General features: G+C 58.9%; 108 protein-coding genes (2 of these 108 running past the window's edge). 52 read left to right on the forward strand and 56 right to left on the reverse strand.

Annotated elements, in window-relative coordinates; translation table 11 throughout:
- Positions 1-217: the final stretch of an alpha/beta fold hydrolase gene (locus ACQR3R_RS25900; protein WP_428276731.1), read on the forward strand. 542 nt of this gene lie to the left of the window's left edge; only the last 217 of its 759 coding nucleotides appear in the window; the start codon falls outside the window, past its left edge; the stop codon is at positions 215-217.
- An 18-nt stretch (positions 218-235) separates the two neighbouring features.
- On the opposite strand, the gene ACQR3R_RS25905 is transcribed toward ACQR3R_RS25900, so the two are convergent.
- The 5 genes from ACQR3R_RS25905 to ACQR3R_RS25925 form a co-directional block, all read right to left on the reverse strand.
- Positions 236-1,222: a lysylphosphatidylglycerol synthase domain-containing protein gene (locus tag ACQR3R_RS25905; RefSeq protein WP_428276733.1), complete on the reverse strand. Its 987-nt coding sequence runs from the start codon at positions 1,220-1,222 to the stop codon at positions 236-238.
- On the reverse strand, positions 1,219-2,502 hold the full coding sequence (gene clsB, locus ACQR3R_RS25910; RefSeq protein ID WP_428276735.1) for a cardiolipin synthase ClsB: 1,284 nt from the start codon (positions 2,500-2,502) through the stop codon (positions 1,219-1,221). Before clsB ends, ACQR3R_RS25905 begins: the two co-directional genes overlap by 4 nt.
- Positions 2,499-3,296 (reverse strand): endonuclease/exonuclease/phosphatase family protein, encoded by a 798-nt coding sequence (locus ACQR3R_RS25915; protein ID WP_428276737.1) that lies wholly within the window; start codon positions 3,294-3,296, stop codon positions 2,499-2,501. Before ACQR3R_RS25915 ends, clsB begins: the two co-directional genes overlap by 4 nt.
- A complete protein-coding gene (locus tag ACQR3R_RS25920; RefSeq protein WP_428276739.1) occupies positions 3,293-4,219 on the reverse strand; it encodes a DUF72 domain-containing protein in 927 nt (308 codons plus the stop codon). The genes ACQR3R_RS25915 and ACQR3R_RS25920 overlap by 4 nt, the downstream gene beginning before the upstream one ends.
- 100 nt (positions 4,220-4,319) lie before the next feature.
- Positions 4,320-5,600, reverse strand: a complete 1,281-nt coding sequence (locus ACQR3R_RS25925) for an MFS transporter (protein ID WP_428276741.1) — start codon at positions 5,598-5,600, stop codon at positions 4,320-4,322.
- 229 nt (positions 5,601-5,829) lie between these two features.
- On the opposite strand from ACQR3R_RS25925, the gene ACQR3R_RS25930 reads away from it, so the two are divergent.
- On the forward strand, positions 5,830-7,950 hold the full coding sequence (locus ACQR3R_RS25930; protein WP_428276743.1) for a mechanosensitive ion channel domain-containing protein: 2,121 nt from the start codon (positions 5,830-5,832) through the stop codon (positions 7,948-7,950).
- 26 nt (positions 7,951-7,976) lie between these two features.
- Here ACQR3R_RS25930 and ACQR3R_RS25935 read toward each other — a convergent pair whose 3' ends face one another.
- Positions 7,977-12,293, reverse strand: a complete 4,317-nt coding sequence (locus ACQR3R_RS25935; protein WP_428276745.1) for a DEAD/DEAH box helicase — start codon at positions 12,291-12,293, stop codon at positions 7,977-7,979.
- 315 nt (positions 12,294-12,608) lie between these two features.
- On the opposite strand from ACQR3R_RS25935, the gene ACQR3R_RS25940 reads away from it, so the two are divergent.
- Together ACQR3R_RS25940 and ACQR3R_RS25945 are read left to right on the forward strand one after the other, a co-directional pair.
- Positions 12,609-13,487, forward strand: coding sequence for a sugar nucleotide-binding protein (locus ACQR3R_RS25940; RefSeq protein ID WP_428276747.1), 879 nt, complete (start codon positions 12,609-12,611; stop codon positions 13,485-13,487).
- Positions 13,480-14,409, forward strand: a complete 930-nt coding sequence (locus ACQR3R_RS25945; RefSeq protein WP_428276749.1) for an NAD-dependent epimerase/dehydratase family protein — start codon at positions 13,480-13,482, stop codon at positions 14,407-14,409. Before ACQR3R_RS25940 ends, ACQR3R_RS25945 begins: the two co-directional genes overlap by 8 nt.
- Before the next feature lie 53 nt (positions 14,410-14,462).
- Here ACQR3R_RS25945 and ACQR3R_RS25950 read toward each other — a convergent pair whose 3' ends face one another.
- The 5 genes from ACQR3R_RS25950 to ACQR3R_RS25970 form a co-directional block, all read right to left on the reverse strand.
- Positions 14,463-15,161 (reverse strand): OmpW family outer membrane protein, encoded by a 699-nt coding sequence (locus tag ACQR3R_RS25950; RefSeq protein ID WP_428276751.1) that lies wholly within the window; start codon positions 15,159-15,161, stop codon positions 14,463-14,465.
- A 366-nt stretch (positions 15,162-15,527) separates the two neighbouring features.
- On the reverse strand, positions 15,528-16,046 hold the full coding sequence (locus ACQR3R_RS25955; protein WP_428276753.1) for a DUF3299 domain-containing protein: 519 nt from the start codon (positions 16,044-16,046) through the stop codon (positions 15,528-15,530).
- A gap of 22 nt (positions 16,047-16,068) precedes the next feature.
- Positions 16,069-17,334 (reverse strand): FtsX-like permease family protein, encoded by a 1,266-nt coding sequence (locus ACQR3R_RS25960; RefSeq protein WP_428276755.1) that lies wholly within the window; start codon positions 17,332-17,334, stop codon positions 16,069-16,071.
- Position 17,335: 1 nt separating this feature from the next.
- Positions 17,336-18,046 (reverse strand): ATP-binding cassette domain-containing protein, encoded by a 711-nt coding sequence (locus tag ACQR3R_RS25965; protein WP_428276757.1) that lies wholly within the window; start codon positions 18,044-18,046, stop codon positions 17,336-17,338.
- 133 nt (positions 18,047-18,179) lie between these two features.
- Positions 18,180-18,776 carry a ZrgA family zinc uptake protein gene (locus tag ACQR3R_RS25970; RefSeq protein ID WP_428276759.1) on the reverse strand — a complete coding sequence of 199 codons (597 nt, stop codon included), beginning with the start codon at positions 18,774-18,776 and terminating at the stop codon, positions 18,180-18,182.
- Positions 18,777-18,911: 135 nt separating this feature from the next.
- On the opposite strand from ACQR3R_RS25970, the gene ACQR3R_RS25975 reads away from it, so the two are divergent.
- Positions 18,912-19,253 carry a hypothetical protein gene (locus ACQR3R_RS25975; RefSeq protein ID WP_428276761.1) on the forward strand — a complete coding sequence of 114 codons (342 nt, stop codon included), beginning with the start codon at positions 18,912-18,914 and terminating at the stop codon, positions 19,251-19,253.
- Positions 19,254-19,268: 15 nt separating this feature from the next.
- On the opposite strand, the gene trxA is transcribed toward ACQR3R_RS25975, so the two are convergent.
- The 3 genes from trxA to ACQR3R_RS25990 all read right to left on the reverse strand — a co-directional run bounded on the left by trxA (position 19,269) and on the right by ACQR3R_RS25990 (position 21,383).
- Positions 19,269-20,141, reverse strand: a complete 873-nt coding sequence (gene trxA / locus ACQR3R_RS25980) for a thioredoxin (RefSeq protein WP_428276763.1) — start codon at positions 20,139-20,141, stop codon at positions 19,269-19,271.
- A 124-nt stretch (positions 20,142-20,265) separates the two neighbouring features.
- A complete protein-coding gene (locus ACQR3R_RS25985) occupies positions 20,266-20,922 on the reverse strand; it encodes a 50S ribosomal protein L11 methyltransferase (RefSeq protein ID WP_428276765.1) in 657 nt (218 codons plus the stop codon).
- Positions 20,919-21,383: a hypothetical protein gene (locus tag ACQR3R_RS25990; RefSeq protein ID WP_428276767.1), complete on the reverse strand. Its 465-nt coding sequence runs from the start codon at positions 21,381-21,383 to the stop codon at positions 20,919-20,921. The genes ACQR3R_RS25985 and ACQR3R_RS25990 overlap by 4 nt, the downstream gene beginning before the upstream one ends.
- Before the next feature lie 128 nt (positions 21,384-21,511).
- Between ACQR3R_RS25990 and nrdR the strand changes: the two genes are divergently transcribed.
- The 12 genes from nrdR (at position 21,512) to ACQR3R_RS26050 (ending at position 30,346) form a co-directional block, all read left to right on the forward strand.
- Positions 21,512-21,976 (forward strand): transcriptional regulator NrdR, encoded by a 465-nt coding sequence (gene nrdR / locus ACQR3R_RS25995; protein WP_003228656.1) that lies wholly within the window; start codon positions 21,512-21,514, stop codon positions 21,974-21,976.
- Positions 21,973-23,106: a bifunctional diaminohydroxyphosphoribosylaminopyrimidine deaminase/5-amino-6-(5-phosphoribosylamino)uracil reductase RibD gene (gene ribD / locus ACQR3R_RS26000; protein WP_428276770.1), complete on the forward strand. Its 1,134-nt coding sequence runs from the start codon at positions 21,973-21,975 to the stop codon at positions 23,104-23,106. Before nrdR ends, ribD begins: the two co-directional genes overlap by 4 nt.
- 47 nt (positions 23,107-23,153) lie before the next feature.
- Positions 23,154-23,816: a riboflavin synthase gene (locus tag ACQR3R_RS26005; protein ID WP_428276772.1), complete on the forward strand. Its 663-nt coding sequence runs from the start codon at positions 23,154-23,156 to the stop codon at positions 23,814-23,816.
- Positions 23,817-23,832: 16 nt separating this feature from the next.
- Positions 23,833-24,924: a bifunctional 3,4-dihydroxy-2-butanone-4-phosphate synthase/GTP cyclohydrolase II gene (gene ribBA, locus ACQR3R_RS26010; RefSeq protein ID WP_428276774.1), complete on the forward strand. Its 1,092-nt coding sequence runs from the start codon at positions 23,833-23,835 to the stop codon at positions 24,922-24,924.
- Positions 24,925-25,158: 234 nt separating this feature from the next.
- The gene (ribH, locus tag ACQR3R_RS26015; protein WP_003185938.1) at positions 25,159-25,635 is read left to right on the forward strand and encodes a 6,7-dimethyl-8-ribityllumazine synthase; all 477 of its coding nucleotides are present in this window, start codon (positions 25,159-25,161) and stop codon (positions 25,633-25,635) included.
- The gene (gene nusB / locus ACQR3R_RS26020) at positions 25,632-26,132 is read left to right on the forward strand and encodes a transcription antitermination factor NusB (protein ID WP_428276777.1); all 501 of its coding nucleotides are present in this window, start codon (positions 25,632-25,634) and stop codon (positions 26,130-26,132) included. The genes ribH and nusB overlap by 4 nt, the downstream gene beginning before the upstream one ends.
- A gap of 28 nt (positions 26,133-26,160) precedes the next feature.
- Positions 26,161-27,126 (forward strand): thiamine-phosphate kinase, encoded by a 966-nt coding sequence (gene thiL, locus ACQR3R_RS26025; protein ID WP_428276779.1) that lies wholly within the window; start codon positions 26,161-26,163, stop codon positions 27,124-27,126.
- Positions 27,123-27,626 (forward strand): phosphatidylglycerophosphatase A, encoded by a 504-nt coding sequence (locus ACQR3R_RS26030; RefSeq protein WP_428276781.1) that lies wholly within the window; start codon positions 27,123-27,125, stop codon positions 27,624-27,626. The genes thiL and ACQR3R_RS26030 overlap by 4 nt, the downstream gene beginning before the upstream one ends.
- A 22-nt stretch (positions 27,627-27,648) precedes the next feature.
- The gene (locus ACQR3R_RS26035; RefSeq protein WP_428276783.1) at positions 27,649-28,401 is read left to right on the forward strand and encodes a substrate-binding periplasmic protein; all 753 of its coding nucleotides are present in this window, start codon (positions 27,649-27,651) and stop codon (positions 28,399-28,401) included.
- Positions 28,402-28,512: 111 nt separating this feature from the next.
- Positions 28,513-29,130, forward strand: a complete 618-nt coding sequence (ribA, locus tag ACQR3R_RS26040) for a GTP cyclohydrolase II (protein ID WP_045057501.1) — start codon at positions 28,513-28,515, stop codon at positions 29,128-29,130.
- Complete coding sequence (locus ACQR3R_RS26045) at positions 29,127-29,546, forward strand: hypothetical protein (protein WP_428276785.1); 420 nt, start codon at positions 29,127-29,129, stop codon at positions 29,544-29,546. The genes ribA and ACQR3R_RS26045 overlap by 4 nt, the downstream gene beginning before the upstream one ends.
- Positions 29,546-30,346 (forward strand): helical backbone metal receptor, encoded by an 801-nt coding sequence (locus ACQR3R_RS26050; RefSeq protein WP_428276787.1) that lies wholly within the window; start codon positions 29,546-29,548, stop codon positions 30,344-30,346. Before ACQR3R_RS26045 ends, ACQR3R_RS26050 begins: the two co-directional genes overlap by 1 nt.
- A 49-nt stretch (positions 30,347-30,395) precedes the next feature.
- On the opposite strand, the gene ACQR3R_RS26055 is transcribed toward ACQR3R_RS26050, so the two are convergent.
- The 5 genes from ACQR3R_RS26055 to ACQR3R_RS26075 form a co-directional block, all read right to left on the reverse strand.
- Positions 30,396-32,279 carry a TonB-dependent receptor domain-containing protein gene (locus ACQR3R_RS26055; protein WP_428276789.1) on the reverse strand — a complete coding sequence of 628 codons (1,884 nt, stop codon included), beginning with the start codon at positions 32,277-32,279 and terminating at the stop codon, positions 30,396-30,398.
- A gap of 138 nt (positions 32,280-32,417) precedes the next feature.
- Positions 32,418-34,316: a 1-deoxy-D-xylulose-5-phosphate synthase gene (gene dxs, locus ACQR3R_RS26060; RefSeq protein ID WP_428276791.1), complete on the reverse strand. Its 1,899-nt coding sequence runs from the start codon at positions 34,314-34,316 to the stop codon at positions 32,418-32,420.
- Between the two features lie 91 nt (positions 34,317-34,407).
- On the reverse strand, positions 34,408-35,295 hold the full coding sequence (gene ispA, locus ACQR3R_RS26065) for a (2E,6E)-farnesyl diphosphate synthase (RefSeq protein WP_428276793.1): 888 nt from the start codon (positions 35,293-35,295) through the stop codon (positions 34,408-34,410).
- Complete coding sequence (locus ACQR3R_RS26070; RefSeq protein WP_007894317.1) at positions 35,292-35,534, reverse strand: exodeoxyribonuclease VII small subunit; 243 nt, start codon at positions 35,532-35,534, stop codon at positions 35,292-35,294. Before ACQR3R_RS26070 ends, ispA begins: the two co-directional genes overlap by 4 nt.
- Positions 35,535-35,667: 133 nt before the next feature.
- On the reverse strand, positions 35,668-36,813 hold the full coding sequence (locus ACQR3R_RS26075) for a DUF4172 domain-containing protein (protein WP_428276795.1): 1,146 nt from the start codon (positions 36,811-36,813) through the stop codon (positions 35,668-35,670).
- Between the two features lie 277 nt (positions 36,814-37,090).
- Here ACQR3R_RS26075 and ACQR3R_RS26080 point away from each other — a divergent pair, with 277 nt between their 5' ends.
- The 12 genes from ACQR3R_RS26080 to ACQR3R_RS26135 all read left to right on the forward strand — a co-directional run bounded on the left by ACQR3R_RS26080 (position 37,091) and on the right by ACQR3R_RS26135 (position 55,342).
- Entirely contained in the window at positions 37,091-37,882 is a 792-nt protein-coding gene (locus tag ACQR3R_RS26080; protein WP_428276797.1) for a DUF2135 domain-containing protein, read from the forward strand.
- 36 nt (positions 37,883-37,918) lie between these two features.
- On the forward strand, positions 37,919-39,631 hold the full coding sequence (locus ACQR3R_RS26085) for a DUF2138 family protein (protein WP_428276799.1): 1,713 nt from the start codon (positions 37,919-37,921) through the stop codon (positions 39,629-39,631).
- A complete protein-coding gene (locus tag ACQR3R_RS26090; protein ID WP_428276801.1) occupies positions 39,628-40,266 on the forward strand; it encodes a DUF1175 family protein in 639 nt (212 codons plus the stop codon). The genes ACQR3R_RS26085 and ACQR3R_RS26090 overlap by 4 nt, the downstream gene beginning before the upstream one ends.
- 11 nt (positions 40,267-40,277) lie before the next feature.
- A complete protein-coding gene (locus tag ACQR3R_RS26095) occupies positions 40,278-44,828 on the forward strand; it encodes an MG2 domain-containing protein (RefSeq protein WP_428276803.1) in 4,551 nt (1,516 codons plus the stop codon).
- A gap of 1 nt (position 44,829) precedes the next feature.
- Positions 44,830-46,449: a DUF2300 domain-containing protein gene (locus ACQR3R_RS26100; RefSeq protein ID WP_428276805.1), complete on the forward strand. Its 1,620-nt coding sequence runs from the start codon at positions 44,830-44,832 to the stop codon at positions 46,447-46,449.
- A gap of 3 nt (positions 46,450-46,452) precedes the next feature.
- Positions 46,453-47,271, forward strand: a complete 819-nt coding sequence (locus ACQR3R_RS26105) for a DUF2135 domain-containing protein (protein WP_428276807.1) — start codon at positions 46,453-46,455, stop codon at positions 47,269-47,271.
- A 323-nt stretch (positions 47,272-47,594) separates the two neighbouring features.
- On the forward strand, positions 47,595-48,839 hold the full coding sequence (gene kynU, locus ACQR3R_RS26110; protein WP_428276809.1) for a kynureninase: 1,245 nt from the start codon (positions 47,595-47,597) through the stop codon (positions 48,837-48,839).
- 31 nt (positions 48,840-48,870) lie between these two features.
- Positions 48,871-50,286: an amino acid permease gene (locus tag ACQR3R_RS26115; RefSeq protein WP_428276811.1), complete on the forward strand. Its 1,416-nt coding sequence runs from the start codon at positions 48,871-48,873 to the stop codon at positions 50,284-50,286.
- Positions 50,287-50,418: 132 nt separating this feature from the next.
- Positions 50,419-51,744, forward strand: coding sequence for an OprD family outer membrane porin (locus tag ACQR3R_RS26120; RefSeq protein WP_428276813.1), 1,326 nt, complete (start codon positions 50,419-50,421; stop codon positions 51,742-51,744).
- Between the two features lie 85 nt (positions 51,745-51,829).
- Entirely contained in the window at positions 51,830-53,584 is a 1,755-nt protein-coding gene (locus ACQR3R_RS26125; protein ID WP_428276815.1) for a hypothetical protein, read from the forward strand.
- A gap of 103 nt (positions 53,585-53,687) precedes the next feature.
- Positions 53,688-54,713, forward strand: a complete 1,026-nt coding sequence (locus ACQR3R_RS26130) for a porin (RefSeq protein WP_428276817.1) — start codon at positions 53,688-53,690, stop codon at positions 54,711-54,713.
- Between the two features lie 455 nt (positions 54,714-55,168).
- Entirely contained in the window at positions 55,169-55,342 is a 174-nt protein-coding gene (locus ACQR3R_RS26135; RefSeq protein ID WP_428276819.1) for a hypothetical protein, read from the forward strand.
- A 4-nt stretch (positions 55,343-55,346) separates the two neighbouring features.
- Here ACQR3R_RS26135 and ACQR3R_RS26140 read toward each other — a convergent pair whose 3' ends face one another.
- The 18 genes from ACQR3R_RS26140 to exaC all read right to left on the reverse strand — a co-directional run bounded on the left by ACQR3R_RS26140 (position 55,347) and on the right by exaC (position 73,542).
- Positions 55,347-56,321, reverse strand: coding sequence for an amidohydrolase family protein (locus tag ACQR3R_RS26140; protein WP_428276821.1), 975 nt, complete (start codon positions 56,319-56,321; stop codon positions 55,347-55,349).
- Positions 56,322-56,329: 8 nt separating this feature from the next.
- Positions 56,330-56,902: a 3-hydroxyanthranilate 3,4-dioxygenase gene (locus ACQR3R_RS26145; RefSeq protein ID WP_048379838.1), complete on the reverse strand. Its 573-nt coding sequence runs from the start codon at positions 56,900-56,902 to the stop codon at positions 56,330-56,332.
- A 10-nt stretch (positions 56,903-56,912) separates the two neighbouring features.
- Positions 56,913-57,338 carry a Rid family hydrolase gene (locus ACQR3R_RS26150; protein ID WP_428276824.1) on the reverse strand — a complete coding sequence of 142 codons (426 nt, stop codon included), beginning with the start codon at positions 57,336-57,338 and terminating at the stop codon, positions 56,913-56,915.
- On the reverse strand, positions 57,335-58,123 hold the full coding sequence (locus tag ACQR3R_RS26155; protein ID WP_428276825.1) for a fumarylacetoacetate hydrolase family protein: 789 nt from the start codon (positions 58,121-58,123) through the stop codon (positions 57,335-57,337). The genes ACQR3R_RS26150 and ACQR3R_RS26155 overlap by 4 nt, the downstream gene beginning before the upstream one ends.
- Complete coding sequence (gene dmpG, locus ACQR3R_RS26160) at positions 58,120-59,157, reverse strand: 4-hydroxy-2-oxovalerate aldolase (RefSeq protein ID WP_428276827.1); 1,038 nt, start codon at positions 59,155-59,157, stop codon at positions 58,120-58,122. The genes ACQR3R_RS26155 and dmpG overlap by 4 nt, the downstream gene beginning before the upstream one ends.
- 11 nt (positions 59,158-59,168) lie before the next feature.
- Positions 59,169-60,107, reverse strand: coding sequence for an acetaldehyde dehydrogenase (acetylating) (locus ACQR3R_RS26165; RefSeq protein ID WP_428276829.1), 939 nt, complete (start codon positions 60,105-60,107; stop codon positions 59,169-59,171).
- 14 nt (positions 60,108-60,121) lie between these two features.
- Entirely contained in the window at positions 60,122-60,934 is an 813-nt protein-coding gene (locus tag ACQR3R_RS26170; RefSeq protein ID WP_428276831.1) for a fumarylacetoacetate hydrolase family protein, read from the reverse strand.
- A gap of 17 nt (positions 60,935-60,951) precedes the next feature.
- Positions 60,952-62,418, reverse strand: a complete 1,467-nt coding sequence (locus ACQR3R_RS26175) for a 2-hydroxymuconic semialdehyde dehydrogenase (RefSeq protein ID WP_428276833.1) — start codon at positions 62,416-62,418, stop codon at positions 60,952-60,954.
- A gap of 113 nt (positions 62,419-62,531) precedes the next feature.
- Positions 62,532-63,500, reverse strand: coding sequence for a LysR substrate-binding domain-containing protein (locus ACQR3R_RS26180; RefSeq protein WP_428276835.1), 969 nt, complete (start codon positions 63,498-63,500; stop codon positions 62,532-62,534).
- A 564-nt stretch (positions 63,501-64,064) separates the two neighbouring features.
- Complete coding sequence (locus ACQR3R_RS26185) at positions 64,065-64,811, reverse strand: S24 family peptidase (RefSeq protein WP_428277227.1); 747 nt, start codon at positions 64,809-64,811, stop codon at positions 64,065-64,067.
- A gap of 226 nt (positions 64,812-65,037) precedes the next feature.
- Positions 65,038-65,565 carry an inorganic diphosphatase gene (gene ppa, locus ACQR3R_RS26190; protein ID WP_008052339.1) on the reverse strand — a complete coding sequence of 176 codons (528 nt, stop codon included), beginning with the start codon at positions 65,563-65,565 and terminating at the stop codon, positions 65,038-65,040.
- 102 nt (positions 65,566-65,667) lie between these two features.
- Positions 65,668-66,480 (reverse strand): zinc-dependent peptidase, encoded by an 813-nt coding sequence (locus ACQR3R_RS26195; protein ID WP_428276837.1) that lies wholly within the window; start codon positions 66,478-66,480, stop codon positions 65,668-65,670.
- A gap of 6 nt (positions 66,481-66,486) precedes the next feature.
- Positions 66,487-67,143 (reverse strand): DedA family protein, encoded by a 657-nt coding sequence (locus tag ACQR3R_RS26200; protein ID WP_428276839.1) that lies wholly within the window; start codon positions 67,141-67,143, stop codon positions 66,487-66,489.
- 228 nt (positions 67,144-67,371) lie between these two features.
- Positions 67,372-67,833, reverse strand: a complete 462-nt coding sequence (locus tag ACQR3R_RS26205) for a GNAT family N-acetyltransferase (RefSeq protein ID WP_428276841.1) — start codon at positions 67,831-67,833, stop codon at positions 67,372-67,374.
- A gap of 118 nt (positions 67,834-67,951) precedes the next feature.
- The gene (eutC, locus tag ACQR3R_RS26210; protein WP_428276843.1) at positions 67,952-68,776 is read right to left on the reverse strand and encodes an ethanolamine ammonia-lyase subunit EutC; all 825 of its coding nucleotides are present in this window, start codon (positions 68,774-68,776) and stop codon (positions 67,952-67,954) included.
- An 8-nt stretch (positions 68,777-68,784) separates the two neighbouring features.
- A complete protein-coding gene (locus ACQR3R_RS26215) occupies positions 68,785-70,179 on the reverse strand; it encodes an ethanolamine ammonia-lyase subunit EutB (RefSeq protein ID WP_428276845.1) in 1,395 nt (464 codons plus the stop codon).
- Positions 70,180-70,382: 203 nt separating this feature from the next.
- Entirely contained in the window at positions 70,383-71,753 is a 1,371-nt protein-coding gene (gene eat, locus ACQR3R_RS26220) for an ethanolamine permease (RefSeq protein ID WP_428276846.1), read from the reverse strand.
- 268 nt (positions 71,754-72,021) lie between these two features.
- Positions 72,022-73,542 carry an acetaldehyde dehydrogenase ExaC gene (gene exaC, locus ACQR3R_RS26225; RefSeq protein WP_428276848.1) on the reverse strand — a complete coding sequence of 507 codons (1,521 nt, stop codon included), beginning with the start codon at positions 73,540-73,542 and terminating at the stop codon, positions 72,022-72,024.
- 300 nt (positions 73,543-73,842) lie between these two features.
- Here exaC and ACQR3R_RS26230 point away from each other — a divergent pair, with 300 nt between their 5' ends.
- From ACQR3R_RS26230 to ACQR3R_RS26245, 4 genes are all read left to right on the forward strand, one after another.
- Positions 73,843-75,756 carry a sigma 54-interacting transcriptional regulator gene (locus ACQR3R_RS26230; protein ID WP_428276850.1) on the forward strand — a complete coding sequence of 638 codons (1,914 nt, stop codon included), beginning with the start codon at positions 73,843-73,845 and terminating at the stop codon, positions 75,754-75,756.
- Between the two features lie 157 nt (positions 75,757-75,913).
- Positions 75,914-77,263 (forward strand): UDP-N-acetylmuramate:L-alanyl-gamma-D-glutamyl-meso-diaminopimelate ligase, encoded by a 1,350-nt coding sequence (gene mpl, locus ACQR3R_RS26235; protein ID WP_428276852.1) that lies wholly within the window; start codon positions 75,914-75,916, stop codon positions 77,261-77,263.
- Complete coding sequence (ubiX, locus tag ACQR3R_RS26240) at positions 77,260-77,892, forward strand: flavin prenyltransferase UbiX (protein WP_428276854.1); 633 nt, start codon at positions 77,260-77,262, stop codon at positions 77,890-77,892. Before mpl ends, ubiX begins: the two co-directional genes overlap by 4 nt.
- Positions 77,885-78,169, forward strand: a complete 285-nt coding sequence (locus ACQR3R_RS26245; protein ID WP_428276856.1) for a YceK/YidQ family lipoprotein — start codon at positions 77,885-77,887, stop codon at positions 78,167-78,169. Before ubiX ends, ACQR3R_RS26245 begins: the two co-directional genes overlap by 8 nt.
- Positions 78,170-78,258: 89 nt before the next feature.
- Here ACQR3R_RS26245 and ACQR3R_RS26250 read toward each other — a convergent pair whose 3' ends face one another.
- From ACQR3R_RS26250 to ACQR3R_RS26260, 3 genes are all read right to left on the reverse strand, one after another.
- On the reverse strand, positions 78,259-78,900 hold the full coding sequence (locus tag ACQR3R_RS26250) for an NAD(P)H-binding protein (RefSeq protein WP_428276858.1): 642 nt from the start codon (positions 78,898-78,900) through the stop codon (positions 78,259-78,261).
- A gap of 27 nt (positions 78,901-78,927) precedes the next feature.
- The gene (locus tag ACQR3R_RS26255) at positions 78,928-80,646 is read right to left on the reverse strand and encodes a C13 family peptidase (RefSeq protein ID WP_428276860.1); all 1,719 of its coding nucleotides are present in this window, start codon (positions 80,644-80,646) and stop codon (positions 78,928-78,930) included.
- A 103-nt stretch (positions 80,647-80,749) separates the two neighbouring features.
- The gene (locus tag ACQR3R_RS26260; RefSeq protein ID WP_428276862.1) at positions 80,750-81,205 is read right to left on the reverse strand and encodes a MaoC/PaaZ C-terminal domain-containing protein; all 456 of its coding nucleotides are present in this window, start codon (positions 81,203-81,205) and stop codon (positions 80,750-80,752) included.
- A gap of 202 nt (positions 81,206-81,407) precedes the next feature.
- Between ACQR3R_RS26260 and ACQR3R_RS26265 the strand changes: the two genes are divergently transcribed.
- From ACQR3R_RS26265 to ACQR3R_RS26275, 3 genes are read left to right on the forward strand one after another with little or no spacing between them, the layout of a single operon-like run.
- Positions 81,408-81,770 carry a CidA/LrgA family protein gene (locus ACQR3R_RS26265; RefSeq protein WP_428276864.1) on the forward strand — a complete coding sequence of 121 codons (363 nt, stop codon included), beginning with the start codon at positions 81,408-81,410 and terminating at the stop codon, positions 81,768-81,770.
- Positions 81,767-82,483: an LrgB family protein gene (locus tag ACQR3R_RS26270; protein WP_428276866.1), complete on the forward strand. Its 717-nt coding sequence runs from the start codon at positions 81,767-81,769 to the stop codon at positions 82,481-82,483. The genes ACQR3R_RS26265 and ACQR3R_RS26270 overlap by 4 nt, the downstream gene beginning before the upstream one ends.
- Before the next feature lie 10 nt (positions 82,484-82,493).
- Positions 82,494-83,084, forward strand: coding sequence for an LON peptidase substrate-binding domain-containing protein (locus ACQR3R_RS26275; RefSeq protein ID WP_428276868.1), 591 nt, complete (start codon positions 82,494-82,496; stop codon positions 83,082-83,084).
- On the opposite strand, the gene ACQR3R_RS26280 is transcribed toward ACQR3R_RS26275, so the two are convergent.
- Entirely contained in the window at positions 83,085-84,401 is a 1,317-nt protein-coding gene (locus ACQR3R_RS26280) for a VTT domain-containing protein (protein WP_428276870.1), read from the reverse strand. It abuts the gene before it with no gap.
- A gap of 28 nt (positions 84,402-84,429) precedes the next feature.
- Positions 84,430-85,125, reverse strand: coding sequence for a DNA-3-methyladenine glycosylase (locus ACQR3R_RS26285; RefSeq protein WP_428276872.1), 696 nt, complete (start codon positions 85,123-85,125; stop codon positions 84,430-84,432).
- Between the two features lie 189 nt (positions 85,126-85,314).
- Here ACQR3R_RS26285 and ACQR3R_RS26290 point away from each other — a divergent pair, with 189 nt between their 5' ends.
- The 13 genes from ACQR3R_RS26290 to ACQR3R_RS26350 all read left to right on the forward strand — a co-directional run bounded on the left by ACQR3R_RS26290 (position 85,315) and on the right by ACQR3R_RS26350 (position 97,820).
- Positions 85,315-86,586: a glutamate-5-semialdehyde dehydrogenase gene (locus ACQR3R_RS26290; RefSeq protein WP_428276874.1), complete on the forward strand. Its 1,272-nt coding sequence runs from the start codon at positions 85,315-85,317 to the stop codon at positions 86,584-86,586.
- A gap of 1 nt (position 86,587) precedes the next feature.
- On the forward strand, positions 86,588-87,277 hold the full coding sequence (gene nadD / locus ACQR3R_RS26295) for a nicotinate-nucleotide adenylyltransferase (RefSeq protein WP_428276876.1): 690 nt from the start codon (positions 86,588-86,590) through the stop codon (positions 87,275-87,277).
- 71 nt (positions 87,278-87,348) lie between these two features.
- On the forward strand, positions 87,349-87,843 hold the full coding sequence (gene rsfS, locus ACQR3R_RS26300) for a ribosome silencing factor (protein WP_428276878.1): 495 nt from the start codon (positions 87,349-87,351) through the stop codon (positions 87,841-87,843).
- Positions 87,844-87,852: 9 nt separating this feature from the next.
- Positions 87,853-88,320 (forward strand): 23S rRNA (pseudouridine(1915)-N(3))-methyltransferase RlmH, encoded by a 468-nt coding sequence (rlmH, locus tag ACQR3R_RS26305; protein WP_007937439.1) that lies wholly within the window; start codon positions 87,853-87,855, stop codon positions 88,318-88,320.
- A 10-nt stretch (positions 88,321-88,330) separates the two neighbouring features.
- Positions 88,331-90,226, forward strand: a complete 1,896-nt coding sequence (gene mrdA, locus ACQR3R_RS26310) for a penicillin-binding protein 2 (RefSeq protein WP_428276880.1) — start codon at positions 88,331-88,333, stop codon at positions 90,224-90,226.
- Positions 90,216-91,361, forward strand: a complete 1,146-nt coding sequence (rodA, locus tag ACQR3R_RS26315) for a rod shape-determining protein RodA (protein ID WP_428276882.1) — start codon at positions 90,216-90,218, stop codon at positions 91,359-91,361. The genes mrdA and rodA overlap by 11 nt, the downstream gene beginning before the upstream one ends.
- Before the next feature lie 17 nt (positions 91,362-91,378).
- Positions 91,379-92,389 carry a lytic murein transglycosylase B gene (mltB, locus tag ACQR3R_RS26320; RefSeq protein WP_428276884.1) on the forward strand — a complete coding sequence of 337 codons (1,011 nt, stop codon included), beginning with the start codon at positions 91,379-91,381 and terminating at the stop codon, positions 92,387-92,389.
- Positions 92,389-93,399: a septal ring lytic transglycosylase RlpA family protein gene (locus ACQR3R_RS26325; protein WP_428276886.1), complete on the forward strand. Its 1,011-nt coding sequence runs from the start codon at positions 92,389-92,391 to the stop codon at positions 93,397-93,399. The genes mltB and ACQR3R_RS26325 overlap by 1 nt, the downstream gene beginning before the upstream one ends.
- A 184-nt stretch (positions 93,400-93,583) precedes the next feature.
- Positions 93,584-94,741 carry a serine hydrolase gene (locus tag ACQR3R_RS26330; protein ID WP_428276888.1) on the forward strand — a complete coding sequence of 386 codons (1,158 nt, stop codon included), beginning with the start codon at positions 93,584-93,586 and terminating at the stop codon, positions 94,739-94,741.
- Between the two features lie 86 nt (positions 94,742-94,827).
- On the forward strand, positions 94,828-95,103 hold the full coding sequence (locus tag ACQR3R_RS26335) for a DUF493 domain-containing protein (RefSeq protein ID WP_003215438.1): 276 nt from the start codon (positions 94,828-94,830) through the stop codon (positions 95,101-95,103).
- Positions 95,103-95,750, forward strand: coding sequence for a lipoyl(octanoyl) transferase LipB (gene lipB, locus ACQR3R_RS26340; protein WP_428276890.1), 648 nt, complete (start codon positions 95,103-95,105; stop codon positions 95,748-95,750). Before ACQR3R_RS26335 ends, lipB begins: the two co-directional genes overlap by 1 nt.
- A gap of 1 nt (position 95,751) precedes the next feature.
- On the forward strand, positions 95,752-96,774 hold the full coding sequence (gene lipA / locus ACQR3R_RS26345) for a lipoyl synthase (RefSeq protein WP_007946663.1): 1,023 nt from the start codon (positions 95,752-95,754) through the stop codon (positions 96,772-96,774).
- Between the two features lie 95 nt (positions 96,775-96,869).
- Positions 96,870-97,820, forward strand: coding sequence for an LD-carboxypeptidase (locus tag ACQR3R_RS26350; protein ID WP_428276893.1), 951 nt, complete (start codon positions 96,870-96,872; stop codon positions 97,818-97,820).
- A gap of 39 nt (positions 97,821-97,859) precedes the next feature.
- Here the strand turns inward: ACQR3R_RS26350 and ACQR3R_RS26355 are convergent, their stop codons facing one another.
- From ACQR3R_RS26355 to leuS, 5 genes are all read right to left on the reverse strand, one after another.
- A complete protein-coding gene (locus ACQR3R_RS26355) occupies positions 97,860-99,182 on the reverse strand; it encodes a lytic murein transglycosylase (RefSeq protein ID WP_428276895.1) in 1,323 nt (440 codons plus the stop codon).
- A 61-nt stretch (positions 99,183-99,243) separates the two neighbouring features.
- Complete coding sequence (gene arfA / locus ACQR3R_RS26360; protein ID WP_008152840.1) at positions 99,244-99,408, reverse strand: alternative ribosome rescue factor ArfA; 165 nt, start codon at positions 99,406-99,408, stop codon at positions 99,244-99,246.
- Positions 99,409-99,503: 95 nt separating this feature from the next.
- Complete coding sequence (gene holA / locus ACQR3R_RS26365; protein WP_428276898.1) at positions 99,504-100,541, reverse strand: DNA polymerase III subunit delta; 1,038 nt, start codon at positions 100,539-100,541, stop codon at positions 99,504-99,506.
- A gap of 39 nt (positions 100,542-100,580) precedes the next feature.
- On the reverse strand, positions 100,581-101,186 hold the full coding sequence (lptE, locus tag ACQR3R_RS26370) for an LPS assembly lipoprotein LptE (protein WP_428276900.1): 606 nt from the start codon (positions 101,184-101,186) through the stop codon (positions 100,581-100,583).
- 87 nt (positions 101,187-101,273) lie between these two features.
- Complete coding sequence (gene leuS, locus ACQR3R_RS26375; RefSeq protein ID WP_428276902.1) at positions 101,274-103,880, reverse strand: leucine--tRNA ligase; 2,607 nt, start codon at positions 103,878-103,880, stop codon at positions 101,274-101,276.
- 257 nt (positions 103,881-104,137) lie between these two features.
- On the opposite strand from leuS, the gene ACQR3R_RS26380 reads away from it, so the two are divergent.
- Entirely contained in the window at positions 104,138-104,458 is a 321-nt protein-coding gene (locus ACQR3R_RS26380) for a hypothetical protein (protein WP_428276904.1), read from the forward strand.
- A 121-nt stretch (positions 104,459-104,579) separates the two neighbouring features.
- Complete coding sequence (locus ACQR3R_RS26385) at positions 104,580-105,341, forward strand: ElyC/SanA/YdcF family protein (RefSeq protein ID WP_428276906.1); 762 nt, start codon at positions 104,580-104,582, stop codon at positions 105,339-105,341.
- A gap of 100 nt (positions 105,342-105,441) precedes the next feature.
- On the opposite strand, the gene lnt is transcribed toward ACQR3R_RS26385, so the two are convergent.
- The 5 genes from lnt to miaB form a co-directional block, all read right to left on the reverse strand.
- Positions 105,442-106,965: an apolipoprotein N-acyltransferase gene (gene lnt, locus ACQR3R_RS26390; protein WP_428276908.1), complete on the reverse strand. Its 1,524-nt coding sequence runs from the start codon at positions 106,963-106,965 to the stop codon at positions 105,442-105,444.
- Between the two features lie 8 nt (positions 106,966-106,973).
- Positions 106,974-107,813, reverse strand: coding sequence for a transporter associated domain-containing protein (locus ACQR3R_RS26395; RefSeq protein ID WP_428276910.1), 840 nt, complete (start codon positions 107,811-107,813; stop codon positions 106,974-106,976).
- A 5-nt stretch (positions 107,814-107,818) separates the two neighbouring features.
- Positions 107,819-108,313 (reverse strand): rRNA maturation RNase YbeY, encoded by a 495-nt coding sequence (gene ybeY / locus ACQR3R_RS26400; RefSeq protein ID WP_428276912.1) that lies wholly within the window; start codon positions 108,311-108,313, stop codon positions 107,819-107,821.
- On the reverse strand, positions 108,306-109,310 hold the full coding sequence (locus tag ACQR3R_RS26405) for a PhoH family protein (protein WP_428276914.1): 1,005 nt from the start codon (positions 109,308-109,310) through the stop codon (positions 108,306-108,308). The genes ybeY and ACQR3R_RS26405 overlap by 8 nt, the downstream gene beginning before the upstream one ends.
- 205 nt (positions 109,311-109,515) lie before the next feature.
- Positions 109,516-110,844 carry a tRNA (N6-isopentenyl adenosine(37)-C2)-methylthiotransferase MiaB gene (gene miaB, locus ACQR3R_RS26410; protein WP_428276916.1) on the reverse strand — a complete coding sequence of 443 codons (1,329 nt, stop codon included), beginning with the start codon at positions 110,842-110,844 and terminating at the stop codon, positions 109,516-109,518.
- Positions 110,845-110,978: 134 nt separating this feature from the next.
- Between miaB and ACQR3R_RS26415 the strand changes: the two genes are divergently transcribed.
- Entirely contained in the window at positions 110,979-111,308 is a 330-nt protein-coding gene (locus ACQR3R_RS26415) for a DUF1820 family protein (protein ID WP_007894425.1), read from the forward strand.
- Positions 111,309-111,474: 166 nt separating this feature from the next.
- Here ACQR3R_RS26415 and ACQR3R_RS26420 read toward each other — a convergent pair whose 3' ends face one another.
- From ACQR3R_RS26420 to ACQR3R_RS26435, 4 genes are all read right to left on the reverse strand, one after another.
- On the reverse strand, positions 111,475-112,023 hold the full coding sequence (locus ACQR3R_RS26420; RefSeq protein ID WP_428276919.1) for a tetratricopeptide repeat protein: 549 nt from the start codon (positions 112,021-112,023) through the stop codon (positions 111,475-111,477).
- A gap of 223 nt (positions 112,024-112,246) precedes the next feature.
- Positions 112,247-113,530 (reverse strand): glutamate-1-semialdehyde 2,1-aminomutase, encoded by a 1,284-nt coding sequence (hemL, locus tag ACQR3R_RS26425; RefSeq protein ID WP_428276921.1) that lies wholly within the window; start codon positions 113,528-113,530, stop codon positions 112,247-112,249.
- A gap of 17 nt (positions 113,531-113,547) precedes the next feature.
- Positions 113,548-114,171, reverse strand: coding sequence for a thiamine phosphate synthase (thiE, locus tag ACQR3R_RS26430; protein WP_428276923.1), 624 nt, complete (start codon positions 114,169-114,171; stop codon positions 113,548-113,550).
- A gap of 32 nt (positions 114,172-114,203) precedes the next feature.
- On the reverse strand, positions 114,204-114,549 hold the 3' portion of the coding sequence (locus ACQR3R_RS26435; RefSeq protein ID WP_428276925.1) for a bifunctional hydroxymethylpyrimidine kinase/phosphomethylpyrimidine kinase. Its footprint extends 452 nt past the window's final position; the window shows 346 of its 798 coding nt (coding positions 453-798); its start codon lies off the right edge, out of view; the stop codon is at positions 114,204-114,206.

Consider the following 114,549-nt stretch of genomic DNA (forward strand, 5'->3'; position numbering starts at 1 on the left):
GGTGGAGTCAGAGACCGATGCCTACGTGCCGCACGCAACCATCATGAGTTACCGCGCCGCATGCCAGCAGACGCATTCACTGACCCACAGGATTATCGACGGTGCAGATCACGCGCTTAGCGAGCCGGTTTCGCAACAGGCGTATACCTCGATTCTGGTGGACTGGATTACCGAGATGGTCGTGGGTGAGCGCCTGAGCATTATTCAGTCGAGTTAAACCTGACTCACCCAAGCCTCATGAAGGCTTCTTTTCAATGCGCAGCGACTTGGCCTTGGCCTCCACGACCAGGTACATCACCAACGTAATCAACAGCGGCAAAATGAAATAGATCGCCCTGTACGCCAGTAATCCCGCGACCAGACTCCCGCGTGAGGCCTCGTGCTGCAGCAACGCTACAAACACCGCTTCCAGTACCCCAAGACCTGCCGGTATGTGGGTAATGACCCCGGCAATTGCGCTGATCAGCAAAACGCCCAGCACCAGCGGGTAATCCAGTTTGCTCGGCAGCAGGGTAAAAATCACAGCGGCCATCAACGACCAGTTCAACGCGCCTAGCGCTAATTGCAGCAGCGCCATGCGCAATGAAGGCAGGTTGATTTCCACGCCCCGAATCGACCACTCGCGGCGTTTGGAAAACTGGCACGCAGCCAGATAACCAGCACTCACCAGCAGCAATAAAATCCCTACACCTTGCAACGCCGTGCTGCTCAGTTTCCATCCTGGTGGCATGCTCACCAGTCCGCTGCTGAATACCGCGCCGGCAATCACCATGTAGCCAAACCAGTTTGTCGCCAGGCTGAGGCCGAGGATTTTGGCGATATTGCCCTTGCTGACGCCGAGTCGCGAGTAAAGCCGATAACGCATGGCGATGCCGCCGACCCACGCGCTCAAGTTCAGATTAAAGGCGTAGCTGATGATCCCCACCGGCAGGATCTGCTTCCATGTCAGGTCTTGGCGAATGTACGTTCTGCCGATCAGGTCGAAGCACGCATACACCAGGAAGCTGACCAGCGTCAGGCCGGAAGCGATCAGCAGCGTGCGGACTTTGAAATCGGCCAGCGTGTCGAACACTTCGTTCCATTCGATACGCCGGGCAAGCAGGGTGAACAACACAATCAGCGCCAGGAAAAACAACGCCGTCAGCGGCTTTTTCCAACGACTCCAGCGCGATTTTGTAGCGCTGTCGGTGTGCGATGCGGGCTGCGCTTCAGAGTGGCTCATGGCGTGTCACTCCGGCGAGGATGGGTAAAACGTTGCAGTCGGGGTTTGTGCGCCGGCAGCCAACCAGCCCAGGCCGGGAAGTGGCGCAGGAAGTGAAACACCAGAAAGCCGATGGTCATGTGCCAGACTCGCCCTCGCGGCGCGTTGTCCGCAGACATCGCTTTGCAATGGTTATTGCTCAACGTTTCGAGGCGCTCAAACAGCTCCCGATTGAAGGCGCGATCACGGATCAACACGTTGGCTTCAAGGTTCATCGACAGGCTCAACGGGTCGAGGTTGCTCGAGCCGACGGTGCTCCAGTCTTCGTCCACCAGTGCGACCTTGCCGTGCAGGGGCCGCTCGCAGTATTCGTGAATCTGCACGCCTGATTTCAGCAGATAGTCGTAAGTCATTCGTGCCGCCAGTTTCGCCACCAGCATGTCTGGCTGACCTTGCAAAATCAGCCGAACATCCACGCCACGGCGTGCCGCATTGCGGATCTCACGCAACAGGCGATACCCCGGGAAGAAGTAGGCGTTGGCAATCACCACACGCCGCTGGGCACTGCGCAATACTTGGCGATAAACCTCTTCGATATCGGTTCGATGCTCGCCATTGTCGCGAAATACCAGCCGTACCTGGCCATCATGGTCACTGAACGCCATTTCCGAACGCCGCTGCCGGCGACGCTGCCACCAGTATTTGGCACGGGCAGGACGACCGCTTTGCAGCAGCGCGAAGTGGTGGATATCAGACACCGCCGGGCCTTGTATTTCGACGGCATAATCCTGCTTTGCTTCGGGGCCGAAATCACCCAAATGGTCGGCTGAAAAGTTGATCCCGCCGATGAACGCAATCGTGCCATCGACCACCACGATCTTGCGGTGCAGGCGCCGAAACCAATTAGTGCGAAAACCCAAGTGTTTGGGCGCGGGATCAAACATTTGAATGTGCACACCGGCGTCATTCAGCGCGGCAAGGAAACCCGTGCTCAGTTCGCCGCAACCAAAACCGTCGAGGCTGACGGTGGTGCGTACGCCACGCTGAGCCGCCTCGATCAGGATCTGTTGCAGTTCATTGCCGACCTTATCCTCGAACAGAATAAAGGTCTCCAGCAGGATTTCAGTCTGTGCCTGACGCAACACTTCAAACACACGAGGGAAGTACGCTTCGCCATTTTCCAGCAGTACGACCCGATTATTTCCCTGCCAGCCGTACTCGACATCGACCGCTGCTGGCTCGCCGATAGGGGGCGCAGAAATGTGTTCCACAGTGGTTTGCTCCAGCGACGGGGGGCTCATAGTTCGATCTCCACCGACAGCGGTGCGTGGTCGGAAAGGTGTGACCAGGGACGTGCCGCCAACACTTGCGCGCGGCTGGCCTTGAGGTTGCGCACGTAGATGCGGTCCAGGCGTAATGCCGGTAGCCGGGCCGGGAAACTGCGCGCAGGTTTGCCGTTTTGCTCGGCAAAAACTTCGCGCAAACCGCAGGGTTCAAGTAAGGCGTCGGCGCGCTGGCGCCAGTCGTTGAAATCACCCGCAACAATCACGGGCGCATCGGCCGGCAGTTGTTCCAGGCGTTTGGCGAGTAGCTGCAGTTGTTCGGTGCGGTGGTGCTCACGCAGGCCCAGGTGCACGCAAATCGCGTGCACTTCCTTGCTCTCGCCGGGCATGCGCAACACGCAATGCAGAATGCCGCGGTTTTCATGGCCGCTGATCGAAACGTCGAGATTGTCATGACGGATGATCTGGAATTTCGACAGCAGCGCGTTGCCGTGATCGCCTTCCGGGTACACCGCGTTGCGCCCGTAGGCGAACTGCGGCCACAGGGAGTCGGCCAGAAATTCGTACTGCGGCACCGTCGGCCAGTTGCTGTAGCGCTGGGGATGATGTTCGTGCGTGCCGTGCACTTCCTGCAGGAACACCACATCTGCAGAAACGCTGCGCACCGCTTCACGCAGCTCCGGCAGGATGAAGCGCCGATTGAGTGCGGTAAAACCCTTGTGCGTATTCACCGTCAGTACAGTGAAACGGCGAACGCTGGTGGCGCTTTGCGTCGAATCAATAGCGTTGTCGGCAAGCTCTGGCGTGTTCATGGCAGCACGCCTTCAGCAGCAGGTTTACCCGGTGTCGTGGCCAAGTCTTTATCGAGATGAAAATGTTCCAGTAAACGGCGCGCATCAAAAGGCGCTCGCACTTTTATGTCGTTATCGAAGTAACAAAATACCTCGCGGGATTTACGCGCTTGCGGCTTTTGCCGAGGCGCAATCAGATGCGGATCGGACGGTTGCTGACCATGATTCCAGGCATCAATCCGCTCACCCCAGCGATCCAGTGCCTCGGGGGTGTAGCCGCTGGCGTAGAGTTCTTCGGCACCGTGCAGGCGCAGGTACACAAAATCACTGGTGAGGTCCTCGCGGTACGGCCATTTGCCTGCCGTGTCAGCGATCACCAACGCCACGTTATAGCGCTTTAGCAAGCGGATGAAGGCTACGTCGACAAAGCTCTCGTTGCGGATTTCCACGGCGTGGCGCAAATGCCTTTTTTTGTACGCCTTCATGCTGGCGCGGCCGTTCAATCGAGCTTCGTGTTGACGGGCGAGCGCCGCAGCCTGTTGGGTGTCTTGAGGCAATTGTTCAAGAAAACTTTCGAACAATTCGGCATCGAATTTGAAATTGGGCGGGAACTGCCAAAGGATTGCGCCGAGTTTTTCCTTGAGCTCCAGCACACCGGAGGCAAAGAAATTTGCCAGCGGTTTATGAATGTCACGCAATCGACGGATATGTGTAATGAAGCGTGGGGCCTTGACGCTGAAAACGAAATCGGCCGGCGTTTCGGCATACCACTGGGCGTAACGCTCAGGCCGTTGCAAGGCGTAAAACGATCCATTGATTTCGATGCTGTTGACGGCCCGCGATGCGAATTGCAATTCGCGTTTCTGGGTCAAACCCTTCGGGTAGAAATCCCCCCGCCAAGGTGTGTAGCGCCAACCTGAAATACCAATGTGAATCGCCGCCATGTCGCCTCCCGTCGAAAGATCCCCTTACCGCGCCAGTCTTTTGATGACTGCCGCGCACACGAGAAAGTTTCGACGGGCCTACCGATGGTAGAGATCTGGGTTAATGGCCAGTGACGGCACGAGGCGAGGGCTCGGCGTACGTCGGGCCCAATCGGTCAAGACGCCCGCTCCAGGCAGTCAGGGCCAATGCCACCAGTACCACCAGGCCACCTATCCATGCGGTATGAATCAGGCCCATGTGCGCAACGATCAGGCCGCCACCCCAAGCACCACCGGCAATGCCCAGGTTGAATGCCGCAATGTTCAGTCCTGACGCCACGTCCACCGCATGCGGGGTGTGATGTTCTGCCTGACGCACTACGTAAACCTGCAGGCCCGGTACATTACCGAACGCTACCGCGCCCCACACCAGCACCGTTGCCAGCGCCAACCACGGATTGCCGGCGGTGAAGGTCAACACAAAGAGCACGGCCGCGAGCAGGGCGAAGATAATTTTCAGGGCGTTGACCGGGCCACGCTGATCGGCCAGTTTGCCGCCCCAGATATTACCGACGGCCACTGAAATACCGTAAATCAGCAACACCAGGCTGACAGTGCCGGCGCTGAAGCCTGAAATCTCTTGAAGTATCGGGGCCAAAAAAGTGAAAGCGATGAACGAGCCGCCGTAGCCGATTGCGGTCATGGCATACACCAGTAACAGCCGCGGTTGTTTGAGCACTTGCAGTTGTTGCAACAACGACGCCGGTTTGCTGTGCGCAATATTTTTCGGCACGTAGATCAGGCTGCCGATGAACGCGATGACCCCCAGCGCCGAGACGGCAAGAAAGGTTTCACGCCAGCCGAAATGCTGACCGATGAATGTGCCCAACGGCACACCGGTAACCAGCGCTACCGTGAGGCCGGTGAACATGATGGCAATGGCGCTGGCGGCTTTCTCCTTCGGCACCAGGCTGGTGGCGATGGTGGAACCAATCGAGAAAAACACGCCGTGGGCCAGGCCCGTGACGATCCGCGCAATGATCAGCGATTCGTAGCTCGGCGCTTTCCAGGCCAGCAAGTTGCCGAGAGTGAACAGCACCATCAACGACAACAACAGCATTTTGCGCGGCACTTTGCCGGTGAGGGCGGTCAGCACCGGGGCACCAATGGCAACGCCCAACGCATAAAGGCTGACCAGCAGGCCGGCAGACGGAAGGCTGACACCCAAGTCAGCGCCAATAGTGGGTAACAGGCCTACGATGACGAACTCGGTCGTCCCGATGGCAAAAGCGCTAAGTGTCAGCGCGAGTAGAGCAATGGGCATGGCTGCAACTCCGGTGGGTTGATTGATGGAGCGCAGTGTCGAGGTTTGGCGGGTGCGGAAAAATACAGCGGTGCGCATTTGATATTTGCTTGCAGGTCAACGATCAGCAGCAAGACGCAAATACACGATGGGAGCGAGCCTGCAGCGATGGCTGCGTTACATCTCGCATCAGGCGCCTGAACCAACGCTTTCGTGAGCAAACTCGCTCTCACAAGTGACGGCTGCCTGCGTTATCTAGCGCCAGGAACCGAACTTGCTGGCCATTTTTCGATCAGTTCCTAACAGACCCTTTTCAAGGAGCTCCCGTTTGCTCAAGTTCAACACTGCGATTTTATTGGGGGCGTTGCTGATTTTTGGCAGCGGCGAGCTGGAAGCCGCCGCGCTGCCGGGCGTTCCCGCCGCAGCCGAGGCCACGGCCAAACCTGAGCCGCTAGTGCAGGGCGGTTTGCTGGGAGCCATCAGCACCAGCATCGATGATGTTCAGGACAAACTCGACCTCAACGAAAATCTGGTAGATGCCTGGCGCTTGCGGGCCGATCGCGCAGCAGACGAAGTCGACAAACTGGTCAACCAGCCTTCCCAGCGGTCACCGATGAGTGTCGTCGGCGATTTCCTGTTGTTGTCCGGCGTGTGGCTGGGTGTGTTCGCGCTGCTGACAGTGCTCGGTGGCCTGCTCGCAAAGCGTCTGATTCAAAGTCGCTGGTTGAGTACCCGCCAACGCAGCCAGGGCTTGCTCAACTATGTGCTGCCCTACACGTTGCCCGCGATCATTTGCTTGCCATTAACACTCTACGTCGGCCATTTTCTGGACGCTTCCGTGGGGCGTGCGCTGGCGCTGTGTTTTGCCTACGCCACGAGCAGCGGTATCTTTTCGACCTCAATGCTGCTGTGCGTCATCGTCATGTTCAATACGGGTCACAAACGACCCGCGGTGCGGATCATCCGCGATTACTGCCCTAAGCCGCTGTTCCTGATCGGCTTCCTCGCGGCCCTCAGTGATGCACTGACCAGCCCGCAAATCGCTCGTCAACTGGGTGGCAATATCACCAGCAGCGTTGCCGTGTTTACCGGGTTGTTCGCCTCGATTATTTTCGGGTTGCTGGTGATTCGCCTGCGTCGACCGGTGGCGCATCTGATTCGCAACCGGTCGTTGGCGCAGCGCCTCAAACAGCCATCGCTGCAAGAGTCCCTGCGGATATTCTCCGGGCTATGGTACTGGCCGATCTTGCTGATGGTTTTGGTCTCGGCGATCAACCTGATCGGCGTCGGCGAGGACAACCAGAAAGCGCTGCGTTGTGCACTGTTCACCACCATTCTGTTGATCGGCACAGTGTTCCTCAGCACTATTTTCCAGCACCTGTTCAAATCCCGAAAAGCCGAGGCGCTACAGCGCAGCAGTGCCTATAAGGAACGCTTTCTCAGCTTGCTGCACGCCTTGCTGCGGATCGTGATGGCCGTGGCGTTTATCGAAATACTCGGGCGAATCTGGGGCGTGTCGTTGCTTGAGTTCGCCGAGCAAAACTCGGTGGGCCGGGCGATCAGTGACTCGTTGAGCCGTATCGGTTTGATCTTCCTGGTGACATGGCTGTTTTGGGTGGTGCTCGACACGGCGATTCAGGAAGCGTTGAAACCGCCGGTCAACAAACGCTCGGCACGTCAACCGAGCACGCGGGTAAAAACCATCCTGCCGCTGCTGCGCAACGCGGTCAAAATCATCCTGGTGGTGATCTGTGCGATTACTACCATGGCCAACCTGGGGATCAATGTCGCGCCGTTGCTGGCCGGTGCGGGTGTGGTGGGTCTGGCCATCGGTTTTGGTTCGCAGCAATTGGTGCAGGACGTGATCACCGGCCTGTTCATTATCATCGAAGATACATTGTCGATTGGCGACTGGGTGGTGCTCGACTCTGGGCACGCCGGTACTGTCGAAGGCCTGACCATTCGTACCTTGCGCCTGCGCGACGGCAAGGGGTTTGTGCATTCGGTGCCGTTCGGCCAGATCAAGGCTGTGACCAATCAATCGCGGCAGTTTGCGTATGCGTTTTTCTCGGTGCAGTTCACGTATGACACGGATGTCGACAAAGCAATTGAGCTGATTCGCGAGGCAGGGGATTTGATCCGCGACGATGCGTTCCTCAAGTACAACCTGCAGGGGCCGCTTGATGTGTTTGGCGTCGACAAGATGGACCTGAATGGCGTGGTACTGACGGCGCAGTTCCGCACCGTTTCTGGCGGGCAATATGCGGTAAGCCGTGCCTTCAATCAGCGGTTGAAAAAGCTTGTGGATAACTGCCCGTGGGTGCATTTCGCGCAGACTTATCCACAGCAGGTGCTGTTGCCGAAGCGAACGGCGCAAGACACAGAGGATGAGGCGTCTGAGCCGGAACACACCCAGGTATTGCTACCGGAACAACCACGTACTCAATGATTTAACGGTGCGGCGGTTAGCCCGCATCAATGGCGGATCAGTTTCTGTTGCACTTCAAGTGCCGTTTGCTGATCCAGTTCCAGCCAAACAACGTGTTTGCCGGCGATCTGCGCGGCCGCCGGCAAGCCATCGCGATACACCAACCGATTGCTCGCCACTGCCGGCACTTTTGCACCGGGCAGCAAGGTGCCCGCCAGATTCAGCGGATCAACGCCACACACGGCAACCAAGCTCCCGTCATGTGGCCGCCGACGTACTTCGCGCAGCAGCGGGATGGCTTCCGGCAACGCAAACTGCTCCCCGGCCAAACCGCTGACAAACCGCCCGCCACGAATGTCGCCCCGCGCCTCCAGTCGATGGAAGGTGCGCAGTAATTCCCGCCAACTCGGCAACCAGTCCGCCTCACGCTCCAACAGGCGCCAGAACACTACGCCGTAACGCCTGAGCAGGGTCATCGCGATGTGCTCCAGCGTATCGGCGGGAGTCGGCGCAGGACGTTTGTTATCCACAACCGGCGCAACCGCACCGCGTCGCAGGAGTGCCCAGCGTCCGGCATCGTCCATGCCGCCAATGTAGGCACCACGCCCGCGCCGGCTGCTGCGATTCTGACGTTTGCTGGCCGGTGTGATCAGTGCCCGCAGACCGGCAAAACTGTCGGCGTTGACCAGGCCGGCGCCCACCAATTCTTGAAGGGCGGTTTCCAGTTCGGAGCGCAGCAGGTGCGCTTCGTGAATCAGCTCATCGAAAAATAGCGCGCCGTGTTGGCTGAGTGCCTGGTACACCTTCTGTGTTTTAGGCGACAACTCGCTTGCGGGTATTTGCTCGGTGAGCCCGCTCCATAATCCGACCTGAGTGCGCGGCAACAACAAGATTGGCGTACTGCGCAGCGCAGTGCCGGTGCTCTTGTTGGGCGCGGTCAGACGCGTCCAGACCCATTTGCCGCTGCGGCACAAATCATCCAGCCAACTCGCCGAATAATCTTTGAGCCGAGCGGGCAGGATGTCGCTGTCCCAGGCTGACGCGGCTGCGGGGTAACCTTCGAACTGGCCGACAATGGCGGGCAGTATCGCGTTGCCCTGGCCTTGGGTCGCTGCCGAAAGGTGCTGCCAGTCGAACAGGAAACGCATGAAGTCCTGCAACGTAACCGGCTCGATTTCGCGGCGCAGACGCTTGACGGTGTAACGATGAATACGCGCCAGCAAATGCCGTTCGCACCACTCCTCCTGATCGGCACCGGGCGTGAACCGTCCGCGCAGCACATAGCCTTCACCTTCGAGTCGTGCCAGCGCTTGAGCCGCCGCAGTGGCTGACAAACCCAATGGCTCGGCGATCGATTTCAGCCCCAGCGGACCAAAAGCGCTAAGCCGTGCGCGGATCACCTCCAATAGGGCGTCGTCCGACTCCCAGGCCTCATCGAACCCAGGCAAAGCCTCCAACGATGGCTGCAACGTGGCGTGTGGATAAATGGCTTGCAGGCAGGTCAGGCGTTCCAGTGCGACCCAAATGGAGTGTTCGGCGTTGATGTGCAAACGGCTGGTGCGGCCGTGCTCGGCCAGGGCGTTCAGCCAAGTCAGCCAATGTGGGTTGGCCTGTGCCTCGACGTCGCTGATGCACGCCAGACTCATCAGCGCTTCGTGCATTTCGTCGATACCGGTGGGCGCCGGCCAGGCTTCATCGCGCACTGCTTGAATGGCCTCGATATCCAGCGCGCCAAGGTCGTCGGTGGATTGCGGGTCGGTCCAGCGGCGGTTGAGGACGGCCTGAGTGCGACGTTCTTCCAGCGGAGCATCGTCGAGAAAGGTGTAAGGCCTGGCACTGAGGATTTCAGCCGCAAGCGGCGAGGGCGCTGGCAAATCGCGACTGATCAGGCGTACCTCGCCACGTTCCATGCGCCGCAACAGTGCCAGCCAGCCTTCGCTGTCCATTGCCTCATGCAGGCAATCGTCGAGGGTTTGTTCAATCAGCGGATGCTCGGGAACCTCACGTTCACCGGCGAGATTTTCGACGCAGGCGATCTGATCGGGAAACACACTGGCGATCAGGTCCTCGCTTTTCATGCGCTGGATTTGCGGCGCCACTTTGCGCCCGCCCGTGTAGCGGGGCAGCGCTAAGGCTACCCCGGCGTTCCAGCGCCAACGCACCCCGAACAGCGGGGCTTCGAGCACGGCTTGAATCAGCAGGTGCTCGGCGCTATTGCTGTGCAGGTAACGCCAAACGTCATCGAGGTCAAAGCTGTGGCTGGTGGACAGCGACAGCACGATGGCATCTTCGCTGGCGGCTGCCTGCAATTCGAAGTTGAACGTGCGGCAAAACCGTTTGCGCAGCGCCAGGCCCCAGGCGCGGTTGATGCGGCTGCCGAATGGCGTGTGGATGATCAGCTGCGTACCACCGGATTCGTCGAAGAAACGCTCCATCAGCAGTGTGTCCTGCGACGGCAGCGCGCCCAATGTCAGGCGCGCCCGGGCGAGGTAATCAACCAGTTGTTCGGCGCTGGCGAGGTTCAGGCCGAGGGTGTCGGTCAGCCAGTCGAGGGCAGGTTGCAGGTTGCCGGGTGTGGCGCCCAGCAGGTCATCGAGTTGCGCCTGCAGGCGCGCCACGGAGAACGACAGTTCCGCGCTGCGGCCCGGCGCTTCACCGAGCCAGAACGGAAGGGTGGGCGGCTGGCCCTGAGCGTCCTCGACCCGAACCTTGCCGGTATCGACACGCAGGATTCGGTAAGACGTATTACCCAGCTGAAACACGTCGCCGGCGATGCTTTCCACCGCAAAATCTTCGTTGACGCTGCCGATGTTCAGGCCCTGAGGCTCCAGCACAACACTGTAATCGGCGTTGTCGGGTATCGTTCCGCCGCTGGTGACAGCGGTTAATTTACTGCCTCGTCGCCCGCGTAATGTACGGCTCACCGCGTCCCGATGCAGGTAAGCGCTGCGCAGGCCCTGACGCCCGTTGTAACCCTCGGCGAGCATGTGCAGCAGCGCTTGATAGTGTTTGTCGTCGAGAGAGGCGTAGGGCGAGGCGTTACGAAACATCTCCAGCAACGCGTGCTCCGGCCATTCCTGGCAACTGACCTCAGCGATGATTTGCTGGGCCAGTACGTCCAGTGGCGCCACGGGAATCAGCAACGTGTCGAGCTCGCCCCGGCGCACGCAGTCGAGCAGCGCGGTGCATTCGATCAAATCGTCACGGGTGGTGGCGAACAATCGGCCCTTGGGAGTGCCGCCGACCTGGTGTCCGGAACGGCCCACCCTTTGCAAAAAACCGGCAATCGAGCGTGGGGACGCTATCTGACACACCAGGTCGACGTCGCCAATGTCGATGCCCAGTTCCAGCGACGCGGTGGCGATCAGTACCTGGAGTTCGCCACGCTTGAGTCGTTGTTCCGCGTCCAGCCGGAATTCCTTGGCCAGGCTGCCGTGGTGCGCGGCGACCGCCTCTTTGCCGAGGCGCTCGCTGAGGTGGCGGCTCAAGCGTTCGGCCAGGCGTCGGGTGTTGACGAAGATCAGCGTGGTGCGGTGTTCGCGTGCCAGTTGCGCGAGCCGGTCATAGACCTGCTCCCAGACATCATTGGCCATGACCGCCGACAGCGGAACGGGGGGGACTTCGATGCCCAGATCCCGTGGGCGCGCGTGGCCGATGTCGATGATGTCGCAGGTTCGATCCCGCCCCACCAGATAACGGGCAACGGCTTCGATGGGTTTTTGCGTGGCCGACAGGCCGATGCGCATCAATGGTTCAGCGCACAATGACTGCAAGCGCTCCAGGCTTAATGCCAGGTGACTGCCGCGTTTGCTGGCGGCGATGGCGTGAATTTCGTCGACGATGACCGTGCGCGTGCTGCTGAGCATTTTGCGCCCGGAGTCGGAGCCGAGCAGCACGTAAAGCGATTCCGGGGTCGTCACCAGAATATGCGGTGCGGTTTTGCGCATGGCCACGCGGTCTTTCTGTGGTGTATCGCCAGTGCGCACGGCGGTATTGATCTGCAACTGCGCCAAGCCCATCACGCGCAATTGTTCGGTGATGCCGGCCAGCGGATTTTGCAGGTTGATCTGAATGTCGTTGGACAGGGCTTTCAACGGCGAGACGTAGACCACCAGCGTTTCATCGGGCAATCCGCCTGCAGTTTCCAGGCCTCGGTGGACCAGGTCGTCGATGACTGCGAGAAACGCGGTGAGGGTTTTGCCGGAACCGGTGGGCGCGGCGATCAATGTCGAACGGCGCTGGCGGATCAACGGCCAAGCCTGGGCCTGGGCGGCAGTGACCGTCGGGAATGTGGTGTTGAACCAGGCGCTGACAGCGGGGTGAAAGCCCGCCAGTGCGGCGTCCTTGGGGATGGGCAGATTCATGGGGTAATTTATGCGGGCGGGGCGGGGAAGTTGCAAGTACCGCTCAAGAGCTTCGTTGACTGATAGGGCCTCTTCGCGGGCAAGCCCGCTCCCACAGGGAGTTCGAGGCGCACACCCGTTCATTGTGGGCGTGTGCCAGCCCGCGAAGAGGCCTGCGACAGCACCACAAATCCCGACGATCTACACTTTACGGGTGACGGTTGCGCACTAAACCCGCAAAATGCAACGATTCTGGCAATTATCAACGGCATCACCCACGGGCGGTGTCGATACAGCCATCGTTCCAATCAGACTGGGCCTGCTGACTCTATGCGAATGCGCCTTATGTTACTGGGCGGCGGAAATGCCCTTGGGCAGGCGCTGATTCGCCTCGGTGCGGAGGAAGACATCGGCTTCCTCGCCCCCCGCCCACCGCAAGACGGCTGGGATGCCGCGAGCTTGACGCAACTGCTCGACGACACCCGTCCAGACGCGTTGATCAACCTCGCCTACTATTTCGACTGGTTTCAGGCAGAGACGGTCAGCGAACAGCGTCTGGCTGGGCAAGAACGCGCCGTCGAGCGTCTGGCCGAACTGTGCCAGCATCACAATATCGTTCTGCTGCAACCTTCGAGCTATCGCGTTTTCGATGGCTCCCGGGCGACTGCCTACAGCGAAAAAGACGAACCAGTGCCTTTGGGCCTGCGCGGCCAAGCGTTGTGGCGCATCGAACAAAGCGTTCGTGCCACTTGCCCGCAGCACGTCTTACTGCGTTTCGGCTGGCTGCTCGATGACAGCCCCGACGGTGCGTTGGGACGCTTTCTTGGTCAGGCCGAACAGCCCGATGAGCTGCTGATGGCCGATGATCGTCGTGGCAATCCGACGCCGGTGGATGACGCGGCACGAGTGATTATTTCGGTGCTCAAGCAACTCGACTGCGCGGCACCGTTGTGGGGCACGTATCATTACGCCGGACATGAGGCGACGACGCCGCTGGCACTTGGGCAAGCGATTCTCACCGAAGCGCGCAACCTGCACACGCTGGCTATCGAAGCGCCGACCGCCCAGGCTCACGCCGCACGGCCGGACGCTGCCGAGGAACCGCAACACGCGGTGCTGGCCTGCAAGAAAATTTTGCACACGTTCGGGATCAAGCCTCGCGCCTGGCGCGCGGCCCTCCCGGGCTTATTGGATAGGTTTTATCGCCATGGCTGACGGCCCAGTTTTAATCACCGGCGGTGCCGGTTTCATCGGCTCGCACTTGACCGATGCCTTGCTCGCCAAGGGACATTCGGTGCGTATTCTCGACGACCTCTCGACTGGCAAGCGCAGTAACCTGCCGCTGGAAAACCCCAAGGTCGAGCTGGTACTGGGCGATGTCGCCGATGCGGCACTCGTGGCCCGGGCTATGATCGGTTGCAGCGCCGTGGCGCACCTCGCTGCGGTGGCTTCTGTACAAGCCTCGGTGGATGATCCGGTGAAGACTCATCAGAGTAATTTCATCGGCTCGCTGAACGTCTGCGAGGCCATGCGCCAGACGGGCGTCAAACGCGTGTTGTTTGCTTCCAGTGCTGCGGTGTACGGCAACAACGGTGAAGGTGAGTCGATCGATGAAGACACCCCCAAAGCACCGCTCACACCGTATGCATCGGACAAGCTCGCCAGCGAACACTATTTCGATTTCTACCGCCGCGAGCATGGGTTGGAACCGGTGATTTTCCGCTTCTTCAACATCTTCGGCCCGCGTCAGGATCCTTCCTCGCCGTACTCCGGCGTTATCAGTATTTTCAGCGAGCGCGCGCAAAAAGGCCTGCCCATCACCGTGTTTGGTGACGGCGAGCAAACGCGAGATTTTGTGTACGTTGAGGACTTGGTCGAGTTGCTGGTGCAAGCCATCGACAAACCACAGGTTGAAGTCGGCGCGGTAAATGTCGGCTGGAACCAGGCGACCACGCTCAAGCAAATGCTCGAAGCCCTTGGCGCTGTAGTGGGAGAGTTGCCGCCTGTCAGTTATGGCCCGGCACGTTCCGGTGACATTCGTCACTCCCGGGCGAACAACCGTCGGTTGCTGGAGCGCTTTACCTACCCAGAGCAGACGCCGATGAGCGTGGGGCTGGCGCGGTTATTGGGGCGCTGAGTTTTTGCGGACCTGAAAAAGGCGCCTATTGAGGCGCCTTTTTCATGGCTGGCTTAGAACTTGTAGCCGAGCCCGACCATGTACACAAACGGATCCACGTCCACATTCACCCGAGCCCGGGTACCCGGTGCAACGGCGTCGTTCTCCACGGTCGCGCGGGTATCGATGTCGATGTAGCGCATTTGTGCGTTGAGCATGATGTTGTCGGTGATCATGTAGTCAGCACCCACCTGGAACGCCATGCCCCACGAGTTCTTGGCCTTGAAGTTACTGAAGCCGTTGGCGCTGGCTTCGCTGCCGACGTGCTCGTCGTAGATCCAGGTGTAGTTGATGCCCGCGCCGACATACGGCTGGAACGCGGACTTATGGTCCAGCGGGTAGTACACAACGCTCAAGGTGGGCGGCAGGTGTTTCAGGGTGCCGAGTTTACCGTTGGCGGCGCCCAGCGAGGTGCCTTTGATCTTCACGTCATGCTCGAACGGCGAGGCTGCGAGCAGTTCGATGCCCCAGTTGTTGGTCAGCATGTAAGCGAAGTTCAAACCCAACTGCGTGTCGCTGCTCATGGTGGCCTTGCCACCCAGGTCGGCACCGGACAGCGGGCCTTGGTCAACCTTGACACTGGAGCTGTCAGCTTTCGGGTTGACGGTGATTGCACCGGCACGAACGATGATGTCGCCGGCTTCATGGGCGTAGGCGAGCGGGGCTGCGAGCGCGAGGGCAAACAGCGAAGCGCTAAGCAAGGACTTGTGCATGGGGGCTCCAAAGGACGTCAAAAATGTTCGATGTCCAATGGTAAGGCGCCTAACGATCAGGTCTTTTGATGCAGCTCAATGAAACGGTGATGGTCCTGATTTTTGTGGAACCTTTGCCTACCTCATCGCGAGCAGGCTCACTCCCACATTGAATTTGCGCATCAACACAAATCCCCTGTGGGAGCGAGCCTGCTCGCGATAGCTATCGAACCTCAGTCCACAAACACCTGACTCACTCCGGCAGCTCATACACATAAATCTTGTCTGCGTTCATCTCCCACATTGAATTTGCGCATCAACACAAATCCCCTGTGGGAGCGAGCCTGCTAGCGATAGCTATCGAACCTCAGTCCGAAAACACCTGACTCACTCCGGCAGCTCATACACATAAATCTTGTCTGCGTTCATCTGATACCCAGCATCCGCCAACTCGCTGGTAGACGCCTTGACCTGCAATGCGCCCTCGATCCAGTACGGTTGATACAGCTCATCGAGTTTCACCCCGACTTCGCTTTTCACGTGGACGATCTGGTTCGACGGCGGCGGCGGGACATGGATGCAAGCGCCGAAGTAGGGCACCAGCAGAAACTCGGTGGTGCGACCTTCTTCACTCACTTCCAGCGGCACGATGTAGCCCGGCAAGCGAATGTTCTGACCGTCGAGGCTTTTGACCACCGGCGCATTTGGCAAGTCTTGCTTGGCCGCTGGCGCCGATTCGGCCGACAACGCGCTGCTCATCTGCGACAGATCGTGCAGCGGCGTCATGTTCGGCACTTCCGGCGCGGCGTCTGGCGGGATCATTTCCGACCAGGTCAGGTCTTTTGGCGCGGCGGCCCAAACGGGCACGGCGACCAGCAACAACAGCGCAAGCAGAGCGCGGGACATATTCAGCCTCTTCATAAGACGTTTATAAGCGGATCGACAAGCCGTCAGCCAGGGATTGCCGGTAGGCACGCCATGCCGGCACGCTGCCCATCAGCAATGCGGCGATCAGGATGCCACCGAGCAGCGTCCATTCATATTCACTTGGCCAGGCCAGCGGCAAGAACAAGCCGTAATTGGCCTGCACATAACCTTGGGCAGCAGCGATGCATACGTAAAGCAGCGCCACGCCCGCGATCACACCAGACAGCGCCAGGGCAAACGCCTCCAGCACCAGCAAGGACGCAATGTGCCATGGCCGAGCACCGACCGAACGCAAGATAGCCATCTCGCGGCGGCGCTCGTTAAGGCTGGTGAGAATGGCCGTGAGCATGCCGATCAAACCGGTCAACACCACAAACAACGAAACCACGAACAAGGCTTTTTCCGCGGTGCTCATCAAACTCCACAGCTCTTGCAGCGCCACGCCCGGGAGGATGGCCAGCATCGGTTCGCCACGGAATTCGTTGATTTCACGCTGCACCGCGAAGGTCGAGATCTTGCTGTTGAGGCCGAGCATGAACGCGGTGATCGCTTGCGGCGTCAGGTCCATGTCGCGTGCCTGATCGGCGCTGATCCGGCCTTTACCTTGGGCCGGCACGCCGTTGTGCCAGTCGATGTGAATCGCTTCCATACCACCGAGGCTGATGTGCAGCGTGCGGTCTACCGGTGTGCCGGTGCGTTTCAGAATGCCGACTACGGTGAATGGTTTGTCATCGTGCTTGACCAGGCTGATCACCGCCACACCGTGAGCCAGCACCAGTTTGTCGCCGAGTTTGTAGTGCAGCGCATCGGCGACTTCAGCGCCGAGCACCACTTCAAACGGATCGGTGGCGAAGGCGCGACCGTCAGCCAGTTCCAGGTGCTGTTGACGGCCGTACTGGTAATGCTCGAAGTAGGCTTCGGTGGTGCCCATCACGCGATAGCCGCGATGCGAGTCACCCAGCGACATCGGGATCGCCCACTTCACCTTCGGGTTGTTGGCGAAGTGCTCGAAACTGTCCCAGCGAATGTTGTTGGTGGCATTGCCGATGCGAAACACCGAGTACAGCAGCAGGTTGACCGAACCCGAGCGCGCACCGACGATCAGGTCGGTACCGCTGATGGTGCTGGCGAAACTGGCCTTGGCTTCAGTGCGCACCCGCTCGACTGCCAGTAGCAGGCAAACCGACAGGGCGATGGCGAACGCGGTAAGGATCGCGGTGAAACGGCGGTTAGCCAGACTGGCCATGGCTAGACGAAACAAATACATCTCAGACCTCGGACGGGGTGGCGGCGCGATTGAGTTCGGCCAGCGACAGATGGCGATCAAACAGTGGCGCCAGGCTTTGGTCATGGCTGACGAACAACAGGCTCGACCCCGCCTCGCGGCATTCGGCGAACAGCAGGCGAATAAAGTTTTCCCGTGCGTCGTAGTCCAGCGCAGACGTCGGTTCGTCGGCAATCACCAGTTCTGGCTGGCCGATCAGCGCACGCGCGGCGGCCACCCGTTGCTGTTGACCGATAGACAGCGAATCCGCGCGACGGGCAAGCAGGTTTTGATCCTTGAGGCCCAAGTGCGCGAGTAGCGTGGCCGCAGCCTGGTCGACGCTGCCGTGACGCTGAATCGCCCGTGCGGCGCGCAGTTTGGAAAAGTGGCAAGGCAACTCCACGTTCTCGCGAACTGACAGGAACGGCAGCAAGTTGAATTGCTGAAAGATATAGCCGGTGTGATCGACCCGGAACCGGTCGCGGGCACCGGCGCCGAGCTCAGTCAGTTCCTGCCCAAGCAGCCGAATACTGCCGCGATCAGGCGTTTGCACACCCCCCAGCAGGCCGAGAAGGGTGGTTTTGCCGCTGCCGCTTGGCCCTTTGAGGAACAGGGTTTCACCCGGTTCCAGACAAAACGCCGGGATGTCCAGTAACGTCGGGTGGCCAGGCCAGCCGAAGCCCAGGTCGGACAGTTCAATGAGTGCTTGGGTCATGTGCAACCGGTTAGATAAGTGGTGAACCCCTGTGGGAGCGGGCTTGCTCGCGAATGCGGACTGACATTCAACCTATGAGTTGCCTGACACACTGCGTTCGCGATGTAGAAGCGGTCACATTCTTTAAGATGCGTCAGAATTTCAGGGCGGCAGCCTTGGCGGTCACTTCAACACCTTGCTGCCCGCTCGGGCTGATCAGTTGTACCTGAATTTTCTGAGTTGCCGGGAACGTGTTGAAAATATTCGCCAGGTCCAGGTTCTTCAATGCGCCGGGCGCCGAGCAGCTGAATTGATAGTGGGCGTGAATTTCGCTGTGGTCATGGTGATGTTCATGGCCGTCTTCGTCTTTGGCATCTTCGTCGTGATCATCGTCGGCATCCGCCTTGTCACCGAACAGCGGGCTTGCAAGTTCCTGCGTCGACACCACGCAACCGGCCGCTTTGGGCAGATTGAACAGCGTCAGCGGTTTTTCCAGTTGCGCGCGAGCAGCGGCCACTCGGGCTTTGTCGGCATCGGTGGTGGCGGCATGTTCGAAACCCACCAGGTTCATTGCCGGGCTGTCCAGCTCCAGCTCCAACGTCTGGCCGTCGAGCGCTGCGTTGAGGCGGCCTACGCCATGTTCGTGAGCGCCGAGACTGGCGTGCTCGTGGTCATGATCGTGTTCGTCCGCGGCATGGGCAATCGCTAACGGCAGCAAAGCAAACGGCAGAGCAAGAAGCAGACGACGCATGGCGGTTCTCCGAACAGAAAAATGAATAATTTGTTATGTGATCTTATAACGAAAGTGCGAAGAGTTTGACCGTCCGCTTGGCGTTACACAAGTCCCATGGGAGCATGTCAGTCAGAAAAATGCGGGAGCAAACTTATGTTGCGGATACGCGGAAACATCGGTGACTGGCCGGTGGATTTGACCCTGGAGCTGGATGACGGCGATTGGGCGCGCCTGGGGGCGCAGTTGCAGGTGGTCAAACCTGAGGCTGCTGCGGTGCCGGCGAAACCGGTTAATCAAGACGAGGCGCTGTGGCAAATCACCAAGGATTTGTTGCGAAAGGCGGGGCAGTTGAGCGGGCCGGATTTGCTTGAGCAACTGGAAGGTCTCACCGGCAGTGCTGCGTCGGGCAAGCGCCTGCTGGTGCGCTTGCGTCATAGCCCTGAAGTGAAAGTGTCGAGCGGCGGAGATACGCCGCTCTACAGCTGGATCGAATAGCCCGACTTTGATCGATTAATACAGCGCAGCAAACAGTTTGCGGCGGTAAGTGGTCACCAGCGGGTGATCGTTGCCCAGCAGTTCGAACACTTGCAGCAAGGTCTTGTGCGGCAAACCTTCGCTGTAGCTGCGGTTACGGATGAACAGTTTGAGCAGGGCATCCAGCGCGGCGTCGTACTGCTGGCGGGCCAATTGCTGAATCGCCAGTTGATACACCGCTTCATCGTCCTGCGGATTTTTCGCCAGCCGCGCCTTCAGATCGGCTGCATCGGGCAAATCCTTGGCCTGGCCCAGGAACTGGATCTGCGCCTTGGCACCCGCGAGAGCCGCTTTGTGCTCATCACTTTTTACTGCATCGAGCACGGTTTGCGCTTCACTGAGTTCGCCACGCTCGGTCAGGCAGCGCGCGTACAGGATCAGTGCCTTGGCATTGGTGTTGTCTTCACCCAACAGCACTTGAAGAATGGCTTCGGCGTCGGCAAAACGGCTCTCGTCGAACAACGCTTGTGCTTGCTCAAAAGGGTCCGCTGCTGCCGGAGGCGGCATTTGCACGTGCGGTTCAAGCATTGCCCGTACCGCGGATTCCGGTTGAGCACCGGCAAAACCATCGACCGGCTGACCGTCCTTGAACAGTACAACCGTCGGCAAGCTGCGAATGCCGAAGCGGGCAACGATGTCTTGCTCAAGATCGCAATTGACTTTGGCCAGCAGCAACTCGCCCTGATAGCTCTCGGCGATGGTCTGCAGCAGCGGCATCAGCACTTTGCACGGCGCACACCATTCGGCCCAGAAATCCACCAGCACCGGTTTGTGGAAAGAATTCTCGATCACCGACTGGTCGAAATCGGCAGTCGTAGCGTCGAAGATGTACGGCGTTTCCTGACTCATGGGGGATCTCTTGGAAGCGTGAATGAGGCAACTATACGGCTTGGTGGGGGCATCCGGAAGCGGGGTGGCCGTTGATGATGTGTTGTCTGGCGGTGCGACGATTCGACTTGTTCGCGAAGCTTTTTTAGCCGCGTCGTGCGTGGTAGAGGCTCACGTGCCGAAACTCTTCAGGTTCGGCCAGATCCGGCAGCGTCATCGCCTCCAGCATTTCAATGCGCCGGTACAACGGGTGACGAAAATCCCGAACCCGTGAATCGGCCACCAACGCCTCTTTGCCTCGGCTCAAAAACGCATCGAGCAGGGGAAGATTTGCCCGATCGTAGAGCACATCGGCCACCAGAATCAGATCAAAGCGATCAGCCTCGGCGAAAAAATCAGTTGAATAGCCGAGGTGCACATCGTTGAGCTGCGCATTTGCCTCGCAGGCCGCAATCGCCAGCGGGTCCAGATCACAGGCCACCACTTCCAGCGCTCCGGCTTTCACGGCAGCGATCCCCGCGACACCCGAGCCGGCGCCGAAGTCCAGCACACGCTTGCCTTTGACCCACTCCGGAAATGCGGCCAGGTAACGCGCCACTGCCAGACCGCTGGCCCAGCAGAAACTCCAGTACGGCGGCTCATGCAGAATTCGCCGGGTTTCTTCGGGGCTGAACGCGCGGTCCATGTTATCGCCGTCAATCAGCCACAACTTGAGCTCGGTGTCCGGCAGCTCGCAGGCAATCAGCTGCGCATCACCCAGCAACTCACCCAACGCCTGTTGCAGGTCAAGCGGTGCAATCATGGTGCTTTGACAAACTGCAGCTGACCCAGCGCCTGGGTGGTGGGCTGCGTGATGGTCTGGGACGGCAGGTGCAAAATCAGCTGGCCGGACTGGCTGGCGCGACCACGCAGTTCGACGCGGGCGCCGACCGGGAACGAATCCGGGTTGAAACGCAGGTGGAACGGCAGAATCTGATTGGTGCCGATCAGGCTGGAACTGGCCAATAACTGCTGCGGACGACTTTTGTCATCGATCACCAACAGCGCGAGTTCGACCTCGGCGCCGGCCGGCACACCCTGCAAGGTGCCACTCAATTCGCGTTGATACGCGGGCAGCGGACCGAGGTCAGCCGATTCCTTGGCTTTTTTCTGCGCCGCTTGTGGGGCAGGCCCGGGCGTCGGCGGCTGAGGCTTGGGCGCATCGCTGCCACAGGCCACCAGCAGGCTGAAAAGACTGAGCAATACGAGCGGTTTCAGGGACATTTTCGGCTCCAGCAAGGTGACATCCATGGATCAATCTATATAGCCCGTCTGTATACCGTAAAGCCTATGGCTTGTCTTGCCACGGGGATGCGCTACCATGGCCCTCCCTTTTTTTGTTGCCTGCCACCATGCACTGTCCCTTCTGCGGTGCCAACGACACCAAGGTCATCGACTCGCGTCTGGTCGCCGAGGGCGAACAGGTGCGCCGCCGGCGTGAATGCCTGGCCTGCGGCGAGCGTTTCACAACGTTCGAGACTGCTGAACTGGTGTTACCGCGCCTGATCAAAACCGACGGCAGCCGTCAGCCGTTCGACGAAGAAAAACTCCGCGCCGGCATGCAGCGTGCCCTCGAGAAACGTCCCGTCAGTGTGGAACGCCTCGAATCGTCGCTGGTGCACATCAAACACAAACTGCGAGCTACCGGTGAGCGCGAGGTCAAATCCCTCGTGGTCGGTGAGCTGGTGATGGCCGAGCTGCAGAAGCTCGACGAAGTCGCCTACATTCGTTTCGCCTCCGTGTATCGGCGCTTCCAGGACCTCAACGAGTTCCGTGAAGAGATCGATCGTCTGGCCCGTGAGCCGGTGAAAGAATGATCACCACCCCGGAACAAGCCATCCTTGACGCCCATTACATGGCCCGCGCGCTGGAACTGGCGCGCAAAGGTCATTACACGACCCACCCCAACCCGCGAGTCGGTTGTGTGGTCGTGCGTGACGGGCAGATTGTCGGCGAAGGCTGGCACGTCCGCACGGGTGAGCCTCACGCTGAAGTGCATGCTTTGCGCGCCGCTGGCGACAAGGCCCGTGGCGCCACTGCCTACGTCACCCTCGAACCTTGCAGTCACCATGGCCGCACACCGCCCTGCGCCGATGCGTTGGTGAATGCTGGTGTTGCGCGCGTGGTCGCGGCGATGCAGGACCCGAATCCGGAAGTCGCCGGTCGCGGCTTGCAGCGCTTGGCCCAGGCCGGGATCGCCACCGAAAGTGGGGTGCTGGAACGCGAGGCCCGTCTACTCAACCAGGGCTTTCTCAAACGCATGGAACATGGCTTACCGTTTGTGCGGGTCAAATTGGCGATGAGCCTTGATGGGCGCACCGCGATGCAGAACGATGAAAGTCAGTGGATCACTGGCCCTGCAGCACGTTCGGCGGTGCAACGACTCCGCGCCCAGGCCAGCGTGGTGCTGACTGGCGCCGACACGGTGCTCGCCGATAACGCCCGTTTGACCGTTCGTGCCGATGAATTGGGCCTGGACGCCGAACAAACGGCGCTGGCCATGAGCCGGCCGCCACTGCGTGTGCTGATCGACGGTCGACTGCGGGTACCGCTCGATGCGCCGTTTTTCAAGGCTGGCCCGGCGTTGGTCGCCACGTGCATGGCCATTGAAGAGCAACACGCCAACGGCCCTGAATGCCTGATTGTTGCCGGCGAAGATGGCAGGGTCGACTTGCACAAATTGCTGATTGAGCTGGCCCATCGCGGCGTCAACGAAGTGCTGGTCGAGGCTGGCCCGAGCCTGGCTGGCGCTTTTGCCCGGCAAGGTCTGGTGGATGAGTTCCAGATTTTCATCGCCGGCAAGTTCATGGGGTCCTCGGCGCGGCCGTTGCTGGACTGGCCACTCGCACACATGAAGGATGCGCCTGAGCTCACAATCACTGAAATTCGCGCGGTTGGCGATGACTGGCGGGTCACTGCCATCCCTTCGCCAGCAGCGAGCGTATAATTCCCGGCCATCGCTATAGCGCTGGCTTTGTTCTCGAGGAGGACTCCATGTTTACCGGCATCATCGAATCCATCGGCAGTATTCGTGCATTGACCCCAAAAGGCGGAGATGTGCGGGTCTACGTAGAAACCGGCAAGCTCGATTTGAGCGACGTCAAACTGGGCGACAGCATTGCGGTAAACGGCGTATGCCTGACCGCGGTCGAGCTGCCAGGCAACGGCTTTGCAGCGGACGTCAGCCGCGAAACACTTGACTGCACCGCCATGAATGACCTGAAAAGTGGCAGCCCGGTCAACCTGGAAAAAGCCCTGACCCCCACCACGCGCCTCGGCGGGCACCTGGTGAGCGGTCACGTCGATGGCGTGGGCGAAGTGGTTACCCGCACCGAGAATGCCCGTGCCGTTGAGTTCCGCATTCGTGCACCGAAGGACCTGGCCAAGTACATCGCTCATAAAGGCTCGATCACCGTCGATGGCACCAGCCTGACCGTGAACGCGGTCGATGGCGCCGAATTTTTGCTGACGATCATTCCGCACACCCTGAGCGAAACCATCATGGCTGCCTATCAGCCAGGTCGCCGGGTGAATCTGGAAGTGGATCTGCTGGCACGTTATCTGGAACGCCTTCTGTTGGGCGATAAGGCCGCAGAGCCAACTTCCAGCAACATCACTGAAAGCTTTTTGGCCCAAAACGGCTACCTCAAATCCTGACTCAAGGGGGTGCCTTGTGGCGCTCAATAGCATCGAAGAACTGGTTGAAGACATCCGCCAAGGCAAGATGGTCATCCTTATGGATGACGAAGACCGCGAGAATGAAGGCGACCTGATCATGGCCGCCGAGTGCTGCCAGGCTGAACACATCAACTTCATGGCCAAGCACGCCCGTGGCCTGATCTGCATGCCGATGAGCCGTGAGCGCTGCGAACTGCTGAAGCTGCCCTTGATGGCACCGCGCAACGGTTCCGGTTTTGGTACCAAGTTCACTGTTTCCATCGAAGCGGCCACCGGCGTCACCACCGGCATCTCCGCCGCCGACCGCGCACGCACGGTGCAGGCTGCTGCCGCGAAAGACGCCAAGGCTGATGACATCGTCAGCCCGGGCCATATTTTCCCGCTGATGGCTCAGGCCGGCGGCACCCTGGCTCGCGCGGGTCACACTGAAGCTGCCTGCGACCTGGCGCGCATGGCCGGTTTCGAGCCAAGCGGTGTGATCTGCGAAGTGATGAACGACGACGGCACCATGTCCCGTCGCGCCGAACTCGAAGCGTTTGCGGCCGAGCACAACATCAAGATCGGCACCATCGCCGACCTGATTCACTACCGCATGATCCACGAACGTACCGTTCAGCGGATTGCCGAACAGCCACTGGACAGCGAACTGGGCCAATTCAACCTGGTGACTTATCGTGATTCCGTGGAAGGCGACGTGCACATGGCGCTGACGCTGGGCACCGTTTGTGCTGATGAACCGACGCTGGTTCGGGTGCACAACATGGACCCGCTACGCGATTTGCTGATGGTCAAACAACCGGGCCGCTGGAGCCTGCGCGCCGCCATGGCCGCAGTCGCCGAGGCTGGCAGTGGTGTGGTGTTGCTGCTCGGTCACCCGCTAGATGGCGACGTGTTGCTGGCGCACATCCGTGAAACGGCGGACAACACTGCGGTTAAAAAACCGACCACGTACAGCATCGTTGGTGCCGGTTCGCAGATCCTCCGCGACCTCGGTGTGCGCAAAATGCGCCTGATGAGTGCGCCGATGAAATTTAATGCGATATCCGGTTTCGATCTGGAAGTTGTAGAATACGTGCCCTCCGAATAACGGCTGGTTGTTTTCTGCATTGTTGACCTAGATCCATTGTGGTGAGGGGATTTATCCCCGTTGGGCTGCGTAGCGGCCCCCGTTTTGGGACTGCTACGCAGTCCAACGGGGATAAATCCCCTCACCACAGGGTGTAAGTGAACGGCAATGCGGTATATCCGGCCTGGTATTCGTGGCTAATATCACTAACGGATGCGTAGAAAACGCGTCCCGGCTCTTTAAGAGATCTAACGAATGACCCTGAAGACCATCGAAGGTACCTTCATTGCCCCTAAAGGCCGCTACGCTTTAGTAGTAGGCCGTTTCAACAGCTTCGTTGTTGAAAGTCTGGTCAGCGGTGCAGTTGATGCCCTGGTTCGCCATGGCGTGAGCGAAAGCGACATCACCATCATCCGTGCGCCTGGCGCCTTCGAAATCCCGCTGGTTGCGCAGAAAGTTGCTCAAAAAGGCGAATATGCAGCAATTATCGCCTTGGGCGCGGTCATTCGTGGCGGTACCCCGCACTTCGAATACGTGGCTGGCGAATGCACCAAGGGCCTGGCCCAAGTGTCCATGGAATTCGGCGTGCCGGTCGCTTTCGGCGTGCTGACCGTTGATTCCATCGAGCAAGCCATCGAACGCTCCGGCACCAAGGCCGGTAACAAAGGTGCTGAAGCAGCCCTTTCCGCTCTGGAAATGGTCAGCCTGCTGGCGCAGTTGGAGGCCAAGTGATTAGCGACGATAGCGATCGTTTCAACCCGCGCGATCCAAAGCCTGCGGATGCTGGCAAGCCATCGAAAAGCGTCAAGCGTCGCGAAGCCCGTCAGCTCGCGACTCAAGCGCTGTACCAATGGCACATGGCCAAGCAGTCGCTGAACGAGATCGAAGCGCAATTCCGGGTCGACAACGATTTCAGTGATGTCGATGCTGCCTACTTCCACGACATCCTGCACGGCGTTCCGGCTCATAAACCGGAAATCGACGCTGCCCTGGCGCCATGCCTGGACATCACCATTGATGAGCTCGACCCGGTTGAACTGGCCGTTCTGCGCTTGTCGACCTGGGAGCTGATGAAGCGTGTCGATGTGCCTTACCGCGTTGTGATCAACGAAGGTATCGAATTGGCGAAGGTTTTCGGTTCCACCGACGGCCACAAATTCGTCAACGGCGTACTCGACAAGCTGGCCCCGCGTCTGCGTGAAGCTGAAGTGAAGGCGTACAAGCGCTAATCGGCGCTTGTACTGTCGGCACGCAGCCATGGGCGAGTTTGAGCTGATCCGCAATTTCTTCGCCGCCGCGCCTTGTGCGCAGGGTGGCGAAGGCGTTGCACTGGGCATCGGTGACGATTGCGCCTTGCTCGCTGTTCCCGCCGGGGAGCAGTTGGCGATCTCTACCGACACACTGGTTGCCGGTGTGCATTTCGCAGACCCGTGCGACCCGTTTCTGCTCGGCCAGCGCTCGCTGGCCGTAGCGGTCAGTGATTTGGCGGCCATGGGCGCCACTCCCATTGCCTTTACCCTTGCCCTGACCTTGCCGACGGTGACCGCCGATTGGCTGGATGCCTACGCCCGTGGTTTGAACGTCATGGCCCAAAGCTGCAGTGTGGCGTTGGTGGGCGGTGACACCACGCGCGGGCCGTTGAGCCTGACGGTGACCGTTTTTGGTCGTGTGCCGGCAGGTCAGGCACTGACACGTAGCGGGGCGCAACCCGGTGATTTGCTGTGTGTTGGTGGTGAACTGGGCAATGCTGCTGGCGCGTTGGGCCTTGTTCTCGGTCAGCGGACTGCTGAAGCGAGCATCGCCGATCCGCTGGTCGCTCATTACTGGTCACCGCAGCCGCAATTGGCGTTGGGTCAGGCGCTTCGTGGCAAAGCGACGTCAGCGCTGGATATCTCCGATGGCCTGCTCGCCGATTGCGGGCACATTGCGCTCGCCTCGAAGGTCGGTATTCAGATTGAGCGGAGTAAGCTGCCTTTATCGGCGGCATTAGTGGCGTTCCTCGGCCAGTCGGGCGCCGAAGAGGCCGCCCTGAGCGGTGGCGACGACTATGTGTTGGCCTTCACCTTGCCGTCCGTCGAGTTAGCGCCGATGCTGGCCGACGGCTGGCCGATCCATGTGGTCGGTCAGGTCGTGAAGGGCCAAGGTGTAGTGCTGCTGGATGCCGACGGGCAAGATATCACCCCGCAAACACGGGGCTACCAACATTTTCGGGAGACACCGTGACAGATCATCCCAAGCAGGTTCCGGCGGAATTCGTACCGCCATCGGTCTGGCGCAATCCGTGGCATTTTCTGGCATTCGGCTTCGGTTCGGGCACCTTGCCAAAGGCTCCGGGCACTTGGGGTTCGCTGGTTGCGCTACCCTTCATCCCGTTGTGGCAGATGCTGCCCGATTGGGGCTACTGGCTGATGCTGGGCATCACCATGCTGTTCGGCTTCTGGCTGTGCGGCAAGGTAGCCGATGATTTGCGAGTGCACGACCACGAAGGTATCGTCTGGGACGAAATGGTCGGCATGTGGATCACGCTGTGGCTGGTGCCGGAAGGTTGGTACTGGCTGCTGGTCGGGTTTTTGATGTTTCGTTTCTTCGACATCCTCAAACCGTGGCCGATTCGCTGGATCGATCGGCATGTTCACGGTGGTGTAGGCATCATGCTTGATGACGTTTTGGCCGGGGTGTTCGCCTGGCTGGCGATGCAAGGGCTGGTTTGGCTGTTCGCCTGATTGATTTGGTGGAGGACTATGGATGGCTCGACGCTGGTTGATTTTATTGGCTCTGACGGTGTTCTGTTCAGTTGTTCGCGCGCAAGACGCGCCGCCGCCGTCGGTTATCTACCTGGCCAGCGAAGACTGGGAAGACTACACCGCAGCTGATGGCCATGGTCTCGCGTGGGATGTACTGCGCGAGGTTTTTGAGCCGGTCGGCGTCAAACTCAACATTCGTACCGAGCCCTACATGCGTTCCGTCGGCTTGGCGCAACGTGGCGAAGTTGACGCGTGTGTCGGCAGTTATCGTGATGAAGTCAGCGATCTGCTGTACCCGCGCTGGAATTTCGACACCGATCACATCTATGCCTTGGGCCTGGCCAGCACTCCGGCGCCCACCACGCAAACCATCGGTAACTACAGGTTGGCCTGGGTGCGCGGCTACAAGTATCAGTCTTACCTGCCCAATGTCACTCGCTACAACGAAGTCATCCGGCGCACCGGGATTTTGTCGATGCTGCTTCACAACCGGGCCGACTTCTACATTGATGCGCTGACTGAAGTCGAATACGTCGCCAGCCATGCCAAAGACCCGTCCCTGTTCCGTCGTACGCACATTGCCGAGTTGCCGTTATACCTGTGCTTTGCCAATAACCCGGAGTCCCGCAGGTTAATGGCATTGTTTGATCAGCGCATGGAATTGCTGGTGAAAAGCGGCCAGTTGAAACCGGTCTTCGAGCGCTGGAAGCAACCTTATCCATTTGGCGACAGCGGCGAACCTGCCGGTCAGTGATCAAACTTTTTGATCGTTATGGCCGATAATTCAGCCTAAGCGTCTTCGGGAAGCTGCTGTTACAATGCCGCGTCTGCGAATCTCCAGTACTTATTGATCAGGAGCACACCGGTGCCTGTCGTTTTTGTCGCCGCTTCCAAGCTGCCCACACCTTTTGCGCAATTCACCATGCACGGCTTTCTCGATGAAGAAAACGGGCGCGAGCACGTTGTGCTGAGCCTGGGTGAGTTTGACGATGGTGCCCCGGTACTCGGCCGGTTGCACTCTGAATGCCTGACCGGCGACGCTCTGTTCAGTCAGCGCTGCGACTGCGGTTCGCAACTCGAAGCGGCGTTGCAAGCCATCGCACGCGAGGGCCGTGGGGTTCTGCTTTACCTGCGTCAGGAAGGTCGTGGCATTGGTTTGCTGAACAAGATCCGCGCTTATGAACTGCAGGACGGCGGCGCCGATACCGTGGAAGCCAACGAACGTCTGGGTTTCGCTGCTGACCAGCGCGATTACGCAATGTGCTTGCCGATGCTCGAACATCTGGGCGTTAAATCGCTGCGGTTGATGACCAACAACCCACGCAAGGTCAAAGCTTTGACCGACATGGGCATCGTGGTTGCCGAGCGCGTGCCGCTGCACACCGGCCACAATCCGCACAACAAACTCTACCTGGCCACCAAGGCCAGCAAGCTCGACCACATGATGGGTAACGAGCATCAGGGCGAGGCAGACCGCGCGTGACTCGCGGGCAAGTGCGGCGGCGACTGTCCGTCAGTTGGTGGCAATACCTGGCGCTGGCCTTGTTGCCACTGCTGGTGATCAATGGTGTTTTTGGCCAGAGCGAGCCGATCGTGCCGGTGCTGGCGATGCCGTTGTTCATCGCAGGTGTGGCGTCGATGTTTGTCAGCCTGAAGTTTTTTGGTGGCTACAAGCACGCCCTGATTGCCACGCAAAAAGCCCTCGATACGCCTGAAGAACCTGCCGCCTGGATTAACCTGGCCGCCAAGCGTCGCACGGCGTTTCTGGCTGCAGGTTTGCCTGCCTGGATCGGTGCGCTGGCGGTGTTCGTCGGCCTCGAAGCTGTGCCACTGGTGCTGTTGGCGCTGTCGACCACGGTGCTGTTCTACCTCTACCGTATCCCGCGTCAACTCGGTTGATGCTTCGTCTGTGGCTGGCGGGTTTGCTGTTGGCCGTCACGGGTTCGGCTTTCTCGGTCGAGCGAGTCGTCAGCCTTGCGCCGTCGTTGTCCGAAATCGTAGTTGAACTGGGTTCGGCCGATTTGTTGGTTGGCGTGCTCGATGCGGGTGAGCGTCCGCCTGAAATCAAGGACCTTCCTTCCGTCGGGCGCTATGGCCAGTTGGACATGGAGCGGCTCCTTAGCCTCAAACCTGATTTGTTACTGCTTTGGCCCGGCAGCGTTGCGCCGGCTCAGCGCGAGCAACTCAAACGATTGAACATTCCCACCTACGTCGCCGAGCCGCACAACCTGCAACAGCTGATGGCGCAAATCGAAGAGATTGCCGCGCAATTGGGGCGGGCGGAGCGGGGTGCCTCATTGGCTGCAGACTTGCGTCAGCGTCTGGATGCATTGCGCCAGCGCTACCGACGAGCAGAGCCGTTGCGGGTGTTTTACCAAGTCTGGGATCGGCCGTTGTACACCGTGGGTGGCGGACAAATCATCAGTGATGCGCTGCAAGTGTGCGGTGCCCGCAATGTGTTTGCCGACCTGACATTACCGGCGCCGCAGATTAGCGTGGAGGCAGTGTTGCAGCGCAATCCGCAAGTGATTCTGGCCAGCGATCAATCGCAGCTCGATGCCTGGAAAGCCTGGCCGCAGGTGGCAGCGGTGGCGCAGGACCGATTGCTGCTTGTGGCGGACAAAGGCCTGGAGCGGCCCAGCGGGCAGATGATCGAGGCGACTGCCAAGCTGTGCCAGTTGATCGCCCCCGAACGTTGACCCGTGGCGAGGGGATGAATCCCCTCGCCACGGGTGACTGCGCCAGTTTTTATATTTCCGGCGTCCAGGTTACCCCGAACATCCAGGCCCGACCTTCCTCGCGATACCCGTACTGGCTGCCGTCGTAGCTGTACAGCGCCCGGCTGTAACCTTTATCCAGCAGGTTATCGACCTTCAGCTCAAGCTTGATCTCACGGTTCAGCTCCCAACTGCTGCGCAGCCCCAACAGTGCGTAACCACCTAGCGGTTGCTGATTAGCCTCGTCGTCATAACTGCTGCTGACTGCCTGCCAGCTAGCACCGACGCCCAGCCGATCAAACTGTCGGTCCAGGTCCATGCTCAACGTTCGTCGTGCTCGTCGGGCCAATGTATGGCCGCTGTTGCGATCTTGCGGGTCGATGATCGCCAGCCCCAGATTACTCTGCCAGCCGAACAGTTCTTGTTTCAGCGCCGCTTCAACTCCATTGATTCGTGCTGACGCCACGTTCTGCGGCCGTGAGTTGCTGCCGAAGATAATCGCGTCTTTCAGGTCTGTACGGTACAGCGAGGTTTCCAGTCGACTGCTGGCAGTCAACTGGCTGCGCCATTGCAGTTCGTAGCTTTTCGACGTCTCTGGCTTCAAGTCCGGGTTGCTGAAGTCCGGGTAGTACAAGTCGTTGAAGGTTGGCGCCCGAAAGCCTTCGCTGTACGTCAGCAAGACATCGTTGTCCGGGTTCAGCGGCAGGGTAAAGGTGCCGCTCCAGCTGTTTTGCCCGCCAAATTGCTGATTCTGGTCGCGACGCAGGCCGAGTTCGGTGGAGAAACTGTCGGCTCGATAACGGTGTTGGATAAACGCTGCGCGGTTCCAGCGGCTGTCTTCGTCAAAAGGCGTGCTGCTGTTGACACGATCTTCGTACCAGTCGCCACCCATGATCAGGCTGTTGCGCTCGCTGAGAGTCAGGTCGTTCTGCCAGTTCACCGAATCGCGGTAGGTGTTGAACACGCTGCGTTCGTCACTCAGTTTGTCGACAGTCTTCTCGCGGTTTTCGCTGTGGCCGAATTCGATTCGGGTGTTCCAGGCATCGTTAACCCGGGCGTCAACGTAACTGCTGATGCTGCTGACGTCGAAGTCACTGTAAGGCTGCTGTTGGACCGATTCGAAGGTGTCCATGTCGAAGCGGCCGAACGGGTTGTCGAATTCACTCTTGCCTCGGTTATCCAGCAGGTTGGCGCCGATTTCGATGTCATCGCTCAACGCGTGGCTCAGGCTCAGGCTGATCGACTTGTTGCGGTATTCGTCATGATCGCCGTCGCTGGGATACGACTCATGGGTGCGATTGATGCCCGCCGTTTCATCGAGGCTGGCACCGAGGTTAAAACGGGTTTGCTCGTCACCGCCCGACAGCCCGAGACTGCGCTCCCATGTCTGGTTGCTGCCAAAACCCACATGCAGGCGAGGTTGCAAGCCTCCTGCATCGCCTCGACGGGTGAAAATCTGAATCACGCCGCCAATCGCATCGCTGCCGTAAATGACCGAACGCGAACCGCGTAACACTTCTACGCGCTCCACCTGTTCGATGTTGATGTGTTGCAGGTTGCTGTCGCCGGAAGTGGAGTTGCCGATGCGTTGACCATCCACCAGCACCAGGCTCTGCGCCGATTTGGTCCCTCGGATGTAAATCCCCGGCAGACTGCCGCGCCCGCCGGTTTGCCCAACTTGCACGCCCGGCACCCGGCGCAGAAGGTCAGTGACGCTGCCAGGTTGCAGTCGATCAATGTCATCGCGGGTGAATACGGTGTTGGCGGCGCTGCTGTCATTGCGTGCCTCAACCTGGCGATTGGCGCTGATCAGCACGTCGGGCAGCTTTAGCGCTTGATCGCGTTCGAAGGTGTCGGCCAATAGCGGGCTGGCTGGCAGCAGAAGGAAAGGCAAGGCGAGGCGGGACAGGTTCATCGACAGTCCATTGGTATTTCACGGGTATACACATCAAATGTGGGAGCAAAGCTGCTCGCGATAGCAGACTGTCAGTCAACATTTGAGTCGACTGACAGTCCGTTATCGCGAGCAGGCTCGCTCCCACAGGGGGCGCGTTTAGATATTCAGGAGTTGCAGACGCTGGCGTACCGATGACTCGATCCCGGCTTCATCCAGCCCGCATTCGGCCAGCATCTGTGCCGGTTTTGCGTGTTCGACGTAAACGTCGGGCAAGCCGAGGTGCAGTATCGATTTGAGAATGTTTTCACGCGCGAGGAACTCGCTGACTGCGCCACCGGCGCCGCCCATGACCGCGTTTTCTTCGACGGTCACCAGCAGCTCATGGCTGCTGGCGATTTCACGCACCAGCGCTTCATCCAGTGGTTTGACGAAACGCATGTCAACCACGGTCGCATCCAGCGTTTCGGCAACCTTCATCGCTTCGGCTAATTGCACGCCGAATACCAGCAAGGCCACTTTTTTGCCCTGGCGGCGTACAACGCCTTTGCCGATTTCGATCGGCTCCAGGTCTTTTTCGATGGTTGCATTCGGGCCGTTACCACGCGGGTAACGCACTGCCGCCGGGCCGCTGTACAGGTAACCGGTGGTCAGCATCTTGCGCAGTTCGTTTTCGTCGCTAGGCGTCATCACCAGCATGCCGGGGATGCAACGCAAAAACGACAGGTCGAAACTTCCCGCGTGCGTCGGGCCGTCTTCGCCGACCAGGCCTGCACGGTCGATGGCGAACAGCACGTCGAGGTTTTGCACCGCCACGTCATGCACAAGCTGATCGTAACCGCGCTGCAGGAACGTCGAATAAATCGCCACCACAGGTTTGGCGCCTTCGCAGGCCATGCCGGCAGCGAGGGTGACCGCGTGTTGCTCGGCAATCGCCACGTCGAAATAGCGCAGCGGGAAACGCTCGCTGAAGGCCACCAGGTCGGAGCCTTCCTTCATCGCCGGGGTAATGCCGACCAAACGTGGATCTGCCGCTGCCATGTCGCACAGCCACTCACCGAACACGCCGGAATATTTCGGCCCACTGGCCTTCTTGGGCGCAGCGGCGGGAGCGTCCACTGGTTCCAGTTTGGTGATGGCGTGGTAACCAATCGGGTCAACTTCGGCCGGGGCGAAGCCTTTGCCTTTTTTGGTGACGATGTGCAGGAACTGCGGGCCTTTCAGATCACGCATGTTGCGCAAGGTAGCGATCAGTGTTGGCAGGTCGTGGCCATCGATCGGGCCGATGTAGTTCCAGCCAAGCTCTTCGAAGAGTGTGCCGGGCACCAGCATGCCTTTTGCGTATTCTTCGGTGCGACGAGCGATTTCCCAGGCGCCAGGCAGGCGTGAAAGCACCTTTTTGCTGCCCTCGCGCATGCTCGCGTAAGTGCGGCTGGAAAGGATTTTCGCCAGGTAGTTCGATAGCCCACCGACGTTGCGCGAAATCGACATGTCGTTGTCGTTGAGAATGACCAGCATGTCGGCGTTCACTTCCGGCGCATGGTTCAGCGCCTCGAAAGCCATGCCTGCGGTCAATGCACCGTCGCCGATCACGGCGATCGCCTTGCGATCACTGTTTTGCAGGCGGGCGGCAATGGCCATGCCCAGCGCAGCGCTGATCGAGGTGCTGGAGTGGCCTACACCAAAGGTGTCGTACTCGCTTTCGGAGCGGCGCGGGAAGGCAGCAATGCCGTCCTTCTGGCGCAGTGTGCCCATGCGCTCGCGACGGCCGGTAAGGATTTTATGCGGATAGGCTTGATGACCCACGTCCCAGACGACGCGGTCGTCCGGGGTGTCGAAGACGTAATGCAACGCAATCGTCAGCTCGATGACGCCCAGGCCGGCACCGAAATGCCCACCGGTCTGACCGACCGTGTAGAGCAATTCCAGGCGCAACTCATCAGCCAGGGTTTCCAGCTCGGCTTCGCCTAACCGGCGCAGGCCGTCCGGCGTGTTGGCGCGGTCGAGCAGGGGCGTGGTCGGGCGCTTGCGGGGAATCTCATGAAACGTCGTGGGCATCAGGCGAATCGTTATAGGTATAGAAGAGGCGGCAGTTTACCTGATGCTTCGCCCCCTGCCCACGCGTTGCTATTTTTTGGCGAATACGCTGTCAGCTGCGGCGTTCGACGATATAGCGGGCCAGATCGCGCAAAGGCTCTGCCGCCGCGTCAAACGGTCGCAGCGCGTGCAGGGCCTGATCGCGCAATTCCAAAGCGTAAGCCTTGGCCGCCTCCAGGCCGAGCAGGGCCGGGTAAGTCGGCTTGTCGCGGGCAATGTCGGCGCCTTGGCGTTTGCCGAGGGTTTGGGTATCACTTTCGACGTCTAGAATGTCGTCCTGCACCTGAAACGCCAGGCCGATGGCTTGGGCGTAGGTCTGCAGGGACTTCAACTCATCTTTCTCGGCGCGGCCGCTGGCCAGGGCGCCGAGCTTGACGCTGGCCTCGATCAGCGCGCCGGTCTTGTGCCGGTGCATGGTTTCGAGGGCTTTTTGATCGAGTTTCAGACCGACCGAACCCAAATCAATGGCTTGACCGCCGACCATACCTGCCGGGCCCGCTGCCGCTGCCAATGCACTGACCATCAGCAGGCGGATGTCAGCGTCTGTGCCGCTCAGGCGTGGGTCGAGCAGCGCACTGAATGCCAGGCTCTGCAAGCCGTCGCCGGCCAGAATGGCGCAGGCTTCATCGAATTTTTTATGGGTGGTTGGCTGGCCGCGACGCAAGTCGTCATCGTCCATTGCCGGCAAATCGTCGTGCACCAGCGAATACGCGTGAATCAACTCCACCGCGCAGGCTGCGCCGTTGGCTTGTTCAGGCTTGCCGCCCAGCGCTTCGCAGGCCGCATAGGCCAGCAGTGGACGCACGCGTTTGCCGCCGTTCATCACGCTGTAGCGCATGGCTTCGTAAAGCCTTGCCAGTTCCGGGCGTGGCGCATTGAACAGGGTTTCCAGTGCAGCATTGACGCGGGCCTGGCTGGTCGCCGAATACGCTGCAATCATTCTGGCTGGTCCGCGTCGAAGGGTTCCTCGGCCAACTCTCCATCGCGCTCAAGCAGCACTTGCACTTTCTGCTCGGCCTGAGCCAGCGCTGCCTGGCAATCGCGGGTCAGACCAATGCCTTGCTCGAAAGCGGTCAGCGAGTCTTCCAGCGACAATTCGCCGTTCTCCAGTCGCTCTACCAGCGTTTGCAGGTCAGCGAGGGATTGTTCGAAATCCAGTGCAGCTTTTTTGCGGGCCATGGCGGCTATTTCCGGTTGACGTTAAACCGGCGCGACACTAGCAGACATGGGGGTTATGGGCAAATGAGCGAACACTTTCAGACCTGTTCCAGTGGCATTGCCACAATCCCAAAGGTAAGTGTGTTGCAGAAGGTCAGTGCGTTAATTGATCCGGATAACTGATCTGGTAGCGCGTACTGCGGCCGCCACCGGGAAGGCGCCTCAGACAGCCCTTTTCCATTAGCTCAGCCAGATGACGAGTAGCCGTCGCCTTGGATACCTTCGCCACAGCCTGATACTGCGCCGCGCTGATTCCTTGTTCGAAACCCCGCTCACCGCCATCCAGCAAGCGGTTCAGCACTTTGGTCTGCTCTGCCTTCAACGCCGACCCCCGGTGGGCCTGCCAGAAGCGTGCCTTGCCCAGCACGGATTCAATCCGGATCATGGCCTGCTGCAAGCTGCGCAACAGGGTTTTAAGGAACCACTCCAGCCATTCAGTGATATCGGTCGTCGATTTCTGGCTGCTTTCCAACACTCGATAATAGCCCGCGCGATCCTCAAGAATGCTCGCCGACATCGCATGGAAACGAACGGCCTGCGCCTCACCCTGCGCCAGCGCCAAGTCGGTGAGCGTGCGCGTCAGACGACCATTGCCGTCGTCGAAGGGATGCAGGGTAACGAACCAGAAATGCGCGATGCCGGCCCGCAGCAATGGATCGAGCCCGTCCTGATATTGGCTGGCTTCAAACCACGCAAGGAAGGTGTCGAGTTGTTGCTGCAGGCCAAGGCGAGGCGGTGCTTCGAAGTGAACAGTCGGCCTGTCGAGACGCCCTGAAACCACTTGCATCGCCTCATCATCGCGCAATGCGCCGACATGAATGGGCCGGGCAGCAAGGTCCGATTCAGGGGCCGGAAACAGCCATTCATGCCATCTCAGCAAGCGCTCCAGCGTCAGGGGCTGCGCAGCGTGCTGAGTGGCATCGAGAATCAACTGCGCCAGCCCTTCGCTAATTTGGCTGACGTGATCGCCATCGAGCTGTTCCAGCCCCAAACGCCGCGCCAGCGAGGAGCGAACCGAGCCGACATTCAGCGTTTCACCCTCGATTGCCGAAGAGGTCACGATATTCTGTAATAGCGCGTCCAGTTCGCTCTGCGCATTGAGTGAGCTGCCGACAGAACTGGTCATGCCCATCAGCCGGCCGTGTGCCTGCACACACTCGCGCAATAACGGCGCCAAGCGTTCGGCTTGCCAGTTGAAGTTCGGCCAGTCTGGCTGTAGCCAGATCCAGTGAGGTGCCATGAATTCGGGTGCTCCAGGGGCGGTGAGCCGAATAATAGTCCTATTCGGCTCATTTCGTGAGCCGAATAACCCCGCTAATCGGCTCACACCCAACAATCCTCGTGATTCTCACCACAAATCAGGACGTATTTGATTGTTTAAAAACCGTCAAATCGCTAACCTTCGCGCCTTCTACGGCCCATTAGTCACGGGTCTTTCTGACGAAACACAGGTGTTTGCACTGTGATGCGCCGAGGATCGGGCGCAAGGTTTCGTCATGCATGGCAGGAGGCGTCACATGCGTTGGTTTCTTTCACTGCTGATAATGCTGGTCTGGGCCTGCGCTGCCTGGGCCGGGCCTTCGGCCGAGTTGTCGGAGCCGGTTGGCGGCTGGCGCTACAACGGCCTGCTGGACCGCAGTGAAAACCCTCGGGTCGCCTACCCGACGCCGCCCATCGACCGTGGCGTACAGCGCAATCGCACGATGATCGAAGGCCAGCTCAAAGCCATTGGCACGCAGCGCGGGCCGCACACGTTGGCGGTCAACGGCAATCCGCTGAACCTGTATACCGACGACCAGGGGCGTTTCGCCCGGCCGTACGCGTTTGGGGCCGGTTCCAACAGCGTTGAAGTGCGCAGTGCCGAAGGCAAGTCCCTCAAGCGAGTCCAGTTCTATGAAGCCAACAATCTGCGCACGCCGGCGCGAATTCGTGTGGTGCTGGGTTGGGACGATCCGAAAGCCGAGCTCGACCTGCACATTATTACTCCCGACGGCCAGCATGCTTTTTTCGCGCATACGGCGTTGACCAATGGTGGCGGCCTCGACCCGGACGGCGTTGATGGCCCTGGCCCGGAAATGTTCACCATGACCGCGCCGCTGCATGGCACCTATCTGGTTTACGTCAACTATTGGGGCAATTTCGGCAGCGAAGGCTATAACTTCGATGAGACCAGCAACCAGAACGAGGTCATCACCTCGCAAATCAATCTGGTGCTCAATGAAAACACCGTCGACGAAAAACGCGAGACCTTCATCGTGCCCCTACGGGCCATCGGTGACCTGTTGCTGGTCAAGACTTTCAACTATTAAGCATCCCGCACCACGGATGAATTGGGCGTTGTGAACATGAGCGATAAAACAGTTTCCCCGGCCGCCGACACACCTGCTGCCAAAACACCACGACGTTGGCCGGCGGTGCTGATCGGGTTGTGCCTGGTGGCGGGTGTGGCGGGCGGCTTGGGTTGGTTCATGCACAAACCCAAGGCGCCCGCAGTGCAATTGGCCAGTGACAAACTGGGCATGAGCCGGCCGGATGGTTTGCTGGAAACCCATTCCTTGAGCCAATTGCCCAAAGATTTGTTGGCAGTGCCGTTCCTCAAGGAAACCCTGACCGAAGATTTCGTCTTCTATTACCAGGCGCAAGCTGATCGCCTCGGTTTGATCGGCAGTTTGCGGCGGATTATCTACGAGCATGACCTCAAGTTGCAGGACAGCCTGATCGAGCAATTGTTTGATCAGCCGGCAGACGTGGCGCTATGGCGCGGAGCCGATGGCCGTCTCAAGGATTTTCTGTTGGTGATGGACCGCGGTGGCCTGGCCAAGGTGTTGGAGCCGTTGGCCAAAGTAGCGCTGGATGACACGCAACTGAGCAAGGTCGGCGAGGTTAAAGTCGGCGCCGACGACGTAGCGCTGTATCAGTTGACCTACAACGCCAGCAAGGCGCTGCTGTTTGCCTCCCATGGCGACAAATTGGTGGTGCTGTCTAACCCGGCCAAGCTCTACGATCCGCAAAACGGTGCATTGGAAGCGCCGGGCAGCGTCTCGACCCTGGCCATCGCCGCGTTGCTCAACGGCGACAAACTGTTCCCTGAAGCGTTCGGCCTGCCACCGCGCGCGCCCGAAGTGAAGCAGCGTCTATCGGTCAATTCCAGCGTGTTGGCCATGGGGTATCAGCGTTTTATCCCGAACTTCGCCGGGCTGCGCTTCGACATGGATGACAAGGGCTGGCACAGCTTCCTCGCCATGGATGAGCTGGAGAATCAGCCAGATTTTGATTTCAAGCCGATCTGGCAAGCCATGCCGATGGGCGCCAGTGCCTGCGTGGCCTTGCCGCTGGCAGCCGCGCAACAAAAACCGTTGCTGGTAAAACTGGGTGCCGAAGAAAAAGTGGCCCAAGCCCTGACCGAACACATGGCTGGCGCGGCGGGCCTGTGCTGGTACGCGGATTCGCGGCTGTACACGCCGCTGCTGGTGGCCAGCCTGAATGAAAAGGACAGCGCCAAACTTGACGGCGACCTGGGCAGTTTGTTTGGCTCGATGGTCGGTGCCTTTGAGGCCAACGTTGAAGAGGGTGCGTTCCCGGTAGTCGAAAAACAGGAAGGCGAAAATCATCAATGGCAGCGTCAGGTCAGCTCCAACTTTGGCCCTTACAAAGCCAAGGATGCCGAGGACCCTGACGCGATCACCGGCAAGGCGTTCATGAAAGTGAGCCTGGCCCGCCACGGTTCGACGTTGCTGTTTTCGCTTGACGATAAACTGGTGGACAAGGCGTTGGGGACTCTCGACAAACGCTTCCCGCCGATGGCTGACGTTGTCCCTAAAGACCTGCTGATGCCGGTCTACTTTGGCCCGGACTCCATGGCGCAACTGATGCAGCAGGAAACCCTCGACAGCCTGCCGCAAGACATGGAACCGGTGTTTTACAACGCCGCGCAAACTTACCTGATCCCCAAATTGCGCACGCTCGGCGGTTATGGCAAATACGCGCTGACGTTGCCGGAAGGCAGTGAGCCCGACGGCCACTGGCAATGGCTGCCGCTGGAATGGAAAGCCCTGTGACCGCACTTATTCGAGGTCTGGGCTTGCTGGCGATGTTGCTCGGCAGTCGTGTATTCGCCACTGACGTTGCGCCACTCGATGTGCAGCAATCGCAGGTATTTCGTGCCTGGTTCGTGCGCATTGCTCAAGAGCAACTGACCCAAGGCCCGAGCCCGCGCTGGTATCAGCAGGACTGCGCGGGGCTGGTACGGTTTGCCGCTAACGAAGCACTGAAAGTACATGACGACAAATGGCTGCGCAGCAATGGCCTGTCCAACCGCTACCTGCCGCCGGAGTTGCAATTAAGCGAGGCGCAACGCGGTTTCGCCCAGCAGTGGCAGCAGGGCGGCGGCAAGGTTGGACCGTACGTCAACGCGATCAAACTGATTCAGTTCAACAGTCATCTGGTAGGCCGCGATCTGGCTCAGGCCCGGCCCGGCGACCTGATGTTTTTCGATCAGGGCGACGATCAACACCTGATGATCTGGATGGGCCGTTACATCGCCTATCACACCGGTACTACAACCCCGACTGACAACGGCATGCGTTCCGCAAGCCTGCAGCAACTCATGACATGGAAGGACACCCGATGGATACCCGACGCAGCCAACCCCAACTTCATCGGCGTCTATCGATTGAACTTTCTCTCCCAATGATCGGTGCCCGCATGCTGCGTTTTCTGCCTCTGCTGTTGGTTTTTCTATTGCCCGTGTCGCAGGTAAATGCCGAAGACAGCGTCGAGCCCAGCGGCTACACGCCGGTGGCCGGTGAAAGTTTTTTCCTGCTGGCCGACAGCAGTTTTGCCAGCGACGAACAGGCGATGGTACGCCTCGAAGCGCCGGGTCGTGACTATCGAAGGTTTCGCATGGAGCCTTACGGCGGCGCCGATATTCGGGTGTACCGCATCGACAAACCATTGGATTTTCTCAAGCGCCAGAAGAACCTGCATCGCGTGGTCAGCGACGGCCAGTTCAAGGGTGAAGGCCTGTCGAACACCCTCGCGTACCTGTGGGACAACTGGTACCGGAAATCCCGCCGCGTGATGCAGCGGGCGTTTTCCTACGAGTCGCGTAAACAAGTCACCGAAGAAGTGCCTGAGCTGAAGATGGGCACCGCGATTGCCGCGCCAACACCGTATGACGCGCAGCCGCAATTCGCGTTGATTCCAGGCCTGCCGGTTGTCAGTCAATTCCGCTATCCGCTGTGGGAAGCCAAACCGATCCAGCCGCCCGCAGGCGTGAATCTGGCCGGTTCTTCCAGCGAGTTTGTCAGCGTCGCGCCGGGCAACGTTTACATTCCATTGGGTAACCTCAAACCGGGCCTGTATCTGGTGGAAGCGCTGATCGGCAAATACCGGGCTACCACCATGGTCTTCGTCTCGAACACCGTGGCGGTGAGCAAGATTGCCGGCGATGAACTGGTGGTCTGGGCCGCGCGCAAACACGAAGGCAGTTCGGTGCCGAAGGTTAATGTGCTGTGGACCGACGGTCTTGGCGTGATGAACAGCGGCGCCACTGACGCCGACGGTTTGCTGCGTTTGAAACACGTCAGCCCCGAGCGGTCGTTCGTGATTGGCGAGGACGAAGAGGGCGGGGTATTTGTCTCCGAAAACTTCTATTACGACAGCGAAATCTACGACACCAAACTGTATGCATTCACCGACCGGCCGCTGTATCGGCCGGGCGATTGGGTGTCGCTGAAAATCGTCGGTCGCGAGTTCAAGAACGCCCGTGATTCAGTGTTGCCAACCGCCGCCGACGTCAACGTGACGGTGCTGGATGCCACCGGCACCGCGCTGCAATCGCTGGCGCTGAAGCTCGATTCCAAGGCTGGCACTTCGGGGCGTTTCCAGTTGCCGGACAATGCGGTGGCGGGCGGTTACGAGCTGCGTTTCAGCTACAAAGACCAGGCCTACAGCAGTGCCTTTCGCGTTGCTGAATACATCAAGCCACATTTTGAAATTTCACTGAACCTGGCCAAACAGGATTACCGCACCGGCGAACCGGTGAAGGGCAACCTGGTGCTGCTGTACCCGGACGGCAAACCGGTGGCCGACGCTAAACTGACTCTCAGCCTTCGGGCTCAACAATTGTCGATGGTCGACAATGAGCTGCAATACCTCGGGCAATTCCCGGTCGAGCTGACCAGTACCGAACTGACCACCGATGCCAAGGGCAACGCGACCCTCGACTTGCCGGCCGCCGACAAACCGAGCCGCTACATGCTCACTGTATTCGCCAGCGACGGCGCGGCTTATCGAGTCAAGACCACCAAGGAAATCCTGATCGATCGTGGCGCCGCGAACTTCAGCCTGCGTGCCCCGCAACGCTTCAGTGCCGTGGCAGACAAAGTCGTGTTCAGCTTCGCCAATGAAGGTGGCAGCGAACACAGTAAAGCCGTCACGCCCAGCAGCTACAGTTGGGTGCGGCTGGAAGACCAGTCCACCGGTGACGGCAAACTAGCACCCGGCGATAAAGGCTTCACGCTGGCCTTTGAGCGTCCGGGTACTTACAACCTGACACTGAAAGACGAGCATGGCCGAGTGGTCGGTGCCACCGGGCATTCGGTCACGGGGGAGGGCGTCAAAGCCGTGCCGGGCACTGTCGAAATCGTCCTCGATAAGCCGGAGTACAAGGCCGGCGATGAAGCCATGGCGCTGATCACATTCCCGGAGCCGGTCAGCGATGCATTGCTGTCTCTGGAGCGCGATAAAGTCGAAGCTACCGCGCTGCTTTCAAAGGGCGGTGATTGGCTGAAGATGGAAAAACTCAGCGACACCCAATACCGCGCACGCATCCCCGTGAAGGATAATTTTGCCCCGAACCTGACCTTCTCGGTGCTCTACACCAAGGGCGGTCAGTACAGCTTCCAGAACGCCGGTATCAAGGTGATTGCACCGCAAATAGACGTCGCGATTGCCACTGATAAAGAGGCCTATGAGCCGGGCGATACAGTGTCGGTGGACCTGACCACTCAGTTCGCCGGCAAGCCGATTCCGGCGCACCTGACGGTCAGCGTGGTCGACGAAATGATTTACGCGTTACAACCGGAAGTCGCGCCCACCATCGACCAGTTCTTCTACCCCCCGCGCCGTAACAACGTGCGTACCAGCGCCAGTTTGTCGTTCATCAGTTATGACGTGGCATTGCCGGGTAGCCCGGGTGCGCCAGGCAAAGCCAACCGCAGCGAGCGGGGCGTGAAAGTGCTCGAGCGACCGCGTCGTGAAGACGTCGACACCGCAGCATGGCAGCCAGAACTGGTGACCGATGCCAACGGCAAAACCCGTTTCACCTTCAAGATGCCAGACTCGCTGACACGCTGGCGCATCACTGCCCGTGCGATTGCCGATGACGGTCAGGTCGGACAGAAGAAACAGTTCGTACGCTCGGAAAAACCGCTGTACCTGAAGTGGAGCGGGCCGACCAAATTCCGCTCAGGCGACAAACCTGCCCTCGGTGTGTTCGCCTTCAGCCAGGCCGAGAAACCGGTCAAGGCCGAGCTGGTGATTCATTACGGTGGCAGTGATCAGCGGCTGCCGGTGACGCTGAACAATGGCATCAACTACATCGCACTGCCGACGTTTGAACTGGCTAATGGCGACTGGACGGCGGAACTGGTTCAGGACGGCAAAGCCGCCGATGCGCTGGCCGTGCGCCTGACCGCGACCGGTGACGGCTGGCAGGTGACGCAGGGCCAAAACCTGGATGTCGCCAGCGGCGATACACCGCTGGCCTTACCGGCCGACGCGAGTGATATCCGCCTGCGTCTGGATGACAGCCCACAAGCGTTGTTCCGTTCGGCACTGGATGATTTGTTGAGCTATCCGTACGGCGGCGTCGAGCAGACTGCCAGTCGGCTATTGCCACTAAGCATTGCGTATCCGGCACTGTCGTCGAATCCACAGGTTCGCGATCGTTTGCGCCTGATCATGCAAAACAGCCGTCTGCGCCTGGTGCAAATGGCCGGGCCTTCGGCGAGTTTCACCTGGTGGGGCCAGGACGGTGAGCCGGATGCGTTCCTCACCGCGTACGCCTACTACGCGGATTGGTACGCCAGCAAAGCGCTGGAACTGAGCTTGCCGCCGGAGCATTGGCAGCGGGTGCTGGAGGTTTATTCGAAGCAGGCGAAAAACACACCGCTGTTGCAGCGAGCGCTGATTTTGTCGTTCGCCAAGCAGATGCAGTTGCCGGTCAACACATTGCTCAGCGGGTTGATGGATGACCTGGCGAAAGCAGGCGATGGTAATGCTGCCAACCTGATGGACGATGGCGAAGACAGCATCGTCATGAGCGATCCGGATTCGGCGCTGGGCCTGGCCGCCGCACGGGTGTTGACGGCGTCCCTGGCCAAGCAGTCGAAGGTCAATCTGCCGGACGCGTTCAATCGGCATGTGGCGGATGCCCAGCAACGTCTGGCGGTCAGTTCGCAGCCGTTTGCCGAAGCGCTGAACCTGTCGCTGCAAGCGTTTGATCAAGCGCATGCGACGGCGTTGCTGCAACGCTTGTTGCCACAGCAATCGACGCTCGAACGTGCGTTGGCGCTGAGCTGGTTGCAACGCAGCATCGAGCAGGCCTCGCCCACCATTGCACTGGCGCCGGGTGACGGCTGGAAGAAAAAATACGGTGATACCGGTGAGGTGTATTGGACGTGGCAAGGCGCAACGGCCGTGCCCGCGGTATTGTCGCTGAGCGGAACGCAGGAACGCCCATTACGTGCCGCGCTGAGTTACCAGACTCAGCAGCCGCCGGTTGAGCCGATGGCCGTGACCATCACGCGTCGGTTGTCGCGTTTGGTGCCGGGTGACGAAGCGTTCGAATTCAAGCTCGAACCCGTGGGCACCAAGCCGTTGTCCAGCGACAGCCTGTATCTGGATGAAGTGATCGTTACCAGCAAAGCCGCGAAACCGGTGCGTTACGCGATGATTGAAGTGCCATTGCCACCGGGAGCCGATGTCGAGCGCACCACGTGGGGCATCAAGTTGTCGGGCAAGGCAGGCACGGAGCCGACGGCATTGGAAAAGGCACGTTTTGAACCAGGGCAAATGGCTTATGCGATTCCGGTGGATGCTTTGAGCGGCGAATTGCGTGTGCGTCATCTGGTGCGCTTCTCGCAAAAGGGCCAATTCAACTTGCCGCCGGTGCGTTTCACGCAGGTCTATGCGCCACAGCATCAGGCACAGGAACAAACACCAGCGCTCGGCCAGGTCACGGTCAACTGACATGAAATGGCCTTGGGTCTGGTGGCTACTGTGTTTGCTTCCTGCGCTGGCGACAGCGCAGGACGAGCCGCTGCGGCTGGGCCTCAAGGGCGAATTGTTGTCGCTGAATCGCACGCAATTGATTTCCCGGGAGCCGTTGCCGGACGCTTTGCAAACCCCGCTGGGCAGTCTGTGGAAATTATTTGTTTATGGCTGGCTGGTGGACACCGATGCACGCGAGCCCGCTTATGAGTGTCGCGGGCAGTCCAAGGAAGAAGTTTATTGCTGCACGGCCGGGGCGCAGATCGGTCGTGATCAGGCATTGGTGAAGTCTTGCGGATTGTATTTCGAGCCTTCAAGGCTGGGCATCGACGAGGCCGATTGGCGCCAGTATTGGCAAGCACGACAAGCGCCGCAGTGGTTGCTGAACTTGCCATCGTTGCAGCCTTCCACGCGGGTTCCCGTGGCTGAATTGTTGAAAGTGCTGGCCACAATGCCCGCGCAGGATCAGGCGCGGCGCGTGTTATTGGACGTGGTGTTGAACGCCGCTGATGGCAATGTCGCAGGTGAACTCGGAGGCCGGCTGCGGGTTAAAACCTGGAGCTGGTTGGGCGATCACGACGCGTCATCGCGCCAAGGTGGATTTGCTGGTTGGTTGGCGGATGGCACCCCGATCTGGGCTGGCGGGCGCGGAACCAGCCAAATGGTGTTGCGTCATTACGGCCAGGTGTTGGCGTCGGTGTTACCGGTTGAGTGGCCAGCCGATGCCGGACGCTGTGTCGAAGTGAATTTGTTCTCACGCTACCCGATCACGCGTGTGCTGGCAGGTAATCAGGTTGTTTCTGCCGGGCCATTGCAGGGAGATTTGCGCGTCGAATTTACCAATGGCAACCAACTCGATATTCACAGCGATGGCGAGTTGTTTTTGCTCAATGACAAACTCGTGGCCCGCCTCGACCGCGAAGAATACGTCGCTCGTGTTCTGCAGCGAGAAGCCAGCCCCGAACCTGTAGAAGCGGCCAAAGCCTTGGCCATTGCGATCAGAACCTACCTGCTGCAAAACGCCGCCCGCAACGGCGATTGCCTGAGCATCGACGACAGCAGCAATCGGCAACGTGTTGCCCCACGCCCGGCCACCGCCGAGTCTCGTAACATCGCAGCCTGGACCAGCGACCTGGTGCTCGCCGGCAGCAGCGTCACTTACCACTCCGATCAACCGGGCCCGGACAAACTCTCTTGGCAACACGCCGTCGAACAAGCCAACGCCGGCCAACGCTACGACGCCATCCTGTTGCACGCATACCCTCGCGCCAGTCTCAGCCGCTGGGACAACCCGGTTGCTTCCTGTGAAGCGTTGCCCGCCGCACAAGACTGGCTGCAAAAACAGCGACGCGGCTGGCGTCAACGCCTCGAAAGCGAGGTCGGCTACAACGAAGTCAACACCTTCGCCGTTTGCCGGCTCACCTTCGGCCGGCCCTATGTCGACCGTGAGCGCCAGCGCATTTATGTGCGCGGCGTGCAGTCACTGCAAGACCGTCTCGACCTGACCCACGAATACCTGCACCTGGCCTTTGAAGCACACCCCAACGGCCAGGATGAAACCTACATCGAAGGGCTTGCCCGTCAACTTTTGCTGGAATAGGCCATGAAACTCCGTTATCCACAGGTCTTGCTGTTCCTCAGCTGCATGTGTGCACTGCCCACGGTGTTCGCCGCCGACAGCAGTACCGTCAAACTCGACACGCCTGTTGGTGGCTGGCGCACGGGCGCGATTGAGGGTGAAGGCGAGAACTTTCGCCAGACCGTCGACTACCCGGCCTCATCGGTTAACACGCCGGCGGGCCAAGCCAACACCGCGCGCATTACCGGCCAGATCAAAGCCACCCCCAAATCCACCGAGCCTGGCCGATTGATCGTCAACGGCGTCAGCATGCCGCTGAAAATCGACCCCGCGGGCCGCTTTGATCGCCCGTTCTCATTCCCCAACGGCAGCAACAGTGTCGAAGTCCGCAGCCCCGATGGCCAGCAGCGCCATCGCACGCAATTCCTTAACGCCAGTGGCGGCGCAACGCCGGCCAAACTGCGGGTTTTGCTGTCGTGGGACAGCGACAACACCGACCTCGACTTGCACCTGATTACACCCGACGGCGCACACATCTGGTACGGCAACCGAGTCGCCCCCAATGGCGCTGCGCTGGATGTCGATGTGACCACTGGCTACGGCCCGGAAATCTTCGCCATGCCGGCACCGCTCAAAGGGCAGTACCTGGTGTATGTGAATTACTTCGGCGGTGGCTATCGCAGTGATGAAGAGGGTCAGGAGGATGCCGTTCAAGCACTGACCACCGCGCAGGTGACGGTGATCACGGAGGAAGGAACGCCCAACGAAAAAATGGAAACGTTCCTGGTGCCGATGCGGGCGGTGGGCGAGTTGACGTTGGTCAAGGCGTTTAGTTACCCGTGACGCAGCCATTGTTCCTGCAACACCTTTGCCAGAGCCTGTGAACCCAACAGGCATGGTGTAACCCCTTTTTGCATTCCCCTGTTGATGCCGAGCACTCGGCTTCAGTGCCGCGGTGTGCCTGATGATCGCCAGCTATAACAGTCCAGAATACTTGGCGCAGGCTTTTCTATTTTCGGGTAATGGCATGGGAGGGTAGCATCAAGCCACTTCGCAGCGGCCTATGCGCCAGTTTGCAGTGCAAGGAGGATCGGTCGCAGTCGCGGGCTCGATCTGCAGGCGGCCTGCCAGCCCCACTAGAAGAAGAAAAATCAGAAGGAGCGTTTATGTCCACGTCCACCCCCGCCATCCGAGCGGATTTTGAATACCTTGATCAGATTGATGAGCTGCGCCATTCTCGGGATCGTTTCGACTTGCCCGAAGGCGAGATTTATCTGGATGGCAACTCACTGGGCGCGATGCCGGCACATATTCCGGCGCGGATCGAGAAGGTTCTCAAGCAGGAATGGGCGCAAGGCCTGATCCGTTCCTGGAACGATGCCGACTGGTACCCGGCGCCGCAGCGCACCGGGGCAAAAATTGCAGCGTTGATTGGTGCTCAGGGGCACGAAGTAATCGTGGCCGATTCGACGTCGATCAACCTGTTCAAAGTGCTGGTCGCCGCCACCCGTTTGCGCTCCGGGCGCAGCGTGATTCTGGCCGAGCGTGGCAACTTTCCGACTGACGTATACATCGCCGATGGCGTCGCCGAATTGACTGGCAACCAATTGCGATGTGTCGAGCCGGACGACATTCTCGATGCGCTGGATGAAGACGTGGCGATTGTTTCGCTGACGCACGTCAACTTCAAATCCGGCAAGCGGTATGACATGGCACGCATCACCGAGCGGGCTCATGCAGTGGGCGCATTGGTGGTCTGGGACTTGTGCCATTCGGCCGGTGCCATGCCGATCGAACTGAACGAGGTCAACGCCGACTTCGCAGTAGGTTGCGGCTACAAGTACCTCAATGGCGGCCCGGGTGCACCGGCGTTCGTGTTCGTGGCCGAGCGTCATATCCCTCATATTCGCCAACCGCTCACTGGCTGGCATGGCCACGCCAAACCATTCGATTTCGATCATCACTTCCGACCTCACCCCACCATTGACCGCATGCTCACAGGCACGGCTCCGCAATTGGGTGTGCTGGCTCTGGAAGCGGCACTGGACGTATTCGACGGCGTTGACCTCAAGCAGCTTCGGCAAAAAAGCGTGGCCTTGGGCGACCTGTTCATTTCACTTTGCGATCAACAATTGGCAGGTTTAGGTATCGAATTGCGCTCCCCGCGTGATGGTGAGCAGCGCGGCAGTCAGGTGTCGCTGGCCCATGAGCAAGCCTATGCCGTGATGCAGGCGCTAATCGCTCGCGGCATCGTCGGTGACTTCCGGGCGCCGGACATTCTGCGATTCGGTTTTGCCCCGCTGTACATCCGCTATGTGGATATCTGGGACAGCGTGGTCGCACTGCGTGAAATCCTTGAACAAAAAGAATGGGATCGGCCGGAGTTCCTGGCCCGCAAGTCAGTGACCTGAGCCCCTCCCACCGATTCGGAGCAGATGTGCAATGACAAAAATAACCAGCACCTTCGAACACTTGATAGACCGTGAAAAAGGCTTGAAGCAAAGCCTCACCAGCGGCCAGTTATCGATGATCGCCATTGGTGGCGCCATCGGTACCGGGCTATTTCTGGGCAGCGGATTCGCCATTGGTTTTGCCGGCCCCAGTGTTCTGGTGAGCTACGGCATTGGTGCCTTGATTGCCCTGTTGTTGATGGGCTGTCTGGCAGAGATGACCGTGCGCCACCCGACCTCGGGATCGTTCGGTTCTTTCGCCGAGTTTTACGTGGCGCCGTGGTTTGGCTTCGCAATTCGCTATGCCTATTGGTCGTCGATTGTGTTCGCGGTCGGCACCGAGATAACGGCTGCGGCCATGTACATGAAGTACTGGTATCCGGACGTGCCGGGTGGTTACTGGATGGTTGCGTTTTCCGTGGCACTGATCGTCGCCAACGCGTTTAGCGTCAAGGTGTTTGGTGCCATCGAGTACGTGTTCTCGCTGATCAAGCTTTGCGCGATTGTGGTGTTCATTCTGTTGGGTGCCTACGTGGTGTATGGCGCGCCGGCGGACACCAGCATCGGTTTTGCCAACTACACCAATGATCGGGGATTTTTCCCGAACGGCTGGTGGGGTACTTGGGTGGCGGTGATTGTCGCTTTCTTCAGTTACCTGAGCATCGAGATGATCGCGGTGGCGGCCGGTGAGGCCAAGGACCCGCAACGTGCAGTGACCCGAGCGTTCCGTATCACCGTGGTGCGCCTGGTGGTGTTCTATATCCTGACCATCGCGCTGGTACTGGCGATTGTGCCTTGGGGCCAGAACAGCGGTGGCCAGAGCCCCTTCGTTACCGTGATGGCGGCGACCGGTGTGCCTTACGCGGGGGCGGTGTTTAACGCGGTGATATTGATCGCGGCGCTATCGGCGATGAACAGCCAGTTGTACATCACCACCCGACTGATGTTCAGCCTGTCGCGGGCAGGGCAGGCACCGAGCGTGTTTGGTCGTCTCAACAGCAAAGGTGTGCCGCTGCCGGCGCTGTTGCTGTCGTCGGTTGGGATTGGCCTGGCCACGCTGTTGTACCTGGCGTATCCGGAAAAAGCCTTCACCCTGATGATGTCCATCGCGATGTTCGGTGCGATGTTCACTTGGGCCGGGATCTTCCTGACGCACCTGTTCTTCCGCCGTCAGCAGGCGGGTCAACCGTTGGCTTTTAAACTGTGGGGTTATCCGTGGACCAGTTTGGGCGGGCTGCTGCTGATGCTGGCGGTGATGATCACTACGCTGTTCACCGAAGAGTTTGCCCCGACGTTGCTCTGCGGTGTTCCGTTTCTGGTGGTGATTTTGCTGATCTATTTCCTGCGCTTTCGGCAAAAAGCCCCCGTGCTGACGGATGCGCCCAAGCCTTTGCCACTGCAGCGCTGAGTGGCACCGCCTGATCAGGGAAGATCAGGCACTTTCTTTCTGCTGATGCATTGACCAGGCACCGATGTGCCTTGGTCGACTGCGCGTGTCGATAACACGTTTTTTCGGCTCGCCTTCTACATTGGGGTTGTCATGAATCACACCAGAACCACCGTTCTGTTGTTGGCCGGCGCGTGCACGCAGCCTTTGTTCGCTGCCCAGCCAGCGCAGGCCACGCTTGGCTTTATCGCGGACAGCAATGCCGAGGTATTGCTGCGTAATTCCTATTTCAATCGCAGTAAGGAGGACGGTCGTCGCGATGCCCGCGACTGGACCCAAGGCGTGCTCGGCCAATTCACCTCTGGTTTCACCGAAGGCACCTTCGGCATTGGTGTGGATGCGTTTGCGTACCTGGGCCTGAAGCTGGATGCGCCCGCTGATAAGTCCGGTACAGGTAACTTGCCAGTGCACGATGACGGTCAACCGGCGAACAACTATTCCAAGGCTGGCGCGGCGCTGAAGCTGCGTCTGTCCAACAGCATTCTGAAGTACGGCGAGCAACGGCCAGAGACACCGGTGTTCGGCGTCAGCCATTTTCGCATCGTGCCGCAGACCGCCACGGGCTTGTCGCTGATCAGTCGCGAAGTCGAAGGACTTGAAGTGCAGGCCGGACATTTCACTTCGGCCACCAGCCCCGTCACCACCAACGCTGATGGTGACCTATGGGCGGTGATGGCCGGGGTCTCCACGCCGACGGCGGATTATCTGGGAGGCAGCTATCAACTCGCACCGGGCCTGACTGTGAGCCTGTACGGCTCGCGTTTCGAGGACATCTGGAACCAGTACTACGCCAACCTCGAAAGCCGTACCGACGTTGATGCACTGAACCAATTCGGCCTGGGCCTGACGGTGTATCGCACCGTGGATGAAGGACGCGCCAAGGCTGGTGAGATCAACAACACCAGTCTCGGCCTGTCGACCTTCTGGCGCAGCGGCGCACACCGCTGGCTGCTGGGGTTACAGAAGATTGATGGCGACACCCCGTTCGATTACCTGGGTGTCGGCGACAAAGATCGTCACGGCCGTAACGGTAACGATCAGGGCGCCTCGATTCTGTTGCCGAACGCAGCGCAATTTTCTGATTTCAACGGCCCGCAAGAACGCTCCTGGCAAGTGCGATACGACTTGTCACTGGCGCCTTACGGCGTGCCCGGCCTGACATTCATGAGTCGCTATGTGCGCGGTTGGGGCATCGACGCAAGCCACATCGCCGCCACCGGTCCTTATTCGGGGCGCTATGGCGACGACGGCAAACATCACGAAACCAACCTGGAAATTCGCTACGTGGTCCAGTCCGGGCCCGCCAAAGGCTTGAGTGTGCGGGCGCGACAAGCCTGGCATCGGGCAAACGGCGATCAGGGCTCGGGCAACCTGGACGACTTCCGGCTGATCACCGATTACCCCATCGACATTTTGTAAGGCCAGCGCGTGGCCTCGCCTGAAATTTTTCAACGATTGGCAATGACCTGCATAGCCCAACCGGGCACAACTAATGGAGTGAATAATGAAAACAATGCGACTCCCCAACAAACCTCGTGTGCCATTCCTCAAAGGCGCGCTAACCACCTGTGTGATGTTGGGCTTGTGGACCAGCGTCCAGGCGGACAGCTCGGCACCGGTCAACATCACTGACCCGTTCGTCAAACAGCAAACCGCGTTGTCTGTGGATAAAATTCCGCCGATGCCGACCCCGGGCAGCTACGGCATGGACAAAGCTACCGGCAAGTTTACTCACCCGGTCGCAACGCCGTTCAGCCACGAAGGTGAGCCGTTTGCCGGCGAACTGGATTACTGGGACACCAAAAGCTACATCAAGAACATGACTGTCGAGGCGTATTACCCGATCACGGTTGAGCCGTTCCACACCTGGCAGAACATCGTCGACTTCGACGGCAAGCGTTATCTCTATCAGTACGTGCGGCGCAATCTGAAGGTGTTCGACATCACCCATCCCAAAGACGTGAAGCTGGTGTTCACCAAGGGCTCGACATGGGGCGCGGACGGTCCGGGCGCGGAAGAAAATCCATATGCTGCGGACGATATGTTCGGTGCGGCATCGGTGCAATGGAACAAGAAACTGGGCAAATACATCATGGTCCAGTCCTTCGAAGTTCGTCGCTTTGGCGTGTTGAGTGACAAGTACCGCGAGCCGGAAAAAGTCGAAGCCATCCGCAAGTCCAAGCACCTCAAAGGCTTCAAGGTCTACGAGATGAACGGACCGCTGCCGGCCGACTGGAAACTGATCGCGACCCGCACCACCGACATCGAGCATCCCGATGCGCCAATCGGTGAGCAAGAGGGCTCCGGCGTGCGCGACATTCCGGCCTACTTCGGTGGCGACGTGATGTACGTGGCCGCCGCACCCAGCGACAAATACGCACTGACTGAATACCCCAACGACCTGTACAACGCCGGCTACCAATCCTGGGATATGTCGGACCCGAGCAACCCGAAACTGTTACAGATGCTGACCGTGCCGGGGCAAATCGTCGGCGACCCGAAACACGAAGCGGTGTTCAAAGCTAACCCGCGTGCGGGTAACCGGGCTTCATGGATGGGGGCGCGTATGTCGCTGTTCATTCCTAAAACCGTCGAGCAGGGCGGTAAGTACGGTTACGCCGCGATGGGCGGGATGGGCCTTTACGTGGTCGATATCACCCAGGCCGACAATATGAAAGTGGTCGGCCATCTGGAGTTTCCGGTCAGCGTGGCCGGTACTGAGGGTGACAACATCGACGTCTCGCAAGTCGAGAAAACCGGGATCATCTACTTCAGTGGTTACCCACTGTCGGAAGACTGCTTTGAGGCGAAAAAAGACATTTTTGCGGTGAACGTGAGTAACCCGCAAAAACCGGCCATCGAGTATGTGCTGCCGCGCCCGACACCACCGAAGGACGCCGCGTTCACCGATTACTGCCAGCGCAAGGGTAGCTTTGGACCAAAACGTTCGGGTTACTACACCCAACCGGGAATCTCGCGTGAAGGCATCCTGCCGTATGCGTTCTACAACGCCGGGGTGCAAGTGTTCGACGTGCGCGAACCCGGTAAACCGACCATTGGTGCGTACTTCGTGCCGCCGTTCGACACCAAGAACGTGGCGAGTTACGCCATGGGCAATCTGACCCACGGCACTTACACCGAGTACGACCGCAACCTGATCTGGGTCTTCACCAATCATGGTTTCTATGCGCTGTCGACGCCGCTGCTGGGCAAACCGAATTTCGATGCCCCAAGCAAACCGTGGCCGGCCCGAGACTGATCAAGCAGTAACTGACGACCCACAATAAAAATAAATAAGAAAAGTCTGGCGGTGGTTTGGCAACGAGCCACCGATCAGCACTTTGCAGTGTCCGGAGTTTTTCATGCGCAAACTATTGTTCGCCCTTCCATTGATGAGCGGCGCTTGCTACGCGGAGTTCAAGGTGTCCGGTGTGGTTGACCTGACGTACGAAGTGGCGCACTCGGGAGGCGATACCGTGGATCGGCTGACGGGCGCGGGCCTCAGCGCCAACCGCATTCAGTTCAAGTGGACGCAGGAGGTGACCGACGACATCAAACTCAATGCTGTCTACGAAGCCATGTACAACCCTCACTCCGACGACTCGACCGGTAAACGCGAAGCCTATTACCAGGTGATATCCGAACGCTGGGGCACTCTCAGCGCCGGCCGCCAAGACACGCCTTCAGCTAACAGCTACGGCTACGCCGACCCGCTCTACGGCAATGACTACAGCCTGATCAACAACGTGCAGGTGTTTTACGCGCCGTGGCGAGAGAACGACTCATTGATGTACATCAGCCCGCGTTACGAGGGTTATCAGTTTCGCGGCATGGCCACCCTGGGAGAAAAGGATGGCAGCCGCGACGGCGTGGTCTACAGCACCAGCATCGATTACTGGGCCGACAGCCCGTGGTACTTCGCCGCCGCCGTTGACCGCAAATACCAGCGCAACCTGTGGGATAAACACACCATGGAGCAGGCAACAGATGCCTACTTCACCGTGGTTTACACCATGGGCACCACCGATCTGACCGCGGTTTATCACCGTTACACCGGTTACTACGCCTACGCGCCTTGGGTCGATTTCGACTCCAATGGCAGCGATTTGCAACTGGGCATTCGTCACAACTTCTGGGACACCCAGAACGTCGCATTCAGCGTGGTGTACAAGGATGACCGAAAAAACGAAGCCTTAAGTGATGCCAGCGGTATCAACCTGGCGTACATCTATAACTTCAACAAACAGACCGACCTCTACGCCGTGTATGGATATGTTCACCACAACCGTGATTCGGAGGTGCGTTACCCGGTTAGCTGGAACCTCGAAAGCCCATTACGCAACGAAAATCCTGAAGGCTTGCAGATGGGCGTGCGCTACAAGTTTTAACGGTTTGATGATTTCAGTGGGCCGCGAGGCTAATGCGGATCAGTCAGTAGATAGGGTAAGCGCTGAGTAACTGTGGCGAGGGAGCTTGCTCCCGCTGGACTGCACAGCAGTCCCATTTTTTGGGCCGCTCCGCAGCCCGGCGGGAGCAAGCTCCCTCGCCACAGGTGCAGTGTTTTGTATTGGCTGATTGGTGTGGCTGAAAGGTGTTAGTGGGTGTGCAAATGGCTGGCAAAAGGCAGCAATGAAATGACCTGTGGTGAGGGGATTTATCCCCGATGGGCAGCGAAGCTGCCCCAGAAATAGGCCTGCTGTGCAGTCCATCGGGGATAAATCCCCTCGCCACGGATCAGTGTTTTGTATTGGCTGATTGGTTTGGCTGAAAGGTGTTAGTGGGTGTGCAGATGGCTGGCAAAAGGCAGCAATGAAATGACTTGTGGTGAGGGGATTTATCCCCGATGGGCAGCGAAGCTGCCCCAGAAATAGGCCTGCTGCGCAGTCCATCGGGGATAAATCCCCTCGCCACAGGTGCAGTGTTTTGTATTGGTTGGTTTGGCGTGAAGAAACGCATTGGCGTGCGGCAAAAAAAAGCCCTGCGGCGATCACTCGCAGCAGGGCTTGATATCACTTGAATACTCAGAGTCCGAAGAACGCCTGGGCATTACTTCCAAGAATGCGCGCCTTGGCCTGTGCGTCCAGTTCCGGGTGTTCGATCACACCAGATCCGATACGTTGCTCGCCCAGCGGGAAGGGTGAGTCTGAACCAAGCATCACTCGGTCGCTGCCCATCACCTCTACCAGCAACTTCAACGAGCGCGGGTCGAACACGGCGGAGTCGACGAAGAAGCGTTTTACATAAGTTGATGGCAGGTCAGGGCAGTCTTCACGCACGATGTCGCGGTGCTGCCAAGCGTTGTCCACGCGTCCCAACAGGAATGCAAAACCTCCTCCGCCGTGGGCAAAGCACAGCCGCAACGATTGCGGAATGCGTTCGAAGGCGCCGGATAAAATCAGCGACAAAATGCCCAATTGGGTTTCCGCGGGCATCGCTACCAGCCATGGCAACATCCATTTGCGCATACGCTCGCCGCCCATCATGTCCCACGGGTGCACCAGCACCGGGATGCCGTCTTGCGCGCAGTGGGTAAAGAACGTCACCAGGCCTTCATGGTCAAGGTCCTGATTGCCGACGTGGTTGCCGATTTGCACACCGACATGTCCAGCAGCCTTGGCACGACTGGCTTCGCGACAAGCGGCGTCGATGTCCTGCAAGGGAACCTGAGCCAACACCTTGAGCCGGCTCGGTGCCACGGCAGTCATTTCCAGTGCGCGGTCGTTCATCAATTGTGCCCAAGGCAGGGCGCGTTCGATGGGTGCATCGTAGGCAAACATCACCGGCGTGGCACACATGATCTGTGCATCCAGACCTTGTTCATCGAGGTGCTCTATCCGACGGTTCATGTCCCACAGCACATCGTGCACCGGACGGAACGGTTTATCGCCGACCATGATGTGGCCGGTACGTCCACTGCTGTGTAACCACGGCCCGCGATCGCTGCTCAGGCGAGCGGCCTCGGCTTGGCTGATGGTGGGGAAAAAGTGTGAATGCATGTCAATTTTCATGGGCGTTTTACTGCCTCGAGCGTGCGGTGCCAGGTCTGCCAGTCGCGACCGGGATGGATTTCGCCGCAGCCGTTGCAGCGCCGCTCGGCGTCGCTGGTGGCATAGAACTGTTCATAGACGGGCGGCAGATCGTTGACGATGCTTTGCAGCTGTAACTCATAACGTTTGACCAGCGTGCCGCAGTGAGCGCAAGACCATTGCAGGGCGTCAAACTGACCTTCAGGCCGCGCTTTTTCGATCACTAGGCACAGACTGCCGGGCTCCGGGCGCTGCGGTGAATGAATCACATGCGGGGCCATCAGGTACATGTCGCCTTCGCGCAGATCAATACGCTCGTATTGGCCACGGTCCCAAATGTTCAGGTAGGCATTGCCCTTGAACTGATAGAAGAATTCTTCCACCGGGTCGTCATGAAAGTCGGTGCGCTGGTTAGGCCCACCCACCACCGTGACCATGGTGTCGCTGTCTTTCCACAACTGACGATTGCCTACCGGCGGCTTGAGCAGGTGTGCGTATTCTTCGATCCAGCGATTGAAGTTCAGGGGTGGACTGAAGTGATGCTTGTCCATCTTGTTGTCCTTAAGCGTTGAGAGGGGCGTAAGCCACGGCTTTGATTTCGATGCGTAAATGCGGGTGTGGCAATTGGTGCACGGCCACGGTGGTGCGGGTGGGTCCGGTTTCGTCGAAGTACTGCGCGTAGACCTGGTTGTAACCGTCGAAATCGTTCATGTCGACGAGAAAGCTGCTGATCTCCACCAGGTCGGCGAGCGCTGCACCTTCGCTGTTCAGAATGTCGCGGATGTTTTCGATCACCGCACGTGTCTGCGCTCGAATGTCGAGGCGCGTGGTGCCCATGGCGTCGACTTCTGCGCCTTCGAAACTGTTATCGGGACGGCGTGAGCTGGTGCCCGAAACGTAGAGAAAATCACCGGCTCGCTTGATGTGTGGAAAGCGTCCGCGAGGCGTGGCTTTGCCGGGTACGACAGTGGATCGGTTAGTACTCATGACGATTCTCCTGGCTTGGCCGCAACGCTGAAACCACACTCGCCGAAGCCGGCAATTTCGACGCTGACGTAGGCTCCGGGGCTCAAGGCTTCTGCAGCCGTAGCGGCGCCGGCCATGATCAAGCTTCCGGCGGGCAAGGCGATTTCCGCCCGGGTCAGCAACTGGGACGCTTGCACCAGACTGCGTAGCGGATGCCCGAGGATCGCGGCGGTTGAGCCGGCCTGAACCACTCGGCCGTTGATGCGCATCAGCACGCCGGCGTTGCTCAGGCTGGCGAAGTCCCTGGACCAAGCGCCCACCACCAGACCGGATGAGGAACAGTTGTCGGCGACCACGTCTTCGAGACTGAACTTGAATGCCTGATAACGTGAGTCGATGATCTCGATTGCAGGCGCCACCGCTTCCAGGTAGTCGACTGCTTCAAGCGCGGTCAGCGGTCGGTCGATGGTGCGTCGAGTGACGAAGCACACTTCCGGTTCAACCCGTGGATGGATGAAGCGTTGCAGGTCGACGACACCGCCATCTTCTTCGAGCATGGCGTCGGTCAGCCAACCCCAGATCAGGCTGTCGACGCCCATCTGAATCATTTTTGCGCGGCTGGTGAACCCCAGTTTGAGGCCGATCATGTGCTCGCCGGCATCGTAGCGGTGTTGCATGGATGCTCGCTGGATCCGGTAGGCGTCGTCCAGGCTGAAAGGGCTGTGGCTGCTGAACTGGGTCACGGGCTCGGCTTTTCGAGCGGCCTGATCCAGCGCATTGGCGATGTAGGCAATATCGGTGCTCATGGGCGTTGTTCCTTGCGCGAATTCAATAGGTCCAGTGCAACATCGACGATCATGTCTTCCTGTCCGCCGACCATGCGGCGCTTGCCTAGCTCGACGAGAATATCCACAGCTTTGATGCCGTATTTTTGCGCGGCAATTTCGGCATGACGCAGGAAGCTCGAGTACACGCCGGCGTAGCCGAGGGCCAGGGTCTCGCGGTCGACGCGCACCGGGCGGTCCTGCAGCGGGCGCACGATATCGTCGGCTGCGTCCATCAAGGTGTAGAGGTCGGTGCCGTGGTTCCAGCCCATACGCTGCGCAGCCGCGATGAACACTTCAAGCGGCGCATTGCCGGCACCGGCGCCCATACCGGCAAGGCTGGCATCAATGCGGTCACAGCCTTCTTCGACCGCAACGATAGAGTTGGCCACGCCGAGGCTCAGGTTGTGATGAGCATGGATGCCGGTCTGGGTCTCGGGTTTGAGTACGGCTTTGAGTGCCTGGAAGCGCTCGCGAATATCCTGCATGCCCATTGCACCACCGGAGTCGACGACGTAGATGCACGTGGCGCCATAACTCTCCATCAACAGCGCTTGGGCGGCCAACTGCTGCGGGCTGATCATGTGGCTCATCATCAGGAAACCGACGGTGTCCATGCCCAGTGTGCGGGCGTATTCGATGTGCTGGCGCGACACGTCGGCTTCGGTGCAATGGGTGGCCACACGCACAATGCGCGCGCCGGCCTGATAGGCGTTTTTGAGGTCGTGCAGGGTGCCGATTCCGGGCAGTAACAGCGTTGCGACTTTGGCGTGAGTCAACACTTCACTCACCGCTTCGATCCATTGCAGATCGGTGTGGGCGCCGAAACCGTAGTTAAAACTGGAGCCTTGCAGGCCGTCACCATGGGCAACTTCGATTGAATCGACGCGCGCCTGATCCAGTGCACGGGCGATCGCCTGCACCTGGTTCAGTGAGTACTGGTGGCGGATCGCATGCATGCCGTCGCGCAGAGTGACGTCAGAGATGTAGAGCTTTTTGCCGGGGTTGAACGTCATCGCAAATCTCCTCAGGCGTTAAGCATCGACTGCGCCATACGCTCGGCGGTGGCCAAGGCAGCGGAGGTCATGATGTCGAGGTTGCCGGCATATGCAGGCAAATAATGTGCAGCGCCTTCAACTTCGAGGAACACCGAAGTCTTCAGTCCGCTGAAACGCCCGTGACCGGGAATCAGCAATGGAGCATCGGCGTCGATAACGTCGAATTGCACTTTTTGCTTAAGGCGATAACCCGGCACGTAAGCCTGCACCGCCTGCACCATTTCTTCGATTGAGGCCTCGACCCTGGCCTGATCGACAGCCTCGGACAGCACATAAACCGTGTCGCGCATGATGAGCGGCGGCTCGGCCGGGTTCATCACAATGATCGCCTTGCCCTTGGCTGCGCCGCCGATTACTTCAATGGCGCGGGACGTGGTTTCGGTAAATTCATCAATGTTGGCGCGGGTACCGGGGCCCGCTGATTTGCTGGCAATCGAGGCGATGATCTCGGCGTAATGCACCTGGGCAACGCGAGACACGGCGGCCACCATCGGTATGGTTGCCTGTCCGCCGCAGGTGACCATGTTGACGTTGAGTTGATGCAGATTTTGCTCCAGGTTCACCACTGGCACACAGTACGGACCAATGGCCGCCGGGGTCAGGTCGATCAGGCGAATGCCGGGTTTGGCTTCGCGCAACAGAGCCGCGTTGTGTACGTGTGCGCTGGCCGAGGTGGCGTCGAACACGAAATCGATGTCGCTGAATTGATCCATTTCGATCAACCCTCGGACTCCAGTGTGAGTGGTCGCCACACCCATGCGTTGGGCGCGCGCCAAGCCATCGGAGTGCTCGTCGATGCCGACCATCACCGACATCTGAAGATGCCGGGCGTTGCGTAACACCTTGATCATCAGGTCGGTGCCGATGTTGCCCGAGCCAATAATGGCGATGTTCAGTTTTTGGCTCATGTTCGATTCTCCGCTCACGGTTGCAGGTCGAAGGCGGCGGTGACGCTGCCCAAGCCCTGAATGTGGGCGGTAAACACGTTACCTGGTTGCGCCGCGACCATCGGCCCGAGGGCTCCGGTCAACAGAATGTCGCCGGCACGCAATGGCGTACCGAGGCGCGCCAGGGTATCGGCCAGCCACACTGCCGCGTTCAACGGGTTGCCCAAGCACGCGGCTCCTGCGCCCACGGACACGGGTTCACCACCAAGGGTCATGCTCATGCCACAGCGCACCAGGTCCAATTGCGACAATTGCACCGGGCGGCTACCCAATACGAACAAGCCCGACGACGCATTGTCGGCGATGGTGTCCACCAGTTTGATGTCCCACTGGGCGATACGGCTGCCGACCACTTCGATAGCCGGCAGCGCGAATGCCGTGGCGCGTATAAGGTCCGCGACCGTGTGGCGTTCGTGGCACAGGTCGCGCTCAAGCACCAAGGCAATCTCTGCCTCGACTTTAGGTTGTTGGGTGTCGCGCCAGGCAATCGGCTGGTCGTCGCCGCGGCTCATGTTGGCAAACAGTTGGCCGAAGTCCGGCTGATCGACGCCGAGCTGCTGTTGGACGGCTCGCGAGGTCAGGCCTATTTTGTGCCCGACAGGACGCTGGCCAGCTTCGATATGGGCTCGATTGTTGTACTGCTGTACCGCGTAGGCGAGGGCAACCGGGTCTGCAGAAGGATCGGCTGCGAGAGCGCTGGCGATCAGTTCACGGACGGGTAGGCACGGTTGCCCGCTGCGTTCGGCTTGACGCAACCGACTGGCGGCTTCAATGAGAGCTGCATGCATGGACGAGACTCCGAGGCTCAAGGGTTGACGCAGATGGTGGTGATTTGCGAGTAGAAATCCAGGGAATGACGGCCGCCTTCACGACCCAGTCCTGACAGGCGAGTGCCGCCAAATGGGGTGCGCAGGTCGCGCAGAAACCAGGTGTTGACCCAGACCATGCCGACCTCGAAACGCCGCGAAACCTTGTGTGCGCGTTTCAAGTCGCGCGTCCACAGGGCAGTGGCCAGGCCGTAAGCCGAGTCATTGACGCGCTGGACGACCTCGTCTTCGCTGTCGAATGGAGCGATGTGGCACACGGGGCCAAATACTTCTTCGCGCACGCAACGCGCATCGTCGCCAAGGCCGGTCCAGATGGTCGGTTGCACGTAGGCGCCGTTATCGCGTTCGTCACCAAAGTGCGGCACGCCACCGCCAGTGACTAAGGTCGCACCTTCACTGCGAGCCAGTTCGAAGTAACTCAAGACTTTGTCGCGGTGCTTGTGGGAAATCAGCGAGCCCATGTTCACTCCGTCTTCATCCGGGTAGCCGATTTTCAGCGCTTCGGCGCCGGCCTTCATCGCCAAGACAAAACGCTCAAAGATCGGTCGCTCGACATACACGCGCTCCGAGCACAGGCAGACTTGGCCCGAGTTGGTGAAACTGGAGCGCAGGACGCCGGCCACGGCGGCGTCGAAATCACAGTCGGCAAATACCACGGCCGCGTTCTTGCCGCCCAACTCGAACGACACATCACGTATGCCTTCAGCGGCCACTTTCATGATGGTTTCACCTGTGCGCGACTCGCCGGTGAAGGTGATGGCATCGACATCTTTATTTCGGGTCAGAAACTCACCGGCCGACCCAGGCCCGAAACCGTGCACCAGGTTGAACACGCCAGCGGGCAAGCCGACTTCGTGCATGACTTCGGCGAGCAGGGTGGCGGTGGACGGTGAGTCCTCTGACGGTTTGATCACCACCGAGTTGCCACAGGCGAGCGCCGGAGCGACTTTCCAGGTCATCAGCAGCATTGGCAGGTTCCACGGCGAGATGATCGCGACCACGCCGTGAGGCTTGCGCACCGAGTAACTGAAGACGTCGTTGCCATTGGCGGCGCGCATTTCGAAGCACTCGCTGCCGGCCTGATTGATCAGCTCAGCAAAGGTGCGGAAATTATGAATCCCACGAGCGATATCCAGAGTGCGCGCTTGCTGCACCGGGCGCCCGGTGTCAGCGACTTCGGCGGCAACAAAGTCTTCGAAGCGGCGTTCGATAGCGTCGGCGATACGCTGCAAAACCGTGGCCCGCTGGCTGGCGCTGTACTCGCCCCAAGGCCCGTGTTGCGCGGCTTTTGCCGCAGCCACTGCGCGATCGACCAACGCTTGGTCGGCTTCGCAGACCCAGCTGACCGTACGGCCGTCGATGGGCGAAATATTGGGGAAGGTCTGTTCGCCGGCGACGAATTCGCCCGAGATGTAATTACGCAGCAACTGCAAGGGTGCAGACACATCAACCTCCGGAAAACATGGGTAGTCGGAGGAAGTGTAGGGAGAGTGGATATTAGTGAATAATAAAAAGGTCGCGCCTTTGTATGCTGATCTGGAATACCAGGATCAAGCCGTCAAAGGACGATTTGCTTGCGCTCGTCAGACTCGCAACGGGCCTGATTCAAGCACTCGCGAAACAGCCGTGCCGCCGGCCCCAAGGCTCGCGTGTTTGAGAAGAAACAACCGATATCGCCAAACTGCAATGGCGCGCCCAAGTCGAAAGCCTTCAGTAAACCGGCACTGACAAACTGCTGAGAAGCTTCGTAGGGCATTAGCGCCACGGTCTGCTGATCCTGCATCAGAGTGATGTTGGTGAGTATCGACAGCGACTCGACCACGTTGCCCGGTGTGGCCAGGTCCGCGTCTGCAAACAGCTTGTCGGCGGTTCGGCGCAGCAAAGAGTCGCGGGTCGGGAGCACCCACGGATACTTATGCAAATCGGCAAGACTGACCGGCGACTGTTCGTGCAATGGATGGTTGGCCCCGGCCACCACACTCAACTCTTCGGCGTACAGCACCTCGACGTCGAGCATCGGTGACTCGTTGCGCCAGCGCCAATCGTCAGGCACGCGACCCACCACCAGATCGACTTCACCCACTGCCAGCGCCGGGAACAATTGGTCCATCTGCCCAACCCGCAACGACACCAATACGCCAGGCGCCTGTTGCTTGAGTAACTGCATGGCTCGGGGCAGCAAAGACGTCGATGCAGAGATCAGTGTGCCCACCATCACATGCCCGGAGGTCCCCTCCTGAAAGGCGTTGACCTCGTCGGTCAGCGAGCGCAGTTCGGCCAGCAACGACTTGGCGCGCCGCACCACTAACTCACCCAATTCGGTGGCGGTAACGCCCCGATTCCCACGGATCAGCAACGGCGCATCGAAGTATGACTCCAGCTCATGAATGATCTTGGTCACTGCTGGCTGAGTAAGGTTGAGCGCTTGTGCCGCTCGCACCAGCGAACCACTTTGCAGCACCTGATCGAAGACCACCAACTGGTAAAACTTGAGCTTGCGGGCAACTGAGATCGTGGTGAACTTCATGCAAAACCTCAAGTTACGCCTCGGTGCAGCGGGCAGCCTGAACCGTGGTCGATGGTGTGCGGGAGGGCGCTATAGTAATCACAAACGAGCGGAGACGGGGAAGGGGGCGCAATGTCGAGAGCCGCCAGGATTTGCCTTGGCGACTTGCAAAATAGTGTCAGGCTGTCTTCTCTTGCGTTAAATGATTCGATGTCACAGGAGGGTTGAGCACGCGGCAATCATTTTTCAATCAAGGGCCACATCGTGATGAGTGTGCTTATTCCAGACATTAAAAAGCCGGCTTGTGGCCGGCTTCTCGGGGACTGGCTTGGTTCATTTTTGGTAAACCGCGCCAGCCTTCAAAACTTACACCCGGATCTTGCGTCCGGCTGTGGGACTTGGCGAGAAAGTCATCTGCCTTGTCAGTGCGATCTGAGCCGCGAAGGGGGTCGATGCGCAAATGTGGGGCGCAGCATACTGATTTTTTTGAAGAATTCCCAGCCTTGGTGTGCGGTGTTGAGTGATGACAAGGTGTGCCGCAACTGTCGAACTTAACCGTCGGCAGCGGTCACAATGTCCTGTTTTTTAGAGAAAAGGCACAGACGGCCTGCGTTTGTTGAGCGTTGACCACCAGAACACCCAGCCCAGCACTCTGATGTTCTGGAGGTCGATTTGTTCGGCATTGAAAAATTCGTCCGGGTGCTCGTCCCTGTTGAAGCTGCGCAGCCGTAGAGCGTTTCCTGGCATTCGGTGCAGGTATTTGATTCGCAGCATTCCGTCATGCTCGATCGCGTAGATTTCGCCATCGATTATTTGCGTTAGCCCGCGATCAATCGCGAGGATTGAACCGTCTTCAATTTTTTCGCCCATGCTGTTGCCAATCATGTGCAAGCAGACGGCGTCCGCATGGGCGATTTCCAGGGACTCGAGGTGGCTTTTGGGTAAGCGCACGACGTGTCCTGGTTCTTCGATGACATGAGTTTTATAAGAGCCGGGCGCGATGGCGGTTTCTTTGTAGACGGGCAGTTCGATGTCGACGGGTTCGATGACCGTATATATGCCGCGCAAAGCCTGAGCATCAAACGTGTTGCCTTCGTGATCAAGCAAGTGCAGATGCTTGGCGTCCTGTGGTCCTTCACAGGTTTTGAGCCATTGGCTGTTGACCGAGAACTTTCTGGCTACTTCTTCCATGTAGTGGGCCGGCACACCACGGGTGTACCAGTTGTGGACGTTTTGCGGCACGGTGCCCAGATATTCGGCAAATCCCGTGGTCGTAATGTTCGCCGCTTTAAGGAGTAATTTGAACCGTGGACCGCTAGTGTTCTTTTTCATAAACACGAGTCTACGGGCGTGGAGCGGGGGTTTGAATAAACAAACCGTTCAAATTGCGAGGGAAATTTACGTCCGGATGTAAGACGTCTGACGCGCAAATTAAACAAGAAAAAACCGAACTCGGTCGTTATTAAACGCGCTGTTTAAGATCGCTACGACCACAAACGAAAAACCCCGGAGTACCGGGGTTTTGATGACGATGGCAACTGGACGCTGCCGTCGCTGCTTAGCCTTTGTAGGCAGCAACCGACTTAGTGATCGCGTCGCGAGCGGCGTCTGCACCGGCCCAGCCTTCGATCTTCACCCATTTGCCTTTTTCGAGGTCTTTGTAGTTAGCGAAGAAGTGCTCGATCTGCTGAATCAGCAGGGGTGGCAGATCGGTGTATTCCTTCACGTCCACGTACAGCTGGGACAGCTTGTCGTGTGGAACTGCGATGACTTTGGCATCGCCGCCGCCGTCGTCTGTCATGTTCAGGATGCCGACCGGACGGGCGCGGATGACCGAGCCTGGCGCAACCGGGTAAGGCGTCACAACCAGCACGTCGAGGGGGTCGCCATCGTCAGCCAGGGTGTTCGGGATGTAACCGTAGTTGGCCGGGTAGAACATCGGGGTGGCCATGAAACGGTCAACGAACAGGCAATCGCTGTCTTTGTCGATTTCGTATTTGATCGGCGCGTGGTTGGCCGGAATCTCGATAGCGACGTAGATGTCGTTCGGCAGGTCTTTGCCAGCCGGAATCTTGCTGTAGCTCATTGGGCGGTGCCCCCGTTAGTTGACCAAAAACACTTGGCCGGATTGACCAAAAAGTGGCCGCGATTATAGGCATATTCCGCCATCGATGCCACGTACCCGACCTTAGTCGGGTGTCTGATAGACCGGGTCTTCGGCCTGAAGTTGCTTGAGCCTTTGCCACGGATCCTGACGGTAAAACAGCTTCAACTGTTCATAGACCTGCGGATAAGCCTGGTGCAGCAAATCCGGGGCGCTGAAAAAATACTCGCTGGTGACCGCGAAAAATTCCGCAGGGTTTTCAGCCGCGTAGGGATCTATGGCGGTTTGTGCGTCTGGATCACGCTCAAGTTGCTGATCGAGATCATCGTAGGCCTGCTGCATAACCGTGGCCCAGTCGCTGACGCGCATGTCGGGATGTAACGGTGGCAGGCCGTTCGCGTCGCCGTTGAGCATGTCGAGTTTGTGCGCGAGTTCGTGGATTACCAGGTTGTAACCTTCCCAGCCGCCACTGGCCATAACGCCCGGCCAGGCGAGAATGACCGGCCCCTGTTGCCAGGCTTCGCCACTGTGCTCACCGTTCCACTCATGTTCGACGCCGCTGGCATCGCGGTGGCGCTGCGGGCTGAGAAAGTCATCGGGGTAGAGAATGATTTCGTGAAAACCCTGATACCAATTCAAGTCGCCCAAGTGCATCAGCGGCAACTGCGCTTGAGCGGCAAGCAGCAGGCGTTGCTCCTGATGGAGTTCAATGCCCGGTAACGGAGTCAGGTGTTTTTCTTGCAGGAACAGCACGCAGGCTTCGCGCAGCCACTTATCTTCAGCGGCGTTGATGCCGTCCAGAAAACTAAGGTGTTTGCGCACCCGTTGCCACACGTCATCGGCAATCGGGTGCTTGGCCAAGGTACGCCGGCGACGCCAGGCGCTGAGCGACCACATGCCGGATCAGCGCGATTCGGCTTTGGAGTTCGAACCGCCGAAACGGCTGCGCACGACGCCGATGATCATCGGCACCAGTGACAGCAGAATGATGCCGACCACCAGCAACGACAGGTTCTTCTTGATGAACGGCACATTGCCGAAGAAATAACCGAGTGTCACCAGGCCACCGACCCACAGGATCGTGCCAAACACGCTGAAACCGAAGAATCGTGGGTAAGGCATCTTGGCAATGCCGGCGACGAACGGTGCAAACGTGCGGATGATGGGCAGGAAACGCGCCAAGGTCACGGTTTTGCCGCCGTGCTTATCGTAGAAGTCGTGAGTTTGCTGCAGGTAGTCGCGACGGAAGATTTTCGAGTTCGGGTTGCTGAACAATCGTTCTCCGGCCGTGCGGCCGATGACGTAATTGGTGCTGTCGCCGAGGATGGCAGCCAGCATCAGCAGGCCTCCGAGCAACACCGGGTCCATGCCGCCGCCCGCGGCTACAGCGCCTGCGATAAACAGCAGCGAATCGCCAGGCAGGAACGGCATCACTACCAGGCCGGTTTCGCAGAAGATCACTAGAAACAGAATGGCGTAGATCCATGGCCCGTAGTTATTTACCAGCAAGTCGAGGTAAACATCGAGATGCAGGATAAGGTCGAGCGGGTTGAAATCCATGGAGAGCACCTATGGTGATGGCCCGACTCTGCAGGCCTGTGCGGATGACTTCACGAAAGCCTACAGACGAGTGTAGTTTTTCTTACAAGCCGGAAAGGTCGGCATTATACGGATTGAAAGGTGAAAAGCGTGTCGAGTTTGTAGCGGGGGATGTCTCAAGAGACGGGCGGTGCGCGCGGGTTTTTTGTAGGTGCGAGCGAGCTCGCTCCTACTTTTATTCGCTGTGGATCAGAGTTCGTCGCTGATCGGCAACACGTAGTTCTTGAACTCGGTGTCTTCCTTGAACCCGATGGATTCATACGTTTTCTGCGCGACTTCATTGTTGCTGCTGGTGGAAACCCGCATGCGAACCGCATTGGTTTCCTTGGCCATTTTCTTTGCAGTACGAATCAGATTGTCTGCCACCAATTGGCGGCGCGCGTCTTCGGCAACGTAGATATCGTTGAGGATCCACACACGTTTGAGCGAAAGCGAAGAAAAACTGGGGTAGAGCTGACAGAAACCCATCAATTTGTGGCTGTCATCATCAGCCAGCGCCAGATAGATAACCGATTCCTTGCGGCGCAGACGTTTTTCGAGAAATGCTCTGGATGAGTCCGGATACGGCAAGGAGCCATAAAACTCGCGATATTTGACGAACAAAGGCGTCAGCAAATCCAGATGTTCGAGGGTCGCTTGGATAATCCGCATGGTAGGTCTCGTCTTCAAGTGGCTGTCTTCACGTGCTCTGACGGCAAACGGTTCTCACCCGGGCAGCCGTGCGTCGATCCTGCCTGAAACGGGGGCGCAAACGCAATGCAGAAACGGTTCAGGCATCGGGCGGGCCGAGCAGGAAGTTACCTTTCATGTTCGCGCCAGTGTCCGACTCCAGCGTCTGAAGCTGCGCTTCGTCCTTCAGGTTGACGCCCGACAACTGCCGCCGACAGGCTTCGCGCATCAGGTACAGCAAACGGTGTGCCGCCATGCCGTAGCTCAAGCCCTCAAGCCGTACATTGGAAATGCAGTTGCGATAGGCATCTGTCAGGCCGACTTTGGGCTGGTAGGTAAAATACAGGCCCAAGCTGTCTGGCGAGCTGAGGCCCGGACGCTCGCCGATCAGAATCACCACCATTTTTGCGCCCAGCAGTTCACCGATCTCGTCGGCCACGGCGACTCGGCCTTGTTCCACCAGGACAATGGGTGAGACAGACCAGCCTTCAGCTGCAATCTGCTCCTCCATTCTCGACAGAAACGGCAGCGTATGGCGATGAACCGCCAGCGCCGACAAACCATCGGCAACCACAATCGCCAAGTCGACACCGCCCGGATGCGCCACGGCGTAATCGCGCAATGTTTTCGCCGACTCATCACTTAACTTTCGCCCCAGATCGGGACGTTGCAGGTAACTGTTGCGGTCTATTGCGGCGCTGTGCAGTACCAGGCTTTCACTGCCGCGCTCGGTCAGTTGCGAGGTGAGCCCGACATGGTCGAACGGTAAATGCACGGCATCTCGTGCCTGGGCGTGGGCGAACTGGAACTCCAGCTGCGCGCCAGTGGGCAGGCTGGTGCCGGTGCGGCCCAGTGCAATACGGGCCGGCGTCAGGCGACGCAGTTCCAGCCATGGGTTCTGCGGATCGGCAGGTGGTTTATCCATATCAACACTCATCCCAATTGTGCCAAAGCTTGGCGGAAGGCTGGCGGCAGGCTGTTGCCGAAGTGAACCTTGCCGTCGGCCTGGGTGAATATGCCCATTTTGGCCAGCCACTGTTCAAACTCCGGCGCGGGTTTCAGGCCCAGCGTCTGCCGCGCGTAGAGCGCGTCGTGAAACGATGTGGTCTGGTAGTTGAGCATGATGTCGTCGGAGCCGGGAATGCCCATGATGAAGTTGATCCCGGCCACGCCCAGCAGCGTCAGCAGGGTGTCCATGTCGTCCTGATCAGCTTCGGCGTGGTTGGTGTAACAGATGTCGCAACCCATCGGCACGCCCAGCAGCTTGCCGCAGAAATGGTCTTCGAGGCCTGCACGAATAATCTGTTTGCCGTTGTAGAGGTATTCCGGGCCGATGAATCCGACGACGGTGTTCACTAAAAACGGTTTGAAGTGGCGGGCCACCGCGTAGGCCCGGGTTTCGCAGGTTTGTTGATCGATACCGTGATGAGCATTGGCTGACAGCGCACTGCCCTGGCCAGTTTCGAAGTACATCAGGTTCTGGCCCAAGGTGCCGCGATTCAGGCTTAAACCCGCGTCATAGCCTTCCTGCAACAGGTTCAGGTTGATGCCGAAACTGGCGTTGGCCGCTTCAGTACCGGCAATTGATTGAAACACCAGGTCCAGCGGGACACCTCGATTTACAGCTTCTATAGAGGTGGTCACATGGGTCAGCACGCAGGCTTGTGTAGGAATCTCGTAGCGTTGAATGATGGCATCGAGCATTTCCAGCATGGCGCAGATTGAGGCAATGCTGTCAGTGGCCGGGTTGATGCCAATCATCGCGTCGCCATTACCGTACAGCAGCCCGTCGAGAATACTCGCGGCGATGCCGGCCGGTTCGTCGGTGGGATGGTTCGGTTGCAGGCGTGTGGACAGCCTGCCGCGCAAACCCATCGTGCCGCGGAACTGAGTGACTACGCGGATTTTCTGCGCGACCAGCACCAGATCCTGCACACGCATGATCTTCGACACTGCCGCAACCATTTCTGGCGTCAGGCCAGGGGCGAGGGCGCGCAGGCTCTGTTCATCGGCGGCGTCACTGAGCAGCCAGTCGCGAAATCCTCCGACCGTGAGGTGGCTGACCACTGCGAAGGCCTGTTTGTCATGGGTGTCGATGATCAATCGGGTGACTTCATCCGCTTCGTAGGGAATCAGTACTTCCTGCAGGAAGTGTGTCAGCGGGATGTCTGCCAATGCCATTTGCGCGGCCACACGTTCGCCGTCGTTGAGGGCGGCAACACCGGCCAGAAAGTCCCCGGAGCGGGCTGGACTGGCCTTCGCCATGACATCCTTCAGGCTATCGAAACGATAGGTCTGGGCGCCGACGGAATGGGCAAATGTGGCCATGGGACGCTGTCCTCCTGAATCTGTGGATACTCAAAAAACACCACTTACCCCTTGTGGAGGCAGGCTTGCTCGCGAAGGCGGTGGCTCAGTCGACCTCATTGAGGCATGTCAGACCGCTTTCGCGAGTAAGCCCGTTCCCACAGGGCGATCTACGTGCACTTCAATAGGGCAGGCGCCGGGCAATCAGCCCGGCGCCAGTGCACTTAGACACCTGTGAGCATAGCGTCCACTGGTGCGTCAGAGCGTTGTTTGGCGGTCAGTTGGAAGTAAATGAAGCCTGCCGCCATGAAGCCCAGGAAAACCAGGCCAATCAGGGTGTTGAACCACGCCATCGCCACCAGGCACACCACGGCCAGGAACAGCGCAATGCCCGGCACGATCGGATAACCGGGTGCGCGGAAGGTGCGTTCCAGGTTTGGCTCGGTTTTGCGCAACTTGAACAGGCTTAACATGCTGATGATGTACATCACGATGGCGCCGAATACCGACATGGTGATCATCGCGGCGGTCAGGGTCATGCCTTGCAGGTTAACCAGGCCGTCGCTGTAAATCGCCGCAATGCCGATCACGCCACCTGCCAGAATCGCCCGGTGCGGGGTCTGAAAACGCGACAGTTTGGCCAGCGAGCGCGGTAGATAACCGGCACGCGCCAGCGCAAAGAACTGTCGCGAGTAACCCAGGATGATCCCGTGAAAGCTTGCCACCAGGCCGAACAGGCCAATCCAGACCAGCATGTGCATCCAGCTGGAATTGTTGCCAACCACGGCTTTCATTGCCTGTGGCAATGGATCGTTGATGTTCGACAATTGACGCCAGTCCCCGACACCGCCGGCCATTACCATCACGCCAATAGCCAGGAACACCAAGGTCAGGATGCCGCTGACATAGGCTTTAGGGATGGTCCGTTTCGGGTCTTTGGCTTCTTCGGCAGCCATCGCCGCGCCCTCGATAGCCAGGAAAAACCAGATGGCAAATGGGATCGCCGCAAAAATCCCGGGAATCGACGCCATGCTGAATTCGTTGGCGCCAGACCACCCGTTGAGTACGAAATTACTGAAGCTGAAGCCCGGCGCAACCACGCCCATGAACACCAGCAATTCGGCGACTGCCAGCACGGTGACGACCAGTTCAAAAGTGGCCGCGATACTGACGCCTAGAATGTTCAGGGTCATGAACACGAAGTAGGCACCGACTGCCGCAAGCTTTGGGTCCAGTTCGGGGTATTGCACGTTTAGATAGGCGCCGATGGCCATGGCAATCGCCGGGGGCGCGAACACAAATTCGATCAGGGTGGCGATGCCGGCGATCAGGCCGCCCTTTTCGCCGAACGCCCGACGGCTGTAGGCAAACGGCCCGCCAGCGTGGGGAATTGCGGTAGTCAATTCGGTAAAACTGAAGATAAAACAGGTGTACATCGTCGCCACCATCAACGCAGTGACGAGAAAACCCAGCGTACCTGCAGTGCCCCAGCCGTAACTCCAGCCGAAATACTCGCCGGAAATCACCAGGCCGACGGCAATGCCCCATAAATGCAGGGTGCCGAGTGTGGGTTTGAGCTGTGTAGTAGAAGTCATAAGTCCTCGCTGTCTTTTTTATTGTTTGATCTGTTGGACTTGCGGATACGACGTTTTACAGGTGAAGCAGGCATGCAAAGCCCGTGCCAGAGCGGCAGGGCGGTTTTTTGGGGTGTTACTGAGTACGCTTTCGCGGGCAGGCCCACTTCCACATTGGACTTGTGTTGGCCCGCCTATGTGAATTCGTCACAAATCCAATGTGGGAGCGGGCTTGCTCGCGAAAGCGGTGGAAGGGACGACACAGAAACACCTGCATCGCCCCGGTTTCTTAGAAGAAGCCCAGTGGATTGATGTCGTAGCTCACCAGCAGGTTTTTGGTCTGCTGGTAGTGATCGAGCATCATCTTGTGGGTTTCACGGCCGACGCCGGACTTTTTGTAACCACCGAACGCGGCGTGCGCCGGGTACAGGTGATAGCAGTTGGTCCAGACACGACCGGCCTTGATGGCGCGGCCCATGCGATAGGCGCGGTTGATGTCGCGGGTCCAGAGGCCGGCGCCGAGGCCGAACTCGGTATCGTTGGCGATGGCCAGGGCTTCGGCTTCGTCCTTGAAGGTGGTGATGCTCACCACTGGGCCAAAGATTTCTTCCTGGAACACGCGCATTTTATTGGTGCCCTTGAGCAAGGTCGGCTGGATGTAATACCCGGTCGCCAGGTTGCCCTCGAGTTTTTCCACCTTGCCGCCAGTCAGCAATTCGGCGCCTTCGCCCTTGGCAATTTCCAGGTACGAAAGAATTTTGTCGAATTGCTGCTCGGAGGCCTGGGCGCCGACCATGGTGTCGGTGTCCAGCGGGTCGCCACGTTTGATCGACAGGACTTTTTTCATCACTACTTTCATGAAGTCGTCGTAGATCGATTCCTGCACCAGTGCCCGGGACGGGCAAGTGCACACTTCGCCTTGGTTGAAGAACGCCAGCACCAGGCCTTCGGCGGCTTTTTCGATGAAGGTTTCTTCGGCTTGCATGATGTCGGCGAAGAAGATGTTTGGCGACTTGCCACCCAGCTCCACGGTGGACGGAATAATGTTTTCAGCGGCGGCGTGCATGATGTGCGAGCCGACCGGAGTCGAACCGGTGAAGGCGATTTTGGCAATGCGTTTGCTGGTGGCCAACGCTTCGCCGGCCTCTTTGCCGAAACCTTGCACGACGTTGAGCACGCCGGGCGGCAGCAGGTCGCCGATCAGTTCCATCAGCACCGTGATGCCGAGCGGCGTTTGCTCGGCAGGCTTGAGCACCACGCAGTTACCCGCCGCCAGCGCCGGGGCAAGCTTCCACGCGGCCATCAGGATCGGGAAGTTCCACGGGATGATCTGTCCGACCACGCCCAGTGGTTCATGGATGTGATAAGCGACGGTATTGCCATCGATTTCGGCGGCGCTGCCTTCTTGCGCGCGGATGCAACCGGCGAAGTAGCGGAAGTGGTCAGCGGCCAGCGGAATATCAGCGTTGAGGGTTTCGCGAACGGCTTTGCCGTTGTCCCAGGATTCGGTGATCGCCAGCAGTTCCAGATTCTGCTCGATGCGGTCGGCAATTTTCAGCAGCACCAGCGAGCGGGCCTGAGCAGAAGTAGCGCCCCAAGCGTCGGCAGCCGCGTGGGCGGCGTCCAGCGCTTTGTCGATGTCTTCGGCTGTAGAGCGCGGGAATTCGGCAATCGGTTGGCCATTGACTGGCGAAGTATTGGTGAAGTACTGACCTTTGACAGGCGCGACGAACTCGCCGCCGATGTAGTTACCGTATTGGCTCTTGAACGAAACGATAGCGCCTTCAGTACCGGGGTGAGCGTAACGCATGGTGAAGTTCTCCTTGGCTTTTGTACTTATAAGGAAGTCGCGCGTGTGCGCTTGCTATAAGCGTAGAGCAAAGGTTGGGCCAGTGCCTTGCGGGCCCGGTAATACGGGGTGTTGCGCCGTTTTTGTCGGACAAGCGGGCACGGGTTGTGGTGGTTTCGGTACACCCTGGAGGACACTTTGTACCGTTTATGGCACAACCCGTGACCGGCCAGTCTCGCCAGCATTGCAATGCATCGAGTGCTGGAGGATGCTGAGCGTCACCTCAATCCGGGACGCAGGCTCAGGGGAGAATAATAAGAAATGCACGACAACCATCTCAGTCGCCATGCCCGGCAAGTGCTCACCGTCACCCAGGGCAAATCTCACCTGCAGGGGCCTGGCAGCGACCCGTCGATTGCTCGTTCCTGGCTGCGTTGTCTTGAGGATTATCATCTCGATCCGGCCCTGACGATGGCGCCGACCGTACTTGAGCATGGCCGTGTCCTGGAAAGCCGCGAACGGTTGCAGCAAGTGCTGCACATCGCTGGTAATGAAATGACCAGCCTTCACCAGCAACTGTCCGGCGCTGGCCATGCAGTGCTGCTGACGGATGCCCGTGGTGTCATCCTCAACTGCGTTACCGCACCGGCCGAACGAAAGATTTTTGAGCGCGCAGGCTTGTGGCTAGGGGCTGACTGGAGCGAAGCCTGTGAGGGTACCAACGGCATTGGCACGTGCCTGGTGGAGCGACAGGCGCTGACCATTCATCAGGGCGAACATTTTCGTGGGCGTCACACTGGCCTGACCTGCTCGGCGAGCCCAGTGTTCGACCCTCACGGCGAATTGCTTGCCGTACTGGATGTGTCGTCCGCGCGACACGATGTTTCGCGCCAGAGCCAGTTTCACACCATGGCGCTGGTCAACCTGTGTGCCAAGACCATCGAAAGCTGCTATTTCCTGCGTTATTTCGACAATCAATGGTTGCTGCGTTTTCACGTGCAGGCCGATTCTGTAGGGCTGTTCAGTGAAGGTTTGCTGGCGTTCGATGGGGAAGGGCGAGTCAGTGCGGTCAATCAGAGCGCGCTGAATTTGCTGGGGCACGTGCGCGGCGGATTATTGGGCAAGCCTGTGGAGGCATTTTTCGACTGCACGCTGGATGAGCTGCTCGGCCGTGCCAGCGTTCATGCGAGCGCCAGTTGGCCATTGCGCACCCGTGACGGGCGGAGTCTGTTTGCGATGCTGCGAGGCCAGCCGCGCAGCATTCCGGTGCCGGTGGCGCCAACCCTGGCGATTGCCGAGCGTTCGCGTTTGCCGGGTATCTGCCTCGGTGACGTGGCGTTGCAGGAGCATTTTCGTAAATCGTTGCGAGTCTTCGAGCGTGACGTGCCGCTGCTGATCAACGGCGAGACCGGTTCGGGCAAAGAAGCTTTCGCCAAAGCCGTGCACCATGCCAGCCTGCGGTCAGAAAAAGCCTTCGTCGCCCTGAACTGCGCAGCCATTCCTGAAAGCCTGATTGAAAGTGAGTTGTTCGGTTATCGCGGCGGCAGTTTCACCGGTGCGCGTAAGGAAGGCATGCGCGGTAAGTTGCAGCAGGCCGACGGCGGCACGTTGTTTCTGGATGAAATTGGCGACATGCCATTGGCGCTGCAAACCCGCTTGTTGAGGGTGCTGGAAGATCGCCAGGTGGTACCGATTGGCGGCGAGCCCGAGTCGGTCAACGTGCGGGTCATCAGCGCCACACACCGTGATTTGCTGGCGCGGGTTCAGGACGGTAGTTTCCGCGAGGATTTGTATTACCGGCTCAATGGGCTGGAAATTGCTTTGCCGGCATTGCGCGATCGCAGCGATAAATCCTCATTGCTGGATTTTTTGCTGGCCGAAGAGGCTGTCGGCGAAACGGTGGTGATCGATGGGCCTGCGCGACAGGCGTTGCTGAGTTTCGATTGGCCCGGGAATGTGCGGCAATTGCGCAATGTGTTGCGCACACTGGTGGCATTGTGTGACGGCGGGCGGATCGTGCTGGAGGATTTGCCGGCGATGATTCGCCTGGCCAGACCTGAATGGGTAGCGGCGGTAGAGGAGCCTTCAGATCGTCCGCTGGATGATGCCGAGCGCCTGGCGCTGCTGAATGCGCTTGAGCAAACACGCTGGCACATGACTCATACCGCCGAGCAGTTGGGGGTAAGTCGCAATACTCTGTATAGAAAGCTGCGCAAACACGGCATCTCCCGATAAACCGGGTTGCCCCCATCGCGAGCAGGCTCGCTCCCACACGGTCTACTCAGTCATTGTGGGGAAGAGCCTGCTCGCGAAGGGGCCATCAGCACAGAAACACAAGGTGCGAATTTCCCCACCCTAAGCTAACCTGCGGCCATGTTTTACGAGGTCGACTATGCACATTCATATTCTTGGTATCTGCGGCACTTTCATGGGTTCGATGGCTGTTCTGGCCAAGGAGCTGGGCCATCACGTGACAGGCTCCGATGCCAACGTCTATCCGCCGATGAGCACTCAGCTGGAGGCTCAAGGCATTCAGTTGACCCAGGGTTACGACCCCGCGCAACTTGATCCGGCGCCAGATCTGGTGGTGATCGGTAACGCCATGTCGCGTGGCAATCCCGCGGTTGAATACGTGCTGAACAAGGGCCTGCCTTACGTTTCGGGCCCGCAATGGCTGGCGGATCACGTGCTGCAAGGTCGTTGGGTGCTGGCGGTTGCCGGCACTCACGGCAAAACAACTACCAGCAGCATGCTTGCCTGGGTTCTGGAGCACGCGGGCATGAGCCCGGGGTTCCTGATTGGTGGCGTGCCGCAGAATTTCTCGGTGTCGGCCCGGTTGGGCGACACGCCGTTCTTCGTGATCGAAGCCGACGAATACGACAGCGCCTTTTTCGACAAGCGTTCGAAGTTCGTTCATTACCGCCCGCGTACGGCAATTTTGAACAATCTTGAGTTCGATCATGCTGATATCTTCCCCGATCTACCGGCGATCGAGCGACAGTTTCATCATTTGGTGCGAACCATTCCGAGTGAGGGTTTGGTGATCCATCCGACCACCGAGCCGGCCTTGTCGCGGGTTATCGAAATGGGGTGCTGGACGCCCGTGCAAACCACTGGAGCTGGTGGCCAGTGGCAGGTCAAACTGCTGAGCGAGGACGGCTCGAAATTCGAAGTGGTGTTCGAAGGCGTGGCCCAAGGTGTGGTCGAGTGGGACATGACCGGTCAGCATAACGTCGCCAATGCCTTGGCAACGTTGGCGGCGGCGCGTCATGTGGGTGTTGTTCCGGCCATGGGCATCGCCGCGCTGAGCGCCTTCAAAAGCGTGAAGCGCCGAATGGAGAAAGTCGCAGAAGTGCGCGGTATCACCATTTACGACGACTTTGCGCACCACCCAACCGCCATCGCCACCACACTCGACGGTCTGCGCAAGAAGATTGGCGAAGCGCCGTTGATTGCCATCATCGAGCCGCGCTCCAACTCTATGAAACTCGGTGCGCACCGTGACGGTTTGCCGGAAAGCGTGGCCGATGCCGACCAGGTAATTTGGTACGCGCCAGCCAATCTTGGCTGGGATTTGGCCGCCACGGCGGCGCAGTGCACAGTGCCGTCGGTTGTCAGCGATTCGCTAGAAGGCATCATCGCGCGCGTCAAAAGTCAGGCTCAGCCGGGCACACATGTGGTGATCATGAGTAACGGCGGCTTCGGCGGTCTGCACGGCAAACTCGCCGAGGCGCTGCAATGAATAACGGCCCGGAACGCGTCACGCTGGCAATGACGGGCGCTTCCGGCGCCCAATACGGTTTGCGCCTGCTCGATTGCCTGGTGCGCGAAGACCGTGAGGTGCATTTCCTGATATCCAAAGCTGCGCAATTGGTGATGGCCACCGAAACCGACGTTTCGCTGCCGCCCAAACCGCAGATGATGCAGGCCTTCCTGACTGAATACACCGGGGCTGCCGCCGGGCAGATTCGGGTGTATGGCAAGGAAGACTGGATGTCGCCGGTGGCCTCGGGCTCCGGAGCGCCGGCAGCCATGGTGGTGGTGCCATGTTCCACCGGCACGTTATCGGCGATTGCGACTGGCGCGTGCAACAACCTGATCGAGCGTGCCGCAGACGTCACGTTGAAGGAGCGTCGCCAGCTGATTTTGGTGCCACGTGAGGCGCCATACTCCAGCATCCACCTGGAACACATGCTCAAGTTGTCGAACATGGGCGTGACGATCTTGCCGGCGTCGCCGGGTTTTTATCATCAGCCACAGACCATCGATGACCTGATCGACTTCGTGGTGGCGAGGATTCTCAATCTGCTTAACATCCCGCAAGACATGCTGCCGCGCTGGGGCGAACATCACCTGACCAGCGATGAATAAGCTGTTGGTGATCGCGCTGGCGCTGCAACTGGCTGGCTGCGCAACTGCGCGTACGCTGGATGCCGCCAAACCTGGGGCGCCCGTGGTGTACTCGGGGACGCGCCTGGATCTGTACGCGATGAATGGCGGTTGCTGCGCCAAGGATCGCTTTGGTGCCGAAGCGCCGAGTTATCCCGGTGTTGATCTGCCCGCGAGTGCCTTGCTCGATACGCTGCTGTTGCCACTGTCGGTATTGACCGTAATCGGCGTGAGTTTTCAGGCGACGGGTGGCTTGTAAAGAGCAGGCTCGTGCACTGGATGTGCGACCGACACTCATCAAATGTGGGAGCGAGCCTGCTCGCGAAAGCGCCTGAAAGCGCAGCAGGACTATTTGCCGAGTTTGCGCAACTCATCCGACTCAATCACCCGCACGCCATCTTGTTCTTCCAGCGCTAGTCGCCACATGGCGCGGGCCAACTGACAGGCTTCGATGCCGCGATATTTGCCGGGGATCAGGCGCGAAAATGGCGCCGCAAGTTGTTCTGCCAAGCGCGGTTCGATGCGGTCACCCAACAGCAGTGAAGGCCGGCAAATGGTCAGTTGCGGCCAGTCTTGCGCGCGCAGTGCCTGTTCCATTTCTCCTTTGACCCGGCTATAGAAAATCGAAGATTTCGGATCGGCGCCCAATGCGCTGATCACGATCAAGTGCCTGGCGCCCATTTCCCGTGCACGTTTGGCGAATGCCACCACCATGTCGAAGTCTACGGCGCGGAATGCTTCTTCCGAGCCTGCCTGTTTGATCGTGGTGCCCAGGCAGCAATAGGCAATGTCGACTCGACCATTCAATTGCGGCAGGAACACGGCCGGGTCACCGACCGGGTTTTCCAGGTGAGGATGCTCCGCGAGCGGCCGGCGGGATGGCGCCAATACCCGAGTAATCGTTGGTTCGTTGAGCAGGCGATCCAGCAAGTGTTCACCTGTCAAACCGGTAGCTCCGGCAAGCAATACGTGCTGAGGCGTCAAGTACATAGTGTTTCCCCCTTGATACTGTTCAGCTTAGTTGCTCTTTGCATCCTTGCTGCTGATAGAGACACTTTGCAGTGCCTTTCGTGCTTGCTGTTTGCGTAACAATTGCCAGTGAGAGAGTACGGTTTTCGGTGCCCATATTTGCGGTTCGGACGCTTCAAAGTTGTCTGCCAGCTCTCGTTCGGCCACGGTGGCTTTGGCCAGTTTGAAGGCTTGTTCCAGGTCGTCGGTCTGATTCAGCGCCTGGGCGAACAGTGCGTCGCCAAAATAGGTGAAGTTGGCTTCTTCAGAGCAACCGAAGGACACCCGATCTGCGCGTGAGGCCGTCATGACCAGGGTTCGTTCATCCTTGAGGGCGGGAATAAAACCGCCGGAGTAGCAGGATGAAATCACGATGATCTTGTCACGGTTTTTCAGCGGGGCGAGGACGGCGGCCAGCTCGTCGGCCGGCAGGTCAGACAGTTCCATGCGCGGCTGATCGAGTACCAGTTCATGCTCGCTGGTGCCGTGGCTTGTCAGGTAGATGAAGATCAAGTCTTCCGGGCCGCTGCGTTCGGCGAGGGTCAAGGCTGCGCGACGCAAGTTTTCCCGGGTGGCCATCGGGCGATCGACCAGGTGATCGCGGTGGTTCACCAAACGGATCTGGCCGAACGCGCCGAAGCGGCTGAGCAGCATGTTGCTGACGTAATCGGATTCGCGCAGGAATACGCTTTGTTTCCCGTCACCGCCGACAGTCAAGGTGTACAGCTCAATCGCTGGCGTCGAGGCAGGCACAGCGGCCAATGTGTCTTCAAGCAGCCGTCCTTGAGCCAACAAGCCTAATTCGAGGCTGTCGGGAAGCAATTTGCCGTCGGCATCACGTACTCGCTGGCCATTGACCCATGTCCCGCTCTGCACCGTACCGTCGGTCATTACCAGCGTTCCGTGGCCTTGGTAGTTGTCGCTGTCGAACTGGCCGATGTAGAAGCTGCCATCGGCCAGGTTCAATCGGCCTTGGCCGGTGAAGCGCCAATCGCTGAACTGACCAATGTAATGGCTGCCGTCAACGCCGATCAGCTCACCCTTGCCGTTCAGCGAGCCTTCCTTGAACTGGCCTAGCCAGACATCGCCGTCGGCGTTCTCGTAGCGGCCCTTGCCGTGCAGTTGGCTGTTTTTGAAGCCGCCGACGTAGATGTCGCCATCGGCACTGTTGAAGGTTCCGTTGCCTTCCAGCTGACCATCGACGAAATGCCCGGTGAACTGGTTGCCGCTGGCATCGCCACGCTGGCCTTCACCATTGGGTTTGCCGTGGGCAAACTGACCTTGGTACGAGCTGCCATCGTCGAGCTCAAGACGTCCAAGCCCAGAGTACTGGTCGGCTTTGAACTCGCCGCGGTAGGTCATGCCGTTTTCTTTGAGGGTGCCTTCGCCGTCCCGTCGGCCCGCTTTGAACCCGCCGGTGTAGCTACTGCCGTTGGTGGTCAGCGTGCCTTGGCCATCGAACAGGCCTTGACTGAATTGCCCCCGGTAAACCTCGCCATTACTGCCGTGCCATTCGCCCTGGCCATGCCATTGGCCCTTGTCGAAGTCGCCGGCGTACCAGCTGCCATTCGGGTAGTCGATTCGGCCCTGGCCCTGCAACAGTCCGTTGACCAGTTCGCCGCGATAGCGTCCGCCGTCCGGCAAGCGGGCGTCAGGAGGCAACAGCGATTCGCCATCACCGCAAGCGGTGAGCAATAGGGTCAAAGCGAGGAGTGCAAGTGAGCGCATAGCGGGATCCGGGCAATTAGGCGACCGAGTATGCCGCAGCTCTATGGCTTATATATAGAGAGAGGGCGCGAAACAGCATGAGCTGCTTCGCATCCGGGATGATTTACACGAAGCACAAGGACAGAGGCTCGGCGATATATGCCGGTTTTTCCGAACCTTCGATCTCAAGCGTAGCCGTGGCCTTGAGCAGCCACTGGCCGGGTTTTTTCTCGGTAACTTCGGTCAGATCGACCTTGAGCCGCACATTGGAGTCGACCTTGACCGGCTGAATGAAGCGAACGCTGTCGAGGCCGTAGTTGACCACCATCTTCAAGCCTTCCGGCAGGATGAGGATGTCTTCCATCAGTTTCGGGATGAGCGACAACGACAGAAAGCCGTGGGCAATGGTGCTGCCAAAAGGCGTTTGTGCCGCTTTGACCGGGTCAACATGGATGAACTGATAGTCTCCTGTGGCTTCGGCGAACAGGTTGATACGCTCCTGATCGATGGTGAGCCATTCGGAACGTCCAAGTTCCTTGCCGACATAATCTTTGAGCTCTGCAACAGGAACATAGGGCATTGAGACTCTCCTTGGGTTCATCGATTTTTATAGTTTGAGTGCTGGGATTTGGCCTGCCGAATTACCACTTTAGATCAACATGGCAAATTGCTCCGGTCAACTGACCATGCTTATGGCGAATGCCGGTCTATAGGCTTGGCGTGCTTATAATGGTCGGCCCGCCAGTGCGAGTGCGGGTGACGAGTTTTGCGAGGGATGAAGGATGTTGTTACGTGGCCTGACCTGGCTGGTGCTGTTCCAATTGCTTGGCACGGCCCTCAACCATTTGATATTGCCTGTGCTGCCGGGCCCGATCATCGGCCTGCTGTTATTGCTGGTGTTCCTGATTTATCGCGGTCAGGTCGGTGAACCGCTGAGTCTCGCGGCCAGCAGTTTATTGCGTTACCTGCCGTTGCTGCTGGTGCCGCCGGCTGTCGGTGTCATGGTGTATGCCAAAGACATTGCCGCCGATTTTTGGGCCATTGTCGGTGCGCTGGTGTTGTCGCTGCTGTTGTCCATGGCGTTCGCCGGCGTGCTGATGCAGCGCATGGTCAAGCGTCACGCACACCGCGAGGACCGGAGATGATTGTCGATTGGCAAGGCGCGTGGGCCTCGGTTATTCATCATCCACTGTTCGGGATAGGCATCACCCTCGGCGCGTATCAGTTGGTGTTGGCGGCCTTCGAGAAAACCCGCTGGGTTTTTCTGCAGCCGGTTCTGGTGTCCATGTTGCTGGTCATCGGTATTTTGGTGGGGTGTGGATTGACCTATGCCGAATACCGCAAGAGCACTGAAATTCTCAGTATTTTGCTGGGCCCGGCGACGGTGGCGCTGGCGGTGCCGCTTTACCTCAATCTACGGCGCATCCGGCAGTTGTTCTGGCCGATTTTTACTACGCTGGTGATAGGTGGCGTGGTCGCCACGGGCATGGGCGTGTTGCTCGGCTGGTCGTTCGGCGCAGAACACATGATTCTGATGACCATGGCGCCGAAGTCGGTCACTTCACCGATCGCCATGCTGGTCGCCGAGCAAATTGGCGGCGTGGCGGCATTGGCAGCGGTGTTTGTGTTGATCACCGGCGTGATTGGCGCGATTTTTGGGCCGAGTCTTTTGACCAGGCTTGGTGTCCACAGTCCAGAGGCCCGCGGAATGGCGCTGGGCATGACGGCCCACGCGGTCGGCACCTCGGTGGCGTTACACGAAAGTGAAGAATGTGGCGCGTTTGCGGCGCTGGCGATGAGTTTGATGGGGGTAGCCACGGCCGTTTTCCTGCCGTTGGCAGTGTCGATGGTGGTGTAAGGAAATGTCTATGAGCTTGCCGCTTTTTCCGCTGAACACGGTGTTGTTTCCTGGTTGCATCCTCGACTTGCAGATTTTCGAGGCGCGCTACCTCGACATGATCGGTCGCTGCATGAAGCAGGGCGGCGGGTTCGGCGTGGTGTGCATTCTTGACGGTGAAGAAGTGGGTATCGCCCCCGAAGGCTATGCGCTGGTTGGTTGCGAAGCGCTGATCACCGATTTCAAGCAGCAGGACAACGGCCTGCTGGGGATTCGGGTGCAGGGTGGTCGACGCTTCAACGTGCTGCGCACCGACATTCAGCGCGATCAGTTGACCGTCGCCGACGTGGATTGGCTCGAAGACGAACCCGAACAGCCATTACAGGATGAAGATGCCGATCTGGTCGCGCTGTTGAAGGCGTTGGCCGAGCATCCCATGGTCGAGGCGCTGAACATGGGCACCGAAGCGACCGGCCAGCAGTCGCTGGCCAATCAGTTGGCGTATCTGTTGCCGTTCGCCGAGGTCGACAAGGTTGATCTGCTGCAGCTCGACGACCCGCAGCAGCGACTGGATGCGATCCAGGCGCTGCTGGATGAGTTGCAGGGCGAGCTGTTCGCCTGATCAGTAGGCGTATCGCAGCATGGCGTGCGGCAAATGCCGCAGCAGGAAGAATGCGAACATCGCCACCAGCGCCGGCAGTACCAGCCACCAGACTTTAGGTGGCATGGCGTTAAGCGGTGTCTGGCGCTGGCTCAGCCATAAACTCGCAGCACACACGCACGCCGCCAGCATCGCACCTGCCAGCACATCCGTCGGCCAATGCGCGCCCAGATAAACTCGCGATATGGCAATCGCCAATGCCGGCAAGCATCCCAGCAGCAGCCAGGTCAGGCGCATCCGTGGCGGTTGTCCGCGACCGGCAAGCACGGCGAGCGTCAGGAATAACGCAAAGGAACCCGAAGCATGGCCGCTTGGCATGCTGTAGCTGACCAGTGGGTCGCTCAGCACTTCCGGGCGCATGCGAGCAAAAAAATGCTTGGTCACGGTATTCGCCAGCGCCGTGCAAAGCAGTGTGCTGCACGTGAACACTGCCTGGCGCCACTGACGTGTGATCAGCAACAGGCCGGTGAGCACGGCGCTGAACATCAGCATGTTGCGGAACTCACCGATCAGCGTGAACGTCACCGCAACGTCATCGAGCATCGGGCTGCGGTGTTCCTGGACTAAGGTCATTACCCCTTGATCGAGGGCGGTCAGGTACGGGTAACCGATGAACAGTCCGGCCAGAATCAGCAAACTCATGCCGGCAATCAGCAGCGTTGCCTTGCGATGGCGACGCAGGCTGCTGGTGACGCTCAAACCGACCATCAACGCGATACTGCCGGCGACGATTCCGGCTTCAGGCCAGAAACCTTCAGGCAATGGCAAGCGAATGGCCGCGCCCGTGGCCCAACCAGGCAGCAAGTACGCAATGCTCCAGCCAGCGGCGGCCAGCAGGCTGACCGCTGCGAAACGCGGGAAGGGCATGTCGAACATCCCGGCGACCATCGGCAGCATCGGGCGCAGCGGGCCAATGAAACGACCCACCAGCAGACTGGCGATGCCGTAACGCTGGAAATACGACTCGGCGCCAGCAATCCATTCCGGATGGTGGCGCAGCCCCGGCAAACGCCGGATATTCTGATGAAAATGACGTCCTAGAAAATACGACACCGCATCGCCGAGCAAGCCGCCCAGAAACCCCAGCAACAGTGTTTCGCTCAGCGACAGGGCGCCACTGCCGGCTAAAACTGCCACGGCAAACAGCAGCACGGTGCCGGGCACTATCAACCCGGCGATCGCCAGGCATTCCACAAAAGCCACTATGAACACTGCTGCGGCCAGCCACTGAGGGTTCACCGTCAACCATCCCGTCACGCTATCGAGCCATGGGCCCATAAAAACAACTCCATCTTATTGATTGTGTTCACAGCAAAACGTAATCGCGACCTTCGACCTGCCCGCGTCTTAGCGGGTTTCGCGTGCAATACGGGGCGTAGGCGGCATCCACGAAGCGGTACATCAAGTGTTCGTCGCGCCCATGCGGTATGCCGAGGCGAGTGGTCTGGATGATGTGGGCCGGCGCCGGGCCGACATCTTCTACCAGCAGTACCTCATGATCAAAGCGCTTGGCGTCCCACACGGGCACTTTCAATCCCAGCGCCTTGCACAGCAACGTCTGGCCCGCGCAGAGTTTTTGCGAGGGGCGAGGCCGACCTTGAGCGTCAGGGTTGTTGACCAGCATCTGCGCCAGGCTCGCAGGCCCGCTAAAGTCATCGACCCACGGATAGGCGGATTTGATCAGTACGGCATTGCCTGGGCCGTGAGCACTGAAGTTCAACGAATCGCCACCACGGGCGTAATACATGTAGATGTGTCCGCCATCCAGAAACAAAGCCTTACGCTTTTCTGTGTAGCCGAGGGATGCGTGGCTGCCTTTTTCTTCGAAATAATAGGCTTCGGTCTCGATAATCCGGGCGCTGAGCCACAGATCGCCCACGCGATGGCGGATGACTTTACCGAGTAACTCCCGGGCCAGAATTTGCGCGTCACGGTCGAAAAATGTGTCCGGAAGTGGCGTGGGCAGGCTCGAAACGGACGCGCGAACAGTGAGGTTGGACATGATGGACGGCGTTAATCAGGGCTGATTGAGGCGTGATGATAACAATTTGCAGCTTAATCCCTGCTGAACGTCGGCAAATCGCCCTCCATTTCGACCATCCGCCTGTCACCGCTGTTAGTCAGTGGGCGCGACAGCTATAATCTGCCGCTTTACTCTTTACCACGACCTTAGCAAAGACCACTCCAGACCATGACTGAGTCCGTTCTTGACTACATGACCCGCTTGGGTCGCGCAGCCCGCGAAGCTTCTCGCGTAATTGGCCGTGCCAGCACCGCGCAAAAGAATCGCGCATTGCAGGCTGCTGCCAATGCGCTGGACGCTGCACGCGCCGAGCTGACCGCTGCCAATGAGCTGGATCTGGCGGCGGGTCGCGCAAATGGTCTTGAACCTGCGCTGCTTGAGCGTCTGGCGCTCACCCCCGAGCGTATCGACGGCATGATCGTAGGTCTGCGCCAGGTGGCGGCCCTGCCGGACCCGGTTGGCGCGATCCGTGACATGAGTTTTCGCCCGTCCGGCATTCAGGTCGGCAAGATGCGCGTGCCGCTGGGCGTGATCGGCATCATCTATGAGTCACGACCTAACGTGACCATCGACGCCGCCAGCCTGTGCCTGAAGTCCGGTAACGCGACCATTTTGCGTGGCGGTTCTGAAGCCATTCATTCCAATCGCGCCATCGCCGCGTGTATCCAGCGTGGCCTAGCTGAAGCTGAGCTGCCCGCAGCCGTGGTTCAGGTGGTCGAAACCACTGACCGTGCTGCCGTTGGGGCGTTGATCACCATGCCCGAATACGTCGATGTCATCGTCCCGCGTGGCGGCCGTGGCCTGATCGAGCGCGTCAGCCGCGATGCGCGCGTACCGGTGATCAAACACTTGGACGGCATTTGCCACGTTTACGTGAGTGCCAACGCCGATCTGCAAAAAGCCCAGCGTATTGCCTTTAATGCCAAGACCTACCGTTACGGTATTTGCGGCGCGATGGAAACGTTGCTGGTGGATCAAGCCGTCGCCAAAGACTTCCTGCCATCGATGGCCGCCCAGTTCCGCGAAAAAGGCGTCGAGCTCCGCGGTTGCGAGCGCACGCGGGCGATCATCGATGCGCTGGCGGCTACCGAGGAAGACTGGAACACCGAGTACCTCGCTCCGATCCTGTCGATTCGTGTCGTCGATGGCCTGGATCAGGCGATCGAGCACATTAATCAGCATGGCTCCCATCACACTGATTCGATTGTCAGCGAAAACCTGGGCGATACCCGACGCTTCGTTGCAGAAGTCGATTCGTCGTCGGTGATGATCAACACGCCGACGTGCTTCGCTGACGGCTTCGAATACGGATTGGGTGCCGAGATAGGTATTTCTACTGATAAGCTGCACGCCCGCGGCCCGGTAGGTCTGGAAGGCCTGACCTGCGAGAAGTACATCGTGGTCGGTGATGGCCAGTTGCGCGGCCAGGCGTCGGTCTGACTTGAGCGACTTCGAGCCATCAGGCCCGGTAGCCACCAGCGAGCCAGTGCCACGACGCATCGGCATGCTGGGCGGGACTTTCGATCCGGTACACATCGGCCATTTGCGCGGTGCACTGGAAGTTGCCGAAGCGCTGGGTCTTGATGAGTTGCGACTGACACCCAGTGCCAGGCCGCCTCACCGGGGCACGCCGCAAGTGTCGGCGAAAGACCGGTTGGCGATGGTTGAATGCGCGGTAGCCGGTGTGGCGCCGTTGGTGGTGGACGCCCGCGAATTGCAGCGGGACAAACCGTCCTACACCATTGATACCCTGGAACTGATGCGTGCCGAATTGGCCGCTGAAGACCAGGTTTTTCTACTTTTGGGCTGGGACGCTTTTTGCGGCCTGCCCACTTGGCACCGCTGGGAAGAGTTGCTCCAGCATTGCCACATCCTGGTGCTGCAACGCCCGGATGCCGACAGCGAACCGCCGGATGCCTTGCGCAACCTGCTGGCAGCGCGCTCGGTGAGTGACCCGCTGGCCCTCAAAGGGCCGAGCGGACAGATTGCATTCGTCTGGCAGACACCGCTCGCGGTTTCCGCCACCCAGATCCGTCAACTGCTGGCCAGCGGTAAGTCGGTACGTTTCCTGGTGCCCGACGCGGTCCTGGCCTACATCGATGCGCACGGACTTTACCGTGCGTCGAACTGAAAGAGGCGCGCTTCAAGGCACGTAATCACGTGTATTGAAGCGCCCTAACATACGAGCAAAACGAGTTTTATATGACTGACAAAGACGTAAGCAAAGTTAAGCGCAAAGGCACGTTCAAGAGCGCTCCGCTGCCAGTAGAGGCTCCAACTGGCGCACCACTGACCGGCGAAGAGCTGGTCAAGGTGGCCGTTGCGGCCCTGGAAGACGTCAAGGCCCAGGACATCCAGGTGATCGACGTTCGTGAAAAGCAGAGCATTACTGACTTCATGATCATCGCCACCGGTACCTCCAACCGCCAGATCGGCGCGATGCTGGACAAGGTTCGCGAAGCCGTCAAAGCCCTGGGCGTCAAGCCGCTGGGTGAAGAAGGCAAGGGCGACAGCGACTGGGTGCTGCTGGATATGGACGATGTGATCGTGCACATGATGACCGCCTCGGCTCGTCAGTTTTACGACCTGGAGCGTCTGTGGTCCGGTGCAGAACAGAGCCGTGCTCTGAACGCGGCTCACCACAGCCCGGAAAACACCCATGAGCATTTCATCAAGCTCAACAAAGACCAGCAGTAAGGGTTCGCTGTGCGACTGCGACTGATCGCCGTCGGTTCACGCATGCCCAAATGGGTGGAAGAAGGCTGGCATGAATATGCCAAGCGTCTTCCTTCCGAGCTGGCGCTGGAACTGGTGGAAATACCGCTCAATACCCGGGGCAAGAATGCCGACGTGGCTCGTTTCATCCGTCAGGAAGGCGAGGCCATGCTGGCCAAGGTCGGGCCGAATGAGCGCGTGGTTACTCTCGAAGTCCATGGCAAGCCCTGGAGCACCGAGCAACTGGCGGTAGAGCTAGATCGCTGGCGGCTGGACTCGCGCACAGTGAATTTCATGGTCGGCGGCCCCGAAGGGCTGGCGCCGGAAGTCTGTGCACGGGCCGATCAGCGTTGGTCGTTATCGCCGTTGACGTTGCCGCACCCGCTGGTGCGGATCCTGATCGGCGAACAGCTGTATCGTGCCTGGACAGTGTTGTCCGGTCACCCTTACCACAAGTAGTTCTGCCCTCATGTCCCAGCCGATCCGCATCAAGGACCACGAAAAAGACGCCCGTCTGGTGCGTGGCCGCGTCGTGTTCGGGGCAATTGCGGTGGTGGTGCTGATTTGTGTGTTGATCGCGCGTCTGTATTTCCTGCAGGTGATCCAGTACGAGTATCACTCGACCCTGTCGGAAAATAACCGCGTTCATGTGCAGCCGATCCCGCCGACTCGAGGCCTGATCTTCGACCGCAATGGCGTGGTGGTGGCCGATAACCGGCCAAGCTTCAGCCTGAGCATGACCCGTGAGCGCTCCGGCGACTGGCAGCAAGTGCTCGACGTGATCATTGAAGTGCTTGAGCTGACGCCAGAAGACCGGGCGATTTTCGAGAAACGCATGAAGCAGGGGCGACGGCCGTTCGAGCCTGTGCCGATCCTGTTCGAGCTTAGCGAAGAGCAAATCGCCCGGATCGCGGTAAACCAGTTCCGCTTGCCGGGTGTGGAAGTGGTCGCGCAATTGGTGCGTCATTACCCTCAGGGCGCGCATTTTGCGCACTCGGTGGGTTACATGGGCCGCATCAACGAGAAAGAGCTGAAGTCGCTTGATCCGGTCAATTACAGCGGCACCCACCACATCGGCAAGACCGGCATCGAGCGTTTTTACGAGCCGGAGCTGCACGGGCAGGTGGGTTACGAGGAAGTCGAAACCAACGCTCGAGGCCGCGTATTGCGGGTGCTCAAGCGTACCGATCCGATTCCCGGCAAGGACATCGTCCTGAGCCTGGACATCAAATTGCAGGAAGCCGCCGAAGCGGCACTCGGCGGACGTCGTGGTGCGGTGGTGGCGCTGGACCCAAACACCGGTGAAGTACTGGCTATGGTCAGTCAGCCAAGTTTCGATCCCAACCTGTTCGTTACCGGCATCAGCTTCAAGGCTTACGCCGAACTGCGTGATTCCATCGACCGGCCGTTGTTTAACCGCGTGTTGCGCGGTTTGTACCCGCCAGGTTCGACCATCAAGCCTGCAGTCGCCATTGCCGGACTGGACTCGGGCGTGGTCACCGCATCCACCCGGGTTTTCGATCCGGGTTACTACATGCTGCCCAATTACGATCACAAATATCGTAACTGGAACCGCACTGGCGATGGTTACGTAGACCTGGACACCGCGATAATGCGATCCAACGACACCTACTTTTATGACCTGGCTCACAAGCTGGGGATTGATCGGTTGTCGACGTATCTGGGCAAGTTCGGCATTGGCCAGAAGGTCTCGCTGGACATGTTCGAAGAGTCTCCCGGGTTGATGCCGTCCCGTGAATGGAAGCGTGCTACCCGTCGCCAGGCCTGGTTCCCGGGCGAAACACTGATTCTTGGGATTGGTCAGGGCTACATGCAATCCACGCCGCTGCAATTGGCCCAAGCCACGGCGCTGGTGGCCAACAAAGGCGTTTGGAATCGTCCGCACCTGGCCAAGACTGTCGAAGGCGAGCGGCCGAAGGATGAAAATCCGATGCCGGACATCATCCTGCGTGACCCGTCCGACTGGACCAAGGTTAACCATGGCATGCAGCAAGTGATGCACGGCGCTCGCGGTACGGCGCGCAAGGCAGCTATCGGTGCGCAATTTCGCATTGCCGGTAAAAGCGGCACGGCGCAGGTGGTTGCGATCAAGCAAGGTGAGAAGTACGACCGCTCCAAGGTTCAGGAGCGTCACCGCGACCACGCGTTGTTCGTAGGATTTGCGCCAGCCGATAACCCGAAAATCGTGGTGTCGGTGATGGTCGAGAACGGCGAATCCGGTTCTGGCGTTGCGGCGCCTGTAGTACGTCAAATCATGGACGCCTGGCTCCTGGATCAGGACGGTCGTCTGAAAGCCGAGTACGCCAGCCCTATCAGTGCGGAGGCTACGGCCCGTGAAGAGTAATTTCGATCGCATCCTTTCCAGCGAGGATGTGATGCGTCGCCGCGCGACGCTGTTGCAACGCATGCACATCGACGGCCCGCTGTTGATTTTGCTGCTGACCCTCGCTGCCGGCAGTTTGTTTGTGCTGTATTCGGCCAGTGGCAAGAGTTGGGACCTGCTGGCCAAACAAGCCACCTCGTTTGGCATCGGCCTGGTGTCGATGGTCGTCATCGCCCAGTTCGAACCGCGCTTCATGGCGCGTTGGGTGCCGGTGGGTTACGTGCTGGGTGTGCTGTTGCTGGTGGTGGTTGACGTCATGGGCCACAACGCCATGGGCGCGACACGCTGGATCAACATTCCCGGGGTCATCCGTTTCCAGCCTTCGGAATTCATGAAGATCCTGATGCCAGCCACCATCGCCTGGTATTTGTCCAAACGCACGTTGCCGCCGCAACTCAAGCATGTGGGCGTCAGCCTGTTCCTGATTGGGTTGCCCTTCATCCTTATTGTGCGTCAGCCTGACCTCGGCACTTCGTTGCTGATTCTCGCGGGCGGCGCGTTTGTATTGTTCATGGGTGGGCTGCGCTGGCGCTGGATCCTCAGCGTGCTGGCTGCTGCGGTGCCAGTGGCCATAGCGATGTGGTTTTTCATCATGCACGACTACCAGAAGCAGCGAATCCTGACGTTCCTTGACCCAGAGAGCGATCCGCTCGGCACTGGCTGGAACATCATTCAGTCCAAAGCAGCCATTGGTTCTGGTGGCGTATTCGGCAAGGGCTGGCTGCTGGGTACCCAGTCGCACCTGGACTTCCTGCCGGAAAGCCACACCGACTTCATTATTGCGGTACTGGGCGAAGAATTCGGCCTGGTGGGTATTTGTGCGCTGCTGTTGATTTACCTGTTATTGATCGGTCGTGGGTTGGTGATTACCGCTCAGGCCCAGACATTGTTCGGTAAATTGCTCGCGGGCAGCCTGACCATGACGTTTTTTGTTTACGTTTTCGTCAACATCGGTATGGTCAGTGGCCTGTTACCGGTTGTAGGGGTGCCATTGCCGTTCATTAGCTATGGAGGAACTTCGCTGGTGACGCTGCTGTCAGCGTTTGGGGTTTTGATGTCGATCCATACCCATCGTAAGTGGATCGCACAGGTTTGAATAAGGTGAAGATTTCAATGCAAGTAATGCGTGGCTGGGCGACTCGATACGCGCCGTGGGTCGGCCTGGTAAGCATCCTTGGCACAATGCAGGAAGCATTGGCCGGCGATTACGAAGGCTCACCGCAAGTGGCCGAATTCGTCGGTGAAATGACCCGCGACTACGGTTTCGCCGGTGAGCAACTGATGGCTGTGTTCCGCGAGGCCGAGCGCAAGCAGTCGATTCTGGACGCTATCTCGAAACCCGCAGAACGGGTCAAGCAATGGAGCGAATACCGCCCGATGTTCATCAGCGATGCGCGCATCGCTCGCGGTGTGGACTTCTGGCGCCAGCATGAAGCCGTACTGGCCCGTGCCGAGCAGGAATATGGTGTGCCGGCCCAAGTGATCGTATCGATCATCGGCGTTGAGACCTTTTTCGGGCGCAATACAGGTAATTATCGGGTGATCGACGCACTGTCGACGCTCGGTTTCGACTATCCTCCGCGAGCTGAATTCTTCCGCAAGGAATTGCGAGAGTTTTTGCTGCTGGCACGTGAGGAGCAGGTCGACCCGTTGACCCTTAAAGGGTCATATGCGGGTGCCATGGGCTTGCCGCAGTTCATGCCCAGCAGTTTTCGGGCATATGCCGTGGATTTTGACGGTGATGGCCACATCAATATCTGGACCAACCCGGACGATGCCATCGGCAGCGTTGCCAGTTATTTCAAGCGTCATGGTTGGGTTGCCGGTGAACCCGTGGTTAGCCGGGCAGACGTTCGTGGCGATCAGGTCGACGAAGGTTTGACCACCGGCATCGAGCCGACGAAAACCGTCGGGGAGTTGCGGGCGTTGGGCTGGTCGAGTCATGATGCGCTGCGCGATGATATGCCGGTCACCGCTTTCCGCCTGGAAGGTGACAATGGCCCCGAATACTGGATGGGCTTGAAGAATTTTTACGCAATCACGCGTTATAACCGCAGCGTGATGTACGCCATGGCGGTACATCAACTGTCTGAACAGCTGGTACAAGCACGGGGCGTCAAGTAATGCGGGCATTGCCTATTAGTAAACCCCTGAAGCTCATGGCTTTCGCCGCGTTGGCGGTGTTGGTCGCCAGTTGTTCGACCAGCCGCGCGCCGTCGCAAAAGTCGTCGACTGCCGTTCGGTCCACGCCGGGGCTGGACATCAACCGTGCGCATAAAGATGGCGCGCCGTGGTGGGACGTCGATGTATCGCGTATTCCTGATGCCACGCCGACCTTGCACACAGGTCCTTATAAAGCCAACCCGTACACTGTGCTCGGCAAGACTTACTTCCCGTTGCAGGACTCCAAGACCTACGTCGCCTCCGGCACGGCGTCGTGGTATGGGACCAAGTTTCACGGTCAGAACACAGCCAATGGCGAGGTCTACGACCTGTATGGCATGAGCGCCGCCCACAAGACATTGCCACTGCCAAGTTACGTTCGGGTGACTAACCTGGACAATAACAAGAGCGTGATATTGCGAGTTAACGATCGCGGACCGTTCTACTCGGATCGTATTATCGATTTGTCTTACGCCGCAGCCAAAAAGCTCGGTTACGCCGAAATCGGTACGGCCCGGGTCAAGGTGGAAGGTATCGATCCGCAAACGTGGTGGGCTGCCAAGGGCCGTCCGGCGCCTCTGATGCTCAATGAGCCTCAAGTAGCGCAAAATACCGCGCCGACCATTACCGCGTCGGCGGGGACGGTCGAGCAATGGACGCCACCGCCACAGCAGCACGCCTCTGACACGGTACCAGTGCCGATCAGTGCAAAAAAAAACGCTTCTGTACCAGCCTCTGGCCAGTATCTGCAGGTGGGCGCGTTCGCCAACCCGGACGCTGCAGAGCTCCTGAGATCGAAGCTCAGCGGGATGGTGAGCGCTCCGGTGTTCATCAGCTCGATCGTGCGCAACCAACAGACACTGCATCGGGTTCGCCTGGGGCCAATCGGTTCGCAGGGTGAAATCCAGCAAGTGCAAAATAGTGTGCGAATGGCCAATCTCGGTTCGCCGAGCCTGGTCACTGCCGAGTAATACGTAGTACTTGATTGACGGTTCGCTTGCGATTTGGGGGGTGGACCTTGTTGTTGGCTCGTGAAGAACAAAAGCCCGGAAAGGGTGACAGAGTGAGCAACTGAACACGCGATGGCCCGTTAGAAGGCTGTCTGAATAGTTTTGCCCTCAGGGGTAAGTTTCCATTAGCGATTTCGAGAGACGGATGAACATCACCACCTTTGCCAAACGCCTGTGCCTGCTAGTCCCGCTGCTCATCTCGCCAGCCGCTTTCGCGGTCGAGATGATGCCGTCGCCACCACAACTGGCCGCTAAATCCTATGTGCTCATGGACGCCAGCAGCGGCAACGTGCTGGTAGAGAACAACGGTGATCAGCGTCTGCCTCCCGCCAGTCTGACCAAGCTGATGACCGCGTACATCGCGACCCTGGAAATTCGTCGTGGCCAGATCGGCGAGAACGATCCGGTAACCGTCAGCGAGAACGCCTGGCGCACCGGCGGTTCACGGATGTTCATCAAGGTCGGCTCGCAGGTAACGGTCAGCGATCTGCTGCACGGCATCATCATTCAGTCGGGTAACGACGCCAGCGTTGCGCTTTCCGAGCACATCGCCGGTAGCGAAGACGCGTTCGCCGACATGATGAACAAGACTGCCGGCGACCTGGGCATGACCAACAGCCACTTCATGAACCCGACCGGGTTGCCAAACCCTGAGCACTATTCGACCGCTCATGACATGGCAATCCTGGCTCGCGCTATCATCCACGAAGACCCGGCTCACTACGCGATCTATTCGCAGAAAGAGTTCTTCTGGAATGGCATCAAGCAACCTAACCGCAACTTGCTGCTGTGGCGCGACAAGACAGTTGATGGTCTGAAAACCGGTCATACCGAAGAAGCAGGCTACTGCATGGTGTCTTCGGCAGTACGTGACGGCATGCGCCTGATTGCCGTGGTGTTCGGTACTAACAGTGAAGTAGCCCGTGCGTCGGAAACCCAGAAGCTGCTGACATATGGCTTCCGCTTCTTCGAAACACAGACCTTCTATCAGAAAGGCGCCGAGTTGGCTCAGGCTCCTGTCTGGAAAGGCACCACCAATCAAGTCAAGGCCGGCCTGGCTGACGACCTGACCATGACCCTGCCGAAGGGCCAGCTGAAAAAGCTCGCCGCCAGCATGACCATGAACCCACAATTGGTTGCGCCAATCGCCAAGGGCGATGTGATCGGTAAAGTTGAAGTGAAGCTGGACGACAAAGTCGTTCACAGTGCTGATCTGATCGCTCTGGACGCGGTTGACGAGGGTGGTATCTTCCGTCGCATGTGGGATAGCATCCGTCTATTCTTCTACGGCTTGTTCAACTGATTTAGTGTGGACCTGCATGGCCCTGTTTCCATTCGGAGCGGGGCTATGTTCGTTGCCACGGCTTACGCATACGAGGCCGTTACGCCATGACAGACACAGAAGTAAAGGCGCCAAAGATCGAATTCCCCAACGTTGATTACCCGGTTAAGGTGATCAGCGATACCGGTGTAGGCAACAAAGACAAGATCATCGAAATCGTCAAGAAACACGCGACCATCAATCATGATCGCGTGGACGAGCGCCAAAGCACCAACGGCAAATACACCACGATTCAGTTGCACATTGTCGCCACCGATCAGGATCAGCTGTACAACATCAACAGCGAACTGCGGGCCACCGGCTTCGTGCACATGGTGCTGTGATGCCTGGCACGCTCGGCTTTCGCGAGCTCGGCCAGATGGCTTATGAGCCTGTCTGGCATGCCATGCAGCGCTTCACCAACGAACGCGGCAGTGATGCCGCAGACGAGATCTGGCTGGTCGAGCACCTTCCGGTGTTCACCCAGGGCCAGGCCGGCAAAGCCGAGCACTTGCTGCTGCCGGGGGACATCCCTGTGGTGCAGGTTGATCGCGGTGGTCAGGTGACTTATCACGGCCCCGGCCAGTTGGTGGCCTACCTGATGCTCGACGTACGCAAGCTTGGGTTCGGCGTGCGTGACCTGGTCACTCGCATGGAGCATTGCCTGATCGAGTTGATGGCAAGCTACGGTGTGACAGCTGCCGCCAAACCGGATGCCCCAGGCGTTTACGTAGACGGGGCGAAAATCGCTTCTTTGGGTCTGCGGATCCGCCACGGTTGTTCCTTTCATGGCCTGGCCTTGAACGTGGACATGAACCTGGAACCGTTTCGACGGATTAATCCCTGCGGCTATGCCGGGCTGGCGATGACCCAGCTAAGCGATCATGCAGGATCGATTGAATTTGCCGAGGTAAGTGCCCGGCTGCGCGCGCAGCTCGTCAAACACCTCGACTATGCTGAGCAGACGACCCTAACGGGCGGAATCGACTGATATGACTACTGATGCAGTGCAAACCATGATCCCGACGCTGGATGTCACCGAGCGCCCGGCCCCGCGTGCGAAGGTTGAAGCCGGCGTCAAGCTGCGCGGCGCCGAGAAGGTTGCACGCATCCCGGTAAAGATCATTCCGACCACCGAACTGCCAAAGAAACCCGACTGGATTCGCGTGCGTATCCCGGTTTCCCCGGAAGTCGACCGTATCAAGGCCCTGCTGCGCAAACACAAGTTGCACAGCGTCTGCGAAGAAGCGTCCTGCCCGAACCTGGGCGAGTGCTTCTCCGGCGGCACCGCGACCTTCATGATCATGGGTGACATTTGCACCCGTCGTTGCCCGTTCTGTGATGTTGGCCACGGTCGTCCGAAACCACTCGACGTCAACGAACCAGAAAGCCTGGCCATTGCCATTGCCGATCTGAAACTGAAGTACGTCGTGATCACTTCTGTTGACCGCGACGACTTGCGTGACGGCGGTGCCCAGCACTTTGCCGACTGCATCCGAGAGATCCGCAAGCTGTCGCCAAATGTGCAACTCGAAACACTGGTCCCCGACTACCGTGGACGTATGGACGTTGCATTGGAAATTACGGCAGCCGAGCCGCCGGATGTGTTCAACCACAACCTTGAGACCGTACCGCGCCTGTACAAAGCCGCGCGTCCGGGTTCGGATTACCAGTGGTCGTTGACACTGCTGCAACGCTTCAAGCAGATGATGCCGCACATTCCTACCAAGTCCGGCCTGATGCTCGGTTTGGGCGAAACCGACGAAGAAGTCATCGAAGTCATGAAGCGCATGCGCGAGCACGACATCGACATGCTGACACTCGGCCAGTACCTGCAGCCTTCGCGCAGCCACTTGCCGGTACAACGTTTCGTGCACCCGGACACCTTCGCCTGGTTCGCTGAGGAAGGCTACAAGATGGGCTTCAAGAACGTTGCTTCCGGCCCGCTGGTACGGTCCTCGTATCACGCCGATGAGCAGGCGAAGCTGGTAAAAGCCGAATTGATGTCGTCCTGATCCAAAAAGCCCGCAGGTACCTCACCCTGCGGGTTTTTTACGCCCCCGTTCCTGACTACTGTGTGCTTGACGTTTTCGCGCAGGGAGATTCATGGATGACCGTTAGACCCACCCATACCCTTATGCCTCACGCTGCGGTGCCGGCCCTGCCATCTGAAGGGCTGATCGGCGTGATCGCACCTGCCGGCCCGGCAGCACTGGATACCGAAAAGGCGCGTACCTGGATGCGTGCTCGCGGTTATTCGCTGAAAATTTTCCCCGGCGTGTTCAAGAAAGATGGCTACCTGGCGGGTAGCGACGACGTACGACTGGATGACTTGCACGCGGCGTTTGCCGATACCGAGGTCGATGCGATCATTTGTTTGCGTGGCGGCTACGGCACACCGCGGTTGCTTGATCGAATCGATTTCGAACTGCTGCGAAACAACGCCAAGCCGTTCATTGGCTACAGCGACATCACGGCCCTGCACGTGGCTATCAGCCGCTATGCCGGTTTCGTAACCTTTCATGGGCCACTGCTTAACGCCGATTTGCTGGGTGTTCGGCAGGCACCGACTGAGTCTTCGTTCTTCAATATGCTCAGAGGCCAGTTACAAGCTGGTAGCGTGCTGGCTCATCCGGCGGCTCACCCGTTGACCACCGTTGAGTCTGGTGTGGCTCACGGGCGTTTGCTGGGTGGCAATCTTTCAATGATCGCCGCCACCATGGGTACGCCTTACGAACTCGATGCCGAGGGCGTCATCCTGTTTATCGAGGACGTTAACGAGCCGCTGTATCGTATAGACCGATTGCTGACGCATCTGCGATTGGCTGGAACGCTGGGCAAGTTGCGCGGGGTTCTGGTGGGCGATGTGGCTGGCGTCGATACGGCAGCCTTGGAGCGCTTGCTCAAGCAGACCTTTGAATCGTTGCATATTCCGGTGCTGACGGGGTGGCGCAGTGGACACTGTGACCCCAACCTGACGTTGCCGATGGGCGCGCTGGTGCGTCTGGACGCGGGGAACAAGCAGCTGGTGCTGGAGCAGGACGTAGTGCTCAGAGGCTAATAGCCTCGCTCCCGCAGGAACGAGGCGTGCTCGCGAGCTTCAGCGGTTACGCAGGCCTTCCAGCAGTTTGTGCGTCGGATACCCATCCGCTGGCCAGCCAAAAGACTGTTGCGCGGTGCGAATCGCCTTGCGCGTATTGGCGCCGATGATTCCATCGGGCGTGCCGGCATCGTAGTTCTGGGCGCTTAACAAACTTTGCAGTTCGATCCTTTCGGTACGGGTCAAAGGCAAGTCATCTTTGGGCCACGTGCCGCTGATCAAGCCGCCGCCACTGAAGCGCTCGGACAGCAAACCCACGGCCAGAGCGTAGGACGACGAGTTGTTGTACTTGAGAATCGCGCGGAAGTTATCGAGGACCAGGAACGCCGGGCCACGGTAACCCGCCGGCAGCAAGAGAGCGGCTGACAGGTGTTCAGAGCCGGCGGGGACCGATACGCCGACAGGCAGGGATACGCCCAACTGCAACCATTCGGCAACACTCTTGCGAAGGGTACCGTCGGCCAACACATAGTTGAAGCTGCCGGGTAATTGCACTTCGAAGCCCCAAGGCTGGCCTTTTTGCCAGCCCGAGCTTTGCAGGTAGTGCGCGGTCGAGGCCAATGCATCGGCAGGACTGCCCCAGATGTCGCGGCGACCGTCGCCATCGAAGTCCACTGCATGGGTGTTGTAGGTGGTCGGGATGAACTGGGTCTGGCCCATTGCGCCAGCCCAGGAACCGAGCATTTTTTCGGGTTCGATATCACCCTGTTGCAGAATCTGCAGCGCAGCGATCAATTGCGCATGAGCAAAGCCCGGGCGCCGCCCTTCATAAGCCAAGGTGGCCAGAGAGTTGATAACCGACTTGCTGCCCTGGAACTGGCCGAAATTGCTCTCCATGCCCCACACCGATACCAGCGCCTGACGGTCGACGCCATAACGCTGTTCGATGCTTTGCAGAATGTCGGCGTACTGGCTCAGCAACGCCTGACCCTTGCGCACCCGCAGGGGCGACAGCGCACCGTCAAGGTATTCCCACACCGGGCGCGAGAACTCCGGTTGGCTGCGGTCGGCGCGGATCACGCTGGGATCTAGGCTGACATTGGCGAATGCGCGATCAAATACATCGGCGCGAATGCCCGCGGCCAATGCATCTTTGCGAAAACCCGCCTGCCATTCAGCAAAGGTCTGTGTCGGCTGGATGTCGAGGTTCTCACCAGTGGGCACCACGGGCGCAATCACGGCAGGAGCGGTAGATACGGGAGCGGTCTGAAGCGGTTGAGCGTCCGCAGCGGTTGGTTTTTCCGCGCAGGCGACAAGCAGAATAAGGCTGGAGGCAGCAATCACTTGGCGCAGGTGCCAACGACGGGAAATACAAAGGGGCATGCACGGGTCCAGGGAATACGAATCAGATGCAGACCTTAACATGTCGAAGGGGTGTTCTGCTTTAAGCAGCCAGAAAGTAAGAAGCCTCCCAGCTATTAGACTGGAAGGCTTCGCGGCGGTAGCTGCCTTTGCCCTTGCCGGCGGGTTCTTGGCGGCTGCGGAACAGTGGCTGGGCGATGATGGATTTGGCTTTGTTCGGGCCATTTTTTGATGGCTTTTTGCTCATGATCAAGTCTCTCAGTCGAGTGGGTTTTGCGCGGGGAATAATCTGCCGAAGTTGGGGTTCTGTCTAGACCCGGCATTGTGTAGGAAGTTTCGCTGTTACTCGGCAGGCAACGACAACCTTTGCCCCGCCATCAACAACGACAACCGACTCAAACTCATCCACGGTGAACCCGCTGCCTGACCTTTGATTTGTGCGTCGATACGTTGTGCTTCCAGCAATAACTGCGCCCAACGTTGTGCGGAATAACGTTGCAGGGCTTTGCTCATCAAGGGTTTGCGTTTGTCCCAGACCGGTGGCCGGGCAGAACTGAACGCTTTATCCAATGGCACGCCCTGGCTGTATTGCAACGAGAGGTTGGCCAACAGACGCAGTTCCCGGGCCAGGGCCCAGAGGATGACCGGCGGCTCGACACCTTCACCGCGCAATCCCTCGAGCATGCGTAAAGCATGGGCTGCTTCACCGTTGAGGATCGCATCGGTCAGGCCAAAAACATCGAAACGTGCGCTGTCAGCAACTGCCGCCTGCACGGTTTCAACGGTGATCTGGCCGCTGTCGGCCATCAGTTTGAGCTTTTCTATTTCCTGGGCGGCAGCCAGCAGGTTGCCCTCGACCCGCGCAGCAATCAGTTCGACAGCGTCCTGGCTGGCAGAAAGCCCAGCCTGGGACAGGCGTTGGCGAATCCAGCTTGGTAACTGGTTGGCATCCACTGGCCAGATTTGTACGAACTGGGTCTGTGCGCCCTCGACCAGCGCCTTGCCCCACTTGGTTTTTTGCGCGCTGCCATCGAGCTTGGGCAAGCTGATCAGCAGCACCGTGTCTTCGGCGGGCCGCGAGCAGTACTCGATGAATGCGGCGGCGCCTTTGTCGCCGGGCTTGCCCGAAGGCAGGCGCAGTTCCAGAAGACGCTTTTCAGCAAACAACGACATGCTCGCACCGGCCTGCAGCAGCGTTCCCCAGTCGAAACTGGCGTCGGCGGCGAAGACCTGGCGCTCATCGAAACCCTGTTGACGGGCGGCGGCACGAATCGCATCAGCGGCTTCCTGACACAGCAACGGATCATCGCCACTGATGATATAGACAGGGGCGAGGGCACCTTGCAGGTGTTTGGCGAGTTGCGCGGGGGCGAGTTTCATAAGTGAGGGCGAGCGGGGCGCTTTGGCGCCCCGCAAGTCTTATTGCTGCGGAATTTCAATGGGCGACTGGCGCGGAGTTTCGGCTTCAGCCTTCTGCGCTGCTTTCAATGCGTCGGCTTCGGCCTTGGCACGATCATTCGCTTGCTGCTGCAACTCTTCCAGTTGAGCCGGGGTGAGTTGTTGCAGGCGCAGCATCATGCGTTGAATCAGCTCACGACGGGTTTCTGCGCGGGCAGTTGAAGCTTCCTGATCGGAGCCCACGAGGTTGTTGCCGTCGTGGATGAAGATTTTCTGCACTTCGAGCTTATCGGTAATCAGGGACGAATCACGTTCGCCGCGAATGTCGTAGCTCAGCACCGTGGTCACCTGGTACTCACCTGTACGGCCAGCACCTGCGTAACTGAGGATGCGCTGGCTTTCCTGCTCATCGGTCAGCACCAGTTTGTACGGCGCACCCGAGTAAACCTTGACGCCGCTGCCTTCCAGCACCTGACGCAATTGCGTCACGGTTTCGCCGTAGGCGTTGCGCGCGCTCAGGTCGAGCTCCTTGATCGCCAGTTCGTTGGTGCCGGTGCCGCGTAGCTGGAAACCGCAGGCGCTCAACAGAACTGCGAGGCCCATCACCAGCAAATTGCGTTTGATCATCTTGTTGCTCCCCTTGAAACCATGTGGGCCGATCGTGCGGCCCGAAAGGTTTTACTCGGCGCCAGGCTCACCCGGCGCCTGATCCAATTAGCTGGCGACGATATTGACCAGTTTCCCGGGCACTACAATCACTTTTCGAATAGTCAGGCCGTCGACAAAGCGCAGCACGTTTTCATTGGCCCGAGCGGCGGCTTCAACGTCTTCGCGGGTGGCGCTGGCCGGCATTTCGATGTGCCCGCGCAGCTTGCCGTTAACCTGAATAACCAGTTGCAGGTTGTCTTGCACCAGAGCGCTCTCGTCCAGCACCGGCCAGCCAGCGTCGATCACCGGGTCGGCGTGACCCAGGCGATTCCACAGGTCGTGGCTGATGTGCGGCGTGATCGGAGCCAGCAGCAAGGTGACCGTTTCCAGGCCTTCGTGAATCAATGCGCGATCCTGTTCGGTGCCTTGCGGGGCTTTTTCCAGCACGTTCATCAGTGTCATCACCTGGGCGATGGCCGTGTTGAATTTGTGGTGCTGGCCGACATCCTGGCTGGCTTGTCTGATGGCCAGGTGGGTGCTGCGGCGAATAGTCTTCTGCTCATCGCTCAGGCTTGCTACGTCAAGTTTGCCTGGCAAACCCTGGCTTACATGGGCGTGCGCCAGGCGCCAGACGCGCTTGAGGAAGCGATGCGAACCTTCAACGCCGGAGTCGGACCATTCCGCGCTCATGTCAGGCGGTGATGCAAACATCATGAACAGGCGGCAGGTGTCTGCGCCGAACTGGTCGATCATCGACTGTGGGTCGACACCATTGTTCTTGGACTTGGCCATCTTCTCGGTGCCGCCGATTTCAACCGGCAGGCCGTCTGCGATGAGCTTGGCGCTGATGACCTTGGCCTTGCTGTCACGCACGAGCTCGACGTCCGCCGGATTGAACCAGGTGTAAGCACCGTTGGCTTCGCGACGATAGTACGTCTCGGCGATCACCATGCCTTGGGTCAGCAGGTTCTTGAACGGCTCGTTGGAGCTCACCAAGCCTTCGTCACGCATCAGCTTGTGGAAGAAGCGCGCGTAGAGCAGGTGAAGAATCGCGTGTTCGATGCCGCCGATGTATTGATCCACCGGCAACCAATGATCGGCCGCCGATTTTTCCACCAGGCCGCCTTCGTAGTGCGGTGAGGCGTAACGGGCGTAATACCACGACGACTCGACGAAAGTGTCCATGGTGTCGGTTTCGCGTTTGGCCGGTGCGCCGCATTTAGGGCAACTGCACTCGTAGAACTCGGGCATGCGCGCCAGCGGTGAACCTGCGCCATCGGGCACGACGTCTTCCGGCAACACCACGGGCAGTTGATCTTCCGGTACCGGCACATCGCCGCAGGCATCGCAGTGAATGATCGGGATCGGGCAACCCCAGTAGCGCTGACGACTGATGCCCCAGTCACGCAGGCGGAACTGGGTGCGCGAAGCACCGAGGTTCTTCTTGATCAGGGCAACTTCCATGGCATCGAAAGCGCCTTCGAAGTCGAGGCCGTCGAACTCGCCGGAGTTGATCAGCGTGCCGTGCTCGTTGTAAGCGTCCTGCCATGGCGTGGGATTGGTGTCGCCTGCGCTGGTGCGCACCACGGATTTGATTGGCAGGTTGTACTTGGTGGCGAACTCGAAATCGCGCTCGTCGTGCGCCGGGACAGCCATTACCGCGCCGTCGCCGTAATGCATCAGTACGTAGTTGGCGACCCACACCGGGAGCTTTTCACCGGTCAGCGGGTGCTCGACGAACAACGGCGTTGGCAGGCCTTTTTTCTCTTGAGTGGCGACGTCGGCTTCAGCGACGCTGCCGCCCTTGCATTCAGCGATGAACGCCTGCAGCTCAGGATTGTTTTGTGCAGCCAAGGCAGCCAGTGGATGTTCCGCAGCTACGGCGACGTAGGTCGCACCCATCAGGGTGTCCGGGCGTGTGGTGAAGACTTTCAGTACGCCGGCTTCGCCGATGGAGTCCACGTTGTACGGGAACTGCACTTCCATGCCGCGTGACTTGCCGATCCAGTTGCGCTGCATGGTCTTGACCTGTTCAGGCCAGCCCGGCAGGTCGTCGAGGCTCGACAGCAGCTCATCCGCGTACGCGGTGATCTTGAAGTAGTACATCGGGATTTCGCGCTTTTCGATCAGCGCGCCGGAGCGCCAGCCGCGGCCGTCGATCACTTGCTCGTTGGCCAGTACGGTCTGGTCGACCGGGTCCCAGTTCACGGTGCCGTTTTTACGGTAGATCACGCCTTTTTCGAACAGGCGAGTGAACAGCCATTGTTCCCAGCGGTAGTAATCGGGTTTGCAGGTGGTGATTTCGCGGGACCAATCCACTGCAAGACCCAAACTGCGCAGCTGGGTTTTCATGTAGGCAATGTTTTCGTAGGTCCATTTGGCGGGCGCTACGTTGTTCTTCATCGCGGCGTTTTCTGCCGGCATGCCGAAGGCGTCCCAACCCATGGGTTGCAGGACGTTCTTGCCCAGCATGCGCTGGTAGCGGGAGATCACGTCGCCGATGGTGTAGTTGCGCACATGCCCCATGTGTAGCTTGCCGCTGGGGTAAGGGAACATCGATAGGCAATAGAAAGTCTCCTTGCCTGGCTGTTCACTTACTTCAAAGGACTTTTGCTCATCCCAGAACGACTGGGCGGCGGCTTCGATTTCACGGGGCTGATATTGTTCGTGCATGGCTACTTTTGAACTGAATAGGGGTGGCCTAATCCTCTTCGGTGCGACGCTGGACGGTGATCACGCCAAATCGGCGTTTCGCTGTCCAGACGAGCTGGAAGTGGAGTTACAGGAAGCGCCGTAGCATACATGACGGCACTCTACCGAGGGAAACCCTGATTGCGCGCCGAGGGCCGTTGGTCGCAGCGCTCAGCCGGTTTGTTGATGGAAGCTAAGCTCTAAATGGGGAGTGAGTCTTATCTTCAATGAGGTGAGGGATGGTCGAGTCACGGCAAAAAGTCACAAAACCGGAGCTGTACGAAAGACTGATAGATCGTCTGGGCATGGCCCTGGACGCTGCAAAAACCGCTGACCGGCTGCGCGATGAGCGCCCCATGGAACTGGAACTGCGTGGCTTGAGCCCCGCAGAGTTCGCGCTGGTAAAAGCCTATCTGGACCGCAGTGAACGTGAAACACAGGGATGTTTGTCGCAAGCAGTGATGCAACTCGACACGCCACGTTCGGCCAAGATTATCTGGCTCAAGGACAAGGAACCCGGCAGGGATACGGTCAAGGTTCGTTCTTTGCAATTCAAGTAAGGGCACCTGGGCAATTGTCAGGTTTTTCGAAACAATAGTTCCAGGCAAGCATAGCCTTCTCACATTAGTTGTCGCATTGCATCAAGCCACTTAGGCTTCGAGCATCTTCTGGAGATGCTCGATGCCTTTTCGATATTTCGTGAAACAACTTCTTTTGCCTCCCGGCATTCTTCTGCTGTTGCTGGCGCTTGCCTGGTGGCTGCGCCGCACACGGCCGCGTCTTGCGGGGTTGTGCTTCGCCATAGGGCTGGGTGGGTTTTGGCTGATGAGCCTGCCTGTCGTCGTGCAATGGAGCGCCCATATGCTTGAGCGTGAACCACCCTTGGCCCTCGACGAATGGGCAACATTGAGTCAGCGCGCAGATGCGATCGTGGTATTAGGCTCGGGCCGCGAACGCGGCGATCTCGCCTGGGGTGCTGATCAGCCGACCGGCGTGGGGCTGGAGCGTGAGCGCTATGCGGCACGGTTGGCCAAGGCGTCAGGTTTGCCAATCTTGACCAGCGGCGGTTTGCATTACGGCACGCCGCCCAGCGAAGCGCAGTTGATGGCCGATTCAATGCGTGATGATTTTGGCGTCACCGTGCGGTGGCAGGAAGGCCGTAGCCGCACAACCTGGGAGAACGCCCAGTTCAGCGCGCAAGCGTTATTGCCGGAAGGCGTCAAACGTGTGGTGGTAGTCACTCAAGCCTGGCATATGCCGAGAGCGGTCTGGAGTTTCCGGCAGGCAGGATTTGAAGTGGTGCCGGCGCCCGTCGGGTTTCTGGGCGTAGACAATGCGCGACCGCTGGGCGGCTGGATGCCGGAATTCAAATCAATCTGGCAGAGCGGGCAGTTGTTGAATGAAGCGGTGGGGCAGATCGGGTACTTGATGTTTTACCGATAACCTGTGGCGAGGGGGTTTATCCCCGTTGGACTGTGCGGCAGGCCCATTTTCGGTCTGCTGCTTAGCCCAACGGAGATAAATCCACGAAAGCCCGCCAGTATCAGACAGTCTTGGCCATCCGGCTGGCGATCAATGCCCAGCCAAACAACAGCAAGCAAACAATGGTCAGCGGCCATGAGCGCCATTCAAGATAAGGCGTGAGGTTGTGCATTGGCACCACTTCGCCATAAAGAATGCCCCGCTCAAATTGCGGAATCTGGGCGGTGATCTGACCGAAGGGATTGATCAAGCCGCTGACACCATTGTTGGTCGCACGGATCATCCAGCGGCCGGCTTCAAGTGCGCGCATCTGGGCCATCTGCAGGTGCTGCAACGGGCCGATCGAGGTGCCGAACCAGGTGTCGTTGCTGATGGTCAACAGCAAATCGCTGCGCGCCGAGAGGCTGGCGGCGAAATCCGGGTACACCACTTCATAGCAAATGAACGGTGCAATCTGATAGCCCTTGGCTTGCAGCAGCGGTTGATCGGCAGGGCCGCGCGCAAAGTCAGACATCGGCAGGTCGAAGAACGCAATCAGTCCGCGCAGTAAATCCTGCAACGGCACGTATTCGCCAAACGGCACCAGTTTTTGTTTCAGGTAAGTACCATCGCCTTCGCCGACGACAGTTATGCCGTTGAAAAAGCGTTTTTCATGGCGCACTTCCTGGCGAATCGGTACGCCGGTAATCAGCGCAGATTTACGTTCTGCGGCGAAGTTGCCCATCATGGTCAGGTAGCCCTCGGCGGACTCCTTGAGCACTGGCACTGCGGTTTCTGGCCAGATCAACAGGTCGGCCCGCTTGGAGCTGAAGCTCATGTCTCGGTACAGCGCCAGTTGTGCGTTCAACTGCGCCGGGTCCCACTTCATGCTCTGTTCGACATTGCCCTGAATGGCTGCGACAGTCAGCGGTGCGCCCGATGGGCTGGTCCATGCATGCTCCTTGAGCGCCATGCCGGCGATCCAGGGGCCGGCCAGCAATACAGCACCCGCAGCGACAAAGCCTTTACGCCTCGTACGTACCAGTCGCAAAGCGTTGTAGATAAGCGCTGCCGTCAAAGCGAGGGTGAAGGAGATCAGCCACATGCCGCCGACGGGAGCGAGTCCGGCCAGTGGCCCATTGAGCTGGCTGTAACCGGAATAAAGCCAGGGAAAACCGGTGAGGAACCAGCCGCGAAATGCTTCTTGTCCGACCCATAACGCGGCAAATGCCAAGGCGTCGGCCAATGGCGCTTCATTGCGGCGCAACCAGCGTGCCCAGAGCCAGGCGGGCAGCGCGAAAAACCAGGCAATGGCCGCAGTGAAGGCCAGCATCAATAAGCCGGCCAACAGTACAGAAGCGCCGCCAAAGTGGTGAATGCTGTAGTAGATCCAACTGGTGCCTGCGCCGAACAGGCCGAACCCGAAACACCAGCCACGTCCCATCGCCTGGCGAGGACTTAACTCACGCAAACCGGCGTAGAAGAAACCAACCGCCAGCAGTGCCAGCGGCCAGATATCAAACGGCGCCAATGCAAGGGTGGTGAGTGCACCGGCCGCCACGGCCAGCAGGTTACCGGGCCAGCCGGGGGCGGTCAGACGAAGCATTTCAATCCTTAGCGGGCAATTGGAGTCAGGCGCAGCAAATGAATCCGACGGCTGTCGGCGTTCAGGATGCGGAAGCGATAAGGGCCGATTTCAGTGATTTCATTGCGTTTTGGCAGGTGCCCGAACGCGCTCATCACCAAGCCGCCGACAGTGTCGAACTCGTCGTCGGAAAATTCGCTGTCGAAAAACTCATTGAAGTTTTCGATCGGCGTCAGCGCCTTGATCAGAAAGTCACCGCTAGGCAGCGGCTTGATGTAGCTGTCTTCTTCGACGTCATGCTCGTCTTCGATGTCGCCGACGATTTGTTCAAGCACGTCCTCAATCGTGACCAGCCCCGCAACACCACCGTATTCATCGATGACGATGGCCATGTGGTTGTGATTGGCGCGAAATTCACGCAACAACACATTCAGGCGCTTGGACTCCGGCACGAAAGTGGCCGGGCGCAGCAGGTCCTTGATGTTGAAGCTGTCGCCGTTCTCCTTGAGGATCAACGGCAGCAAGTCCTTGGCCAGCAACACGCCCATCACGTCATCGTGGCTTTCGCCGACAACCGGGTAGCGCGAGTGGGCCGAGTCGACCACGGCCGGCAAAAACTCACGAGGTGTCTGGGTCGCCTTGATGCTGATCATCTGCGAGCGCGGAACCATGATGTCCCGTACTTGCAGGTCTGCAACCTGAATAGCGCCTTCGACGATGGCCAGCGCTTCGCTGTCCAGTAACTTGTTTTGGTGTGCATCGCGCAGCAGCTCAAGCAGCTCCTGGCGGTTCTTCGGCTCGTGGGCAAAAGCCTGGGTGAGCTTACCCAGCCATGACTTCTGCCCGTTGCTCGATCGATCTTCGCTCATAGCGATTACTCTGAATCCTTTGTTGTAACGATAGGGGATGTTTCTAATTCGTCGTCCGCGTACGGATCGGGATAGCCCAGCTCTGCAAGCAACGTTCGTTCCAGTGCTTCCATTTCTTCAGCTTCGTCGTCATCTATATGGTCGTAACCAAGCAGATGCAAGCAGCCGTGAATAACCAGATGCGCCCAATGCGCCTTGAGTTCCTTGCCTTGCTCTGCTGCTTCGCGCTCGACCACCGCCACACAAATCACCAGATCGCCCAGCAACGGGATATCCAGGAACTCGTCAGGCACGTCGGCAGGAAACGACAGCACGTTGGTTGCGTAGTCTTTTTGTCGCCAAGTGCGGTTCAGCTCGCGGCCTTCTGCCTCGTCGACCAAGCGAATGGTCATCTCGGAGTCGGCGGTTCGCTGGCGCAGGGCCAGTTCGCACCATTGGCGGAACTCGGCTTCGTCTGGGCTGGACGCTTCGGTTGCCCGTTGCAGATCAAGCTCAAGCATCGCGGCGGCTATCCTTTGGCGCTTCGTCTGCCACGCGATTTTCGAAACGCTCGTAGGCTTCGACGATGCGTTGCACCAGCGGATGGCGCACAACGTCTTTGGGCTTGAAGTGGGTGAAGCTGATGCCCGGGACGTCTTTGAGCACTTCGATCACATGATGCAGGCCCGACTTGGTGCCTTTTGGCAGGTCGACCTGGGTTATGTCACCGGTGATGACCGCCGTAGAGCCGAAACCGATTCGGGTCAGGAACATCTTCATCTGCTCGACGGTAGTGTTCTGGCTTTCATCGAGAATAATGAAGCTGTTATTGAGCGTACGCCCGCGCATGTAGGCCAGTGGCGCCACTTCGATAACCTGGCGTTCGATCAGCTTGGCGACATACTCGAAACCGAGCATTTCGTAGAGCGCGTCATAAAGCGGACGCAAGTACGGATCGATTTTCTGTGACAGGTCACCGGGCAGGAAGCCGAGTTTTTCACCCGCTTCAACTGCCGGGCGCACCAGCAGGATGCGGCGAATCTGTTCGCGCTCCAGCGCGTCTACCGCGCAGGCAACGGCCAGATAGGTCTTGCCGGTACCGGCCGGGCCGATGCCGAAATTGATGTCGTTGCCGAGAATTTCCTTCACGTAGCGCAGTTGATTCAAGCCGCGAGGGCGAATCATGCCTTTCTTGGTGCGCAACGCTACGGAGGGTTCGCCTGGCGAAATGTTGTCCATCTCTTCGACGGCCGACTCCTGCAGGAACAGGTGAACCGTATCCGGCGACAGCTCTGAACCTTTGGTTTCCCGGTACAGGCGGCGGATCAGGTTTTCCGCGGAAGTGGTGTGCTTGGGTTCGCCGATCAGTTCGAACTGGTTTCCGCGATTGCGGATCTCGATGGTCAGGCGCTGTTCGATCAAGCGTAAATGCTCGTCGAATTGCCCGCACAGATTGGCGAAGCGGCGAGCCTCAAAGGGCTCGAGGATAAAACGATGTGGTTCGATGGGTGCGTTCAAGGTCGTATTTAGCCGCCCTGGGGCAATTAAGATGAAATCAAGGATAACGCCAGTGACGCGGGTGCGAAAGCTCTTAAATGGAAGCCAAAATTTGACGCTTTAACTGTGGCGAGGGGATTCATACCCGCTGGGCTGCGTAGCAGTCCTGTTTTTTGGGGCTGCTACGCAGCCCAGCGGGGATGAATCCCCTCACCACAAAAAGGTGTTACTGGATCAACGAGCCCCGCAGCGAGTGCGGCTGTGCGGCGTCGATGTGCACGTCGGCAAACTGACCGATCAATGTTGGATTGTCGCAGCGGAAGTTGACGATACGATTATTCTCGGTGCGGCCCTGCAGCTCGCCGGGGTCTTTTTTCGAGTAATCGGTCACCAGGATCCGTTGCGTCGAACCGACCATTTGTCGGCTGATCTCAAACCCTTGCTGGTTCAAACGGTGTTGCAGCGCGTTCAGGCGTTCTTTTTTCAGTGCTTCCGGTGTCTCGTCCGCAAGGTCGGCGGCCGGAGTGCCCGGGCGCTGGCTATAAACGAACGAATACGAGAAGTCGAAGCCCACGTCCTCGATCAGCTTCATGGTCTGTTCGAAGTCTTTTTCGGTTTCGCCGGGGAAGCCCACGATGAAGTCTGAACTGATGCAAATGCCTGGCACGGCGGCGCGCAATTTGCGCAGCTTGGATTTGTACTCCAGCGCCGTGTGGTTGCGTTTCATCGCCGAAAGGATGCGGTCTGATCCGGACTGCACCGGCAAATGCAGGTGTTTCACCAGTTCAGGAACATCCGCGTGAGCCTGGATCAGGCTGTCGGAGAATTCCAGCGGGTGTGACGTGGTGTAGCGAATTCGATCGATGCCATCCACCGCAGCAACCACACGAATCAATTCGGCGAGGTCCGCCAGGCGACCATCGTGAGTGGTGCCGCGGTAACCATTGACGTTCTGGCCCAGCAGGGTCACTTCACGAACGCCATTTTCGGCAAGGTGCATGATTTCGGCTATCACGTCATCAAACGGACGGCTGACTTCCTCGCCGCGTGTATAAGGCACCACGCAGAAAGTGCAGTACTTGCTGCAGCCTTCCATGACCGAAACATACGCGCTAGGGCCGTCGATACGCGGCTCGGGCAAGTGGTCGAATTTTTCGATTTCCGGGAACGAGACGTCGACCTGCGGCAGCTTGGTGGCGCGTGCGGCGTCAATCATTTCAGGCAAGCGATGCAAGGTCTGGGGCCCGAATACTACGTCGACGTAAGGGGCGCGATCACGAATGGCCGCGCCTTCCTGGCTGGCTACGCAACCACCGACGGCAATCACCATGTCCGGGTTGGCGAGTTTCAGTTCACGCCAGCGGCCTAGCTGGGAATACACCCGGTCTTGGGCGCGCTCGCGGATGGAGCAAGTGTTGAGCAGGATCACGTCGGCGTCTTCAGCGCGGGCGGTGACTTCCAGGGCCTGATGTTCACCCAGCAGATCGACCATGCGCGAGCTGTCGTACTCGTTCATCTGGCAACCGTGGGTTTCGATGTAAAGCTTCTTGGCCATGGATAGATTCATCACGTGATTCAAAGAACCGCGCATTATAGGGAACATGTGCCAAGGTTCCTACCGCTGTGCGTCCGGTGGCTATGCTATAGTTCGCGCCCTCATTTTTATCCCCAATGTGTTGCCCGCCCACCATGACCAAACGTGAAGCCCCAATCTACAAGGTGATTTTCCTCAACCAGGGCCAGGTGTACGAAATGTATGCCAAGCAGATCTATCAAAGTGATCTGTGGGGCTTCCTGGAAGTTGAAGAGTTCGTCTTTGGCGAGCGCACGCAAGTGGTCGTCGATCCGAGCGAAGAGAAGCTCAAGGCTCAGTTCGAAGGTGTAGTGCGCAGTTTTGTGCCGATGCATTCGATTGTGCGCATCGACGAGGTGGAGCGCCTCGGCACACCGAAAATCAGCGAAGCCCGTGGCGCGGTCGGCAATGTCATGCCGTTCCCGATGCCAATGCCCGAGAAGTAGAAAGGCGCCTTTATTGTGGCGAGGGGATTTATCCCCGTTCGGCTGCCCAGCAGTGTCGTGAAGCCGGCGAACGCGACTTGCCTGAAAGAACGTTACAGGGGCTGCTCTGCAGCCCAACGGGGATAAATCCCCTCGCCACAAATCTTTTCAATGCGCAGGGATTGGATCAGGGAAGTGGCGCAAATGGCGTACGCCCATCGGCGCTTTGCAGCTCCATCAGGTATTTGCGGAAAATTTGCCCGAGTACCTGGGTCGCTACCTCGAGTTCTTCACGGGGCATTTTTTCGGCGACTTCATCCGCCGTGTCCAGCGCATCTTCAGCGCCATTGACCGCCGCCATTTTCAGCACGATATACGCCTGAACGTTATTGGCCGGCACGCCTTCGCCGTGGAAGAACATGGTGCCGAGTTTGAATTGCGCCTGGGCATGGCCTTGTAACGATGCTTTTTCAAAATAGGCCAGTGCCTGATTGAGGTCACGCGGCGTATTTTTGCCGTCGTAATAGAACTCACCCAACTCGTATTGCGCTTGCGCATCTCCCTCATCCGACGCTTTCTGGCAGGCGGCAAGTGCCTGCGCCGAATCTTGCGGCTGAGTATTGAGGGTGCAGCGACCCATCGCTGGGATTAACAACGAGTTGCCGCCTGCTTGTGCGAGCAAGGGCTGAAGGAGCAACAGGCAGCCCAATGCAAGGGCGCGGCCGGTGCGGTTCATGGGAATCGACTTACCTCTGAAGGGCGCGCGGACCCATAGAGGGATCCAATAAGCGCGCATTATGAAATAAGCAGGGCCAACCTTACAAAGTCTTTACTCGTTTTTCTGCTGCGCGGGGAATATATCGCCCACTTTGGGGCGATTTTTGGCAGACACGCAGGAAAAACAATGCACATGTAGGTAAAAGCTGACACTGGCAATCGCCAACGTCAGCGGCCCGGCGTTATTTCAATGCGGCGAAGGCGCGCTCGGCAGCGTCCAATGTCAGTTTCAACTCTGCATCGCCGTGGGCGATAGAGGTGAAACCTGCTTCGAATGCGCTTGGCGCCAGGTACACGCCACCTTCAAGCATCAGGTGGAAGAAGCGACCGAACAGCTTCGCGTCGCTGGCCATGACGTCATCGAATGTAACGATGTCGTCGGCACCGCTGAAGTACAGGCCGAACATGCCGCCCGCTTGAGTCGTCACGAAGGGAATGCCGGCGGCATCGGCGCGCTGTTGCAGGCCGTCGAGCAGGCGAGTGGTGTAGTCGCTCAGCTCTTTATGGAAGCCCGGACGGCTGATCAGGCGCAGGGTTGTGAGGCCGGCAGCCATCGCCAACGGGTTACCCGACAAGGTCCCAGCCTGATAAACCGGGCCCAGTGGCGCAATGTGCGACATGATTTCGCGCTTGCCGCCGAAGCAGCCGACCGGCATCCCGCCGCCGATGATTTTGCCGAAAGTGGTCAGGTCGGGTGTCACGCCGTAATGCGCTTGCGCGCCGCCGAGTGCCACGCGGAAACCGGTCATCACTTCGTCGAAAATCAGCACCACGCCGTGCTTGTCACACAAGGTCCGCAGGCCTTCGAGGAAACCCGGTGCAGGCGGTACGCAATTCATGTTGCCGGCCACGGGTTCAACGATGATGCACGCTACTTCCTGGCCGACTTCGGCGAGCATGGCGTCTACGGCGGCGATGTCGTTGAAGGGCAACGTCAGGGTGTGCTTGGCGAACGCCGCCGGTACGCCAGCCGAACTTGGCACGCCTTGAGTCAGCGCGCCGGAGCCTGCTTTAACCAGCAAGCTGTCGGAGTGGCCGTGGTAGCAGCCTTCGAATTTGATGATGCTGTCGCGACCGGTGAAACCACGTGCCAGGCGAATTGCGCTCATGGTCGCCTCGGTGCCGGAGCTGACCATACGCACCATTTCCATCGACGGTACGAGCGAGCACACCAGATCGGCCATCTGGGTTTCCATTTCGGTCGGCGCACCATAAGACAGCCCGTGCTCGAGCTGTTTGCGTACCGCGTCCAGTACATCCGGATGGCTGTGGCCGAGGATCATCGGCCCCCACGAACCGACGTAATCCACGTAGCGCTTGTTGTCTTCGTCAGTGACGTAGGCGCCTTGCGCATGCTTGAAGAACAACGGCGTGCCGCCAACGCTTTTGAACGCGCGAACAGGCGAATTCACGCCACCGGGGATGTGTTTCTGGGCATTGGCAAACAGCGTTTCGGAACGAGACATGATCGGGCTCTCAACAATCAGGATTTGAATAATTCATTAAAGGCGCGGGCGCGGCGCGTCACTTCAGTCGTGCTGTCGGCACCAAACAGGCCATGTACCACCGCCAGCAAGTCGACCCCGTGGGCCACCAGCGGCACAGCGTTTTCGAGGGTGATACCGCCGATTGCGCAGATCGGCAGGTGCAATTTACTGCGTGCCTGGTCGAGCAATTCGAGGCTGCAGCTCGGTGCGCCGGGTTTGGTGCTGGAATTGAAGAAACGGCCAAAGGCAACATAACTCGCGCCTTCTTTAGCGGCTTGTTCAGCGAGTTCAAGTTGCGCATGGCAAGTCGAACCAATGATTGCCTGGCGACCGAGCAGTGCGCGGGCGGGTGTCAGCGGGCCATCGGTTTGACCCAAGTGCACGCCGACGTTAAGGCGTGCAGCCAGTTCGGCATCGTCGTTGATGATCAACTGCGTCTTGTAGCGATCACACAAGTCACGCAGCGCTTGGGCCTCGCGCAAGCGCCGAGCCTCGTCACTGCTCTTGTCGCGGTACTGCAACAAGGTGACGCCACCCTCAAGCGCCGCCTCCACGTACGCTAAAAATTTACCCGCCAGTAACTGGCTGTCGGTAATGGCATACAGGCCACGTAGTTTCATCGGGCAAGCCTCAGCGCTTTACGAAAAGATAATTACGAGCAGAAGTCCAGCGGCAGACGGCGCGGCACAAACTGGCCTTTGCCCAGTTGCTCGGCATCACGCAGGGTACGCCACGTATAGTTAAGCGCGGTCTGTACGGCGCTGAACAGGTTTTCACCCTGGGCCAGACGACCGGCTAAAGCGCTGGCCAGTGTGCAGCCGGAACCGTGATAGCTGCCGGGCAAGCGCTGGCACATAAAGGTTTCGCGGCGACCGTCGCGGCTGTACAGGCGATTGTGTATTTCGTGTTCATCGCCATGACCGCCGGTGATCAGCAGGTGTTTGACGTAAGGCAACAGTTTTTCAGCGCATTCGTCCGCGGTGCCTTCTGGCAGTTCG

Source organism: Gordonia sp. IEGM753, assembly GCF_050321825.1.
In the GTDB taxonomy this organism is placed as follows: Bacteria; Pseudomonadota; Gammaproteobacteria; order Pseudomonadales; family Pseudomonadaceae; genus Aquipseudomonas.

Bases quoted from the DNA above. Each gene is read 5' to 3' on its own strand.
- ACQR3R_RS25905 (WP_428276733.1), bottom strand. From the start codon at position 1,222: ATGAGCCACTCTGAAGCGCAGCCCGCATCGCACACCGACAGCGCTACA.
- clsB (WP_428276735.1), bottom strand. From the start codon at position 2,502: ATGAGCCCCCCGTCGCTGGAGCAAACCACTGTGGAACACATTTCTGCG.
- ACQR3R_RS25915 (WP_428276737.1), bottom strand. From the start codon at position 3,296: ATGAACACGCCAGAGCTTGCCGACAACGCTATTGATTCGACGCAAAGC.
- ACQR3R_RS25920 (WP_428276739.1), bottom strand. From the start codon at position 4,219: ATGGCGGCGATTCACATTGGTATTTCAGGTTGGCGCTACACACCTTGG.
- ACQR3R_RS25925 (WP_428276741.1), bottom strand. From the start codon at position 5,600: ATGCGCACCGCTGTATTTTTCCGCACCCGCCAAACCTCGACACTGCGC.
- ACQR3R_RS25935 (WP_428276745.1), bottom strand. From the start codon at position 12,293: ATGAATCTGCCCATCCCCAAGGACGCCGCACTGGCGGGCTTTCACCCC.
- ACQR3R_RS25940 (WP_428276747.1), top strand. From the start codon at position 12,609: ATGCGCCTTATGTTACTGGGCGGCGGAAATGCCCTTGGGCAGGCGCTG.
- ACQR3R_RS25945 (WP_428276749.1), top strand. From the start codon at position 13,480: ATGGCTGACGGCCCAGTTTTAATCACCGGCGGTGCCGGTTTCATCGGC.
- ACQR3R_RS25950 (WP_428276751.1), bottom strand. From the start codon at position 15,161: ATGCACAAGTCCTTGCTTAGCGCTTCGCTGTTTGCCCTCGCGCTCGCA.
- ACQR3R_RS25955 (WP_428276753.1), bottom strand. From the start codon at position 16,046: ATGTCCCGCGCTCTGCTTGCGCTGTTGTTGCTGGTCGCCGTGCCCGTT.
- ACQR3R_RS25960 (WP_428276755.1), bottom strand. From the start codon at position 17,334: ATGTATTTGTTTCGTCTAGCCATGGCCAGTCTGGCTAACCGCCGTTTC.
- ACQR3R_RS25965 (WP_428276757.1), bottom strand. From the start codon at position 18,046: ATGACCCAAGCACTCATTGAACTGTCCGACCTGGGCTTCGGCTGGCCT.
- ACQR3R_RS25970 (WP_428276759.1), bottom strand. From the start codon at position 18,776: ATGCGTCGTCTGCTTCTTGCTCTGCCGTTTGCTTTGCTGCCGTTAGCG.
- ACQR3R_RS25975 (WP_428276761.1), top strand. From the start codon at position 18,912: ATGTTGCGGATACGCGGAAACATCGGTGACTGGCCGGTGGATTTGACC.
- trxA (WP_428276763.1), bottom strand. From the start codon at position 20,141: ATGAGTCAGGAAACGCCGTACATCTTCGACGCTACGACTGCCGATTTC.
- ACQR3R_RS25985 (WP_428276765.1), bottom strand. From the start codon at position 20,922: ATGATTGCACCGCTTGACCTGCAACAGGCGTTGGGTGAGTTGCTGGGT.
- ACQR3R_RS25990 (WP_428276767.1), bottom strand. From the start codon at position 21,383: ATGTCCCTGAAACCGCTCGTATTGCTCAGTCTTTTCAGCCTGCTGGTG.
- nrdR (WP_003228656.1), top strand. From the start codon at position 21,512: ATGCACTGTCCCTTCTGCGGTGCCAACGACACCAAGGTCATCGACTCG.
- ribD (WP_428276770.1), top strand. From the start codon at position 21,973: ATGATCACCACCCCGGAACAAGCCATCCTTGACGCCCATTACATGGCC.
- ACQR3R_RS26005 (WP_428276772.1), top strand. From the start codon at position 23,154: ATGTTTACCGGCATCATCGAATCCATCGGCAGTATTCGTGCATTGACC.
- ribH (WP_003185938.1), top strand. From the start codon at position 25,159: ATGACCCTGAAGACCATCGAAGGTACCTTCATTGCCCCTAAAGGCCGC.
- thiL (WP_428276779.1), top strand. From the start codon at position 26,161: ATGGGCGAGTTTGAGCTGATCCGCAATTTCTTCGCCGCCGCGCCTTGT.
- ACQR3R_RS26035 (WP_428276783.1), top strand. From the start codon at position 27,649: ATGGCTCGACGCTGGTTGATTTTATTGGCTCTGACGGTGTTCTGTTCA.
- ACQR3R_RS26050 (WP_428276787.1), top strand. From the start codon at position 29,546: ATGCTTCGTCTGTGGCTGGCGGGTTTGCTGTTGGCCGTCACGGGTTCG.
- ACQR3R_RS26055 (WP_428276789.1), bottom strand. From the start codon at position 32,279: ATGAACCTGTCCCGCCTCGCCTTGCCTTTCCTTCTGCTGCCAGCCAGC.
- dxs (WP_428276791.1), bottom strand. From the start codon at position 34,316: ATGCCCACGACGTTTCATGAGATTCCCCGCAAGCGCCCGACCACGCCC.
- ispA (WP_428276793.1), bottom strand. From the start codon at position 35,295: ATGATTGCAGCGTATTCGGCGACCAGCCAGGCCCGCGTCAATGCTGCA.
- ACQR3R_RS26070 (WP_007894317.1), bottom strand. From the start codon at position 35,534: ATGGCCCGCAAAAAAGCTGCACTGGATTTCGAACAATCCCTCGCTGAC.
- ACQR3R_RS26075 (WP_428276795.1), bottom strand. From the start codon at position 36,813: ATGGCACCTCACTGGATCTGGCTACAGCCAGACTGGCCGAACTTCAAC.
- ACQR3R_RS26080 (WP_428276797.1), top strand. From the start codon at position 37,091: ATGCGTTGGTTTCTTTCACTGCTGATAATGCTGGTCTGGGCCTGCGCT.
- ACQR3R_RS26085 (WP_428276799.1), top strand. From the start codon at position 37,919: ATGAGCGATAAAACAGTTTCCCCGGCCGCCGACACACCTGCTGCCAAA.
- ACQR3R_RS26095 (WP_428276803.1), top strand. From the start codon at position 40,278: ATGCTGCGTTTTCTGCCTCTGCTGTTGGTTTTTCTATTGCCCGTGTCG.
- ACQR3R_RS26100 (WP_428276805.1), top strand. From the start codon at position 44,830: ATGAAATGGCCTTGGGTCTGGTGGCTACTGTGTTTGCTTCCTGCGCTG.
- ACQR3R_RS26105 (WP_428276807.1), top strand. From the start codon at position 46,453: ATGAAACTCCGTTATCCACAGGTCTTGCTGTTCCTCAGCTGCATGTGT.
- kynU (WP_428276809.1), top strand. From the start codon at position 47,595: ATGTCCACGTCCACCCCCGCCATCCGAGCGGATTTTGAATACCTTGAT.
- ACQR3R_RS26115 (WP_428276811.1), top strand. From the start codon at position 48,871: ATGACAAAAATAACCAGCACCTTCGAACACTTGATAGACCGTGAAAAA.
- ACQR3R_RS26120 (WP_428276813.1), top strand. From the start codon at position 50,419: ATGAATCACACCAGAACCACCGTTCTGTTGTTGGCCGGCGCGTGCACG.
- ACQR3R_RS26125 (WP_428276815.1), top strand. From the start codon at position 51,830: ATGAAAACAATGCGACTCCCCAACAAACCTCGTGTGCCATTCCTCAAA.
- ACQR3R_RS26130 (WP_428276817.1), top strand. From the start codon at position 53,688: ATGCGCAAACTATTGTTCGCCCTTCCATTGATGAGCGGCGCTTGCTAC.
- ACQR3R_RS26135 (WP_428276819.1), top strand. From the start codon at position 55,169: ATGGGCAGCGAAGCTGCCCCAGAAATAGGCCTGCTGCGCAGTCCATCG.
- ACQR3R_RS26140 (WP_428276821.1), bottom strand. From the start codon at position 56,321: ATGCATTCACACTTTTTCCCCACCATCAGCCAAGCCGAGGCCGCTCGC.
- ACQR3R_RS26145 (WP_048379838.1), bottom strand. From the start codon at position 56,902: ATGGACAAGCATCACTTCAGTCCACCCCTGAACTTCAATCGCTGGATC.
- ACQR3R_RS26150 (WP_428276824.1), bottom strand. From the start codon at position 57,338: ATGAGTACTAACCGATCCACTGTCGTACCCGGCAAAGCCACGCCTCGC.
- ACQR3R_RS26155 (WP_428276825.1), bottom strand. From the start codon at position 58,123: ATGAGCACCGATATTGCCTACATCGCCAATGCGCTGGATCAGGCCGCT.
- dmpG (WP_428276827.1), bottom strand. From the start codon at position 59,157: ATGACGTTCAACCCCGGCAAAAAGCTCTACATCTCTGACGTCACTCTG.
- ACQR3R_RS26165 (WP_428276829.1), bottom strand. From the start codon at position 60,107: ATGAGCCAAAAACTGAACATCGCCATTATTGGCTCGGGCAACATCGGC.
- ACQR3R_RS26170 (WP_428276831.1), bottom strand. From the start codon at position 60,934: ATGCATGCAGCTCTCATTGAAGCCGCCAGTCGGTTGCGTCAAGCCGAA.
- ACQR3R_RS26180 (WP_428276835.1), bottom strand. From the start codon at position 63,500: ATGAAGTTCACCACGATCTCAGTTGCCCGCAAGCTCAAGTTTTACCAG.
- ACQR3R_RS26185 (WP_428277227.1), bottom strand. From the start codon at position 64,811: ATGAAAAAGAACACTAGCGGTCCACGGTTCAAATTACTCCTTAAAGCG.
- ppa (WP_008052339.1), bottom strand. From the start codon at position 65,565: ATGAGCTACAGCAAGATTCCGGCTGGCAAAGACCTGCCGAACGACATC.
- ACQR3R_RS26195 (WP_428276837.1), bottom strand. From the start codon at position 66,480: ATGTGGTCGCTCAGCGCCTGGCGTCGCCGGCGTACCTTGGCCAAGCAC.
- ACQR3R_RS26200 (WP_428276839.1), bottom strand. From the start codon at position 67,143: ATGGATTTCAACCCGCTCGACCTTATCCTGCATCTCGATGTTTACCTC.
- ACQR3R_RS26205 (WP_428276841.1), bottom strand. From the start codon at position 67,833: ATGCGGATTATCCAAGCGACCCTCGAACATCTGGATTTGCTGACGCCT.
- eutC (WP_428276843.1), bottom strand. From the start codon at position 68,776: ATGGATAAACCACCTGCCGATCCGCAGAACCCATGGCTGGAACTGCGT.
- ACQR3R_RS26215 (WP_428276845.1), bottom strand. From the start codon at position 70,179: ATGGCCACATTTGCCCATTCCGTCGGCGCCCAGACCTATCGTTTCGAT.
- eat (WP_428276846.1), bottom strand. From the start codon at position 71,753: ATGACTTCTACTACACAGCTCAAACCCACACTCGGCACCCTGCATTTA.
- exaC (WP_428276848.1), bottom strand. From the start codon at position 73,542: ATGCGTTACGCTCACCCCGGTACTGAAGGCGCTATCGTTTCGTTCAAG.
- ACQR3R_RS26230 (WP_428276850.1), top strand. From the start codon at position 73,843: ATGCACGACAACCATCTCAGTCGCCATGCCCGGCAAGTGCTCACCGTC.
- mpl (WP_428276852.1), top strand. From the start codon at position 75,914: ATGCACATTCATATTCTTGGTATCTGCGGCACTTTCATGGGTTCGATG.
- ubiX (WP_428276854.1), top strand. From the start codon at position 77,260: ATGAATAACGGCCCGGAACGCGTCACGCTGGCAATGACGGGCGCTTCC.
- ACQR3R_RS26245 (WP_428276856.1), top strand. From the start codon at position 77,885: ATGAATAAGCTGTTGGTGATCGCGCTGGCGCTGCAACTGGCTGGCTGC.
- ACQR3R_RS26250 (WP_428276858.1), bottom strand. From the start codon at position 78,900: ATGTACTTGACGCCTCAGCACGTATTGCTTGCCGGAGCTACCGGTTTG.
- ACQR3R_RS26255 (WP_428276860.1), bottom strand. From the start codon at position 80,646: ATGCGCTCACTTGCACTCCTCGCTTTGACCCTATTGCTCACCGCTTGC.
- ACQR3R_RS26260 (WP_428276862.1), bottom strand. From the start codon at position 81,205: ATGCCCTATGTTCCTGTTGCAGAGCTCAAAGATTATGTCGGCAAGGAA.
- ACQR3R_RS26265 (WP_428276864.1), top strand. From the start codon at position 81,408: ATGTTGTTACGTGGCCTGACCTGGCTGGTGCTGTTCCAATTGCTTGGC.
- ACQR3R_RS26270 (WP_428276866.1), top strand. From the start codon at position 81,767: ATGATTGTCGATTGGCAAGGCGCGTGGGCCTCGGTTATTCATCATCCA.
- ACQR3R_RS26275 (WP_428276868.1), top strand. From the start codon at position 82,494: ATGAGCTTGCCGCTTTTTCCGCTGAACACGGTGTTGTTTCCTGGTTGC.
- ACQR3R_RS26280 (WP_428276870.1), bottom strand. From the start codon at position 84,401: ATGGGCCCATGGCTCGATAGCGTGACGGGATGGTTGACGGTGAACCCT.
- ACQR3R_RS26285 (WP_428276872.1), bottom strand. From the start codon at position 85,125: ATGTCCAACCTCACTGTTCGCGCGTCCGTTTCGAGCCTGCCCACGCCA.
- ACQR3R_RS26290 (WP_428276874.1), top strand. From the start codon at position 85,315: ATGACTGAGTCCGTTCTTGACTACATGACCCGCTTGGGTCGCGCAGCC.
- rsfS (WP_428276878.1), top strand. From the start codon at position 87,349: ATGACTGACAAAGACGTAAGCAAAGTTAAGCGCAAAGGCACGTTCAAG.
- mrdA (WP_428276880.1), top strand. From the start codon at position 88,331: ATGTCCCAGCCGATCCGCATCAAGGACCACGAAAAAGACGCCCGTCTG.
- mltB (WP_428276884.1), top strand. From the start codon at position 91,379: ATGCAAGTAATGCGTGGCTGGGCGACTCGATACGCGCCGTGGGTCGGC.
- ACQR3R_RS26325 (WP_428276886.1), top strand. From the start codon at position 92,389: ATGCGGGCATTGCCTATTAGTAAACCCCTGAAGCTCATGGCTTTCGCC.
- ACQR3R_RS26330 (WP_428276888.1), top strand. From the start codon at position 93,584: ATGAACATCACCACCTTTGCCAAACGCCTGTGCCTGCTAGTCCCGCTG.
- ACQR3R_RS26335 (WP_003215438.1), top strand. From the start codon at position 94,828: ATGACAGACACAGAAGTAAAGGCGCCAAAGATCGAATTCCCCAACGTT.
- lipB (WP_428276890.1), top strand. From the start codon at position 95,103: ATGCCTGGCACGCTCGGCTTTCGCGAGCTCGGCCAGATGGCTTATGAG.
- lipA (WP_007946663.1), top strand. From the start codon at position 95,752: ATGACTACTGATGCAGTGCAAACCATGATCCCGACGCTGGATGTCACC.
- ACQR3R_RS26350 (WP_428276893.1), top strand. From the start codon at position 96,870: ATGACCGTTAGACCCACCCATACCCTTATGCCTCACGCTGCGGTGCCG.
- ACQR3R_RS26355 (WP_428276895.1), bottom strand. From the start codon at position 99,182: ATGCCCCTTTGTATTTCCCGTCGTTGGCACCTGCGCCAAGTGATTGCT.
- arfA (WP_008152840.1), bottom strand. From the start codon at position 99,408: ATGAGCAAAAAGCCATCAAAAAATGGCCCGAACAAAGCCAAATCCATC.
- holA (WP_428276898.1), bottom strand. From the start codon at position 100,541: ATGAAACTCGCCCCCGCGCAACTCGCCAAACACCTGCAAGGTGCCCTC.
- lptE (WP_428276900.1), bottom strand. From the start codon at position 101,186: ATGATCAAACGCAATTTGCTGGTGATGGGCCTCGCAGTTCTGTTGAGC.
- leuS (WP_428276902.1), bottom strand. From the start codon at position 103,880: ATGCACGAACAATATCAGCCCCGTGAAATCGAAGCCGCCGCCCAGTCG.
- ACQR3R_RS26380 (WP_428276904.1), top strand. From the start codon at position 104,138: ATGGTCGAGTCACGGCAAAAAGTCACAAAACCGGAGCTGTACGAAAGA.
- ACQR3R_RS26385 (WP_428276906.1), top strand. From the start codon at position 104,580: ATGCCTTTTCGATATTTCGTGAAACAACTTCTTTTGCCTCCCGGCATT.
- lnt (WP_428276908.1), bottom strand. From the start codon at position 106,965: ATGCTTCGTCTGACCGCCCCCGGCTGGCCCGGTAACCTGCTGGCCGTG.
- ACQR3R_RS26395 (WP_428276910.1), bottom strand. From the start codon at position 107,813: ATGAGCGAAGATCGATCGAGCAACGGGCAGAAGTCATGGCTGGGTAAG.
- ybeY (WP_428276912.1), bottom strand. From the start codon at position 108,313: ATGCTTGAGCTTGATCTGCAACGGGCAACCGAAGCGTCCAGCCCAGAC.
- miaB (WP_428276916.1), bottom strand. From the start codon at position 110,844: ATGGCCAAGAAGCTTTACATCGAAACCCACGGTTGCCAGATGAACGAG.
- ACQR3R_RS26415 (WP_007894425.1), top strand. From the start codon at position 110,979: ATGACCAAACGTGAAGCCCCAATCTACAAGGTGATTTTCCTCAACCAG.
- ACQR3R_RS26420 (WP_428276919.1), bottom strand. From the start codon at position 112,023: ATGAACCGCACCGGCCGCGCCCTTGCATTGGGCTGCCTGTTGCTCCTT.
- hemL (WP_428276921.1), bottom strand. From the start codon at position 113,530: ATGTCTCGTTCCGAAACGCTGTTTGCCAATGCCCAGAAACACATCCCC.
- thiE (WP_428276923.1), bottom strand. From the start codon at position 114,171: ATGAAACTACGTGGCCTGTATGCCATTACCGACAGCCAGTTACTGGCG.